This is a genomic window from Micromonospora sp. NPDC007230 (assembly GCF_042869115.1).
Classification (GTDB): Bacteria; Actinomycetota; Actinomycetes; order Mycobacteriales; family Micromonosporaceae; genus Micromonospora.
In genome coordinates this window covers 1-113,316 of sequence record NZ_JBIAFE010000021.1, presented here as the reverse complement: position 1 = coordinate 113,316, position 113,316 = coordinate 1, and the positions used below count along the sequence as shown (strand labels likewise).

Below are 113,316 nucleotides of genomic sequence, written 5' to 3'. Positions count from 1 at the left end.
TGATCCCGCTCATCACGGTGGCGCTGGCCAACCAGCTCGCCAGCGCGGTGGTGTACCTGCTGGCCAAGCATGCCGGGCTGGCCGTGGACTTCCAGAGCCAGAGCATCCTGACCGTGCTGGTCTTCGGCGTCGGCGTGGACTACGCCCTGCTGCTCATCGCCCGCTACCGGGAGGAACTGCGCCGGCACGCCGACCGGCACGCGGCGATGGCCGTCGCGTTGCGCCGATCGATCGGCGCGATCGGCGCCTCCGCGGCGACCGTGGCGATCGGGCTGCTGTGCCTGCTCGCCGCGCAGCTGCCGTCCACCCGGGGGCTCGGCCCGGTCGGCGCGGTCGGGATCGTCGCGGCGCTGCTGGCCATGACCACGCTGCTACCGGCCATGCTGGTCGTCTTCGGGCGGTGGCTGTTCTGGCCGTTCGTGCCCCGCTACTCCCCCGACGCGGTCGGCGTCGACGTGGCGGCCCAACACGGGGTGTGGCGGCGAATCGCCGCGTTCGTCGGCCGGCGGCCCCGCGCCGTCTGGCTGGGCACGGCGACCGCGCTCGTGGCGTTGAGCTTCGGCATGGTCAACCTCAGCATCGGCATGCCGCACGACGAGTCGTTCACCAAGGAGGTCGGCTCGGTCACCGGCCAGCGGATGATCGAGGCGCACTACCCGAAGGGATCCGTCGCACCCGCCGAGATCCTGGCCGCCGCCGGACCCGCCGAGCAGGTGCTGGCCGCCGCCCGTACCGTGCCGGGAGTAGCCGAGGTGGGCGCGCCGGAACCCTCGCCGGACGGCCGCTGGGTACGCATCGCCGCGGTCCTGTCCGACACGCCGGACAGCGACGCGGCCCTCGAGACCGTCGACCGGCTCCGCGCCACGGTGCACGCCGTGCCGCGCGCGCAGGCCCTCGTCGGCGGCGACACCGCGTACCTGATCGACGAGAAGCGGACCGTCGACCGGGACAACCGCCTCGTCGCGCCGCTGGTGCTGGCAGTCGTCTTCCTCATCCTGGTGCTGCTGCTGCGGGCGCTGGTCGCACCGCTGCTGTTGCTGGCCAGCGTGGTCCTGTCCTACGTCGCCGCGCTGGGCGCCGCCGGGCTGATCCTCGACGCGATCGGCTACCCGCGCCTGTTCGTCGGGATCCCGCTGCAGACGTTCCTGTTCCTCGTCGCCCTCGGTGTCGACTACACCATCTTCCTCAGCACCCGGGCCCGGGAGGAGACAGCGCGGCTCGGGCACCGGCAGGGCGTACTGCACGCGTTGACCGTGACCGGCGGGGTGATCACCAGCGCGGGTGTGGTCCTCGCAGCCACGTTCGGCGCGCTGAGCGTGCTACCGCTGGTGCCGTCCGTCCAGACCGCCGTGATCATCGGAGTTGGGGTGCTGCTCGACACGTTCCTCGTCCGCAGCCTGCTCGTCCCGGCGCTGGCCCTGCACATCGGCCGCCGCACCTGGTGGCCGAGCGCCCTGGCCCGGCCGGCAGTCCGGCCGGTCGCGGCCTCGCCGCTCGGGCGGGTACCAGCGGCATCGTGATCGGGAAGGGCGTCCCGGAGGCCGTTTCAACGGCTGCCGGGACGCCCTGATGACGGTCAGTTACCGGAGAAGGGAAACAGATATTCCTTGTATATGACAGAATTGCTGACCCGGTAGCCGCCGTAGACGGTTTTAGTGCTGTCCTCGGTCCAGTCAAAGTTGCACTCGGCCCAGGTGTCGTATCCATGGGGGTTGCGACAATACCGGTGCCTGATATCGCCCGTGCTGGAGGTGGCTACCCCAACCGCCGAATGCGTGTCGGTTTTGCGGTCCCTGACGTAGACTTTGTCACCGTAGTACAGGATGCAGACCTCCGTGTTGTGCCTGTCGGCGCTCGCCGTCCCGCATTTGTCGCTTGGCACAAATTTGACCTCGACGCCGGTCTGGCAACTCACATCCGCGCGGGAGCATTCGGCGTACCAATCCTCGTCGGCCATGGCCGGCGTTGGCGCGGCGAGCACCACGCTCGCCGCGGTCACGAGAGCGAGGGCCCCACCTACCGCGCGCCGAGATCGCGCGAGTCCCTCCAGTACCGCCGTCATGCGCCTCAAGGACCGCATCCTCTCTGGATTTAGTTCGATCTTCATCCGGACGGGGAGACGCTATGGCGCGGGCACTCGCAGAGCTACCGTGCACGGTGCTCAGATTCCTCGTCGGGTTGTGCACGGTGCCCACTCACGGCGTGGAAAGCGTGGACGAGGTCATTGATGCCCGACCCGGTCGTCAGCAGGTCGCGGTTGAGCGAGCGCTCGGCGACGCGCAGGTGCGCCCGGACGGTGTTCCGGCTCAGGCCCAGGTGCGCGGCGGTCTGCTGGGCATCGATGTTGGCCTCGATCCAGGATCGCACGGTGCGGTGCACGCCACGATGCTCCGCGTCGCGCAGGGGCCGGAGGAAGGTTTCCGCCCACGTCGTCGCGGGCCGGGTGCGGAGCAGTTCGCCCAGGCTCGGCGCGGGCTGCGGGGTGTCCGGGTCGGGCTGGGGGCCGCTCTGGAGGCTGCTGAGCGACAGCGCCAGGTCGAGCGTGGCGCGGGCCTGGACGTCACTGAGGTCGAGCCCGAGCGCCTCCTCCGCCCGCCGGCAGTGCGCGGCGACGGTGTTACGGCCGATGTTCAGCAGGCGTGCCACTGCGGAGCGTGGGAACGTCAGGGCCAGGCGCGTGATGTCCAGGGTGAGCTTCGGGACGGCGTGCAGGGGCGCCACGTACGCGCGGGCCCAGCCGACCGCCGCCTGGCGGGGCAGCAGGTGCACCAGCGAGGGCTGCCCGCGGTAGGCCGCCACACGCTCCGGGGAGTTACGCGCGACGGCCAAGGCGTGCAGGGCCTCGCCATAGGCCGCGGCCGTGGCGTCAAGCGGATGCAGCCTGCTGGCCCCGAGCGCATACGCCGAGTTCTCCCTGACCAGGCGCCGCAGCACCGAATCCAGCTGGAGGCGCCCGCCGGCGCCGGAGTCCTCCGCGATCGGGCAGATCAAGTGCTCCTTGAATGACGGGCAGTGCACCATCAGGCCCGGGCCGTGGTAACCGGAGGCGTCCTGGTAGGCGCGGGCGAGCCGGTCACGGTCGGCGGGAAGGCAGTGCAGGAGGTACACCCGCACCCGCTCGTCACCGAGCAGCGGGGGCACGTCGCTGGCGGTCATCCGCCGGGCGAGGGCGACATCCCCCGCCATCAACGCGCTCAGCACGGCGAACCGCAGCTGCCGCGCTTTCTCCTCGTACCCGCGCAGGCTGTCGTCGGCGGCCAGTGCCCGTCCCAGGAGCTCCACCAGCCCCCCGGCCCGCGACGCCAGCGCCGCGGCCTCCCGCGACAGTTCTACGGCGCTGACCGTGACCAGGACTGGACGCGGCTCTCGCTCCCCGAATGCCTCGAGATGCACCTGTGCCCCGCCGACCTGCGCCGTGACGGCGGCCAACCGCCCCGCGGCCAAGCGCCGCAACTGTTCATCGAGCGCGTCGAGGGTCGTACGGCGGAACCCGGCCGTCGCCGCTTCGACTGTGGACGTGCCACCGATCCAGGCGACCTCTGCCCCGATCCGCCGCCCCAGCCAGTGCAGGACCTCCCTCAGCGACCCCTGCCGCCGCACCATCCGCAAGAGCTCATCAAGATCCTCGGCATGCCCCGAAACCCCCACCGTCCGACCTTCCGATCCAAGCCGACAACGTCAGCATTCTGAGGGGTATGGATCTGACGGTGTTTGCGGCCTGACCCGCTATGCGATTGTGCCTGGTGAGGAGGGATCCCCCGCTACGCGTTCACGCTCGCCGGTTCCGGCGGGGCGTGCCGCCCGCGGGCCGGCCGCTGGTCGCCGTGGCCCGGCCACCACGCCTTGTGTCCAATCAGCGCGGTGAGGGCGGGGACGAAGAACATCGACATGACGAACGCCGAGAGCACGATGCCGATCGCCACCGCGAAGCCCATCTGCTGCAGGAACGAGATCGGCGCGAGCATCAGCACCCCGAACGTCCCGGCGAGGATCAGGCCCGCAGCGGCGACCGTTGGGCCGGCGTGTTCCACGCCGATGGCGGCGGCCTCGTGTGGTTCGTTGCCCTCCCGCGCTTCCTCACGTAGTCGGGCGATCATCAGGATGTTGTAGTCGGTGCCGATCGCCACCACGAAGAGGTAGAGGATGATCGGCAGTTGGAAGGTGACGCCCGGCTTGTCCTGTAGTCCTTGGAAGAGGTAGACCGTGGCGCCCAGGGTGGCGGCGAAGTTGAGCAGCACCGCGATCACGAGGTAGATCGGCGCGACGAGGCTGCGCAGCAGCAGGGCGAGGATGAGTGCGATCAGGCCGGCCGCTACAGGCAGGATCACCGACAGGTCGCGGTTGTTCGCCGAGTTGATGTCCGCGAAGATCGCGGTGGTGCCGCCGACCAGCGCCCGGGTGCCGGGCGGGGCCGCCTTGTGCACGGCGTCGCGCAGGTCGTCGCGGACGAGGGTGATCGCCTTGTTGGAGACCGGGTTCTCGTTGAGTAGCAGGTTGACCCGGGCCACGCTCGGGTCGCTGCTGCGTTCCGGCGGCTGCACCCGGCCCACTCCCGGGGCGCCCGCCGCGGCCGCCGCGAAGTCGCTGATCTGTTGCTCGGTCAGCGGCGACCCGTTGCCGGTGGTCAGGTAGACCTCGGTGGGGGCGAGCGCACCGGCGGCGAACCCGCGCTGCAGGTCCGCGGCGGCCTTCGCCGACTCGGTGTCCTGCGGGAAGCCGGCGCTGAAGTCGTAGTCGGCCTTGTAGCCGAGCACGCCTGCGGCGAGCGCGACCAGCAGAGCGCCGGATGCCGCCGCGACGAGCGCCGGCCGGCGTCCGATTGCGGTCCCCAGGCGGTGGGAGATGGTGGCCTTGGGGGCACGCTGCCAGGCCTTGGACGGCCAGAAGACGTACCGGCCGAGCAGCGACACGACGGCCGGGATGAGGGTGAGGGAGGTGACCAGCATGACGCCGACAGCGATCGCGAGCGCCGGGCCGAGCGAGCCGAAGAAGCCCAGGGAGGCCAGGAGCAGCACGAGGAACGCGACGATGACCGCTCCCGCGGCCGAGGTGATGACCTCGCCGACCCGCTCGACGGAAACGACCATGGCGGTGCGCTTGTCGTCACCAGCACGTAGCCGCTCGCGGTAGCGGAAGAGCAGGAACAGGATGTAGTCGGTGCCGATGCCGAACAGTACGATCAGCAACACCGTCTGCAGATCCTGACTCACATTCAGATCGAACGCCTTGCCCGCCGCGGCGACGAGCCCGCTCGTGACGGCCATGACCCCACTGATCACCACCACGGGCAGCAGCGCGGCGATGGGGCTGCGGAAGATGATCAGGATCAGTCCGATGATCAGGATGATCGTCGCGACGCCGACCACGGCGAAGGCCTTGTTGAAGGTGTCCTGGTTGTCGACGAAGCTGGCCACTTCGCCGGCCACCCCCGCGCTCAGCCCACTGCCCGCCAACTCCGGACCGATGGCCGCTCGCAGGTCGCGTACGGCGTCGAGCAGCGCCGGGTCGTCCGGGGCGACCGACGTGAGGCCGACGTTCACCACCTGCACCGACTTGTCGGGTGCCACGGCTGGCGGGCCGGTCAGGTAGCCGGAGGTGTGCGCGATGTTCCGGGCCTTGAGCGACTGGGCGAGCTGGCCCACCTTCGCCTCGTCGGCCGGCGTGAGCGGCTGCCTGTCGGCGCGTTTGACCACGATGATCGCCGTCGCGGTGGCCTGCTGCGGAAACGCCTTCTTGCCGAGTTCGGTGGCCTGCACCGACTCGTACGAGTGCGGCAGGAAGCTTTCCTGATCGGCGGAGGTGATGTCGCTCAGCGACGGTGTGGTGAAGACGATGGCGGCTGCCGCGAGCAGCCAGCCGCCGATCACCCACCACGCTCTGCGTACGACGAATCTGCCCAGCCGCTCGAACATGATTACCCCCCGTTTGTGCGGCACCACCGATGCCTGAGGCCTGTAGCGCTCTTGTACGCCCGCCCGTCACCCACCGGGCAGCCTCGACTACCCCCTGTCACACCATAGCGCCGGCTGTTACTCCTTTTCGGATGGCGCGACGTGCAGGATCAGGCCTTTTGAGTGTTCTTCGAGAGGTATCCGGAGTCGGGCGTCCGATCCGGCCGCGTCCATGCTTGCCGAGCGCCACCCGCTCCCGCGCCGTGCGCCGCTCCGCCTCGACCAAGCCGCCGACCTGGCGATTATTTCTCCGAATAGTCCACTGGAAGATCACTGGACGAAGATCCCTTGGTGCCGGCCGGCGCCGCCTGGCAGCGTCATTCGTGGCAATCCACAGTAGAAAGGGAACTTCGTGCGCATTTCGAAGAAGATCGCCGCGCTGGGACTCACGGCAACCGCCGCGACGGCGGGAACCCTGGTCAACGCCTCACCCGCCTACGCCGCGCTCTACGGCGGGCAGTGCGGCTCCGGCTACGGCGTCGTCAACCTGATCGACCTTCCCGACCTCCGCGGCACGGTGTACCTGACCTACAGCTCCTCCACCGGGAAGAACTGCGTCGTCACCATCCGGGAGAAGCCGGGAACCGCCACGCTCATGGAGGCGTACCTCCGCCGTTCCGGCACCTCCACCTGGCAGAAGGACAGCGGCAACTACACGACCTACGCCGGGCCGGTCTACGTGTCGGCGGCCGGCTCGTGCGTCGACTGGGGCGGCACCATCGGAACGGCCTCCAAGACCCGCACCGGCACCAACTGCGGCTGACCCGACCAACAGCAAGCACCGGAGGACAATGCAATGAAGCTCGTCAAGACCACCGCCGCAACCGTCGCCCTGACCGCCACCACGATGGCCGGAGCGCTGGCCGCGGCCACCCCGGCCTACGCAGCCACCTACGCAGGCGAGTGCGGGTCCGGCTACAGCGTCGTGAACTCCGCCCCGATCGGCACCAAGGGGACGGTGTTCCTCACCTACAGCTCGTCCACGGGCAAGAACTGCGCGATCGCCAAGCGGAACACCGCCGGCTCGGCCGTGCTCATCGAGGTGGGCCTGGGCATCAACCCGGTCGGCAGCCACTGGCCGGCCTACGAGGGCAACTACTTCACGTCCTACGCCGGCCCGGTCTACCTGTCGGCGGCGGGCAAGTGCGTGGACTGGATGGGCCGCATCAGCGGCACCGAGGGCGGCAAGCGCGGTACCAACTGCGGCTGACCCATCCGGGCAGGGGGCGGAGCCCTGCCGGTGCGATGCGGCACCGGCAGGGCTTCGCCGCCTCACCGTACGGTTCATGACCGGCTGGACCGATGGGTGAGAAGGACGCCGTGCAGATCGGCGCGGAACTTACGAGCCGCCGACCCGTACGTCCAGGAAGACCGGACGCTTCAGCGGGAAATACATCCGCCCGTCCTCGTCGGCCATCTTCCAGTAGATCTTGCAGCTCCCGCGCTCGCCGGGGGTCCGAACGGCAACCGCGATGTCCACGGTCTCTCCCGGCATTGTCTGCGGGATGGCGACCGCCACCGGCGCTTGGCACGGTGTCTCGTTGACCCGCGCCAGAGAGCGGTTGGCCCAGACCACCGTCCCCGTGTTGCGGATCCGCCAGATCTTCGTGAACGAGGTGTTCGGCGGCACCAGAGTCCCGTCGGGATAGGTGATGTCGCCTTCGAATCGAGAGTCGTCATGATCGGGTGGAGCGACGACCGCGCGTGTCACGCTGCCGTCGCTCTCATCCCTCCGCCGATCGAGAACGACGAAGGTGACACCGGCACCGGTGAGCGCAGCCATGGTCGCAGCCACGCCGGCGATGCCGATCTGCCGACGGTCGCGCAACCGGGATGGTGAAGGCTCGACGGCGGCCGAAGCCGCCCGTCCACGGACTCGCTCGGCGTTGTCGCCGGTGCGGGCGGTCTCCCCGGTCGGCCTTGTCTCCTCGACCTCGCTGGTCTCGGGTTGCGGCGTCTCCTGGACCGCCGGGGGCGCCTCCGACGCCCCGGGCCGCTGCGGCACCGCGTCGGCCGTCGACGCGGTGTCCGCCGAATGCCCGACAGCTTTGGCCTGCGTCCAGCGCTCCCGCCACTCCTGCTCGGTGTCCACCGGGTCGTGGCCCAGCCGGTCGACGGCGAGCACTCGCACGAACTCCCATGTCGTCTCCCAGCTGGGAAGGCTCCGGCCACGGGCCGCGGCGGCCAGCGAAGACTTCGAGGCGGCTGCGCCCAGGCGCACCGACATCTCCTCGTACGAGGGGTTGCCCGCCTCCTGCTTCAGTCGCAACAGGCGGTCGGCGAAGGCGCCCACCGGGCCCGAATCTGGATCGGGACGCGTCGGCCGTCGCCCCCGCCGTCGCGGTACCTGCTGCTGACCTTGCGCTTCTTTTTCCATGTCCCCAACCTCGTCAGAACCGACCACGCGAGCGCGGCCGCGCATCCGGCGCATGGGCGACAATATCCGCGTTTATCAAGCTTACGGGCGGCCGGCCCTGCCGCCGCCGATGTGCCGTCTCGAGATTGATCGGTTGGGATAGCGTGTCATCCGTCTCTGGGGCGATCCCCAGAATTCTTCGGGGAAAGAAGTTGTCACGTGTCACTGTGGAAGAAGACGACTGTTCTGGCGGTCTCCGCCCTGACGGCGCTCGCGGTGACTGCTTGCGCGAAGCCGGGCTCGCCGGACGCGCCGAAGCAGCCGAGCGTGCTGGAACTGCTCGCCAGTGATCTCAAGGGTTCGTTGCAGAAGACGATCGACACCACCGACAAGGCCGATTCCGTGGCCGTGACGGCGGAGGGCACGGCGGCGGGCCAGAAGGTCTCGATGCAGGGCGTCATGGACCTGGGCGACCCGGTCAAGCTCGAGATGTCGACAACGGGCCCCGACGGCACCCCGGTGATCGTCCGAATGATCGGCGCGGTGTGCTACGTCGAGGTGCCGGAGGCGCAACGCTCGGGCCTGGGTGGGAAGCGCTGGATGAAGCTGGACCTGTCCGCCATGGGCGCTCAGGCAGGGATGGACTTCTCCAAGCAGTTCGAGGACATGGACCCAACCAAGCAGGTCAAGACGCTGCTCGCCACCGAGGGAGTCACCGTCGTCGGTGAGGAGACGGTAAACGGGGCGAGGACGGTCCACTACACCCTGACCGCTCCGGTGGCGACCTACCTCGGGCAGCTCGACGCCGAGACGCGGGCGGGTGTCGAGGAGGAAATGACCAAGCAGGGCGTCAAGGAGATCACGATCGAGCTCTGGGTCGACGAGCAGTACCAGCCGCGCCGGGTGCACATGATCATGGGCGCGATGTACGACCTGACGGTCAACTACACCGACTACGACAAGCGGGTGAACATCGAGACGCCGCCCGCGGCGGAGACCGGCGACCTCGCCGAAATGCTGAAGGGCCTGCCCACCGGCAACTGAGCAAAGCCACAATCCTGCCCGGCCGGTGATCTCCTCACCGGCCGGGCAGCGCCGCCTCCGGGATCTCGTCCACTCCTACCAACCTTCGGGATCATGACTGGCATCGGCTGCCTGGGCGTGGCATTGCGATCTCAGGGGCCGGGCGGCCGGATCGGCACCCGGAACCCGTACGGCGGCACCTGTGGCACGTGCGGCGCGCGACGTGCGGACCGTACCAGCGCCCAGAGCCAGAGCAGCCCCACCACCGCCACGAGCACGAGTCCCCCCAGGTCCAGTACGGCGAAGAGCGCGACCTGCCCCGCGGTCGGCCTGACCAGCTGGCCGTGCTTCAGGGTCCCTCCGGTCAGCAGCAGCGTCAGGAGCAGCGCGATCACGTGCATGGCGTCCCAGAACGCGTGCAGCAGGGACACCCCGAGGTAGGCCAGGACGAGCCGCCCGGTGATCACGAAGTGCTCGCGGGTGCTGGACGAGAAGAGCACCCCGCCGAGGATCGCCGTCCACAGGCCGTGACCGAAGGGTGTGACCACGCCGCGCAGCAGTTCGGTCTCCACCACCTGGGTCAGCGACAGCCCGTGGGCGGTGAACAGCGCGGTGAACGCGTACCCGGCGGTTTCCAGGGCCGCGAAGCCGAACCCGACCGAGGCGCCGAGGATGATGCCGTCCCGGGTCGCTTTCACATGCATGTGCCGGGTCAGGAACGCCAGCGCTCCGAGTTTCACGGCCTCCTCGATGAGGCCCACGCCGAGGAACAGCCACCACGACGGGCGCAGCAGGTAGGACTCGAGCAGCGACGCGGCCAGCACGCCGATCACCCCGCCGGCCAGGAACGTGCTCAGGATGAGGCCCGGGGTCAGCTCGCCGGTCTCCCGCCGCTGGAATGCCCATACCACGAATGTCACGGGCACCAGGAAGCTGCCGAGCAGCACCAGCGTCGGCACCAGGGCGGGGTTACCGGTCAGGAAGGTGACCACCACGGTAGCGAGCCAGAGGGCCAGGCCGACCAGGAAGATCCGCAGCCACGGCCGCCGGCTTCTCGTCAGGGGCGGCGGCTGGGGGTACGCCTGGACCACCGCCGCCTCCTCGGAACTCGTCCGCGGCCTCCGGCACCGCTCGACGCAGGTATGAGATCTGAAAGCTCATCATAAAAGGTGCGCAGCATCCAAAAGGGGCGTTACGAGAGATCGGCCGGCGAGCCGGGGTATCGGTGGCCCGTGCCGGTGACAACGCCGCGGAACCCGCAGCAGGCGGGCGCAACGCCTCATAGCCTGGCAGACGAGAACACGTCGGGACAGCTGTCGGAGGGCATCGTGGCCAACGCGATCAGGGACGCTCTGCAGGGCGTCAGGGAGGTCGAGATCACCGTGACCGGCCGGAAGTCCGGACGGCAGATCTCGCACCCCGTGTGGTTCGTGCAGGAGGAGGACAGCGTCTTCCTGGTCCCGGTCACCGGCTCGAACAGCGACTGGTACAAGAACGTCCGGCGCACGCCGATGATCCAGATCGCCGCGAACGGCACGGCGTTGAGTTCCAGCGCCACCCCGATCACCGACGCGGACCGGGTCGACCACGTCGTGGCGATGTTCCGCGACAAGTACGGCGCGGACCAGTTCGAGGCGTACTACCCCAACCACGACGTCGCCGTCCAGGTCCCACTCGGGTAGCCCGGGACCGCTTCCCAGGCGGCGGAGGTCACCGGATCGTCACGCTGACCGGCAGGCCCTGCTGCACCTCAAGGACCGCCCGCTCCCCCAACGGCCGCGCCAGCTCGACGGTGGCGCCGCGCCGCGCCCCGACGTCCCCGCACGACTCGGCCCTGGCGTGCCGATGCTCGATGACGATCACGACTACCGCCTGGTCCGACTCCACCGCCTCCGCGCTGTAGTCGGCGCCGCACGGCTTGGTGCGCGGGTCAGGGACACCGGTGAAGGTGACGGCCAGCTCGCGGCTGGTGGTGGTCGTGATCGCAGACTCGATCTGCAGCCCGCCGGTCGGCTTGTCGGGGTCCCAGGGCTGCGGTGCCACCTGGACCGCAGACGAGGCGGCCACCGCCGGTCGGGTCAGCCGTACGAGGGTGCCGTCGAGGGTGTACTCCCAGGCCGGGACGGTCGCGGAGCCCCGGGTGGTGGAGATCGTCATCGTGGTCAGGCGGGCGCCGGTGACCTTCAGCGGCGCGCAGTCGACGCAGTCGCCGGTGCCGGCCTGGCGCAGCCGCGCCAACGTTTCATCCGCCGCGACCAACGGCAGGGACTGCTTGCTGCCGTCGGCCCAGACGAGGTTCCCGGTCGGCGTCGGCGCGGTGGGCAGCGCCGCAGTGGCCTCGACGCGGCCTGCCGCCAAGCTCTCCTTGTAGGCACCGTTCGCCAGTTCCCAGTCGCCGAGCTGCCGGGTCAGCTCTCCCACCGGTACGAACCGCGCACTGTCACCCGCGTCGCGTACCGCCTGGTCATAGCGGCCCAGGGCGGCGCGCGCCTGCCGGCGCAGCCCGTCGAGGTCGTCGCCTGCTGGGCTGCCGCCGGCGGCGGACCCGCAACCGCCGAGCAGCGCCACGGCGGTGATCCAGGGCAGCAGGGCCCGCATCCTCGTTGTCTCCACTTGGCCAGCCTCTGCCACGCCGGTCACGGTTACAGCTCACCGACCTATCGGCTTCACCTCGAAGTGGACCGTGCGCAGCACGGTGATCGCACGGCGCCGACGCACATGCGGCTCTGGCGCAGAGAATGACAATCGATTGCCGCGGTGGTGGCGAAACGGGGATGCGCCGTCGATCCGGGCCCCCTCAGCGGATGCAGACGACTGACGACCTCGCCGCTTTGCGCTATGTGCGGATGCGGTGGAACACCCGTTGTCGGAGGAGCACGCCGCTCTGCTTCTGCAGCGGCTTGATGTCCGGCCTGGCGCGCGGGTGCTTGATCTCGGCTGCGGGTGGGGTTAACAACTGCTCGCGATTGAGTGCTCTCTAGCGTCCTTCTGTGTGCTATGGTGATGGGGTGAATTTGAAGGAGTGGGCGGCGTCTCAGGGCATCGCGTACGTCACCGCGCGGCGGCAGTACGCGGCTGGGACGCTGCCCGTTCCTACTTTCCGGCTGGGTCGACTGATCATGGTGGGTGAGCCGTTGCCTGCTGCGTCGGCTGGTGCCGGGCGGGTGGTGGTGTACGCCGGGGTCTCGTCCGGCGACCAGCGCGCTGACCTTGACCGGCAGGTCGCTCGGGTTGTCACGTGGGCGACCGGGCAGAACCTGCCGGTGTCGCAGGTGGTGACCGAGGTCGGATCCGCACTGAGCGGGCACCGCAAAAAGTTTCTCGCCCTGCTGCGCGACCCGACGGTGACGACCATCGTCGTGGAACACCGCGACAGGTTCGCCCGCTTCGGTGCCGAGTACGTCGAGGCGGCGCTGACCGCGCAGGGCCGCAAGCTGTTGGTGGTCGACCCGGCGGAGGTCGACGGCGACCTGGTCCGGGACGTCAGGGAGATTTTGACCTTGTTGTGCGTGCGTCTTTACGGCCGTCGGGCTGGGGCGGATCGGGCGCGCCGGGCGGTCGAGGCCGCCACCACACAGGACCCGCCGTCGTGAAGGCGATACAGGCCTACCGGTTCGCTCTGGACCTGACGCCGTCTCAGGAGCGGGCGGTGCTGGCGCATGCGGGCGCGGCCAGGGTGGCGTACAACTGGGGCCTGGCCAGGGTGAAGGCGGTCATGGACCAGCGCGCCGCCGAACGCACCTACGGTGTACCTGATGAGTTGCTGACCCCGACCGTCGGATGGAGTCTGGCCAAGTTGCGGAAGGCGTGGAATCAGGCGAAGTCGGATGTGGCGCCGTGGTGGGCTGAGTGTTCCAAGGAGGCGTACAACACCGGCCTGGACAACCTGGCGCGCGGCTTGAAGAACTGGTCCGAGGCCCGGGCAGGCAAGCGCGCCGGTCGGCGGGTGGGATTTCCGCGGTTCAAGTCCCGCCGTCGCGCCACTCCCAGCGTCCGGTTCACCACCGGCGCGATCCGGGTGGAGGCGGACCGCAAGCATGTCGTGCTGCCCCGGCTGGGCCGGTTGAAGCTGCACGAGTCCGCCCGCAAGCTCGCCCGCCGTTTGGAGGCGGGCACGGCCCGGATCCTGTCCGCGACGGTGCGCCGTGACGGCGGGCGGTGGCATGTCGCGTTCTGCGTCGAGGTCGAGCGGGCCGAGCGCACCCCGACGCGCCCGCAGGCGGTGGTCGGCGTCGATGTGGGGATCACCCACCTGGCGGTGCTGTCCACCGGCGAGATGGTGCCCAACCCCCGGCACCTGGACGAGGCGGCCCAGCGGATGCGGCGTCTGGCCCGGCAGATGTCCCGGCGCGTCGGGCCGGACCGGCGCACCGGCCGGCGGCCCTCGAATCGGTGGGAACGCGCCCGCCAGCAGGTCGCTCGAGCGCATGCGCGGGTGGCGAACCTGCGCCGTGACGGCCTGCACAAGCTCACCACCCGCCTCGCCAGCAAGTACGGCACGATCGTGGTCGAAGACCTCAACGTGGCCGGCATGCTGCGCAACCGGCGGCTAGCCCGGCAGGTCGCGGACGCCGGCTTCGGTGAGATCCGCCGACAGGTGGCGTACAAGGCTGAACGCAACGGCGGCCGGCGGATCGTGGCCGACCGCTGGTATCCCTCCAGCAAAACCTGTTCGGACTGTGGCGCGGTGAAAGCCAAGCTGCCGCTGCGTGTCCGAACCTACCTCTGCGACTCGTGCGGCTTGGCCCTCGATCGGGACCTGAACGCCGCGCGTAACCTCGCCGCGCTCGCGCGTGAGGCAACCACCGCCGGGAGTGGCCCGGTGGCAGGACGTGGAGCCGACCATAAGACCCGCCCCGGCGGGCCGGTGGCCATGAAGCGTCAACCCGGCCCCGCTCAGGCGGACAAGACCGGGACCGTCCCACCACAAGGCGGGACATGCCGATCAGTCGCTAGAACGCACTGACAGGTAACGGTGAGTTGCTGCTGAGGGCGGTTGCGGCCGGAGGAGTCAGCGGCGCAGCTGTGACGACGGGCGTCGGTGTCGACACGGATGATGCCGCTCTGGCGAGGGGGCGGGCACTGGCCGCTGAGCGGTCGTTGGACAAGCACGTGACCTTCGTGACGGGGGAAGCGGCGACCTCGCGGGAGACAGGCGACCGTGTCCTGTGCGTTGGCGCCTCGCATGCCTTCGGCGGGACGGCCGATGCCCTCACGGCACTCGCGGATTTCGTGCGGCCTGGTGGCAGGCTCCTGTTCGGCGACGCGTACTGGGAGCGGCCGCCGACGGCCGAGGCGGTAAAGATCTTCGGGGAGGAGACGGTGCCGCTCGCGGATCTCATCGAGCAGGCCCGTGGGCTGGGCTGGCGTGTCCTGCATTTCAGCACTGCCGACCAGCGGGATTGGGACGACTTCGAGTCCACCTGGCGCGCGGGCCAGCAGGAGTGGCTGCTGGAACACCCGGAGGACCCTCGCGCACCCGAGGTTCGCGAGGAACTCGATGCCCGGCTGCGGGAGTACGTCGGCATCTATCGCGGTCTGCTGGGTCTTGGGTATTTCGTCCTCGGTCGCTGACCTGTGGCGGCTCGCCGGTGCTCGCCGTTGTCAGGGTGGGGTGGGCTGTTCGTCGGGGTGGCGGTGTGAGCGTCTGGTGTCGGCGATGGCGATGGCGAGGAGCACGATGGCGGCGGCGCTGGAGACTGCCAGTGGTGGGACGAGGGTCAGCGGGGCGATCAGGGCCACGAGGGCGGCGATGCCGGCAGGGCGGGGCAGGGAGACGCGGGAGTAGACGACGTACTCCAGCGCGGAGCGGCCGACGAGGAAGATGGCAGGCCCGGCGAGGATGACGGACGACCAGGTGAGGGGGGGTGTGCATGGAGGGGTGCTTCTCGACCAGGTCGTGTCCCACGCTGGTGGTGATGATTCCGAGGATCATGGTCAGGTGGGCAGCGCCGGCGACGCGTCCGGTGTGGGTCGGGTGCGAGGCGGCCAGGACCGCGTCGTCGACCAGTTGACCGGCGACGTGAAAGTACAGGCGCCAGAGCAGGACGGTGGTCAGGAACGCTACGCCCAGTGCGGTGATCCGGTACGGGCTGGCCGGTACCTGGATGAAGGTGACGCCGACGGACAGCAGCGGCTCACCGAGAGAGATCATCAGCAGTTGTTGGTAGCGTTCGGCGAGGTATCGGGCGGCGGTCGCCCACAGGTTCGCCAGGCCGGCGCCGAGTCGGGGTACGGGCCAGCCGCGGGCGTTGGCGACGTACTCGACGAGCACCGCCAGGGCCCACATCGCCGGGCGGACGGCCCCGTGGGACACCGCGCCGATCAGCCACGGGACGGAAACGGCCGCGTACCAGCAGAAGGCTCGTAGATTTGCGGTACGCACCTCGGGCACCGTGGCGAGGAGACTGATCGCCAGGGTCCGGCCGGCCTGCATGATGATGTAGGTGGAGGCGAATGCCACGGCACGCCCGTCGAAGGCCCACGACACGCTGACGCCGAAGATCAGCACACCGAACACGCTGGCGATGACGCACCCCTGCACCGCGGGTCGTCGTGGGTCGAATCGGGTGGTGAGGTAGGTGGTCAGGGTCCAGACCCGCATCAGTGGCAGGAACAGCAGCAGGGCCTGTCCCAGCACCATCCAGCCTGGCGTGCCGGGTGATTCGGCGAGCACGTCGAACGCCAGGGCGACCAGCCGGCTGAGGATGAACACCATGGCCAGGTCGAAGAACAGTTCGACGAACGTGGCCTGCTCCGCCTCACCCTTGCGGAGCAGCGAGCCGCAGTCCCAGCCCGGAACGTTCCTGGTCACCACCGGGGTAAACCCAGGCGTCGAGAGCGAAAACCTCCCATGAGGCCATGGGTGCCGAGATTTCCTCGTACGCATACTGAGTATGCTGCTTGCCGTGGGACCTGGTCATCGAATGGTGGCGCTCACCGCCCTGGTGGGGGGCTTCCTGCTCGGCTTCCTCGACTTCGTCTGGATCAAGTCGGTGCCGTACCCGTTCGCCGAACTCGGCAACTCCACCGCCACGTGGGCGGTCGCCGCCTTCGCCTTCGGATACTGGGCCCGGTCGGGCTGGCTGCGCTCGGCGGTCGGCGCCGCTGTGCTGCTCGTGGTCGCGGTGCCCAGCTACTACCTCGCGGCGACCTTCATCCAGGGCGACGACCTGGCCGTGGTGTGGGCGCCGACGTCGCTGCTCTGGATGGTCTTCGGTGTCCTCGCCGGGCTGGTCTTCGGCATCGGCGGTGACTGGGCGCGCGGGGCGGGCTGGCGGCAGGTTCTCGGGGCGGCGCTGCCGGCTGCGGTGTTCTTCGAGGAAGCGGCCCGGTTCGCCCGCAGGGCCGACGATCCCAGCTACTCCCCGGGCTCGGTGTGGAACGTCGCCATCGATGTCGCGCTCGGTGTCCTGGCCGTCGTGCTGATCGGCAGATCGGCCCGTCAGCGGGCGCTCGCGTTGGCCGCGGCCCTGCCCCTATCCGTGATCATCTTTGTCGGATTCGCGGTGGCCGGCGGTTAACGGGCTCTGTCGTCGCTCGCCTCAGTCCGGTCTGACGTACGGCGCTGGTTCATCAGGAAAAGGCGGCGGCCGGACGGGGTGACCCGTCCGGCCGCGAACGTCGCTGAACCTGATGTTCGTGGGTCTGCCGGGGTTCACTCGTTGCGGGCGGTCTCCGGGCCGGTGATGCGGCGCAGCAGCGGCAGCGTCGAGGCGATGATGCCCAGCGACACCGCCAGCCCGCCGGCGACCATCAGGTAGAACGACAGGTGCGGCGGCAGCAGCGTGTAGTCCAGCTGCGCCCGCAGGAACAGGTGCGCGGCCAGGAACCCCATCCCGATCGCCACCGCCGCGACGAGCAGCAGCGGTACGACGGTCTCCAACGCCACCACCCGGCGCAGGGTACTCAGCCGCACCCCGGTGAGCCGCAGCATGCTGAACGGCCGCTTCCGGTCGCTCAGCCCGCCGGCGACGCTCACGGCGAGGCTGCAGCCCGCGATGGGCAGGCTGGCCAGCATGACCACGTTGGCCAGCTGCTGGAACTGGATCATCTGCCGCGCGGAGTTCGCCTCCCACTCGCCGACGCTCGCCGGGAAGCGCCCCAGCGGGAACGCGTTGATCAGCATGGTCCGGGCCTGCTCGAACGCGGAGCGGCTGGTGGTGTTGACGACCGCGGACAGGATCGGCTGCCGGTCGACGTCCGCGGGTGCGGTGCCGGCCGCCTTCCAGACGTACGTGTCGTTGGTCAGGTCCATCGCGCGCATGCCGATGAGGTCGCCGGGCACGGCCGCCACCTGCGCGCCGGCGGGGCAGCTGCCGTACATCGCCAGGCGGTCCAGCTCGGCGCACGTGATCAGGCCCTGCCAACCGTCCGGGTCAGGGTTGCGGTGCACCACCGTCACGCTACGCACCCCGGGGATCGTCGCAAGCCCGGTCGGGATCTGATCCGCGGTCGGCGCGGGGCCGTCCTCGGGCCAGAACGTCTTGCTCAGTGAGGTGGCGGCCACCGAGTCGGTGCGCGGTGCGCCGCGGTTGGCGACGTACGTGGTGATCGTGCCGGTCGCCACGCTGGTCACGAACAGCGCCACGATCAGGCCGCTGACGGACCGGAAGCCGGCCTGCGGGTTGTCCGCGAGGCGCCGTCCGGCGATGAGCGTGGCGGGCCGGCTCGCCCGCCCCGCGAGGACTCGGGCGCCGATCATGGTCAGCCAGGGCCCGGCCAGCACCAGCCCGATCAGGATCAGCACGAACCCGGACAGGTACGCGGTGATCTGGCCGTTGGTCGTGGCGGGGCGCCGCCCGATGAACCAGGTCAGCTCGGCGAGCCCGGCGACCAGCGGGATCAGCCGCCAGACGCGCGGCGGTTTCGGGGTCACCCGCCGGCTTACGCCCAGCGGCGTGATCTGCACCCGGCGCAGCGCCAGCACGGACGCCACGACCGCGCCGAGCGGGATGCCGAGCGCGACCGCCAGGACGTTGATGACGGTGAGCGACAGGTCGGCGGCGAAGAACGGTTCGCCGGCGAACGGGATCCTGGCGAGCCCCGGCCGGCACGCGAAGAACAGGCCGAACCCGGCAACGGTGCCCGCGGCGGCCGCAAGTGTCGACTCCACGGCCGAGATGACGGAGATCTGTCGTGGCGTGGCCCCGATCAGCCGGATCGCGGCGAACCGCTGCTCCCGGCGGCTCGCGGCCAGCCGGGTCGCGGTGCCGATGAAGATGAGCACCGGGAACAGCAGCGCGGCCGCGACGACGGACAGCACGAGGGTCAGGCCGGAGCCGTTGATGCCGATGTAGCAGCCGTGGCTGCAGTCGCTCGGGGAGGTGGTCATGATCTGGGTGACCTTCGTGGGCCCCAACGGTTCCAGCTCGGCCGGGGTGCGGCCGATGACGATCAGCAGCGAGTCGGGGGAGGGTAGCGCCGCTCGGCCGATCGTGCCGACCTCGTGGCCGGGGTAGCGGTCGCCGAGTTCCGCGGCGGGGGTGGTCCGCAGCAGCTTGCCGAGAGCGGGCGAGACGTAGTACTCCCCTGGGCCGGGCAGGTGCGGGATGCCCGGCGGGACGGGCGCGTCCGGGCCCAGCGCCGCGACCTCGACCCGGCCGATGGACGTGCCGTGGTAGTAGTCCTCCCGGACCAGCCACCACATGGGGTCGGCCGACGCGTCGGAGGAGGCCGGCGCGGCTGCGGTGTTGAGCCAGCCGTACCGCTGGTTCTGCGCGTCGACCGCGTTCATGCCGGCGATCGTGGTCAGGAGCATGCCGACGCCGAGCGCCACGGCGGCGGCGATGATGACGAGCCGGACGGCGGCTTCTCGCCCGCCGGCCACGGACAGCCGTAGCGCGAACCGGATCATGCGGCCACCAGCGCGTTCACTTTGCCGTCACGCACGATGACCTGTCGGTCGGCGTAGGCGGCGACGCGGGCCTCGTGGGTGACGAGCACGACGGTGGTGCCCTGCTCGCGGGCCGAGGCGACCAGCAGGTCCATGACCTGCTCGCCGGTGAGTGAGTCGAGCGCTCCGGTGGGTTCGTCGGCGAACAGCGCGCCGGGCCGGGCGACGAGGCCGCGGGCCAGGGCGACCCGCTGCGCCTGCCCGCCGGACAGCTCACCGGAGCGGCGCCGCTCCAGTCCGGCCAGGCCGAGTCGCTCGAACCAGGGCTGTGCCTGCTCGAGCGCCGGGGCCCGCTTGACTCCGCTGAGCAGCAGCGGGAGTGCGACGTTCTCCTCTGCGGTCAGCTCGGGTACGAGCTGGCCGAACTGGAACACGAACCCGAACTGGTCCCGGCGTAGGACGCTGCGCTGGTGTTCGTTGAGGGTGTCGATCCGGCGGCCGTCGAAGTGGATCTCACCGGCGTCCGGCACGAGGATGCCGGCCAGGCAGTGCAGCAGCGTGGTCTTTCCGGAGCCGCTCGGGCCCATGATGGCGACGATTTCGCCGGGAGCCACGGCGACGCTGGCCCCGCGCAGCGCCGGGGTCTCGCCGAAGGACAGGTGGACGTCGCGCGCCTCGATGGTCTTCATCGCCGGACCACCTTCCGCAGGGCGTCCAGCCGGGCGATCGTGGTGTCGATCCAGTGCAGGTCGGCTTCCAGGTGGAACAGGCCGTGGTCGGCCAGCATGGTGTCGACGAGGTCGTCGCCGCGCCGGATGTCGGTGAGTTCTTTCATCCGTCGCAGGTGCGCGGCGCGTTGCCGGTCGAGGTATTCCTCGGCGGGGCGGTCGAGCATGAGTGCCAGCACGACCTTGGTGAACAGCACTGTCTGCAGGTTGGGTTCGGCCTCGACCGGGTCGGTCAGCCACGACTCGACCTCGGTCGCGCCGCGCTCGGTGATGACGTAGCGCTTGCGCTCGGGGCCGACGCCCGGTTCGACCTCGCCGATGACGATCTTGCCGTCGCGGGCGAGTCGGCCGAGGGTCGCGTAGACCTGGCCGAACGGCAGCGGCTTGCCCCGGCTGAAGAAGGTGTCGTAGTCGCGCTTGAGGTCGTAGCCGTGGCTGGGCTCGCGTTCGAGCAGGCCAAGGAGGGTCATGGGAACGCTCATGCCGACACCATACTCCGAGGGTATACCTCGCGTATATACACCCGGAGTATATCGATGCGGCTCGTCACGCCGATGGTGGAGCCACGGTGCCGACCTGCGGAGGCCTACTACGAGGGTGGCCTCCGCCTGCGCGTCAGCAGTCCGCCGACGAGGAAACCGTCCGCGGCCGCATGCCAGCCAAGCGCAGGCAGTGGCTGTTACGGCGCCGGCCGTCCGGGCGATACACCGGCTAAGACCTGGATCCCGCCGGTCACAATCCCCACCGAAAGGATCTCTGCGTGTCAAGAACGACACGGGCTGCAATCACGGCAACTGGCGCCGCGCTGCTCGCCCTGTTCCTCGCCGGCCCACCGGCCACCGCCGGTACGACGGGCTCGGCGACCATCAAGATCGACACCGTGGGCGGCAAGCCCGTACGGCAGGGCAAGGCCGCCACACCGCTGTCCGGTACGGTCGCCGTCACCGGAACAGCCAACCCCGCTGCCACGCCTCCAGCGCCGGTGCCGGCGCCGCTGATCGCCGACGCCGGTGACAGCGCATTCATCGCCGCCGGCGATCGGGCCGTTCTGCTCGGCTCCGCCTACGGCGGCACCGCCCCCTACCAGTTCTCGTGGTCGAGCCCGCACGGCAAACTGCTCGGCGCCGACGCGGCCAGCACGGAGTTGGACACCACCAACATGGCTGCCGGCAGCTACCAGGTGACGCTGACCGTGCGGGATGCCGCCGGGAAGTCCGCCTCGGACACGGTCCGGGTCGTGGTGTACCAGCCGAGCCAAGCCACGCTGCTCGACCAGACCCGGAGCGACCTCACCCCCGGCACGACGGTGACCGGGGAGCGGCTGGAATTCGGCTTCACCGTGCCCGCCGGGACCCGGCGAATCACCACCGACCTCTCCTTCACCAGCCCGCTCAACGACTACGACCTGGAGTTGTACGACCCGACCGGCACCCGGGTGGCGTCGTCGGGGGCGTCGGCCGGGCAGCCGGAGCAGACCGTGGTGACCTCGCCCGTGTCCGGGACCTGGCGGGCGGTCGCGGTCAAGTTCGCCACCGTACCGCCCGAGCAGGTGCGCATGGTGGTCACCGGCCTGACCGGAAGCGCCGATCCCCGGCCGGTGGTGAGTTCCGGCGGGCCGTACGCGTTCGCGACGGGTGCCGAGCAGAAACTCAACGGCTCGGTCAGCGGTGGTACCGCGCCGGTCACCACCGCCTGGGACCTCGACGGCGACGGGGTGTTCGAGACCGGCGGCGCCTCGGTGACCGGGCACCTGCCGCAGGGGCGGCACCTGGTGACGTTGAAGGCCACGGACGCGGCGGGGCTGGAGCGCCGGGAGACGACGAGTGTCCTGGTCGCCGACCCCTCGGTCATCGCCACGAAGACCACCCCGCTGACCGTGATCGGCATCGCCGACACCGGCATCAACCCGTACCACCTCGAATTTTCCGCGCAGACCTACCCGGACCCGGACGTCCTCGCGCTGACCAGAAACTTCACCCGGCATCCGAGCGAGTACATTCCCGGCTACCCGAAGGACGCCACGGCGCTGAACGTCACCCTCGGCCGGGGCTACTTCCCGGCGGCGGACACCAAGCTCTGGTCGGGGAACACCACGATCCAACCCGGGGCGATGTACTGGATCCCGGGCACGAAGATCATCGGAGCGGTGGACGCCGGTGGCTCCACCGGGGCCACCTCGGCGGACGACCCGCATCCGATCCTGGACGACAACGGGCACGGATCGGGCTCCGCCTCGGTGTCCACCGGCAACCGGTACGGCTACTGCCCGACCTGCCTGCTGGTCGTGGTCGAGGGACTCGACGAGTCGGTCGTGGCCCAGTTGCCCTGGGTCGACATCTCCAGCAACTCGTTCGGCTACGTCGGCGGCGCACCCGTCGGTCCGGTCACCAACGGCCAAGAGGTGACCAAACGAGCGGCCGAACGCGGCCAGACCACCCTGTTCGCCGCCGGCAACGGGGTCGGCAACGCGTTCGACGTACCGGTGAGCACCTGGCACTCCGACCAGACCGGACCGGACTGGAACATCACCGTCGGCGCGATCCGGCGCGACAACCAGCGGGCCATCGTCGGCGACGGCATCCCGGTGCACCTGTCCTCCTGGGGCGACGGCAACCTGCCCTCGGCCTGCCGGAGCGGCACGGTGGGCCAGTGCGCCTTCGGCGGCACCTCCGCCGCGACGCCGTACACCGCCGGGGTCTTCGGCACCGTGCTCGGCCAGGTACGCGCCGCCCTCGGCGACGGCGGTGCCGGGCAGCGCCCGGGCCAGGCGGTGGCGGTCGGCGTACCGCGCACGGAGAGCGTCTACCTGGCCGACGGCAGCATGACCCGCGACGAACTGCGGCAGGCCGTGCTCAAGAGCGCGCTGCCACTGGGACACGGCAACACCGGGGCCCCCTACCCGTACCCGCCGACCGCGCCGTACACCGGCGAGCCGAACGTGTTGTTCGAGGGGTACGGTGCGGCCACCCCGGATGCCGCCGAACGGGCGGTCGCCGTCCTGCTCGGCGAGGCTCAACTGCCGGAACGGCCGTTCGAGGACCAGTTCTTCGCCTATGACCGGGCGGTACGAGACACGCTGTGGGGCGGGTACGACCGGACGGGTGACGGCAAGACCGACTCGGAGGCGCTCGCCGGCGGGCTCCAGGTACGCCTCGCCGACGTGGCCACCACCGCCGGGGCGCTGACCGTGCTGAGCAAGGTCGCGGCGCAGCTGTCCCCGGCGGCGAAGTCCACCCTGCAACCGCTCGGGCAGAACACGCTGTCGTACTGGCTGCACCGCCGGGTGGCATCGTCGCCGGAGGTGACCGGCTGCGCCGGAACCGACAACGAGCAGTACATGGACCGCGCTGACACCGCCGGTGACCTGGAGAAATGCTTCGAGTCCCGGGTCACGTCGGTGGTCGCGGCCTTCCGGCCGGTGGGCATCTTCGCCGGCGCGGACACCCTCGACGCGCCAGTGCCGGCGCAGTCAACCGTCAACGTGGAGTTGTACATCGCGGGTGAGACGCCCGCGGTCATCCGGCCGGTCGGCGTCCTCATGGCCACCGACCGGGAGATCGGCCAGGGCGAAGGCCTGGCCCAGCCGGTGGTCGGCAGCGGGCCAGAGGGTGCGGCATGCGCCACCCTGGGCGAAGGCTGCTGGACCCGGTACGCATTCTCGTTCCGCACCACGCGTCCGGCCTTTACTGGCGAGCAGCTCACCTTGCAGGTGCAGCTGCTCGGGGCGCGCTCGTGGGCGTTCGGGTTCGAGGGCGGGCACGCCTCCCGCGTACAGATCCAGCCCGCGCCGCTGCCACCCACCGGGCTGGACTTCGGCGTCACGATCGACTCGCCGGCCGACAGGGCTGCGGTGTCCGAGCGCGAGACGGTGCTCGCCGGTGGGCGGTACACGTTCCCGGACCTGGGCGAGGATCCGACCGCTGCGGGCGACCACCCGAGCACGCGCCGGGTCGAGGTGTCGCTCGACGATCCGTCGTTCGCGCAACCGGTGGAGGCGGTGCTCAGCTCGGCCACCGGCACCTGGCGGGTGTCGCTCGGCACCCTGCCGGTCGGCCGGCACACCGTCTACGCCCGGGCACGACTGAACAGCACGACCTCGGCGGTGACCGCCAGTTCGTTCACCGTGGCGCAGGACGCGGTCGTGCAGTGGCAGGTGGTGGACCGCAACGGCCAGGCCGACCCGGCTGGGTGGCGGCCGGCATCTGGCCTGGCGGAGTGGGCCTTCACCGTCGACACCGGTCAGTACCGCTCCGGCCCCAAGATGATCCTGGCCCGCCTCGTCGAGCGGGGGATCGAAACGTCGCGGGACGCCGTACGGGTCACGATCAAGTAGCCGAAGGCTGGTTTGCCGGCCGGACGGGCGACCGGACCGGCCGGCAACCAGCGGTCATCCACTTCACAAACGTCCGATCACGAAGTGCCGGACAGCGGGGCGGCCTCATCACCATCTTGTTGCTACTCACCCCTTGGAGTTCGCTTTGTTCACTTCTCGTCATGACCGGACAGCGCGGCGCATCCTGGCGTCCGGATTCCTCGCGGCCGTCTTCGTCGGTGCGGCCAGCCCGGCGGCGGCCCACAACGGTCACGGGACCAGCGAGGCATGGAAGGTCAAGCGCCAGCAGTACGTCGACGGCGTCTCCGTACCGCTGGTCTCGTCCCCGAACGTCCGGTTGGTGACGAACCTGCCGGCCGCCTCCGCCATCTCCGGCTGTTTCGCGAAGTCGGCCCCGTACTTCTACGTCTCCGGCATGGACGCGATCAGCGTCTTCGACGTCAGCGACCCGGTGGCACCGAAGCTGGCCGGAGTGCTGGACGACATCCTCTTCGAAAACGAGGCGATGAACTGCGGCGAGCGCACGGCGAACCGGATCACCACCCGGTTCGTGCTCGCCGGCGTCGACGGTGTTCAAGCGTCGTCGGATGACATCGAGCACGTCGGGGCGTCCAAGCAGTTCCTGATCGTGGACGTCACCGACCCGGCCAACCCGTTCATCCGGTCCCGGGTCAAGACCAGCTCGTCCACGCACACGGTGACCTGCGTACGGGACACCGCCTGCAACTACGTGTACACCGCCGGCAGCGGCGGTCAGTTCTCGATCGTCGACATCACCGATCTGGACGCGCCCCGGGAGGTCGGCACGGGGAAGTCTCCGGCTCTGGCCTACAACGCCCAGTTCGGCGGCGGGGCTGGGCACAAGTGGAACTTCGACGACGCCGGGTACGGCATCCACACCGGGTCGGGTGGGGCCGCGATCTTCGACGTCCGCGATCCCGTACGCCCCCGGCTGGTCACCTCGACCGACGCCCACGGCACAGCGCCCGGCTGGAACGACTTCATCCATCACAACTCGATGCGGCCGAACGCGTCGACGTTCAAGCCCGGCGCCCGGCCTCGGGTCAACAACGGCAACGTGCTGTTGGTGACGGAAGAGGACTACATGAACACCGACTGCGCCACGGCCGGCTCCTTCCAGACCTGGTATGTGGAGAAGCTCGACGGGACCCCCGGCGCGATCCGCCCGCTGGACCGGATCAATCCCGTGGACCTCGGCGAGGGTGTCGCCTCGCCGCGCATGGCGTTCTGCTCCGCGCACTGGTTCGACTACCACCAGAGCGGCATCGTCGCGCAGGCCTACTACGAAGGTGGCCTCCGCCTGATCGACGTACGCGATCCCGCCAACCTCGTCGAGTGGGGCTACTTCGCCTCCGGGCTGTCGGAGGTCTGGGACGCCTACTGGGTCCCGGAGCGCAACAAGAACGGAGTGGCCACCGGCCGCAAGACCAACATCGTCTACACCACCGACCTGATCCGGGGCCTCGACGTGTTCACCGTCGACCTCCCCAACGCCGACCCCACCTCGGGCCCGCTGCCCACCCTGCCGGCCACCGTCATGTCCAGCGCGAAGACCCAAACCCCGCCGCCGTACCGCGTGGCGGCCGGCGGGCTGACGGTCATCCTGCTGATGTCCGGCCTGCTGCTGGCCGGCCGGCGGTTCCGCGCCCGGAGGCGCTGACCTCGGCAACCCCAGTACCCGTCGCACACCCCGGAGGGAAACCCGTGTTTCGAACCCGACAGACAAGACTGACGGCGCTGTGCTGCGCCGCCACGCTGGCCATCGGCGCCATGGGAATGCCGGCCGCCAGCGCGGCCGGCGTCCTCGGCAGCGACACCCTGAGCCTCGACGCCGGTACGGCCCGGCCGGTCGGGCTGTCCCGGCTACTCGCCTCAGGCCACCCGACCGGCCGGGGGATCGCGACCTTCGACGCGGTCCCGACCAGCCTGCAGGTGCGGGCGCTGGACTCGCTCGGGCTGACCGTGCAGCCGATGCGCCACCTGCCGCTGGCGCTGGTCAGTGGCCCGGTGGACGCCATGCGTGCCGCAGTGGCCACCGGGGTGGCCGCCGACGTGTATCCCGACGAGCCGATCCACCTGCTCGACACCGCCTCAACCGACGTCATGGGCACCGCGCAACTGCGCGCGGCCGGACTCACCGGCAAGGGGGTGACAGTCGCGGTCGTCGACTCGGGCTGCGATGCCACCCACCCCGACCTTGCCGACCACGTCGAGCACAACGTCTCGCTGGTGAGCGCGGAGTACGCGAACATCCCGCCCGACTCGTCCAACACGATCGTCGTGCCGATGGACAAGGGCCCCTACAGCAACACCGACATCGGCGGTGGCCACGGCACCCACGTCGCCGGAATCGTCGCCGCCGATTCCAGCAGTGTGACCGACGGCAGCAGGTACGGCGTGGCACCGGACGCGACTCTGGTGTGCTTGGCGATCGGCGAGGTCCTGTTCACGACCGCCGTGGTGACGGCGTACGACTACCTGCTCGATCAGGACGGCATGTGGGGCGTCGACGTCATCAACAACTCGTGGGGAAACAGCTACCGACAGTTCGACCCGCGCGACCCGGTGACGGTGGCGACCAAGGCCGTCGCCGACCAGGGCGCGACCGTCGTCTTCGCCGCCGGCAACTCGGGAAGCAGCAACGCGGAGATGAGCCTCAACCCGTTCGCAGAGGCGCCCTGGGTCATCTCCGTAGCCGCCGGCACGCTCGACCGCAAGCGCGGCGACTTCTCCTCCAACGGGCTGGTCTACGACAACTCCCAGCCGACGGGGATCACCGCGGGCGGCCACACCGTCTACACCGGCGACCGGATCGGCATCGCGCACCCGGACGTGACCGCACCCGGCGTCGACATCTCCTCGACGTGCGACTCCCTCGGCACCGTCATCGGCCCCTGCGCGCCGAGCAGCAACGCCACTGCCTCGGGCACCTCGATGGCATCTCCCCACGTGGCGGGGGCCGCCGCCGTCCTCAAGCAGGCCAACCCCACGCTCACCCAGGATCAGGTACGTCTCGCCCTCCAGGCCACCGCCTCCCCGGTCGCCACCGACGACGGCGCCGGGCGGCTGCCGTTCTGGCAGGTCGGCTACGGGTACGTCAACCTTGACCGGGCAGTCGCCCTGGTGACCGGAAAGAACTGGGCCAAGAACCTGGCAACGGCGGCGGCCCAGGCTGATGCGAGGGTCCTCGCCGAGGACGGCCGCCAGGTACCGCGTGCCGACTTCTGGACCTACGACGCGCCCCGGGCAACGGTGGCCGGCACCGACAACCACACCTACGTCGCCCCGGTCGGCACCGGGGTGAGCGCACTCAAGGTGACGCTCTCCCACCCGTCGTTGGCCACCCTGGGGATCAACGGCACCAGCTACGTCGTCACGATCACCGACCCGCACGGCGGTGTCGTGGGCACGACGACGGAGACCTTCACCCAGGGCGCGGGCACGGCGACCGCGCTCATCGACCTCGCCGCGGCCGGCGCGGGAGCCGGTGACTACACCTTCACCGTTTCCGGCCGGTACGCCGCGTCCGACCCCGACACGCTGGACAGTGACTCGACGCTCGGGCGGATGGTCACCCTCCACGTCGCCCAGCTGCGCGTCGGCTGACCGCCTGCCCCGGCGCCGCCCCGATGGCCGGCCACCTGTCCAGTGGCCGGCCATCGGCTTGACCCGTGGCGTCCCCGGGCTTGGCCTCGGGCAACCACCAGCCATCCCGTCCCTGGCCTGGTCCGTAGCAGCCGCCAGCCGCCCCGGAACCACACCAATCTCGACAGGGCGGCCCGGGAGCACACTCCGTCCCAGCGTCTGGTGTGCTTGTCCCGTGCAGGTGGCGGTTCACGGCCGCGTGCTTGAGGGAGAAGGGCGGTGGCGCGGTGAGGACCAGTCGACTGGAGGCGTTCAGTGACGGCGTGCTTGCCATCATCATCACGATCATGGTGCTTGAGCTGAGGGTGCCGGCGGGTCACAGCCTCTCCGACCTCCTCCATTCGAGCGGCACCGGGCTGCTGACCTATCTCCTCAGCTTCGTCTATGTCGGCATCTACTGGAACAACCATCACCACATGTTCCATCTGGTGCAGCGGGTCAGGGGCGGGGTGCTGTGGGCGAACCTGGCGTTGCTGTTCTGCCTCTCGCTGTTCCCGTTCACGACGGGCTGGATGGACGAGTCCAGGTTTGAGCGAACCCCGGTCGTCGTCTACGGCCTGAACCTGTTCAGCGCGGCCATCGCATACTTCGTGCTCCAGACGGTGATCATCCGCCAGCAGGGACCGGAATCGCCGCTGCGGCGGGCCATCGGCACCGACTTCAAGGGCAAGGTCTCCCCGGTGTTCTACATCACCGGGATCCTCAGCGCCCTGCTGATCGAAGGGCGTATCGGAGTGGGAATCGCCCTGGCGTGCTTCGTCGGCGTGGCGATCATGTGGGTCGTCCCCGACCGCCGCATCGACCGGGTGATCAGCCAGTCGGAGACCCCGGGCTGAGGGACGCCAGGCCCATCCTCGCCGCTCGTCGCGCCCCAGCAACTGGTCGGCTACCGCACCCGGCGACGGCAACGTCCTACGCCCGGCTCCGCTGTGCAGGATTGCGTTCCAGCGACGCGATCCGCGGCGTTTCAGCGCCCGTCGCCGCCACCGGGCTCAGCTCGAAATGCACCGTACGGCCGGTCTTCGCCCGCCCGAGCCGGTGCATCAACGGCACCAGCACCCCGTGCAGCACCGGGTGCTTCCGCATCAGCGCGCGGCTGGCCGCCCGGTACTCCGCCCCGGTCAACCGCCGCGCCACCGCCTCCACGGCCACCCCGGTCGGCTTCCCCAGCGCCGTCGACGGCGCCAGCGTCACCCGCGGGTTGTTACGGATCCGCCTGGTCTTCCACGCCTTCTCGAAGCTGCGCACGTACGCCCGCTCCCCGACCACGGCCACGCTCAGCGCCGTCGGCACGGCGGTCCCGTCCCGCTTGAAGGTCGTCAGCACAAGCGTCTTCTGCCGCACCAGCGGCGCCCAGGCAGGAGCCGGGGCGGGGTCGACGTAACCGACCACCCAGCCGAGCTGCCGCAGCCGGGCGACCAGGGCGGCCAGGGCCAGGACGGCCGACAACCCGACCACCCAGGTCTGCGCGGCGCTGCCGCCGGCATGCGCGTCGATCAGGTGCGACAGCGTGTGCGCCGCCCCGCCGACGACGTATCCGGCCAGGGCGACCGCTAGGGCGTCGGTCCAGATCAGCGCCAGCAGCAGGGTCGCGCCGATGCCGAGCTGGAACGCCCCCACGTCGTGCACGAAGTGCTGGTGCGGCGGGAACCCGACCGCCGAGCTGAACGAGTCCGGACGTGTGAGCGCCCACACCCCGGCCACCACCGCCGCCGCGCCGAGCAGCGCGGCCACCGCGCGTACCAGTGCTCTCATGGTGGTGGGACGGGCCGGCGGCCGCCGATGTGACCGACGGCCGCCCGGGGTGCGCGCAGAAAGGCGGGCGGTACCCACCGGTACCGCCCGCCCCGATCAGGCCTGGCCAGGGCCCTCGTTGACCCGGCGGACGTCGACCTCGACGTCGATACCGTGATCGACGAAGACGTGGATGAAGCGCTTACCCCACTCCACCGCTTCCTCCTTCGACCGCACCTCCAGCAGCGCGAACCCGGCGATGAGTTCCTTGGTCTCGGTGAACGGCCCGTCGATGATGGTCGTCTTGCCCTTGGTGGCGGTGATCCGCGCCGCGTCCTCCTTGCTGCTCTTGCACAGCCCCTCGGCGGCGAGCAGGATCCCGGACTTGGCCACCTCCTCGATGAAGGCGCCCATCTGGACCATGAACTCCGGGCTCGGGTCGAACGCGCCAGGAGTGTTCTCGTCCAGCTTGTGCATCAACATGTAGCGCATTGCAGAGTTTCCTCTCAGGACAGGTCCGCGCGGATGCGGGCGGACACGGCGGTGAGCCAACCGAAGATGAAGACCGAGCCCAGGGCCAACCGGATGCTGATGCTGCCCTGGTCGGGCCAGGCCATGACGATCACGGTCGCCAGCGCGCACAGCACCGAGAACAGCGCCCAGCCCCGCGCGCCGAGCCGCTGGAAGCGGCGGGCGAACACCAGACACGCGGCCGTGAGCGACCCGAACGCCAGCATCGCCCCGACACCGTGGCCGACGGAGTGCCAGCTCATCGTCTCCGGGCTGCCCTCGGGCGCGCCGGCCGGCCAGCCCATGCTCGGGTCGGCCCGCAGCACCCCGGCGACGATCATTCCGACACCGAACACGGCAACCAGGGCCGGCCCCCACGTCCCGGCCGCGCCGCCCCGCGGCGCCCGGCGCAGCCCGGCCGCGCCGGCGAGGGCCAGCAGCCCGGAGACCACGAAGTTGGCGATCTGGATCCAGCCGTGCTGGCCGAGAGCGAGCAAGCTGAGCGGCTGCCGGCTCAGGTCGAAGCCGTCCCGGGTGAGCACCTGAGCGGCGGCCACCACCGCGAACAGCGGCCCGACGGCGATCCCCCCGGCGAGCAGGGTGGCGGTCGGAACCGCCCGGGTCGCCCGGGCCTGCCGCAGTGTCGTACTGGTCATGTGGATCTCCTCGTCATCGGCTCTCACTGACGCGTCGATCGGGCCGACCGGGATCCGACATCCCGTTTCAAGATTTTTTACGGGCCGCACGCGGCGGCCCGGTCGAGCAGCAGCGCCCGCTCCCGGGCGTTGCCCGTCAGCGCCGCCGCCCGCTCGAACTCCCGCCTGGCCTCGTCGTGCCGCCCCAGTTTGGCGAGCAGGTCACCGAGCACGCTGGGCAGCAGGTGGTAGCCCGCGAGGGCCGGCTCGTCCGTCAGCGCCTGGGCCAGGTCCAGGCCGGCGGCCGGGCCGTCGGCGTAGGCGACGGCAACCGCCCGGTTCAGCTCCACCACCGGTGACGGCACCAGCCGCGCCAGCTCCGCGTAGAGAGAGGCGATCCGCGCCCAGTCGGTCTCCTCGGGGGTACCCGCCCGCGCGTGGCAGGCCGCGATCTCGGCCTGCAGGGTGTACGGGCCGGCCTGGCCGGTGCGGGCCCGGTCGAGGGCGGCGAGGCCACGGCGGATGAGCAACTGGTCCCAGCGGCTGCGGTCCTGATCGTTGAGCAGGATGGGCTGACCGTCGGGGCCGGTACGGGCGTGGGTACGCGACGCCTGGATCTCCAGCAGCGCGGCCAGGCCGTGCACCTCGGACTCGTCGGGCATCAGCCCCTGCAGCAGCCGCGCCAGCCGCAGCGCCTCCTGACAGAGGGCCGGCCGCATCCAGTCGTCCCCGGCGGTGGCCGAGTACCCCTCGTTAAAGATCAGGTAGACGACCTCCAGCACCGAGTCGAGGCGCTCGGCCCGCTCGGCCGGGCCGGGCACCTCGAACGGCACGTGGGCGGCGGCGAGGGTCTGCTTGGCACGGGTGATCCGCTGGCCGACCGTCGGCTCGGTGGTGAGGAACGCGCGGGCGATCTCACCGGCGGTCAGGCCACCGAGCAGCCGCAGAGTCAGCGCCGCCCGGGCGATCGGCGACAGCACCGGGTGGCAGGAGACGAAAATCAGCCGCAGCAGATCATCCTCGATCCGATCCTCGACCGCGGCATCGAAGTCGGGGGTGACCTGCTCGTCGAGGTCGCGGCCGAGCTCGGCGAGCGTACGCTGCTGGGTCTGCCGGCGGCGCAACGCGTCGAGCGCCCGGCGCTTGCCGACGGTCATCAGCCACGCGCCCGGGTTGGCCGGTACGCCGTCGCGCGGCCACTGCTCGAGCGCGGCGACGAGGGCGTCCTGGGCCAGTTCCTCGGCCCGGCCGACGTCGCGGACGATCGCGGCGATGCCGGCGACGACTCGCCCGGCTTCCATCCGCCACACCGCCTCGACGGTGCGCCGTGTTTCGGACTCCCCCATGGCCCCATGAGAGCAGCCGGGCCGGATGTTCTCAAGAATGGACCGCCACCCGGTCGTGTCGGCCCGGTTGCCCCAGTGCTGATATCGCCGGGAGGTCAGCTCGCTGATGTTGATGATCGTCGAGCGCTAATGCGGACCGTGGCCGTCAAAACGCCCTTACCAGTCACCGCCGTCCCATGTGGACACGCTCTCTTCTCGCCTTAACCGTGACGCACTTCGCGACCGGGCGGGTGGAATCCAAAGGGGACAGCGGAGACGCGATCCTTGAATTAGGATGCGTTCAACCTTGGCGGCGGCCGCGGCAGGGCAAGTGCCGCGGCCGCCTCGACCCGACGGAAGGATCTTGCATGAGTGCGACGGGCCTGAAGAAGAGACTAGCGCAGGTCGCCACGGCGACCCTCCTGGCCACCACCGCCACCCTGGTGGTTCAGCCAGGCACCGCCCAGGCCGCGGACACCTGCTACGTTGGCGCCTTCTGCTGGTACTCCCTGACCTCCCAGGGCGGCACCCGTGGTTCCCAGACGCAGTACACGAGCGGGTGGGTTCGGATGTCCTCGCTGGTCGACAACAGCGAGTCGAGCTACAACGCGCAGTACGCCGACGCCAAGTGCCTCGGCCAGGGGCGGCCGTACGTGTACCTCTCCGACACCTACCTCTCGGCGCGCACCACCGCACTGGTGGCGATTTCGCAGGGAGAGAAGAAGAACACCTTCAATCCGATCAGCACCAACAACGGCTCCAAGAACATGAACAACCTCTTCAATGACATTTGGAACGCCTGCCGGTGATAATGACTGCCGAGTCCGTAACGGCCCACGGGCCGTTACGGACTCGGCTGCAGTTCGATCACTCATGTCGTCGGGAGAAAGAACGTGCGCAGAAGTATCCGGGTCACCGCGGCGCTCATCGCTTTATTGTTGACCCCTGCCTGCGACAGCCGCGGAGACAGTTCAGCGGCCAAGATGACCGGTGAAAATTCCCCGTCGCTGGCGCCGTTGGCCGGCGGTGAGCCGCCTCTTGATCCCGCCATCGTCGCCGCCGCCGATCCACGGAAGGTCGCGGCCCCCATTGCGGCGTACGTGCAGGAGGACGGGAGGGCCCGGCTCGTCAGCCGAGCCCGGATGCTGGTCGGCGACAGGTGTATGCGGGAGTTCGGCTTTGCGCCGGAGCCCGGCTGGAAGCCGGAGGGGGCCGTGCCGCGGGACATTGCTGCCCGATACGGCCTCTGGGACGAGGGACGGGCAGCGGAGTTCGGCTACCTGCCCGCGGAGGTGAACGACGGGAACCCGGGGCCGGTCCGATTCGTGGGGGCGGACGCGACCAACGTCTACTTCGGTCAGATCGACAACTACCAAGGCAAGCCGGTGCCATCCGGCGGATGCACCAACGTGGAGTTCGAGGCGGTGTTCGGGCCGAAGGACTCGCTCGATGTGGACGGACATCTCCAGGTCAAGCTGGATCAGGAAGCGATCACGAGGGCGACCCAGGACAGCCGGGTCACTCCCCTGCTGTCCGCCTGGCAGGCCTGCGTGAAGTCCGCGGGATGGGACTACAAGAACCCGCAGGACCCGTTCAACTACTGGTCGAGCCGGCGAGGGTCGGACAAGACGCGCGCGGTGGTGAGCGACGAGGAGAAGCGCAGCGCGCTCGCCGACATCGGGTGCAAGAAGTCGACGGGGCTGCTCGGCACGTGGCTGGCCGCTGACATCGCGTACCAGAAGGTGCTCGTGGAGCGGAACGCGGAGCAGTTGAGGGCCTACACGAAGGCGCTCGACACGGTTTCGCAGCGGGCCAACAAGATTATCGCGGAAGGATGACCGCACCCATCTGGCGAGGAACGGCGGACGCGCCGCCCGCTGCGGCCGTGGACCTCCCGGGCGTGGCGGCTGTCCCCGATGACCGCCCGCCCGAGGTGGTCGCCGCGCCACTCGTTCGCCGACGCCGCCGACTTCTCGCCGTGGTTGCCGGGGCCGTGCTGCTTGCGGTCGCCGGTGCCGTCTCGCCGCTGCTGATCAAGTCTCCGCAGCAGGTCGCGGCCGAGGCCCAACCGCCACCACGCACCGTGCTGACCGCCGCCGTCGAGCAACGGGTGCTACGGGACACGGTGGTCCTGCGGGGCGAGGTGGGGCCGCTGCAGTCCTTCTCCGTCACGCCAGGCACCCGTGGTGACGGCAAGGCCGTCGTCACCGCGGTCAAGGCCCGGCAGGGCGACCGGATATCGGCGGGAACGGTGGTGCTGGAGGTGGGTGCGCGACCGCTCATCGTGCTACCCGGCACAACTCCGGCCTACCGAGACCTGAAGCCGGGCGCCAACGGCAAGGACGTGGCCCAACTGCAGGCGGCCCTGAAACGGCTGGGTTTCCGGTCGGGAGATCGTGCGGGGTATTTCGGCGAGGGCACCAAGCGTGCGCTGAGCAGGTTCTACGACAGCAAGGGATACGCGCCCCTTCCCGTCAGTGACACCGACCAGAAGCAGGTCGACGACGCGCGCCGGCAGGTCGTGGCCGGCGAGCGCGCGGTGGCCGACGCACGCGACGCGGTGGCCGCCCTGGCCCAGGACGCGCACGCCACGGCGCAGCAGAAGAGTGAGGCGGCCAAGGCGCTCACCCGAGCCCGGGAGGACCTGACCGCGGCCCAGCGGCAACGTGACGAGATCACGCGGATCACCGGCCCAATGCTGCCGCAGGGTGAGTACGTGTTCCTGCCTTCCTTCCCGGCTCGGATCGACGCGCTGAAGGCGGTGGTGGGCGCTGAGGTGACCACGCCGCTGGTGACCTTCTCGGCAGGATCTCTCGTCGTCAAGGCCACACTGACCGAGGCCCAGCGCGTCTCCTGCAAACCAGGGCAGAAAGTGGAGATCGCCGGCGACGGCGACCTGACGGCGAAGGGTGCGGTCACCTCGATCGGTGAGCAGGCCGTCCCGCCACCGACGGAAGGTCAGGGGGCCGCCCCACAGCCGTCCGGCGTGCCCGTCGTCATCACACCGTCCGCTCCGCTCGACGCCAGGGTGAGCGGGCAGAACGTGCGGCTGACGATCGAGACCGCGTCGAGCGGCGGCAGCGAGCTGGTGGTGCCGGTTTCAGCGATATACGCCGGTGCGGACGGCGCGACCTATGTGACCAGACGCAGCGGCGACGGCGAGGAGGTCCAGATCAGGGTGGAGCCGGGCATGAGCGCGCAGGGCTTCGTGGCGATCACGGTGCAGTCGGGGCGTCTCCGGCCCGGCGACCTCGTGACTGTCGGATCGGCATGACTCACGTCGGCGCGCCACTCGTCGAACTCCGGCAGGTGACCCTGACCTACCCCGGCCCGCCGCCGGTACCGGCGTTGCGAGGCACCGACCTCGTGGTCCGGCATGGCGAGTACCTCACTGTGGTGGGCCGGTCCGGATCCGGCAAGTCGACTCTGCTGAACATCCTTGGCCTGATCGACCGCCCCACCGCTGGCGCCTACCTGTTCGAGGGCGTCGACGTCGGCACCATGCGTGAGAGTCTGCGTACCTCCCTTCGGGCCCGGCGCATTGGTCTCGTCTTCCAGGCGTTTCACCTGTTACCGCACCGCACCGCGGAGGAGAACGTCGCGATCGGGCTGCTCTACCGCGGCCAGCCGGCCCACCGGAGGCGGCAGGAGGCACGGGAGGCACTCGCCCGAGTCGGACTGGCCCACCGCGCCGGAGCCACCCCGCCGCAACTGTCCGGGGGTGAACGGCAACGTGTGGCGATCGCGCGCGCACTGGTCGCGCGGCCGGCCCTGCTGCTCTGTGACGAGCCTACCGGCAATCTGGACACGACCACTGCGGAGAGAATCCTGCGACTCATCGCCGAACTGCACGAATCGGGACTGGCCGTCGTCATGATCACGCATGACCGTGGTGTCGCGGAACGCGGGCAGCGGCGCATCTTGATCACCGACGGTGTGCTGACCGAGTTGACGGCAGAGGGCATCGGGTGAGACTGCGGCGGGACCCGGACGCGAGTCGGCTGCGCGCCGTCGATCTGGCCAGTGAATCCCTCGCGGGGATACTGCAGCGACCGAGCCGCACTGCAATGACCTTGGTGGGCATCGTGCTCGGGATCGGCGCGTTCGTGGCGGTGCTCGGTATCACGTCCAGCGCGACCGGCCAGATCAGCAGGCAGTTCACCGAAATCGTCGCCACCGAAGTGACCGTCGAGGATCTGACCGTCGCTGATCCGAACGCCGAACGGACCGCGTTTCCTGCCGACGCCGACGCCCGGGTGAAGGCCATCAACGGGGTCAGGCACGCCGGCACCTACTGGACGATCCCGGCCAGCCGGGTAGGCGGTGTGACCGGTCTGCCGCTGCCCGGGACCCAGCCGGACGACACGATCCCGGTGGTGGCGACCTCGCCCGGCCTCCCAGATGCGGTACGCGCACACCTGGACCGGGGACGCCTGTTCGACCCGGTGCTGGACGGACGGAGCGAGCGGGTCGCGGTGCTGGGCGCCGTCGTCGCCCGCCAACTCGGGATCACCCGCCTCGACATCCGGCCGATCGTCATGGTCAACGGCATGCCGATGGTCGTCATCGGCATAGTCGACCGGGTCGACCGCCACCCCGAACTCCTCGCGGCGGTCTGGGTGCCCCGCGGCACCGCCGAGCGCTACTGGTCCGGGCCGGCGGACCCGGGCCAGCCACCACGAATGATCATTGACACCCGGCTCGGCGCCGCGGCCGTGGTCGCCGAGCAGGCGCCGATCGCGCTGCGGCCCGACGTGCCCTCCAGCCTGAAGGCCACCGCACCACCCGACCCGCGGGAACTGCGTGATCGCGTCGACACCGAACTGTCTGCGCTGTTCCTCGTCCTAGCGGCGATCAGTCTGCTGGTCGGTGCGGTCGGGATCGCCAACACCACCTTGGTCGCGGTTCTGGAACGGATGCCGGAGATCGGCCTACGGCGGGCTCTCGGCGCGCAGCGTCGGCACGTCGCCGCGCAGTTCCTTGCGGAGAGCACCTCCCTCGGCATCATCGGTGGGCTGATGGCCGCCGGGATCGGCGTCGCGGTCGTGGTCGGGGTGGCGATCAGCCAGCAATGGACGCCGGTTCTCGAACCGTGGACGGTGGTCGCAGCGCCTGTCGTGGGGGGCCTGACGGGGCTGGTCTCCGGGCTCTACCCAGCAGTCAGGGCCAGCCGCATCGAGCCGGTCGCCGCGCTGCGCCACTGACCACGGCCGGGTTGAGGCAGTCGGCTTCCGACCGGAGCGGCAAACCGTCACGCCGCCAGCCGACAGGCCGGCCGCTGTGGGCGGACAGGCCGCCGATGCGAACGGCCTTGCGCCTAGGTTTCCTGTTCGCTCAGTCGCATGTAGCCGTAGCAAGGAAGTCGGTGATGAGGGCGGCCAGTTCCTGCGGGCGTTCGGCGACCATCGCGTGGCTCGCGCCGGCCAGGTGCAGCACCCGCAGCGACGGATTGTCCAGCGCGGCGAGCCGCTCGGCGGTGGCCCGCCGGTAAGCGGCGTACACCTCGTGGAACGCCTGCTGCTCGGGCAGGTCCTCGGTGGCGAGGACGAGCAGCGTGGGGCAGCGGACGTCCCGGTAGGTGGGGAGCAGGTCGAGGGACTCCATCGCTTCCCGTAGCTGCCCGGTCAGCTCCGGGCCCGGGCGCAGCCGGCTACGGCCGTCGTCGCACGGCACGAGGTTGCGCTCGAAGGCCGCCACCCAGTCGTCCGGCGCGGCGCCATACCGCTCGGCCATCGCCCGCTGCCCGGCCAGCGCGGCGGCCAACTGTTCGGCGGTGAGCGGCTCGGCCAGCATCGCGGCCATCCCGTCGAAGGTGGCCCGCAGCTTGGCGAGTTCCGTCGCCGCCTGCTCCGGGTCCATCCCGGCGAGCTGCTCCGGGCGGCCGAGCGTCGGGTTGCCGTCCAGGCTGACGGCGCCGGGGCACTCCGGGTGGCGCTGGGCCCACAGCGCGGCCAGCATCCCGCCGAGGGAGACACCGACCACCGCGGGACGGTCGAGGCCGAGGCCGAGGCCGTCGGCGACCGCGGCCAAGTCGGCCAGCACGTCGTCCCAGCGCCACGGACCCTCCCCGGACCGTCCGTGTCCACGCAGGTCGACGGTGACCACCCGGTGCGCGGGGCGTAGCTGCTCGGCCAGCGTGGTCATCTGGGCGAGGTTGCCGCCAGCACCGTGCAGGAGCAGCAGCGGGCGCCCGGAGCCGCCGAAGTCGCGGAAGGCGATCGGCACGGCCCCGGAGTCGATGAAGGTGTCAGGCACGTCGGGCTCCCTCCTGCAGCAGTCGGTCGCGGACGGCGGCGGACAGCACGCCGCCGGCCGGGTGACGGGCGAGCTTGCCGCGGCTGGCCAGGTCGTGGACGCCCTGGCGGGTGATGCCGAGCATGGCGCCGGCCACCGCGTACGACACCGACTCGGCGGTGGGGTGGCCCACCCGCCGCGCGACGATCTGGCCAAGCGGGCTTCGCCACCAGTCGAGGGGCGGGTTGAACGGACCGTCGCCGGGATAGAGCGTGGCGATGGCTCGGATGATCACCCCGTAGGCCGCCCGGTCGTCGCCGCTGACCATCGTGGCGGCCCACGATCGTGCGCGCTCCCGGACAACGGCGCGCAGCGGGTCGACCGCGTCATGGCCGTCGACCAGGATCTCGAGCGGGTCGAGCAGCCGGATGTCGATCAGCCTGACGAGCTGCTCGACCAGTTCCTCTTCACCCGGTGGCATGCCGCCTCCCCTCGTTGCTTGACGCCCATCGTCAAGTACTTGACGACTGGTGTCAAGCGGTGGCGAATGGAGCGGAATGTCGCATTCGCCCCATAAGCTTGGCGCGGTCATCACGGATCGCAGGGAGACAAGATGCTCGACCACTTCTCCGTCCTGGTGCGCGACCTGCCGGCCAGCGCCGCCTTCTACGACAGGGTGCTGGCTACGCTGGGCGGTCGCCGGATCCTGGAGCCCGGCCCGATCGGCTACGGCGTCGACTTCCCCGACTTCTGGCTGGCGCCCGCACCGGCCGGGGCCGCGCCGCTGGAAGCGCACATCGCCTTCACCGCCCCCGACCGGGCCGCCGTGCAGGCGTTCCACGACGCCGCGGTCGCGGCCGGCGCGGAAGTCCTGCACCCGCCCCGCCTCTGGCCGGAATACCACCCGACCTACTTCGGGGCGTTCGTCCGGGACCCGGACGGCAACAACGTCGAGGCGGTCTGCCACCGACCGGAGTAGGCGGCGCAGGGGCTGCGGGCGGGACGCCGACCAGGCCGGCCGGTGCTGCGGGTGGACGCGGGGTCAACGGGTGGCCCGCTCCCAGGCCGCCGCCACCTGAGGGCTGTAGTAGCGGGTAAAGCCCCCGCATCCCCACCAGGCGATCGGGTAGTCCAGCGGCTCGCCGCCCCACCGGGGCTCCCCGGATACGAGCAGTCGGGTCCCGACTCCGTAGGTGGGGGAACCGAAATTGTTGTGCAAGCCATCGTCGGTCGCCGCAAACTGCGGTGCAGGCATGTTCACCGTCACCGTGTCGCTGGTCCCGCCCCGGAACCATTGGTGGACGCGCAGAGTGACCCCGACCCCGAACGGGACACTGCCGGGCCGCTCGCGGGCCGGCCCGATGGCGATCACCGTGCCATCGAACGAGAACGCCCGCTTGGCCACCTCGGGCAGGGAATATTCGACGACGCACGATATCGCCGCCTCCTCGCCTGGCACAGGCTCGCCCGCCCTCCCGAACGTCGGTACGACGCTGGGTGCGCCGATGCTCGGGGAGTCGGAACGCGGGACGGCCATGCCGCCGGCGACGACGAGCGAGACGGCGGAGACCGCGACACCGCTCACCCAGGCGGTCCGGACCCGGCGACGGTGCCGCACCTTCCGCAGGGCACCGTCGGCCAGGCCACTGGCCCGGGGAGCACGGGCGGCGTCGGCCGCGAACAGGTCACGTAGCTGCTGCTCGGTGGTGGTCATCTGCTCTCCTCCACGGCGTGCGGGGTTCCTGCGATGCGCAGTGCGGCCAGGGCGCGAGACGCCGTCGCGCGCACGGAGCTTTCGCTGACGCCCATCGCCTCGGCGATCGCCCGGTCGTCGAGGTCGGCGTAGTACCGCAGCACCAGCACCGTCCGGGCCCGGGGCGCCAGCCCGGTGAGCAGGACGCGCATGGCGTCGCGGGAGGCGATGCCCTCCCCCGGGTCGGCCAGCGTGCCAGCGTCGGTTTCGCCGACCTCGACCGGCCGCTCTGTCGTCCAGCGGCGCCGCCGCCACGACAGGTGCGCGTTGACCAGCATTCGGCGTACGTAGGCCTCGGGGTTGGTCGCGACAGCAACCTTGCGCCAGTGCCGGTACGCGTCGGCGAGCGCCGTCTGGGTGAGGTCCTCGGCGAGGTGCCGGTCGCCGGTGAGCACGTACGACAGCCGCAGCAGCGCGTCACCCTGCTCCCCGACGAACTCCTCGAAGGTCAATCCCGGCCTCCCGTCAGCGGTCCCCACCCGGAAAGACGCATCGAGATACTCCCGCCGCTGCAAGGCGACCACGGGGTAGGTCGGCGGCGGGGCAAGGAAGTGACCGTTCCGCCAGGTACTACCGGCGAACGGTCAGCGCAACGGGTCGTGGGTGCCGCGCGGCACGTGCGGCTTGCAGCGACGTACCCGGTCGGCGGCCATCCGCCCACCGACCGCGAGACCGTACTTCTCCACCGCCGCGAGCCCGTACGCACTGCACGTCGGCGTGTAACGGCACTGGCCGGGCCAGCGATGCGACAGCCAGCGACGGTAGCCGACGATGGCGGCCCTGCCGGCCCGGTCCACGGCGGGCGTACGGGTGGCGGTGGCGGCCACCGATCCGAGGGTCAGCAGGAACGAGAACAGCCCGAAGTCGCAGCAGCCCGGGCCGTCGCAGGCGCAGGCGTCGCAGACGTGGTCCTTCTTCTTGTCGTACCACTTGTTCGGCTTGATCACGACGCCATGATGCGACACCCGCGCCACCGCGCCCTCACGTCAGCGTCACCCGGCGTCGGAGGCGACAACGACGCGCTTGCGAGCCTTATTGCAGCCAGACTCATTCGGGCCGGGCGACGACGTGATTCACCAGCGCCTGCATGCGTGTCCGGTCGGCCCGCATCACGGACACCTGAGCAAGGCCGGTCGCGCCGGGTGCCCCGAAGAAGCGGTGCAGTATCTGGGCGGCTGCCCGGCCTGTGGCGCTGGTCGGCCAGGTTTCCGCCGTCAGCCCCATGCCGTAGGCGGCGTGGAGAAGGCGCCAGAGGTCGACCGCGTCCTTGGCGGCGAAGCGGCCCCGGTACGCGAGCGCCTTCAGGCAGAGCGCCGAGGCCACGTCAGGCAGAGCGACCTGTAGCGCCAGCTTGTCGGCACTCGTCAGGCGAACTTCCAGCTGAAGCAAGCTGGCCGGGCGGTGGAGCGCGAGGATCAGTCCCGGCACCTCATCCACGATGAGATCACCGTGGCGTTGGTTCGGCACCAGTTTGCTCTCGAACGACGGGGCAAGGATGTCAATGACAAGGTCCAGCGGCCCGTGGTTGTCCTGGTAACGGCGGACGAACCGGTTGGCCGCCTCCCCGCGTCGATAGCCGCGCTCGGCCAGGGCCCGAGGGAGCCGAGGATGCGACGACAGCGGGCAGTGCGGCGAAGTCGGCGTCAAGGGTCTCCCGCATCGGTACCTGCCCGGCGACGCCGTGCACTGCGGTGAGGAGGGTGACCATGTGCCCGCCGACGATCCGGTGATCCAACTCCAGTGCTGCGGCGATCGCAGAAAGGTCGGCGAGTGTCCGGAAGCCGGCATCGGCCGCCCGGCTGGTGGAGGTCAGCGTCAGCACGTCGGAGGGAGTTGCACCAGGTGATACGGGTCGAGTCACGCTGCCCAACTCCCACTTGCTCGCTGGCGGCGGTCCCGCAGCGTCCGTCGCAGGTGCCGAACGGCCTCATCGGTGTCGGGACCTGGGGCGCGAGCCACGTCCCACAGGATCTGCAACGGATCCGCCAGTGGCACGCTCCCCGATGCCTCGTCAGCCGTCGGGCGCGGCCAGACTCCGGGATCCTTGGGCACGATGAGTTCCACCGTCGCGTCTTCTTCGTCGGCGGGTGTGAGGCCAGCACTGGTCAGGTCCACGCCGGATTGGGCGTAGACGACTACTCGGCGCGGGGCTCGCCATGGGGCGACGCGGTCGGCTGCGACATCACCGGAGATCGCGATCCGTCCGCAGTCGCCGCTCGTCAGCAGGTTGATGGCGGCCTCTGCCTGCTGCACCGGCGGTTCCAGGCCGTACCAGAGGGTTCTCAGGCCGCCTGGTCCCGGGTACGAGTTCAGCCACCGGTCGAAGACCGCATCGATGTCGGCGACGTCCCAGCCGGCCGGCGTCCGGTGCGCGAGACCTTGTTCGGTCAATGCGGCGAGCGCCTGTGAGACGCGAGGCTGGGACACGCCGGTGACCGCCGCCAACTGCTGCTGCCCGGCCCAGGGTCGCTCGGCCAACCGCCGTACCAGGGTGAACGTGCCCCAGGGGACGCGACCCGGCCGGGTCCGTGGGGGCGGGGTATCGACGTCCCTCGTCTCGATGGACACCTGCTGTCCTGCCACCTGAAGGAGACCTGTGACCTGCCGCCTGTTGTCGACCAACCAGGACCAGCCGGCCGCCTCGATCGCGGATCGGACACCGGACGCGGCTGAAGGCACGACGAGCAGGACCTGGTCCCGATGTCGGCTCTTCAGGTGGGCGATGTCGCTGGGATTGAGCACAGCTGGCGAGGACACCACTCTCAGGATCCCGCGCTGGGGGCCACTCCGCAGCTCGACGTGATCGGCGTCGAGCGGTACGATCACGACTCCGGCATCAACCAGGGCCCTCCACACCGCCGACGATATAAGCATTTTCCGACCTCCTCAGATAATACTTATAACACAGGATCTGGCCCCGATGTCGTCCACGCCAACTTTGGCCGCCACTCCTTCCACCTTCTTCCGGCCGGCCCGGGCTGCGGCTTTGTGCAACTTGAGTTGGGCCTGCGCCTCTGCCGGCATGGTGCGCGATGGCAGCCTGGGGCGCCCCTACTTCGCCCCTCGGCCCGCGGCCGCCGGCCGAGGCCCTGATTCGCGGACCCCGCCCCTCCGCTCACGCCTCGGCGTTCTGGCATCTCCGCCCTGCGCCGACCCCCCGGGAGCAGAGGTACGGTCCTGTTCAGCGCCGCACCCGGCCGGCCCTGCTCGGCTGGCCGAGTCATCCGGCGATTTGCTGCTCCAGGCCGTCGAGGAGGGCCTGGAGGCCGAACTCGAAGGACTTGTCGGGAGACGCGGCATAGTTGGCCGCCGCTGGCGTTTCCAGGCGGGCGCGCAGGTGCGGGTAGCGCATGGCGATCTCCTGGGCCTTGGCCATGGCGTCTTGGAACTGTTCTTCGGCGGTGGTGTCGTCCCAGGCGAGTTTCCGGGTGAGTGAGGCGGTCGCGGCGGCGCCGGCCGCGTTGCCGAGCACGTAGGTGAAGACGGCGGAGGCGGCCTGGTCGGCCTGCGCGCCGGCGAAGCCGGCGGCTTCGTAGACGGCGAGGCTGTGGTCGTCGTGGCGGGCCTTGCCCTCGCCGTAGAGGACGTGCGCAGCGAAGGCCTGCACTAGCCAGGGGTGCCGGGTGAACATCTCGTACAGGTCGATGGCCATGCCGGTGGCCGCGGTGCGCCAGTCGACCGCATCCAGGTCGGGCAACTTGAGCTCACCCCACACCTGGTCGGTGGCGAGAAGGACGAGGTTGTCCTTGTTCTTGACGTGCCAGTACACGGCCGTGGCGGCGGAGTCGAGTCGTTTGCCCAGGGCGCGCATGTTCAGGCCTTCGAGGCCTTCGGCATCCAGGAGCTCGACCGCGGTGCGGACGATCTGATCTCGGGTGAGCGTGTCGCGGGGCATGCCCTCACGGTACGCAGTTGCTTGCACAAAGTTCAAGAAAGGCCTTGCACATTGTTCAAGTCGCCGTCTAGCGTCCATTCCGCCAGCCAATTGAACTAAGTGCAATTCGAAGGAGATACTCATGAACACGCTCGCCGCCGTCATGCAGCTGCTCGTCGCGGCCGCCTTCGTCAGCATCCCGGTGGTCCGCCATCGCTTCGGCCCTGCCGCGAAGGCCGCCGCGGTGACCGAGCTTCGCCGCCAGCACGTCCGCCCGGAGGTGTTGGAGGAGAACAAGCTCCGGTTCGACGCGGGCGGCCACGAGACCGCAGCCCCGGCCACCGTCGCCGTGGTGATGACCGCCATCGCAGCCCTGAACTTCGCCGGCGCCGGCCTGGCCCAACTGCTGACCTGGATCTTCTCCTCGCTGGTCGTGCTGATGAACGTGGCCATCGTTTACAGCAACCTCACCGCGGTGAAGTCCGTGGAGGCCGCCTTCCGCCGCAAGGGCGACCCGGAGCTGACCCGCGTCGACGTCGCGCCCTTCCTCCAGGCCGCCGAGGGCGCCTTCCCTCGCTGGGTGCGCGCCCAGACCTACCTTCGCAACACGGTGGTCTTCGCCGGCTCCGCCGTCGCCCTGATCGCCGTCTCCCTCGTCTGACAACCCGCCCCTGATCCTGCAGCGGCGAGCCAACGGATGCACAGAACAGGGCGGAGCCGGGTCCGGCCGGTGACGCGGCCGGTGGGATACGCACCGGCCGCGCCGAACTCGGCCGAAGGCAGGTCCGACCCGTCCGAGTCACAACTGCGCGCTCAGCTGACCGCGGCGCCGAACCACCTGGGCAGCTGGCCGAGCAAATCCTGCTGGTCATCACCGACCCACGCCACGTGCCCGTCCGGCCGCAGCAGCACGGCGGGCACGTCCAGTTCCTCGCTGACGTCGACGACGTGATCGATTCGATCTGCCCAGCCCGCCACCGAGAGCCGGCCGGTCTGGTCGAGCAGCAACCCGCGGCCACCGTGCATCCGCGCGTAGAGGCGCCCCCGTTTCAGCTCCACGTCCCGCATCCGGCGGCCGAGCAGGTCATGCCCGTCACCGAAGTCGTAACGGACCCCGATCGCGGTGATCTTCTCGATCAGGTACCGGTTCACCTCATCGAACTCCACCAGTTCCGCCAGCAGCCGGCGCACTGCCCGGGCACCCGGCTCGAGGGACATCAGCTCCATCTGCGCGCGGGTGTTGTCCAGCACGTCGGCGGCCACCGGGCGCCGTTCGGTGTGGTAACTGTCCAGCAGCCCCGCCGGGGCCCAGCCGTTGACCTCGGCGGCCAGTTTCCAGCCGAGGTTGAACGCATCCTGGATGCCGAGGTTGAGGCCCTGCCCCCCGGTCGGCGGATGGATGTGCGCGGCGTCGCCGGCGAGCAGCACCCGGCCGGTCCGGTAGCGCTCGGCCAGGCGAGTGGCGTCGCCGAAGCGGGACAGCCAGCGCGGTGAGTGCACGCCGAAGTCGGTGCCGGCGAACACCCGTAGCTGCTGCTTGACCTCCTCAAGGGTCGGCGGGACCGTGCGGTCCTCGGCCACCCTCTCGGCGGGCACGACGACGCGGTAGACCCCGTCTCCGAGCGGTACGGCACCGAACCGCACCTGGGTCTTGCGGACCTCGGCCACCACCTCGGCGAGGGTCTCCGGCGGCACGGCCACCTCCATCTCACCCAGCAGCGTCTCGACCCTGGCGGGTTCGCCCGGGAAGCCGACGCCGAGCAGCTTGCGTACCCTGCTGCGGCCGCCGTCGGAGCCGACGAGGTAGCGCGAGCGCAGCTGCGTGCCGTCGGCCAGCTCGGCGGTCACCCCGTGTTCGTCCTGGCTGAGCCCGACCAGTTCGCAGCCGCGCCGGATCTCGGCGCCGAGTTCGGTGGCGCGCTCGGCGAGCAGGCGGTCGGTGATGGTCTGCGGGATGCCGAGGACGTACGAATGTGCGGTGTCCAGCCGGTCGGGCCAGGATTTGCCGATGCCGGCGAAGAAGCCGCCGACCGTGAACTGCTGGCCGTGCGGGAGGAACCGCTCCAGCAGACCGCGCTGGTCCATCACCTCGATGCTGCGCACGTGCAGGCCGAGCGCACGGACCACCCTGGTCGGCTCTGCGTCCTTCTCCAGCACGAGCACGTGCACGCCGTGCAGCCGCAGCTCGCTGGCCAGCATCAAGCCGGTCGGTCCGCCGCCGGCAACGATCACGTCAAACATGAAATCCCCCAATGTTTCGGCCAGTTGCTGCGCGCAGTCCGGCGGGGCACACACCCGCACCTCCGCGTCGGATGCCGCAACCACCCCACGAGCCCACCGGCGGTTCGACGACCCGCGAGACCGATAGGTCGACAAAACGCGCGTAGTTCGCGAATCCCTGATTTCCACAGGTTCTGGCTTCGACGGGAGATTCTGCGGCACGACGCGGGTCTTGCCGCAAGACCCCCAGTGCGATATATGTTGAGAGTGGCAGGGAGTTGCTCCTTGCCCTTTTTTGTCCGCGGTGGACGTCAGCCCCGGGTGGCCTCGGCGGCGGCCCGTTTCAGGCAGGCCGGCACGTCACCCGCGTGGTAGGGGTGTTCGCTCGGTTCGATGCTGGCGAGGAACATCGCGTACACGGCGGCCATCCGCAGCGGGGCGACCGGGCGGAGCAGGTCGACGGCCCGGTGCGGGTCGCTGCCCGGCACGTCGGCCCGCCAGCGGGCGGCCCAGGCGTCGAGCATCGGCGCGGCGGCGGCCGGGTCGAGGGTCTCGGTGAGGCGCAGGATGTCGAAGGCGGGGTGCCCGACGAACGAGTCGCCCCAGTCGATCATCACCCGCCGCACGCCGTCGCCGCGCACGTTGCCGGGATGCAGGTCGCCGTGGACGAGCGTGTCGGGCAGCCCGCAGCGGCGTACCTCATCGAGCCGGTCGTCGAGGGCGGCGAGCAGGTCGGCGGCGACGGACAGGTCGTGCGGGGCGAGCCCGTCGCGGATCCAGGCGGCCAGCACCGGCCCCCGCAGATCGGGTACGCCGGCGGCGAGCAGCCCGTCAACGTCGCCGGCGGCGCGCAGTTGGACGGTGTGGTGGTCGGCGGCGATCGTGGCGCGTTCGGTGTCGTCGGCGGCGTAGCGGTCCTCGCCGGGCGCGTGGTCGAGCAGGATGCGGCCGGTGTCGTCGGCGGCGAGCAGGGCGGGTGCGGTGCCGGGCGCGGCGGCGGCGAGCCAGCGCAGCACGCCGGCCTCGTGCCGGAAGAAGGCGGGCACCTGCTTGAGCCAGGCGCTGCCTTGGTCGCCGTCGAGCCGCCAGATCGCGGACAGGTTCCAGGTGCGGTGCTGTTCGACCGCGGTCACCGGCCGGCCGAGGCGGTGCAGTTCGGCGGTGGCCCAGGCGAGGCTGCGGGCCGGGCCGCCGGATTCGGCCCAGGGGGCGCGCAACGGGTGCGGCGACAGATCCACCGCCACCGGGTCGAGCGGCACCGCCGGGGGCGTGGTGACCTGGCCGAGGTAGGTGAGGTGGCCGCCGGGCGGTTCGGGGCGGTCGGCGGCGAGCAGCCGCAGCACGGCCACGTCGATGCCGTAGCGGCGGCGGGCCCCGTCGACGATCGCGCCGACCTGCTGCCACCACGGCTCCGGCACGTCGTACGCGGGGAGGGCGCCGAGTGGCCGGCCGGCCTGGTCGACGAGCACGAGGGTCACTGTGCGGGACACGTGCGGACGGTAATGCCCGGCCAGGCGCGGACGCGACCGGTTAACCCGGAGACCGACCCGGGGCCGGTTCCGGGGCGGATACGGGTCCGACCCCGATGTCCCCGGCCCAAGCCGCTGACAGGCTGGGGCAATGACGACGACCAATTCCCGGGTCTCCTCGTACCACTGGTTGCGGCCGGTGGCGGTGACCGCGCCGCTGCTGCTGCTCAGCTACGGCATCCTGCGCCTGATCGACGGCCTGGACGGGCACCGCGACAAGTCAGCATGGCAGTGGATGACCGGGCACACCCTGTTCCTGCTGGGCATCGTCGCATTCGGGGCGGTGATCGTCGGGCTGCACGGGCGACTGCGTACCGCCTCGTCCCGGCTGCGGACGGTGGACGACGTGGCCGCGCTGGCCGGCCTGATCGGTGCAGCCGGCTTCGTGTGGGTGATCCTCGGCGACCTGTTCCCGCGCTTCGCCGACGCGGTGGCCACACCGGAGGTGGTGCTGCTCGGCGGGCCGGCGCTGTTCGAGCTGGGCCTGCTGGTGCTGCTGGTCCGGGCCGCCGTGCTGCGGCTGCTGCCGGCCTCGGGACCGGTGCTGGTGCTGGCAGGCTTCGTCGCGATCGCGGTGAACCTGGACCTGCTGCCGGTCGGTGCCGCGCTGGTCTTCGGTGGGCTGTTGCCGCTCGGGAAGCCCGCCGTCTGGTCCGGGCGGAGTGGTCAGGCGTAGACCGGGCGGGTGCCGTCGTGGCCCGAGCACGGCAGCGGCGGTACGGTCCGGAAATGGAGCAACGCGTCAACATCATCACCCTCGGCGTGGCCGACCTGGCCCGGGCCCGCACGTTCTACGAACGGCTCGGCTGGCGCGGCCAGGAGGTGCAGGAGACCGTCTTCTTCCAGGCCGGCGGGCTGGTGGTGGTGCTCTGGGGGCGCGACAAGCTGGCCGAGGACGCGGGGCTGACCGACCGGGGCGCGGACGGCTTCGGCGGGCTGGGCCTGGCGCAGAACGTGCGCAGCCGCGCGGAGGTCGACGAGATCCTGCACCAGGCAGCCGAGGCGGGGGCGACGGTCACCCGCCCGGCCCGGGAGACGTTCTACGGCGGGTACGCGGGCTACTTCACCGACCCGGACGGTCACCCGTGGGAGATCGCCTGGAACCCGGGGTTCCCACTCGGCCCGGACGGCTCGCTGACCGTGCCCGACTTCGGCTGAGCGGTCAACTCCAGACAGTCCGACGGAAGCCCAGATGGCCGGCGCACGCGTTCCGCTGCCCGCCGGACAGGCTGACCGTGCCGTCGCGGCACTGCACCAGCCAGCCGGTTCCGGACCAGAAACGGGGGACACAGTCGAACCAGTCGCAGACGCCGCGGGCTGGCTTGCGGATCCGGGAGCCGCCGCAGAAGTCGTACCCGAAGGGGTTGACCGGGGCGCCGCAGCGCCGCTCGGCCGGCTTCGGCACCCGCGACGGTGTCGGCGTGGGCTTGGTGCGGGTGTGGCGGGGTTCCGGCGCGGCGGTGGGCGCGATCCGCACCGCTGGTGCGATCACCGGGGGCATGGGTGTGGGTGTCGGAGTAGCCGCCGAGGTGGCCACGGAGGCCATCTCCGTGCCGGCACGTCCCGGCGGGTTGGACCTGAACACCATCGCCGGCACGATCAGGGCGACGGCCACCCCGACCGCGACAACGCGCGGGCCGACCAGCGCGGCGATTCGGGCCTGGCCGGGCGTGGCGATGGCAGCCCGGACCGGCCGGGCCGCGGCATGTTCTCCGATCAGTTCGTCGAGTTGGGCGACGACGGCGGCCCGCTGCTCGATCGCGTCGGCGAAGGCCAGGGTCAGCTTGAACCGGAAGTCGGGCACCGCGCCGGTGGGCAGCATCACGCCGGAGGTGCGCCGCCGGTCCAGGACCTGGATCAGCGTCACCGGCGCGCCCGGGTCGTGGGACAGCCCCGTCATCCTCCCGTACGCCCAGTCGCGCCGGCCGCGCCCGCCGAGCAGCACCAGCCGTCGGTTGGTCAGCACGGCGAGCCCGGCGTCGACGGCCCGGACCCCCTCGGGGCGGCGGCGGCGCAGCTCGGGCGGGTCCGGCTCGACGGTCAGCTCGGGGGCCGGCAGCACGGCGGTGTGCCGTACCTCGACCAGTTGCGCGGCCGGCAGCGTCCAGAAGACCACCTCACCGGGGGCCAGCTCCATGGGCAGACCGTTGCCCGCGTCGGCGGAGCCGTGGAAGGACGCGGCGAGGCTACGCAGCCGGCGCAGCTCCTCGTCGCGCCGTCGCCACGCCTCGTCGGCCGCGTGAAAGAGCCGCAGCCGCCGTTCGTTCTGCCGATGCGCCCACCGGTACCGCCACGTGGAACCCGTCGAATTAGTCATCGCCACGCCGACTCCTCCGCCGCGCGAGCCCACCGGGTGTCACTCCTGTCAACTGCCGCAGAGGGGCATCAAGACACGCGCAAGTTGCAAATCCAGCCGATCGGGTGATTGACCAGCACGTTAGGCCGACGCTCGACCGTCGGCTCCCCCCACGATCTCGGCTGCCCCGCTTCGCCCTACGAGGGGATCGCACCGTCGGTAACGTCAGCCGCAACGGGCCGTGAGGCGACGGCGAGGAGGTGGACCGGGTGGGCGAACCGACCGTCGTGGTTGCCGTGGACATCGGCACCACCAGCACCAAGGCGGTCGCCTACGACACCGGCGGACGGCAAGTCGTCGCCCACTCCCACGGCTACCCCCTCAACGAGCCGCACCCCGGCTACGCCGAGCAGGACCCACAGGTGATCTTCGACGCGGTGGTGCAGTCGATCCGGGCCGTGGTCGCCGAACTGCCCGGACCGGTCGCCGGGCTGTCCTTCAGCAGCGCGATGCACAGCCTGATCGGCCTGGACCCCGACGGCACCCCGCTCACCCCGTCGATCACCTGGGCCGACTCCCGGGCCAGCAGCCAGGCCGAACGGCTGCGCGCCCTACCGTCCGGCCTGACCATCCACCGGCGCACCGGCACACCGATCCACCCGATGGCACCGCTACCGAAGCTGGTCTGGTTCGCCGAGCAGGAACCAAAACTGTTCGAACAGGTCGCGCACTGGGTCGGCATCAAGGACTTCGTGCTGCGGTGGCTGGCCGAGGCACTGGTCACCGACCACTCGGTCGCCTCCGCCACCGGCCTGATGGACATCCACCAGCTGGCCTGGGACGCCGAAGCGCTCGGCATCGCCGGCATCACCGAGGAGCAGCTCCCCCAACTCGTACCGACCACCCACGTGCTGCCCGGACTGACCGCCGAGGCGGCCGCCGCCACCGGCCTGCCCGCCGACACCCCGATCGTGGTGGGCGCCGGCGACGGACCACTGGCCAACCTGGGCCTCGGCGCGGTCCACCCCGGCGAGGTGGCCTGCTCCATCGGCACCAGCGGCGCCATGCGCGTGATGGTCGAACGCCCCGGCGTCGACCCCCTCGGCGGCGTCTTCTGCTACGCCCTCACCGAGAACCGCTGGGTGGTCGGCGGCGCCATCAACAACGGCGGCATCGTCCTGCAGTGGGCTGGCGAAGCACTCGCCCCCGAACTCGGCGAACACGCCGAGGAAAAACTGCTGGAACTGGCCACCCAGGCACCGGTCGGCTCCGGCGGGCTGATCATGCTGCCGTACCTGCTCAGCGAACGCGCACCGCACTGGAGCGCGGTACCCCGCGGCGCCTACGTCGGGCTCACCCACGGCCACCGGCGCGAACACCTCGTCCGAGCCGCGCTGGAAGGGGTCTGCCAGCAACTCGCCCTGGTCCTCACCTCGGTCCGAGCCGCCGGCAACGAGGTACGCGAGGTCCGCGCCAGCGGCGGCTTCGCCCGCAGCCCACTGTGGCGGCAGATCCTCGCCGACGCCCTCGGCATGCCGGTGCGCTTCCCCGCCGGCCACCAGGGATCCAGCTTCGGCGCCGCGCTGCTCGGCATGCAGGCACTCGGCCTGATCGAATCGATCGACGTCGCCGCCGACCTGGTCGAAATCCACGAAACCGTACGCCCCGATCCGGCCGCCGCCGCCACCTACGCCACCCTGCTGCCGCTCTTCTCCGAGCTGTACGACGCGCTGGTGCCGACCTTCTCGTCGCTGCGGCGCCTGGCCCCGAGTCTGCCACCGGAACCACCACCCGCCGCACTTCCAAGCTGAGCCGGGGCACGGACGACTACCGAAGGCCGTGAAAGCCGTGGTCGCACTGCTCGCCGCGCTGGCACCACTCACGAACGCCGGATCCTGGCGGCGCTGGGGGTCACGGGTGGCCTCCTTGAGCCACGAGCTGTCGCAAAAAGGCAAGTTCGCGTCGCACCGACGAGACGTAGTCGGCGACCCAGTCACCTCCCGCGCCGCACTCCACTGTCAATGCCATCAGCAGCCAGACCCGCCGTGCCGTGAGTGCCCGACTCAGGGCGCCTCGACCCCCGAGATGCGGAACTTGTGCACCTCGGCGCCCCGGATCGCCGCCACCTGCTCCTCGACCGGGCCGGACCCCCGGAAGGCGAGCAACTGCTCGTCGGACTCCCACCGCTCGTAGACGTTGATCCGGCCCGGCTCGACGAGGTCGGCGCTGACCGCGAAGTCGATGCAGCCGGGCGCCGAGCGGGCCGCCTGGACGGCCGCCACGCAGGAGGCCAGGTAGGCGTCCCGCTCGGCGGGATCGACGTAGAGGGTGCCGGCGACGATGATCAACAGGACCTCCCGCGGGTGAGCCGTCCGGCCCATCCTGGCACCCGGACCGGGTCAGGCCCGGTTGATCGCATTCGCGTGGATGGCCTCGTTCAGGTACGCGGCCATCCCGGGCCGGATCTTCTCGAAGTACGCGGTGAAGCGCGGGTCGCTGACGTACATGTCCGCCAGCCCGGTGTGGATCTCGTACGAGCAGTCGTAGAACCAGCGGGTGATGAGCTGCCGGTGTTCCTCGGCCAGCGCCATCGCCTCCGGGCTGTCGGCCGGGGCACCCGAGGCCATCAGCTCGGCGAGCCGCCGCCCCCAGTCCGCGTTCTCGGCCTTGTTCCGCAGCCAGTCCTCCTTGCCGTACCGGCCGACCCGCTCGCTCGACTGCCGGTACGCCTCCGTGCCGCCCCAGCGCCGCTCCGTCTCCTCGGCGTGCGCGTCCGGGTCGAAGTCCCCGAAGACCTCGAACCGCTCCTCCGGCGTCAGCTGGATGCTCAATGCTCTCGCCTCCATCGCGAGCTCGATCGCCGCGACCATCTCCCGCAGTTTCCCGATCCGCCCGCTGAGCAGTTCGTGCTGCCGGCGCAGGTGCGGCAGCGGGTCCCCACCCGGGTCGTCGAGGATCTCGGCGATCTCCTCCAACGGGAACCCCAGCTCCCGGTAGGCCCGGATGACCTGCAACCGCTCCAGGTCCACATCCGAGTAGCGGCGGTAGCCGGCCGGGGTACGCCCGCTCGGCGACAGCAGCCCGATCTCGTCGTAGTGGTGCAGCGTGCGGACCGTGACCCGGGCCGCCCGCGCCACCTGACCCACCGTGTAAGCCATGGTTCCCTCCCTTCCACAGCCAAGGCTCCCGCCTACCGTTACGTGAGGGTCAAGCCAGATTCTGCGTCCCACCTCACACCGAGCGTGCCGGAAAGCCGATCACCCCGGCCTCATCAGGAAGGCCGGGGGCGATCACGGCGGGGTCAGGCGGTGACGGGCTCCTTGGCCCGCTGCGGCGCGGCGAACGTCTCGCTGGCCGGGGTGCGGAACGCGTGCACCAGGCCCGCGATCGACAGCAGCAGGAGCAGCGCCGCACCCAGGTACATAGCCAGGGCACCCTGCGCGGCCTTGCGGCCGAACTCGCTGAACCCGTACGAGGTCAGCAGCATGCCGCGCAGGCTCTCGCCCTTGAAGACGGTCTCCCGCTGGGCGGTGACCTCGGCGAGCTGCTTCTGCAGGTCGGGCAGGTTGGCGGCGTTGGTCTGCTCGGCCTGGGCCACCTGCTGCCTCAGCGCGGCCTCCGGCTTGCCCAGGTCGGCGTACGTCTGGCCGCCGGAAATCGACTTGAGGTGCAGGCCGATGAACTCGTTGGCGTAGCACTCGGCCTGTTTGCCGGTGGTGAGCTGCTGGCCGGCGTACTCGCGCAGGCAGTCCGACTTCTTCTCCTCGTCGGTCAGCTGATCGGCCGGCTTGAAGCTGATGTGCTGCGCGGCGAGCTGGTCGTGCACGTAGGTGTTGGCGAAGTTGGCGTTTGTGGTCAGGACGATGCCCACGACGAGCAGCAGGACCGCGAGGCCCAGCCCGCCGATGCTGAACAGCAGATCCAAGGTCCGGCGCTTCATGACGGCTCCTGTGTGGCTGGTGACGAGTTTTCGATGTCCGTCTCATCGTCACCGCCGGCCCAGCCCGTGAAGCAGGGCCGAACCCCCTGTTCCACCCGGGACTTTCGACCCGCCTTGGCCGGGCCGGTCAGCGGGTGGCGTCGACCGGGGTGAGCATGGTGCGCAGCTCGGCCAGGGTGGTCGGCCGCCCGTACCGAAAGCCCTGGCCGTGCAGGCAGCCGATCGCGGTCACCGCCGCGTGCTGGGTGCCGGTCTCGATCCCCTCGGCCACCACGGCCAGGTCGAACGCGTCGGCCAGTCGGTTGACCATTTCGACGGTGGCGTACGCCCGGGTGTCCTCGGCGTCCAGTCGGGACACGAAGGACCGGTCGATCTTCAGCTCGGTGGCCGGGATCCGATGTAGGTAGCTGAGCGAGGAGTAGCCGGTGCCGAAGTCGTCGATGGCGATGCGGATGCCGAGGTCGCGGAGCTGGCGCAGCCGCTCCAACACGGTCTCGCTGCCGTCGATGAGCGCCGACTCGGTCAGTTCGAGGGTGAGCGCGCGGGGCGGCAGGCCGGCATCCGAGGTGGCGGCGGCGACCGTGGCGATCAGGTCGGGGCGGCGCAGGTGGGCGGCGGCGATGTTGACCGCCACGGTGACCTCGGGCGCTTCTTCCCGCCAGGTCGCGGCGGCCCGGCACGCCTGGTGGATCACCCACCGGTCGATCGCCAGGATCAGCCCGGTCTCCTCGGCCAGCGGCAGGAACTTCGCCGGTGGGAGCACCCCGAGCCGGGGGTGCCGCCAGCGGACCAGCGCCTCGGCGCTGCGGACCGTCCCGGTGGCCAGGTCGACGATCGGCTGGAACTCAATGAGCAGTTGCCCCTCGTCGACCGCGCGGCGCAGGTCGGCGATCAGCTCGGCCCGGGTCACCGCCGACTCGCGCAGCTGCGGCGTGCAGGTCCGGTACGCGGACTTGCCGGCCGCCTTCGCCGCGTACATGGCGATGTCGGCGTCGCGGAGCAGGTCGGTGTGGGAGGTGTGCTGCGGGCCGTACTCGGCGATGCCGATGCTGGCCGACGGGTGCACGCCGAGGTCCTCCTCGCCGGGCAGCGGCTCGAGGGCGGCGAGCAGCCGCTCGGCGAGCCGCTCGGGCGGCACCGGCCGGTCCCGGTCGACCAGCACCGCGAACTCGTCGCCGCCGAGCCGGGCGATCATCCCGTCGGCGCCGAGGGCGTCGCGCATCCGGTCCGCGATGGTGGTCAGCAGCCGGTCCCCGGCGGCGTGCCCGAAGCGGTCGTTGACCTGCTTGAACCCGTCCAGGTCGAGGAGCAGCACGGCGACCGGGCCGTCGTGGCGCAGGGCCCGGCGCAGCCGCCGGGTGAAGGTCAGCCGGTTGGGTAGGCCGGTGAGCTGGTCGGAGTACGCGAGCCGGCGCAGCCAGGCGACCAGCCGCAGATTTTCGTTGGCGGCCAGCCCCTGCCGCAGCGCCAGCACGCCGAGCAGCGCCATCATGGCGACGAAGATCAGGTGTGGGCTCTGCCCGGTGGGCCGCCGGGCGAGCACCACGGCGACGATCGCCCCGCCGACCGGCAGGTACGGCAGGGCGACCCGCCACCACGGGGGCAGCGGCGACTCGGTGCCGTCGTCGCCGTCGTCGCCGGCAGGCGGGGGGCACCGGGTGGCGGCGCCGATCAGCAGGTAGCTCAGCGGCCAGCAGAGGTCGATCACGTGGCCGGGGGTGTGGGTGCCGTGTGCGACGAGGTAGACGTAGACGGTGTCGGCGATGGCCCGGGCGGCGAGGCTGACGCCGATCAGCGTGTGCGCCCGCCACATCGGACGGGCCGGGCCGGCGACCGCCACCAGGATGGTGAGCTGCATCAGGTCGAACATCGGGTAGAGCAGCCCGAAGGTGCGCAGCGGGTCGGCCAGGTCGGCGGCGGCGATGTCGCGGAAGACCACCAGCCAGGCGATCGGGATGAGGGCCAGCCCGACGATCACCCCGTCGAGCAGGGTGCGGGCCTGCCCGACGAGGCTGCGTGGGGCGGCCAGCGAGCAGAGCAGCGCGGCGGTGCCGGTGACGATGCCGGCGGTGAAGAGCCCGCCGACGAGCGCGGTGTGCGGCAGGTCCTGCCCGGCGAGCCGTTCGACCGTCCACACGATCCGGCCGGTCGCGGCGAGGGTCATGGTGACGGCCAGCAGCGCCCAGAATCGTTGCAGCGGCTCGGGGTGTCGCCGGGCCACCCCGGCGCAGGCCACCGCCGCCCAGCTCGCCACCGCGATCGCGCCGAGGTCGCTGGCCAGGGCCGCGCCGGGCAGCCCGGCCACCAGCCAGAGGGCTTCGGTGAGTACGACGAACGCGGCCGCGACGAGCCCGACGCGGCCGGAGATCGAGGGACGGGCCACGCCCGGGGCGGCGAGGCTCACGTCCTGCTGGGGTACAACGGCATCGCTCCGGCTCTCTGTGTGCGCACCCTCGACGTTGAGGACCGGTTGCGGACGGCGAACGCCGCCAGCCTAACTACCGCTCGGTATCGCCGCCAGAGCCGATCGGCGTCGGTCAGCCGTGCTGGATCAGGTCGGTGACGGCGTGTCGTGGCGGCGGTAGAGGGCGACGAGGACCCCGTAGCGGGGCTGATCCGGGGCGGCTTCCTCGGTGTCGCCGACGAGGTCGTCCAGGGTGGCTCGGAGCCGTTGCGCCTGCTCGGGGGTGAGCCGCAGGTGGCGCAGGTGCAGCAGCGGGTCGGGGTCGCCGGCCAGTTCCTCGGCGACCGCGCCCAGCATGGCGGCGGTGGTCTCGGAGTCGACGGTCTCGCCGACGAGGCGGCGGTAGCTGCGTTCGTGGTACTGCTCGGTGCCGCCGCGTACCTGGCGGGTGTGGGCGGGCCGGACCATGCCCGCCTCGGTGAGGACCTTGAGGTGGTGGGCGACGGTGCCCTTCGCCGTGCCGAGCCCGGCGGCGAGTTGGCTGATGGTGGCGGGGCCGGGTCCGAGCGCGAAGAGCAGCCGGTGGCGGAACGGGTGGGCCAGCGCCTTGAACTGGGCCGGGGTGCGGACCCGCAGCGCGTCGGCAGTCTCGTCGGTCACCCGCAAAGCGTCCATTTCTCTTGACGCTTTGTCAATCCGGCTGCTCTACTGACGCTCACCACACCGGACGGGGGAACACACATGCGCCAGGACGAGATCACCGAGGTCGTCGAGCGGGCCGCGAAGCTGGTCACCGAGCACTACGTCCTGCCCGACGTCGCCGAACGGATCGCCACACACCTCGGCGACCGGCTCCGCGCCGGCGGGTACGCGGACGCGACCGCCCCGGCGGCCCTCGCCCCGCTGGTCACCGCGGACCTCCAGGCGGCCAACGGCGACTCGCACCTGCGGCTCAAGCACCACGCCGCGGCCCTGCCCGAGCGCGACGAGGACCCGGACGAGGGCTTCTGGGCCCGGGAGGCCGCCGCCACCATGGGCGGCATCGCCCGGGTGCAACGGCTGGCCGGCAACGTCGGCCTGCTGGACATCCGGCCGTGCCTGTTCCCGCCGCGGATCGCCGGCGACGCCATGACGGCCGCGCTGCGGCTGCTCGACAGCACCGACGCGCTCCTGCTCGACCTGCGCGGCAACCGGGGCGGCAGCCCCGACATGGTCGCCCTGATCTGCGGCTGGTTCTTCGCCGAGCCCACGCACCTGCACACCATGTACGACCGGGCCGGCAACGCCCACCAGTTCTGGAGCGCCGCCCACCTGCCGGTCCCGCCGTACGGGGCCGGCAAGCCAGTCCACCTGCTGACCTCCGCGAAGACGGTCTCCGGCGGCGAGGAACTGGCGTACGACCTGCAGCAGCTCGGCCGGGCGACCGTGGTCGGCGAGCGGACCGGGGGTGGCGCGCACCCCTGCGTCGGCCACCGGGTACACCCGCACCTGGAACTGACCGTGCCGGTGCTCCGGCCGGTCAACCCGGTGACGGGCACCAACTGGGAGGGCTGCGGGGTGATCCCGGACGTCGAGGTGTCCGCCGGGGCCGCGCAGGACGTGGCGTACCGCAGGGTGCTGGAGGCGCTGCTGGCCGCCGACCCGCAGCGGCCGACGGCGGACGAGGCGCGCGAGGCCCTGGCCACCCTCCCCTGATCCGGGCGTCAGGGACAGGGACGGGCGAGCACGTACAGCCTCCGGGTCTCCACCTCGTGCGGGTAGCTCGCCCGTTCCAGGCGCGCCTCGATCGTGAACCCGGCGTCCTGCAGGGCACCGAGCAGCGTCTCCGCGGTGAGGAAGTGGAAGTCGACGTCCACCCGGTGTCCCCACCACTCGTCCAGGTGCCGCACCTCGCTGCCCAGGTGCACCGCGACCAGCAGCGGCGCACCCGGCCGCAGCACCCGGCGGGCCTCGGCGAGGGCCGGCCGCAGCTCGTCGGGGGCGAGGTGGATGACCGAGTACAGGGCCACCGCCGCGCCGAACTCGGCGTCCGCGGCGGGCAGCCGCAGCAGGTCACCCTCGCGGAACTCCACTCCCGGGTACGCGCGGCGGGCCTGCGCCACCATGCCCGGCGACAGGTCGATGCCCACCGCCGGGACACCCCGCCCGGCCAGCCAGTGCGTCACGTGCCCCGGCCCGCAGCCGAGGTCCGCCACCGGCGCCCCGGGCCCGGCCAGCTCGACCAGGGCGGCCAGCAACGCCCGGTCGAGGGGTTTGCCCGCCAACTCGTCGGCCAGCCGCTGCCGGTACTCGGCGGCGACCGTGTCGTAGCTGCGCCGCACCCGGTCGTGATCGCCGCTCATCGCGCCATCCTGGAATTCAGGTCCATTCCTCCGCCGGGTCCCCGTCGCCGCTCTCGGGTGCCGGCCCGACGGTCGGCGGGCCGCCGTGGGTCCACGGGGTCTCCTCCGTGGCGGGGAAGTTCCCGGCCGGCAGGAACGCATCCGACAGGGTGGTGAGGCAGAGCCGCTCCCCCACCTCCGGCACGGTGCCCGGCGGCGCGGTCAGCCCGCGCCCCATCCCGCCGGACAGTTCCAGCACCACCTCGGTCTTTCCGTCCGCGCCGGGGGTCAGGAAGACCACCTTCGCCTTCTGGCCGGGCCGCGCCGGCGAGTAGAGGGTCGCCCCGACCGGCACCAGCACCGGCTCGGTGGTGACCACCTGGATGCGGGGGCGCAGCACCGGCCGCTTGCCGGTGTCGTCCACCCGCTTCGGGTCGGCCAGGGTCACGTCACCGACGAACGCCTCCCCGGTCAGCCGGTGCTCGGCCATCACGAGCGGGTCGTCGTAGGCACGCTGCACCGCATACGAGGTGAGGGCCCGCTCCAGCCGGTGCAGCCGCACCGCCGCGGCCACCGCCCCGTCCCGGCGCGGCTGCGGCCCGCCGCCGTCGTCGACGTACTCGGCGTACCCGGTGAAGGCGTCCTTGTCGCCGTCCCACCGGCTGGCCACCCGGGTGCCGGGCGGCAGCGCGCGCAGCAGCCCGACGCCGCGCCACATCAGCTCCCAGGTGGGCGTGAGCTGGTCGCGCAGCAGCCGCTCCAGCTCCGCGTACGCCGCCGACCGGGCGGCCGGGTCGCCGTCGGCCTCGGCGTACGCGGCCATCGCTGGGGCGAGCCGCCGGTTGTCGAAGTCCGGGTCGGTGGCCGGGCCGGCGGGCGGGCACACCTGGGGGTCCTCGGCCCGGGCGGCCGCCTCGGCGCCGGTCGAGCCGGGCGGCGGGTCGAGCCAGCCGAGCAGCGCCGGCAGGTGCAGGTCCTCCACCGCGCTCTGCCCGGTCGCCCAGTGCAGGGTCAACGCCTCGGTCATCGCCACCAACGCCGCCGAGCCGGGATGCTCGGCGCGCTCGGCGAAGAACGTCAGCCAGCGCCCGAGCAGCGGCACCGACGGATGCACCGGATAGTCGCCGTCCGGGCGGCGGAACCGGGTCGAGCGGCCGAACAGCCGTAGGAAGGTGATCCCGGCCGGGTTGGGCAGCAGCAACTGCGGCGCGTCGACGTACCGGTACCGCACGTCCTTGCCCCGATCGACCGGCACCGCCTCGCTGACCCCGCAGAACGAGTCCAGGTACGGCAGCATGATCCCGGCCAGCTCGGCGGCGAACGCGAACCGCTGGTCGCGGTTGCGGGGCTGCGGCACGACCAGCAGCCGCGCCTCGTCGTGGGCGGTGCCGACCATGGCGGCGAGTGGGGCGTTGGCCTCGCCCGCCATGGCGAGGGGCACCACCACGAGCGGGCGGTCCGACAGGTGCAGGTGCCGGACGGTGGCCACCGGCTGGGCCAGCCCGGCGGCGACGGCCTGCGCCTTGGCGAGGGCGCGCAGGGTGCTCACCGGGACCTCCGGGGCGGGACGGGCCGGGCGGGCCGGCGCAGCGTGCTCATGCGGGGTTTCCGGCGAGGGCGTCGGCGCGCAGGCGCGTGGCGGCGCGCAGCAGGGCGGCGGCCTCCGTCTGCTCCGGGTCCGGGGCGCGCACGCCGTCGGCCAGCGCCAGCACCTCCCCGACGTCGGCGATGCCGCCCAGCGCCTCCCGCACCGGTCGCCCCAGCGCGGTGGTGTGGCCGCGCGCCTCGTGCCGGCAGAAGTACGCCAGCTCGCAGGCGGCCAGGCACTCGGGCGCGTAACGGGCGGGTACCCCGGTCAGCGCGGCGGTCAGGGTCGCCGGGTCGGCGGTCAGGTCGGCGGTGAAGCCGTCCGGCACGTCGGCGAGCAGGTCCTCGATCCGGTCCATCCGGTCGAGTTGGCGGCGCAGCACCAGCAGCTGTTTACGGACGTCGAGCAGGCTGGCCACCGGCCGGTTGGCGAAGTCGCGCGGGCAGACCAGCACCACCTCGTGCGAGACGAGGTCCGGGTCGTGCCCGGCGGCGGCCAGCAGCTCGCGCAGCGCCAGCACGTAGACGGCGGACTGGATGGCGGCGGCGGAGACCTTGGCCGGGTCGGCCTGACCGTCGATCACCGGGAAGGACTTGATCTCCACCACGTGGAAGCGGCCACCGAGCCGGGCCGCGACCAGGTCCGGTTCCAGGTGCACCCGCCGGCCGGCCACGTCCAGCCCGAGCAGCGGATGGTCGAACAGCGCCGGCTCGTCGCCGTCGCCGGTCAGCGCCGCCCGGGACCGCTCGTGCCGGTCCGGCAGGTCCTCGGCCCCACCCAGGTCCGTCCAGGTCGCGCCCGCCGGCACCGGTACGCCCAGCCGCTCGGCGACCAGCCGCAGCAACTCCGCACCGCCGTCCGCCTTCACCTGGGCCTCGAAGGCGTTGCCCCGGGTGATGGCGAAGCGGGACTGGCCGAACCGGGCCGGGAAGCCGATCCGCTCGGCCAGCTTCGGCTTGTCCACCCCGGCGCTGTCCAGCACCGCCCGCCGGGTGCAGCCCGGGTTGCCGGTCAACGCGGCGATGGTGCGGGCGTTGTGCCGTCGGGGCGGCACACCACCCCGGATCTCGGCCAGGCGCTGCGCGGTGTCCGTCACGACACGCCACGATAGCCGCCGCTCGGGTCAGCGCACGGTGAACAGGATCGTGCCGTCGGCGGCGATCAGGTCCACGCTCCGCACGTCGATGCTCGACCGGGTCCGGGTGTCGGCGCGCAGGATCCAGGTGCGGTTCACCACCGGCGCCTCGACCAGGTCACCGGCGTCGGTGCGCCCGCGCACCCGCACCGCGTTTGCCGGGGCAGGGCCCACCGCGATGACCCACGCCCCGACCGGCAGGGCGGACAGCAGCCCGGTCAGACTGCCGTACCGGCAGGAGCGAGGCGCGCAGGCCAGCGGATCCTGGCCGGGATCCACCTGCCCCTCGATGAGGGGGCGCAGTTCCCCGGAGCGGTCGGAGACGCAGTAGGAGTACCCCGTGCCGTTCACCGCGGCCGCCGCCCGGCGACCGTCCGGCCAGGTCACCGAGTTGAGCAGTCGGTCGCCGTGACCGGACACCGGGCACTGGGCGGCCACCTCGGCTCGCTCGGCGGCGGGCATCCCGGACAGCGGCCGCCCCGGTCCCAGCTCGCCGAAGAGCAGCCGGCTCACCGGCCCGACGAGGGAGCCGGCGACCAGCGCGCACGCCGTCGCCAGCGCGGCGGCCAGCACCGGCCAGCCGCTGCGTGCCGGCCGCCGCTCGGCGCGCGCCACGACGACGGCGACGGGCGGGGTGGGGAAGGTCTGGTCGGCGAGCGCCCGGTCCAGCACCGACCGGGTCCACTGTGCGCGGTCAGACATCGAGCTGTCCCTTCAGGTTCGCGAGTCCACGGTGCAGGAGCGCCTTGACGGTGCCGGGGGCGCAGCCGAGCGCCTCCGCGATCTCCCGCTCCGGCAGGTCCAGGTAGTAGCGGAGGAAGAGGGCGGCACGCTGGCGTGGGCGTACCTGGCGCAGGGCCGCCCGCACCGCCGGACCGTCCGCTGACGTCGGGGCGTACGGCGGGTCCGGGTCGCGGAACGCGTGGCGGCGTTCCAGCACCCGGCGCCGTACCCAGGAGGTGCACCGGTTCGCGACCGCACGCCGCAGCCACGGCACCGGAGCGCGGACCCGGTCACGGTGCCGGTAGAGCTCCACGAAGGTCTCCTGCACCAGGTCCTCCGCTGCCGCCGCGCTCCCCGTCGTCAGGTATGCGAACCGGACGAGCAGCGGAAACTGCTCCTCGTACACGGTCCTGAACCCGTCCTCGCCCAGCGACACCGGCTCGGCGACCTCCGTCCCCACCGCCATCTCCGCTCCAGTCCCGTCCATGCCCGGACGTCGAAGCTCAGGCGCACGAGTGCTGCGGTTGGTTGCACCGCCCCGGCGGCCGGGGCCACCACCGGCGCTAGGCGGCGGTCGGCCCGGCGGCCGGCTCCGCTTCGGTCACCGTCTCTGCCGGGCTGACGCGGGCCGCGCCCCGGCGGACCAGTACGGCGACGGTCACCGCGGCGGCCGCCGCCAGCCCGGCCATCGACCACAGCACCGTCCGCAGCCCGCCGGTGAAGCCCGGGTCGGCGAGCCGGCCGGCGGTGGTGCTGGCCAGCACCGCGCCGACCACGGCGATGGCCACGGTCTCGCTGGTCAGGCGGGCCGTGTTGATCATCCCGGCGCCGGTCGCCGCGCGGGCGGGGGCGACGCTGCCGATGGCGATTGCGTCGAGCAGCCCGATGGACAGGCCCACCCCGACCCCGATGGTCAGCAGCGGACCGGCCAGCGTCGCGGTGTCCGCGTGCGGGCCGAGGACGGTGGCCCAGGCCGCGCCGACGGCGACCACGGCCACCGAGACGACGGTGACCGCGGTGGCCGGGACCAGCCGGGTCAGTGCGCCGCTGAGCAGCGGCAGCACCAGGGTGGGGGCGGTGAGCAGGATCAGCGTCGCGCCGGCCGCGCCGGCGCTGAGCCCGACCACCGTGGTCAGGTACGACGGCAGGTAGACCAGCAGCGGCACCAGCACCGCCACGATGGTGGCCGCCGCCAGGCAGATGCCGAGGAACCGGGGGCTGGCCAGCAACGCCAGGTCGAACATCGGATCGGCGCGGCGGCGCTCCACCCGGACGAAGGCCACCAGCAGCGCCGCCGCGGCGGCGAACGCCGCGATGATGACCGGGGCGGCCCAGCCGTACTCGGGGCCCTGCACGAACCCGAAGATGAGCAGCAGCAGCGCGGCGGTGAACGAGACGGTGCCGGGCCAGTCGACCCGCCCGGGGTGCGGCTGGCGGGACTCCGGCAGCAGCGGCACCAGGGCGAGCACCGCGCAGGCGGCCAGCGCCGGGGCGGCGAAGACGGCCCGCCAGCCGAAGCCCTCGATGAGCAGCCCGGCGATCGACGGGCCGAAGGCGAGGCCGACGCCGATGGTCGTACCGAACACGCCGAAGGCGCGGGCCTGGGCCCGGCCCTGGAACGTCCCGGCGAGCAGGGCGGACGCGCTGGTCGCGGCGGCGGCCGCGCCGACCCCGGCGAGGGCGCGGGCGACGTCGAGCAGCAGGATGCTCTCGGCGACCGAGGCGAGCAGCCCGCCGGCGGCGAACACCGCGACGCCGATGGCGTAGACCCGGCGGCGGCCGAACAGGTCGGCGAGCGCGCCGGTGGCGAGCATGAAGCTGGCGAAGGTGGCGTTGTAGCCGTTCACCACCCACTGCACGCCGGCCAGCCCGGCGTCCAAATCCCGGCCGATGTCGGGCAGCGCGACGGACGCGCCGGTCAGCGAGACCGGCAGCGCGAGGGTGGACAGCAGGACGGCCACCAGCACGACAGCCGGATGATGGCGCAAGGTTTCTCCCCGTTCGGACGACCGCCCCAGCGTATTCGCGCACGTCGGACCAGATCCCGCGACGGGGTCGAAGATCACAGGCCGGTCAGCGGCCGGAGGGGCGGTTCCCGGGCGAGCGGGGCGACCGGGCACCGGCGAGCGGCCGGCTGCGACGCCGGTGCCGGCGGCCGAGCGTGCACGGCTGGCGGGTGACAATGTGGCAGCCGTCCACGACAACGCCGGACCGGTCAACTCTGGTCTCAGGCCCGAAGATGAAGAACATCGCCCGGCAGTACCCCGGCTCGGCCCGGAAATCACCCACGAATTTCTTCGCCCGCGGCTGTCCGGACACGCGGCCCGCGTTCGTCAGGCTGGGTGGAAGCACGACCGGAGGAGAGAACGATGAAGTACATGATGCTCGTCTGCACCGACACCGAGCCGGACAAGGACCCCAGCGCCGCGCCCGACATCGAGCAGTGGGTGGCCGAGCGGGACGCCAACGGCCAGCGCGTGACGGGCAGCCGGTTCGCGCCGCCGTCGGCGGCCACCACCGTCCGGGTCCGCGACGGTGAACTGCTGCTCACCGACGGCCCGTTCGCCGAGACCAAGGAAGTGATCGTCGGCTTCGACCTGCTGGAGTGCGCCGACCTGGACGAGGCGGTCGAGGTGGCCCGCGCCCACCCCATGGCGTACGCGGGCCGGATCGAGCTGCGCCCCCTCGTGGACTGACGCCGGTGACCGACGCGGCCGGGGCGGTCGCCGCAGCGGGTGCCGAGGCGTACCCGCGGATCGTGGCCGCCCTGATCCGCGTGACCGGCGACTGGACCCTCGCCGAGGACTGCGCCCAGGAGGCGCTCGCGGCGGCGCTGGAACGGTGGCCGCGCGACGGCGTACCCGGGAATCCGGGCGGCTGGCTGATGACCACCGCCCGGAACCGGGCTGTGGACGTGCTGCGCCGGGCTGCCGTGGAACGCCGCAAGCTGCGCGAGCTGGCGCTGCTCACCGACCCCGAGCCGGCGCCACCGGAGGGGGATGTGGTGGACGACCGGTTGCGGCTCATCTTCACCTGCTGCCACCCGGCGCTGGCTCTGCCGGACCGGGTCGCGCTGACCCTGCGCACGATCGCTGGGGTGCCCACCGCCGACATCGCCCGCGCTTTCCTGGTCAGCGAGTCCGCCATGACCCGCCGGCTCACCCGGGCCAAGACGCGGATCGCGACGGCCGGCGTCCCGTACCGGGTGCCGACCGGACCCGCGCTGGTCGAGCGGCTGCCGGGCGTCCTGGCCGTGCTCTACCTGCTGTTCACCCGGGGGTACGACGCCGACGGCGAGCCGGCCTTCACGGCTGAGGCCATCCGGCTGGCCCGGCTGCTGCACGAGTTGCTGCCGCAGGAGCCTGAGGTGGCCGGGCTGCTCGCATTGTTCCTGCTGCACCACTCCCGCCGCGCCGCCCGCCGCGACCCGGCCGGCGACCTGCTCACCCTCGACGAGCAGGACCGGTCCCGGTGGGACCAGGACGCCATCGCCGAGGGCGTGGCGCTGCTGGACCGCGCCGGTCACGGCCCGTACGCCCTGCAGGCCCGGATCGCCGCCTGCCACGCCACCGCCCGCACCGCCGCCGACACCGACTGGCCCGCCATCGCCGGCTGGTACGACCATCTGGTCCAGCTCCGCCCCACCCCGGTGGTCCGGCTCAACCGGGCGGTCGCCCACGGCTACGCGTACGGTCCGGCGGCCGGGCTGGCGCTGCTCGCCGAGGCCCGCGCCGGTGGCGTGCTGGACAACTACCCGCCGGCGCTGGCCGCCGAGGCCGAGCTGACCGCCCGGCACGGCGACCGGGACCGCGCCGCGGCGCTGTTCCGAGCGGCAGCCGACGCGGTGCGCTCCGAGCCGGAACGGCGGGCGCTGCTGCGGCGCGCGGCCGACGTGAGCCAGTGAGAACCTCGACGGGTTGTGCGCCGAACTGGGAGGTGGGTGATTTCGCAGCACCCGTCCACCGCCCGGTTTGCGCAGGTTACACGTGGGTACGCAGCGCCCCATGATCGCACTGATCGTCGCCCTGTTGCTGGTGTGGTTGGTTCTGGTGGTCGTCGGGCTCGTGGTGAAGGGCCTGTTCTGGCTGTTCGTGATCGGGGCGATCCTGTTCATCGCGACCGCTATCGTCGGCTGGATTCGCAGGCGGGTGTGAGCCCGCTGCCGGCCTGGGCCGGGCTTGAGCCGCTGATGAACGCACTGTCGGCTCTGTAGGGACAGATCTGATGGGGCCGGCGGGTGCCGGACGGGTCAGTGCCCGGCGGTGAGCCGATCGACCACGGTGCGGACGGTGTCGATCGGGATGGCGAAGCCGAGCCCGATGCTGCCGGCGTCCTGGCCGGTGGTGGCGATGGCGACGTTGATGCCGACGACCCGCCCGGCGGTGTCGACCAGTGCGCCGCCGGAGTTGCCGTGGTTGATCGCCGCGTCGGTCTGGATGAGGCCGCTCATGTCGTCCACCGACCGGTTCAGCGCGGAGACGATCCCCGAGGTCACCGTGTTCTGCAGGCCGAGTGGGCTGCCGAAGGCCAGCACCGGGTCGCCGACGGTCAGCGCGGAGTCGCTGCCGAGTGTCGCCGGGGTCAGCCCGGTGAGGCCGTCAGCCCGCAGCAGCGCGATGTCCGCGCTGGTGTCCTGGCCGACGAGGACAGCCGGGGCGGTACGCCCGTCGGACAGCTCAACGCTCAGCTGACCGCCGGAGGCGATCACGTGGGCGTTCGTCAGAATCAGCCCGTCCGCGTCGAGGATGACACCGGAGCCGAGGCTGCTGCCCGTGTTCGCGGCGGCGGTGACGGTGACGATGCTCGGCGACACCGCGGCGACCACCCCGGCGAGGGAGTCGATCGCGGCGCCGGCCGGGGTCACGCGTAACGCGGTGGCGGTCGTGCCGTCGGCGAGCAGCCGGTCGGTGACCAGCGCGCCGGACGCGCCGCCGCCCAGCATGAGCACGAGCGCGACGCCGGCCGCCGCGACCCGGCCACGCCGCCGGTACGGACGGGTGTCCGTGGGCGTGGTGTGCGGTGGTAGGGCCGGGATTCCGGCGGACCGTGGTGGCTCGGTGGGCGGCCATCCGGAGCCGGGGCCGCCGTCCGAGCCGGGCCGGGTGGCCGTCGCGGGCGCCGGCAGATCGACCGGGGCAGGCGGGGCGGCGGTTGCCGGTGCCGGCGTGTCGACTGGAGCGGGAGCGGTGGGCGCGACGCTGGTGCGGTTCAACGTGTCGGTCATCGGGTCACCGCCAGCCGCTCGGCGCCGGCGAGGCCGGTGGTCCGGTCGACCGCCGGTGACGGTGGCCGGCTCGCTCGGCGGTGACAGGCGACGAGGTGGCCGGCCAGGATGGCGGTCGACCCGGCCCGTACGCAGACGTCGGCCCCGGCCTGGAGGATGTCGGCGATGGCCGACGCGGCGGCGTCGTGGTCGACGAGGACCGCGAGGGTGCACCCGGCCGGCAGCCGGCGGTGGGTTGGCCCGACGGTGTCCACGTGCGGGCAGATCAGCAGCACCAGGTCGCCGGGCTGCACGCAGTCGATGCTGGGGGTGGGCAGCACCCGCCAGGCGGTCGGCAGTTGACGGGCGAGCCCGGTGACCAGGGTGGGGTCGCCGAGGACGGCGACGGTGGGGGCGGTGTCGGCGACGCGCTGCATGACTTCTCCTCGGCTCGGTGATGCACCCACCGTCGCTCGGGCATCTGAAGCCGACTTGTGCCCTTCCTGTGCAAACCCGGTGTGCCGTGGCCGGGGGCGAACCGCTTCGGCTCGCCCGTCCGGATGAGCAGAAAGGGTGGGCAGCGAACCGCCCACCCTTTCTCGCGAACGTGCGGTTACCGGACTACCCGCGGGTCGGCGTGCAGGCGGTCTGTCAGGCGGATGGTGATGAACTCGTTGTTGTCGGGTCGGCCGGGGTTCCGGCCGGACGAGAACGGGAAGTTGTTGTCGTTGAGGACGGCGAGCGTCCGGTCGTCGAGGATCACCACGTCCTCGATGGTCGTGAACGGGAACTGGAACGTCTCACCGGGGCCGCCCAGCCGGTGCGGGTCGGCGATGTCGAGCAGGTCGGCGACGAGGGTCTTGTCCAGCCGTCCGTCGCGGTCGCGGTCGCGCTTGTCGGCCAGGTAGATCTTCTTGACCTTGGCCGCGTCGCCCTCCGCGCCGTCCCGCTCGATGACGAGCAGGCGGTGCTGGTCGACGCTGATCGCGTCGCCGATGGCGTGGCTGGGCGCGTCGAGCTGGTAGATCCACCGCCGGCCGGTGTAGGCACCGGTCGCCAGGTCGAACTCGTTGAGTCGCAGCGCACCCGCGGGGTCACCGGCCACCGTTCCCTCGAGCAGCGGGAACAGTGTCCTGCCGTCGGGCGACAGGGCCATGCCCTCGAAGCCCTTGCTGCTGCCGAGGTTGGGCGAGCCGGCGGGGTTCTCCGGGGCTCGCACGCCGGGCAGGGGGATCGGTGCCTGCAGCAGCCGGCCGGCCCGATCCACGTGCAGCAGGTACGGCCCGAACTCGTCGCCGATCCAGTAGGACCCGTCGTCGACCCGCACCATCGACTCGATGTCGAAGTCGGCGCCGGTGAGTACCCGGTCGGCGCGGGTCAGCGGGAACGGGACCAGGCTGTTCGGGTCGGTGAGGTTGATCCCGCCGACCACGTCGACCTTGCCGGTATGGAAGTCGGGCACGATGCGGTGGATGCGCAGGACGAAGTCGGCGCTGTTGGCCTTGTTGCCGTAGCCGTTGTCGGAGAGCGCGTCGAAGGTTCCGTCCGTGTTGCGCAGGATTCCGCTGAATCCCTGCACCGGCTGGTCGGCGAAGGGCGGGGTGACGCCGTTGATCGGTGCGGTGCCGAGCAGCGCGCCGGACGGCTCGCTGGCCGGGACGAACGTCTCGGCGGGCAGGGCGGCGAACCCGGTGAGGGTCGCCCGGCCGAACTGGTCGCGGGGAGCGGCACTGGCCACGGTGGACGAGGGCGCCACGACCGTGACCGCGAGCGCGCCAGCGGTCAGGCCGATGGCGGCGCGTCGTACGAGGGGTGTCATGGGCGGGATGCTAGGCCGCATGGTTTAACCCGGGTTAAACCCGGGACCAGCGTCAGACCAAACAACTGAGTGGACGGCCGCCTCACTAGCGACCGTGCTCGACAAAGGTCACCACTCAGCTGCGCTGAGCTGCTGTCGGGCTTGCCGAACGCGGGCGGGCGCCAACGTCGCCAGACGTTGGCGCCCGCTGCGGCTCGCCGCCGGCGCCGGCGCACGCAATCAGGCGACGTTCCCCCGTTCGCGTCCATCGACGCGGACGCCGGCGACCACCAAGGGCAGCAACAGCAGGGAGAACACCGCACCCTTGACATCCTCCCGGCCCTGAAGGGGCCGGGATTCTCACGGTCGCCCGTGAGGCTTCCTGTTTCATCGCCGACTGCCTTGCCGGGAGGTTTCCCTTGAGGTCTTACATCAGCTCCGCAGGCGTTTTACCTCTCCGCCAGCCCGGCGGCGAGGATGTTCTTAGCAGCGTTGATGTCCCGATCGTGCTCAACCCCGCAACCCGGGCACGTCCAAGCGCGCACGTTGAGGGCGAGGGTGGTGTTGATCCGCCCGCACCCGGAGCAGGTCTTGGACGAGGGCAACCACCGGTCGACGGGGATCACCTCACGCCCGTACCAGTCGGCTTTGTACTCCAGCATGCTCCGGAACTGACCCCAGCCCGCGTCGGAGATGACGCGGGCCAGGCGGCGGTTGCGGAGCATGTTACGCACGCTGAGGTCTTCGATCGCGACCGTTTGGGTCTCACGGACGAGTCGAGTGGTCAGCTTGTGCAGGTTGTCCCGCCGCCGGTCGGCGATACGGGCGTGAATGCGGGCCACCTTCATTCGGGCCTTCGCCCGGTTCGCGGAGCCGTCCTGTTTGCGGGCCAGGTCCCGCTGCGCCTTGGCCAGCTTGCGCCGGTCGGCCTGCCCGTACCGCGGGTTGGCCACCTTTCCTTCTTCGTCGCTCACCCCCGGGATCGGCTGGGACAGGGTGAGCAGACTGGTGATGCCCGCGTCCACACCCACCTCGACCGCAACCGGCGGCATCGGCTTCACCGTCTGGTCCTCAACCAGCAGGGACACGAACCAGCGGCCGGCGGCGTCCCGGGACACGGTGACCGTCGACGGTTCCGCCCCTTCGGGCAGGGGCCGGGACCACACGATGTGCAGCGGGCTGTTCATCTTGGCCAGGGTGAGCTGCCCGTCACGCCAGCGGAAGGCGGAACGGGTGTACTCCGCCGACGCCCGCGACCTGCGCTTGGACTTGAACCTCGGATACCGGGACTTCTTGTCCCAGAACGCCACGAACCCGGCCTGCAGATGCCGCAGCGTCTGCTGCAACGGCACCGAGGACACCTCGTTCAGGAACGCCAGCTCGTCGGTGCGCTTCCACTCGGTCAGCCACGCCGAGGACTGCACGTAGGTGGTGCGCTGGCAGCCGACCGCCCAGGCGCGGGTCCGCGCCTCCAACGCCCGGTTGTAGACCAGACGCACGCACCCGAACGTCCGGGACAACTGTTCGGCCTGTTCAGGAGACGGATAGAAGCGGTACTTGTACGCCCGCTTCACCACCGCGCCCATGCTCACATTCTAGCAACAGTCCATATAAGACGATCACCGAGGGAAGGGAGCGGCATTTCCGATGACGTGCTGCGCCACGCTGGTTCCGTACCGACGGTGGTGACGATCTCCTATGCCCGGGACGGGGTCTCCGTGGCCGTCGTCAACGAGCGCGGCGAGGTTCGGCCGGCTCCCGCTCCCCCGTGGCCGGGGCGGGCACGGCCTGGTGGGGATGCGGGAGCGGGTGGCGGTGCGCCGGATCGTCGACGAGGACCCGGAGCGCTTCCTGCCCGGCGGCGCGTACTTCGACACCACTGACGAGGAGTCGTCGGGCATCATCCCGGCCCCGTTCCTCGGTGCGGGCAAGTACCTGCTGGACGTGCAGAACCACACCAAGTCCGCGGACCCGGAGCTGGTCGAGAAGGGCCAGCTGTTGGTCCTGAACGTGGCTCCGGGCCAGCCGGTCCGGTAGTAACCGCACCGGGGACCCGGGCAGACGTCCTCTGCCCGGGTCCCCGCGTTTTGCGGAGCTGGCCGGTGGTCAGCTGGCCGCGCTGCCCGCCGGCTGTTCCTCGCCGAGCCAGATCGGCTGCCAGTCCGGCACCTCGTGGAAGCGGCGCAGCTCCGACAGCCCGGACACCGACCCGCTCCACGCCGCGTACGGGGGGTTGCTCTCGTCGAAGCCGCTCTGCACGAAGGTCAGCTTGGTCTTCCCGCCGGACTCGGCCAGCTCCCAGGTGCTGACGCCGGTCGGTCCCCAGTCGACGGACATCTTGCGGCCCGGCGTCAGGTCGACCACCTTGGCCGCATACCCGGCCTCGAAGCCGCCCATGGCGTAGCGGCCGCCGACCCAGGGCTCGATGCCGATCGGGAACCCGAACCAGGCGCTGGCCTGCTCGGAGTCGGTCAGCGAGGTCCACACCCGGTCCATCGGGGCGTCGATCACCAGTTCGCCGCGCAGGTCGGCCGAGGTGAAGTCGGTGCGGGGCAGCAGCGGCCGCCCCTCCAGGTGGGCGTTGAGGTTGGCCAGGGCCAGGCTCCACCAGGTCTGCAGCACGCCCCGGATGGTGCTGCCGTCGAGCGCCTCGCTGAAGACGAAGTGGCTCTGCCGCAGGGTCAGCTCGGTGTGCTCGCCCTGCGGCGCCAGCTCGATCTCGCTGGTGGTCTCGACGCCGCCGAGCAGCCAGGCGAAGCGCAGGCTGTGGTCGTCGGCGTGCAGCAGCCGCTGCTGCGGGGCGTCGCCTTCCGGCGTGAAGCGGCCCCAGAACGCGTACCGCTGCGGCAGCTCGACCTCGGCGTGCTCGGCGAACCAGACGCGCAGCTCGGCGGGGTCGGTCAGCGCGCGCCACACGCGCTCCGCCGGTGCGGCGAGCCGGACTCGGATGGTCAGCAGATCAGTCATTGTTGTCGCCCTTCGGGTAGCAGGCCACGGCGAGCTTGAAGGCATCTCCTTCGGCGCCGCCGTAACGAGTGAACAGGTCCTGCAGCGTCGACTGCAGGTCGTGCAGGAATTCCTGGCGCCGCTCGGCCGGCACCCGGATCTCGCCGGAGACGCCGATCGACGGCAGCTCGGGTGCGGTGCGGTCGAGGGCGGCGATGTCCGCCTGGACCTCCTCCATCAGGTCGAGCAGGTAGCCCAGGCTCAGCTCGTCCTGCGCCCGGCGCGTCCCACCGATGCGTCCGACGAGGCGAGGTGACAGCCAGTACGACCGGGCGACGGCCTGGTAGATGCCCTCGGTGATGCCGCGCACCCGGCGCTCGGACACCTGCTCGGCCAGCCCGGCCGCGACCAGTTGCTTGACGTGGTAGTAGACGCGCTGCGGCGTCTGGCCCAGCAGGCCCGCGACCTCGGTGCAGGTGCGGGGCTCGGCGAGGTGCCGCAGCACCTCGATGCGCTGCGGCTTGAGCAGGGCCTCGGCCTGCTCACGCTCTTCCAGGTACAGGACGTCTCTCATGGCAAAATCAGTTTGTACGTACAAAACTTCTTTGTCAATAGGTTCGACGAAAGGCCGCGCGAACCGCGCGGCCTTTCGCTGAACCGATGAGGTCAGGGCGTCCAGTCGGGGCGCAGCGGATAACTGTTCACGCCCTGCGGGCCGTTCTGGGTGGCCAGCACCTGGTGCAACTGGATCTCGTTCCGCTCGAATGCCAGCCGGGAGCCGGCCATGTACAACCCCCACACCCGGGCGGTGCCCAGGCCAACCTCCCCGACGCAGAAGTCCCAGTGCTCGACCAGATTGCGGCACCAGCCGGCCAGCGTCAGCGCGTAGTGCTGCCGCAGGTTCTCCTCGTGGTGCACCTCCAGCCCGGCGTCGTGGATCTCGCTGACCAGCCGACCCGGCCCGGCCAGCTCACCGTCCGGGAAGACGTACCGGTCGATGAAGGCGCCGGAGCGGTGCGGGGCGCGGTTGTCCGCGCGGGTGATGCAGTGGTTGAGCAGCCGGCCCCCCGGCTTCAACCGGTCCTTGAGCGCCCCGAAGTACGCCGGGTAGTTGCGCACCCCGATGTGCTCGGTCAGCCCGATCGAGGAGACGGCGTCGAACTGCTCCCGCGGCGCGTCCCGGTAGTCCAGGTGCCGCACCTCGGCCAGCTCGCCCAGCCCCTCCCGCTCGATCGCCGCCTGCGCCCACTCCGCCTGGGCCCTCGACAGGGTCACCCCGAGCGCCTTGACGCCGTACTCCCGGGCCGCGTGCCGGACCATGCCGCCCCAGCCGCACCCGACGTCGAGCAGCCGCATCCCCGGCTTGAGCGCCAGCTTCCCGGCGACCAGGTCGTACTTGGCGCGCTGCGCCTCCTCCAGCGTGTCGCCCGGGCTGCGGAAAACCGCGCAGGTGTACGTCATCGACGGGCCGAGCACCTTCTCATAGAAGGCGTTCGAGACGTCGTAGTGGTGCGAGATCGCATCGCTGTCCCGGCCGCGCGAGTGCCGCAGCCCGGACATCACCCGCTTCCAGCGCGGCGCGGCCTCCTGCGGCGGGGGCGGTGGCGGCATCAGCCGCTCCCAGCCCAGCCCCTTCACCAGGGCCAGCCCCTCGCCCACCGCCGGCAACCGCAGGCGCACCTCGTCCTTGAGCACCTTGAACGCCTCGTACGGGTCGCCCGGGTGCACACCCTCCAGCCCCAGGTCACCGCTCACGTACGCCCGGGCCATGCCCAGGTCGCCGGGTGCGGTGAGCAGGTAGGACAACCCCCGTGGGGTGCGGATCGTCACGATGATCCCGGCATCGGCCGGGCCGACGGCGCTGCCGTCGTAGCCGGTGATGCGGATCGGCAGGTCGCCGGTGGTGACCGTGCGGATCACGTCCGCCACGGTCGGTGCGCCGCGGCGGCCACCCGCCGGCGGGTTGCCCGGGGTGCTCGCCGCCCCCTGTTCACGGTCGGTCAGGCTCATTGTCTCGCTACCGCCTTCTCGTACAGTCCGGTCAGCCGGTGTTCCGGGTCGTAGCGGTCCTTCGCGGCGCGCCAGGTCTCCCCGCCGTAAAGCCGGTGGAACGCCTCCCGGTCGTAGTACGCGTCGGAGTAGAGCGACTTGTGCCCGCCCACCTCCGACACCTTGCGCTCGATCTCCCGGTTGACGTCGCCGTCGGCCGCGCCCTCGGCGATCGGCACGCTGCCCCAGAAGCCGATGTTCACGTAGGTCTCCCCCGGTTGCAGGGGATACAGCGGCCAGGCCCGGGCGGAGCCGGGGCCGGCCGGCTCGCGCAGCCGCAGCGGGCAGAGCCAGACCGGCGTCATCCTGACCGTCTGAGCGAACCAGCGCAGGAAGTCGGCGGTGCGGTCGAGCGGGATCTCCACGTCCTGCACCACCCGCTCCCGAGCCGGGTTGCCCCGCCAGCGGTCGACCCGGGCGGCCACCTGGTACCGGTGCTCCAACCGCACGATCCGGTGATAGAAGTCACTGCGACGGTAACGCTGTGGCCACAGCCGACGGACCACCGGATGCTGCACCCCGAACGCCGCCGAACACCAGAACCAGTCGGTGTCCCAGCGCCACAGGTAGTCGTACGTGGTCAGCACGTCTCGGGTGCGCCGCTGCAACGACCGGTAGTAGATCTCCTGGCCGGTGTAGTCGCTGGGCCGTCCCCCCGGCTCGTCGGTGAACGTGGCGAGCACCAGGTACGCCTCGCCGGGGCTGAACATCACCGCGTCCATCCCGTCGACCGGGTCGCCCTCCCAGGATCCCTTGGCGATCACCTCGCCGATCGCGTCGGTCAACTCCTCGAGCCGGGTGAACCGGATGTTGCGCAGGGCCACCCACCGGCGTACCGGCTGCAGCTCGATGCGCAGCCGGGTGGCGTAGCCGAGGCTGCCCAGCGAGTTGGGAAAGGCCCGGAACAGCTCGGCGTGCTCCCCCTCGGGCCGGGCGGTGACGATGTCGCCTGCGCCCGTGAGGATGTCCATCTCGTACACCGACTCGTGCGGCAGCCCGTTGCGGAACGAGGTGGACTCGATGCCCAGCCCGGTCACCGCCCCGCCCAGGGTGATGGTGCGCAACTGCGGCACCACCAGCGGCATCAGCCGGTAAGGCAGGGTGGCGTCGACCAGGTCCTCATAGGTGCACATGCCCTGCACGTCGGCCGTCCGGGCGGCCGGGTCGACGGCGATCACCCCGGTCAGGCCGCTCACGTCCAGGCCCGGAGCGCCGGGCGCCGATCTCGGACGGAACAGGTTCGAGGTGCGTTTGGCCAGCCGCACGGTCTCGCCGGGGGGCACCGCGGCGTACGACCGCCGCAGCGTGTCCACCGCTTGATCATGGTCAACCGGATGATCCACACGCTGAGCACGCATGAGATCACATTACGCCTGCTCCGCCAGCTTGGCGGGCTGTCCACCGTGGCCTTTTCGCATCCACCGGTCGGCCGGCGGGTTACCGTGGCGGGCATGCCGTCCCCCGCGATCGCCGCCCTCGTCGCCGCCGGACTGCCGTACCGGGTGATCCGGCACGGCCCGGTCCGCAGCCTCGCCGAGGCCGCCCGGGCGCGCGGCGTCGCGGTCCCCGACGTGGTCAAGACCATCGTGGTACGCCGGGGCGAGGACGACCATTTGTTCGTGCTCACCCCCGGCGACCGGGTCGTCTCCTGGCCCAAGCTGCGCGCCCTGCTCGGGGTGAGCCGGATGTCCATGCCTGACGCCGAGGCGGCCCGGGCGGCCACCGGCTACGAGCGCGGCACCATCACGCCGTTCGGCTCGACCACCGCCTGGCCGGTGGTCGCCGACGAGCGGCTGCGCGGCCGGGAGATCACCCTCGGTGCGGGCGAGCACGGGGTCGCCGTGGCCGTCGACGCCGACGCCGCCCTCGCCACGCTCGACGCGACAGTCGCCGACGTGACCGACCCGGAACCGGCCCGCTGACCGGCAGCGTCAGGGCCCGCCGCGCAGCCGGGCCAGCCGCCCCGACTTCTGCCTGCCTCGAAGTCGTCAAGGTCCGCCCGACGGCCTACCGTGGACACATGCCGAAAGCTGTCTGGAACGACCTGGTAATCGCGGAGAGCGACGACACCGTGGTGGTCGAAGGCAACCACTACTTCCCGCGCGCCGCGCTGCGCGAGGACCTGATCCGCGACTCGGCCACCCACACGTTCTGCCCGTGGAAGGGCACCGCGTCGTACTACACCCTCGAACACGCGGGCCGGACCAGCGCGGACGCCGTCTGGTACTACCCCGAACCGAAGCCGGAGGCGCAGATGGTGCGCGACCGGGTCGCATTCTGGAAGGACGTCCAGGTCGTCGACTGAGTCACGCCCGCACCGGGGCGGCTCGCCATCGACGCTCGCCGTGGGTCAGGATGCCCCCATGTCCGCGCCCCGCACCGACCCGCCCGGCACCGTCTACGGCGCCCGCCGCCTGGCCCGTCTCCGCCTGCCGCAGGACCCGCTGATGCGGATCGCGCTGGGCGTCGCCGTGGTCGGCGTACTCCTGGGGGCGTTCCTCGCCGCCGGCGTGCTCGGCGGCGGCGACCAGCCGGTGTCCACGGCGGCCGTGCCGACGCCCACGGCGAGCGAGTCGAGTCCGGCAGCGCCTACCACGGAGGCCACGCCCACCACGGCCGCGCCCACCACGGCCGCCCCGCCGTCGCCGACGGCCGCACCGGCGCCCCCGGCCCCCGCGGCCGGACCGAAGGTGTTCCGTGGCGTCCCCTCCGGGCGCTGCGTCGGGGTGACCGGTGACGAACCGGAGGGCGCGCAGGCGGCGCTGGCCGACTGCACCGGCGGCCCGGCGCAGCAGTGGGTGGCGACCCCGGTCGCCGCCGACGTGTTCGCCCTGGTCAACGCGGCCAGCGGCAAGTGTCTGGACGTCTACGGGCAGAGCGCCGACGACGGCGCGAAGGTGGTGCAGTGGTCCTGCAACGGGCAGGCCAACCAGCAGTGGCGGCTCGCCCCGGCCGCCGGCGGCGCGGTGCTGCTGGTAGCCGTGCACAGCGGCAAGTGCGCGCAGGTCCACGGCGCCGGCAGCGACGCGGGCAACGCGCTGGAACAGGCCCCGTGCGGCGGCGCGCCCGAACAGCAGTGGGCGATCGGGTAGGCCCCGCCAGGCCGTCGGGGGTCAGCCCCGGTAGCTCCATGCGCGGGGTGCGGCAGCCACCGGCACCGCGACCGGCACGGGCACCGGCTGCCGGCGGCGCAGCAGCAACGACAGCCCGGCCGCCCCGATCGACAGCGCGCCGGCCGCGGACCAGGCGAGGGCGTAGTCGCCGAGCTGGTCGCGGACCAGTCCGGCGCCGGTCGCCGCCACCGCGGCGCCGATCTGGTGGGCGGCGAACACCCAGCCGAAGACCACCGCGCCGGACGCGCCGAAGTACTCCCGGCACAGCGCCACGGTCGGCGGCACGGTGGCCACCCAGTCCAGCCCGTAGAAGACGATGAAGACCAGCATGCTGGGCTGCGCGGTGTCGGCGAAGAGGCCCGGAAGCACCAGCAGCGACGCGCCGCGCAGCGCGTAGTAGGCGCCGAGCAGCAGCCGGCTGTCCATCCGGTCGGTGAGCCAGCCGGAGGCCACCGTGCCGGCGATGTCGAAGATCCCGACCAGGGCGAGCAGGCCGGCGGCGGTGGTCTCCGGCATGCCGTGGTCGTGCGCCGCCGGCACGAAGTGGGTGCCGACCAGGCCGTTGGTGGTCGCGCCGCAGATCGCGAAGCCGCCGGCGAGCAGCCAGAACGGCCGGGTCCGCGCGGCGGCGGTGAGCGCGCCGATCGCCCGGGCCGCCGCCCCGCGGGCCGGCGGGGCGGGCGGCAGCACCTCGGTGGCGCCGTAGGCGGGCAGGCCGAGATCCGCCGGGTGTTCGCGCAGCAGCCACACCACCAGGGGTACGACCGCCAGCGCCGCCCCGGCGACGACCAGCGCCGCCACCCGCCAGCCGTGGTCGCGGACCAGCACGGCGATCAGCGGGAGGAAGACCAGCTGCCCGGTCGCCCCGCCCGCGGTGAGTACGCCGGTGACCAGCCCTCGCCGGCGGACGAACCAGCGCCCGGTGACCGTGGCCACGAAGGCCAGCGCCATCGATCCGGTGCCCAGCCCGACGAGGACGCCCCAGCAGAGGATGAGCTGCCAGCTCGCACTCATCAGGACGGTCAGCCCGCTGCCGAGGGCCACCAGCGCCAGCGCGGCGGCCACCACCCGGCGGATGCCGAACCGGTCCATCAGCGCGGCGGCGAACGGGGCGGTCAGCCCGTAGAGCATCAGGTTGACCGAGACGGCGGCGGAGATCGTCGCGAGGGGCCAGCCGAACTCGGCGTGCAGCGGGTGCAGCAGCACCCCGGGCGTGGCGCGGAAACCGGCCGCGCCGACCAGCGCCACGAAGGCGACGGCGGCGACGGCCCAGGCCGGGTGGAGACGGCGGGAACTGGTCACGCTCCGAGTTTCGGGGTGGGCGGGCCGCACGACGAGTGGCCGGAAAGCCATCATGCGCAATAATCGGGCCATGGTTGTCGTCCCGCACCGGATCGCCGTGCTCGCCCTCGACCAGGTGGTCGGCCTGGACCTGGGCACCCCGTCCCAGGTCTTCGGCACCGCCCGTACCGACGACTTCCAGCAGCTCTACACCGTCGACGCCTGCGCCCCCGGTGGTGGCCCGGTCCGCAGCACCGCCGGGTTCCAGGTCGTCCCCGATCACGGGCTGGAGCTGCTCGACGCCGCCGACACGGTGATCGTCCCCGGCATCCACGGCGGCCCGCCGCTGGCGGACGGGACGCTGGCCCCCGAGGTGACGGCGGCGGTGCGGGCCGCCCACGAGCGTGGCGCCCGCATCATGTCGATCTGCACCGGCGCGTTCGTGCTGGCCGCCGCCGGCCTGCTCGACGGCCTCCGGGCCACCACCCACTGGGCGTACGCGGACCGCTTCCGCCGGCTGCACCCGGCCGTGGACCTCGACCCGGACGTGCTGTTCATCGACTCCGGCCGGGTGCTCACCTCGGCCGGGGTGGCCGCCGGCCTCGACCTGTGCCTGCACGTGATCCGCACCGACCACGGCAGCGAGGTGGCCAACCGGTCCGCCCGACGCTGCGTGGTGCCGCCGTGGCGGGACGGCGGCCAAGCCCAGTACATCGAGCGCCCGGTCCCCCGAGCGGCGGAGACCGGCACCGCGGCCACCCGGGAGTGGGCCCGGCAACGGCTGCACGAGCCGGTGGCGCTGCGGGATCTGGCCGCGCACGCCCGGATGAGCGTACGGACCTTCACCCGGCACTTCCGCTCGGAGACCGGACTCAGCCCGGCGCAGTGGCTGCTCCAGCAGCGCACCGAGCACGCCCGGCTGCTGCTGGAGACCACCGACCTGAGCGTCGACCAGATCGCCCGGCACGCCGGCTTCGGCACCACCGCCGCCCTGCGCCAGCACTTTCACCAGCGGGTCGGTGTCGCCCCCACGGCCTACCGCCGCACCTTCCACCGCGTCTCCTGATCCCCGCTGCCGCACCGGCAGGGCCTTCGGGGGGCGCGGCTCACGCCAGGAGCTTCGCAGGGCATCGCCCACGCCACCGGCTCGTCTTCGCTCAGGCCAGGTGCGGCTGGCGGCGCAGGGCGCGGAGCTGGGCCAGGTGCATCGGCAGGTGGACGCGGGTGTGCAGGTCCAGGGTGCGGCCCCAGGGCAGCGAGTCGGCCACGTCCAGGTCGAAGCCCTCCCGCAGCACCGTCTCCACCGGGGTCTCCGCGGCCGGGCCGAGGCGTTCGGCGAGGGTGCACAACTTCTGGCTGGTCGCCCGGAGCAGCGCGGCCAGCCCGTCCAGCCCGCCGCACTCGGAGACCAGCGCGTCGAGCTGCGGGCGGTGGATGGTCTCCAGGTCGTAGTACGCGAACGGCGACCCGGCCAGCACCGCCTCGGTGGCCTCGCTCATCAGCTCGTCGTTGGCGGCCAGGTGGGCGACGATCTGCTCGGCGCTCAGCTCCCCGTCCTCGGGCGGCCCGAACCCGCCGGCGTCCACCTCCGCGAGCACCGCCTCGTACGCGCGCCGCAGCTCCGCGGCGTCCACGTCGTCCATGCCCGCATCCAACCCCGCCTACGGACGGCAGCGCCGCGGCTACCCCGCCGGGTTCACCCGGACGAGGCCTCCGGGTCCGTACCCGCCGGGCCCGGCCGGCAGCCCGGCGCAGCACATGCCGACCGCTTTCGAGCTGAGTCGTTCACGACATCACCCGCGGTGAACCGTCCGGAGGCGGCAGCCGTGAGTCGTTGGTGACATCAGCTCGAAAGCGCCCGACAGGCAAGGTCCCGGTCGCCCGGGAGCGGAGCCAGATGGGACCGCCGCACGGTCAACCGAGCCCGACAAGCAGCCGGGGCCGGCCGCCGGGCGACGATCCGGCGACCGGTCAGCGGCGGCCGTGGCGGGCGCGCAGGTAGTCGGAGACCACGTACTCGCCGAGATCGTCGAGATCGGGCGTGAACATCCGGCCCCGGGACCGGCGGGCCACCGCGTCGACGAACCGGCGCAGACCCGGATCGTCGCCGAGCATGAACAGATTCAGCGTCGCGCCGTACCGGGTGAGCCGGTCCACCTCCCGGATGGTCGCCTCGATCGTCTCCGGCAGCGGCGGCCAGTGGAAGTACGCCTCCCCGTCGTCCGGATCGAGGTGGGCGGTCGGCTCACCATCGGTCACCACCAGCACCACCGGCTCGGCGCCGGGGTGCCGGCGCAGATGCCGGCCGGCCAGCCGCAGCGCGTGCTGCAAGTTGGTGCCCTGCTGCAGATCCGGCTCCACCGCCGCCAACTCCTGCTGGGTCAGCGGCAGCGCCTCCCGCCCGAACCCGATGATCTGCAGCGCGTCCTGCGGGAACCGCGTCGCCACCAGATGCGACAGCGCCAACGCCGTCTGCTTCATCGGCCCCCAACGCCCCTGGGAGATCATCGAGTACGACAGGTCGACGCAGAGCGCCACCGCCGCCGACGCCCGCCGCTCGGTCTCCACCACCTCGAAGTCCTCGACCGCGAGCTGCACCGGCACGCCCGGACCGGCCCGACCTACCGCACGGGTCAGCGTGCGCACCACGTCGAGGGGCTGCTCGTCGCCGTACTCCCACGGCCGGGAGGCGCCGCTGACCTCGCCGGCCGCGCCCGCCGAGCGCAAATCGTGCTGGCCGCGCGGGCCGGCCGTCAGATCGGCGAAGACCCGCCGCAGGGCGGTGCCGGCCAGCCGGCGCAGCGCCTTCGGGCTCAGCGTCAACCCCTCCGCGTCCCGGGTCACCCAGCCCTGCCGGCGCAGCTCCCGCTCCAGCTCCCGCAGCCGGCGTACGTCGTCGGCCGCGTCCCGGCCCAGCGTCCGGGCCACCGCGTCGACATCGACGTCGTCCAGGGTGGCGCCCGGCTGGTCCTGGTCGAGCTGGTCCAGCAACTCGTCCAGCTCGGCGAGCTCACCGAGCGCCCCGGTCGCCTCGCCGTAGCCGAGCGGCCGGCCGCCCCGGATCCGCTCGCCGCGCTGCCAGTTCAGGTCCGGGCGCAGCGCCCGCAGCTGCGCGTCCAACTGCGCCAGCTCCCCGGCCAGCTGCTCGCCGAGGGACTGGCGCATCAGCCCGGCCAGCTCCTCCCGCTGCCGATCCGACAGCGACCGCATCAGCCGCTCCCCGGCCGCCGCCCGGCGGGCCAGCACGTCGATCAGCTCGTCGACGTCCTTCGGCCGTTCCGGGAAGAACTCGCCGTGCCGGCGCATGAACTCGGCGAACGCGTCGGTGGTGTCCTCGGACCGGGCGTGCCGGGCGAGCAGGTCGTTGAGGTCGCGCATCATCTCGGCGAGCTGCCGCTGGGCGGCCGGGTCCGCGGCGGCCCGCGCCGCGTCCCGCAGCCCGGCGAAGCGCTGTTCCAGCACCTCGCCGCGCAACCCGTCCAGGATCCGCTGGTACGTGGCCCGCGCCTCGTCGCTGGCCCAGTCGTACCCGGACAGCTCCTCCACCGCGCGGGCGGTCGAGCGGGGCAGGTTGTCCAGCACCGCCTCGGCGAAGCGGGCGTCGTCGCCGTCCCGCCCGCGCAGCTCCTCCCGCTCGGCTGCCAGGGCCTGGTCGAGCAGCGCCCGCGCCCGGGTCACCGCGCCGTCCAGGTCGCCCCGGCGCAGCGCCTCGCGGCGCAGCCGCCGGGCCCGGGCGGCCAGCTCGTCCAGGCCACCGCGCCCCTGCGGGCCGCGCCGCAGCAGGTCCCGCAGCGCCTCCCGCAGGCTGCCGCCGCCCAGCACCTCCGCGCCGACCGCGTCCACCGCGGCCCGCACGTCGTACGGCGGGGCGAGCGGGTCGGGCCCGCCGCGCCACTGCCCGTACCGGAACCGGTTGCCGGCCATGCTCAGTCCCGGCCGCCGTAGACGGTGCGCCCGGAGTCGGTGACGTCCTTGCCCAGCCGGCGGGTCAGGTGCAGCCCTTCCAGCACGAACTCGATCCCGGCGGCCGCCTCCTCCGGGCTGGGCGCGTCGCCCAGGCCCAGCCGGTCGAGCACCTTGGCCAGCCCCGGCACGGTGCCGACCTGGCGCAGCAGCTCGGCGGAGGAGACCAGCTCGCCGGTCTCGATCACCTCGCCCTCGGCGACCAGCGCGGTGAACCCGGACAGGTCCAACCCGGCCAGGCGGCCCCGGAACGTCTCGGCGGTGGCGGTGCGCAGCAGGTGGGCCAGGATCTCGATCTCCCGCCCCTCTTCGCCGCTCTCGAACTCGACCTTGCCGCGCAGGGTGGAGGTCACCGAGACCGCGTCGCCGACCCGGGCCACCGGCGCCTCGGGGCGTACCACGGGGTCGCCGGCCCCGGACGCGGCGCCTGCGGCCGCCGGAGCGGCGAGCAGGCCGGCGCGGCGCAGCGCGGCCGCCGCGACGGTCTCCGCGGCGGCGATGGCGAACCGCGCGGACACCCCGGAGCGCGGGTCCACCGACGGCGACTCCCGCACCGCGCGGGCGAACCGGGCGAGCACCTCCAGCACGTGCTCCGGCACCTCGGCGACCAGGTCGGCCTCCTGCCGGATCAGCGCCAGCTCCAGCTCCAGGTCGGCCGGGTAGTGGGTACGGATCTCCGCGCCGAACCGGTCCTTCAGCGGGGTGATGATCCGGCCCCGGTTGGTGTAGTCCTCCGGGTTGGCGCTGGCCACCAGCAGCAGGTCGAGCGGCAGGCGCAGCTGGTAGCCGCGGACCTGGATGTCCCGCTCCTCCAGCACGTTCAGCAGCGCCACCTGGATCCGTTCGGCCAGGTCGGGCAGCTCGTTGACCGCGAAGATGCCCCGGTTGGTGCGCGGCACCAGTCCGAAGTGGATGGTCTCCGGGTCGCCGAGCGTACGCCCCTGGGCGATCCGGATCGGGTCCACGTCCCCGATCAGGTCGCCGACGCTGGTGTCCGGGGTGGCCAGCTTCTCGCCGTACCGCATCGAGCGGTGCAGCCAGCCGATCGGCAGCTCGTCGCCGCGCTCTGCGACGAGGGCGCGGGCGGCGGGGGTGAGCGGGTGCATCGGGTGCTCGTTGAGCACCGAGCCGGGGATGACCGGGGTCCACTCGTCGAGCAGGGCGCCGAGCGACCGGATCAGCCGGGTCTTGCCCTGGCCCCGCTCGCCGAGCAGCACCATGTCGTGGCCGGCGAGCAGGGCCCGCTCGACCTCCGGCAGCACCGTGTCCTGGTAGCCCACGATGCCGGGGAAGCGCTCCTCCCCGGAGCGCATCCGGGCGAGGAGGTTGTCGCGGATCTCCTGCTTGACCGTGCGGTAGTGGTGGCCGGCCGCCCGCAACGCGCCGAGCGTGCCGGGCAGGTCGGCGGGCGGGACCGGGGAAACCTGGGTTGGCGCAGTCACCCGGTAAACGCTAGCGCGGCCGGGTGACCATTCGCCCCTCTTCGCCGGTGCCCATGATCCGGACCCGGTCACGGCCGATCCGGCACCGATCAGCGCCGACCGGGGACCGGGCCGGGCCAGGGCCGCCGGCAGCGGGCACACGCACCCCGCCGGCGCAGGTGATACGCCACCGCCGCCGCGCCGAGCGCGACCCCCCAGAGCGGCCAGAGCAGCATCGGCGCGGTGGTGAGGCTGAACCCGCCGCTCATCTGCCAGAACTTGGGGAGGCTGACCAGCCCGAGGGTGGCCGCGGTCACCGAGATCGCGACCAGCGCCGCCGGTACGACCGCCAACGTGATCGGCACCCGCCGGCCGGCCAGCCCCAGCATCCACCGGGGGAACCGTTCACCCCAGGGCCTTACCAGGCCGAGGGTGAGGATCGCGCCGACCGTGGCGAACGCGGCCAGGCCGGCACCCGCCCAGACCGCACCGCTGTCCCGCAACTCCCGTAGGAAGTCCCCGGAGATGCCGAGCGGGATGCCGGCCGCCCAGGCGAACCGGACCACCGCGTAGGAGAGCGGGATGACCGCGGCCGTGTACGCGGCCCACCGCCCCCAGCGGGCGGCCGCCGCAGGCGAGGTCCAGCCCCGCTCGTCGTCGTCGCGACCGCAGGCCGGGCAGGCCCCGGCGGTACGCCGCTGCCAGACCAACAGCGCCCCGGCCAGCAGAACAGCGCCGACCAAGGCGCAGCACCTGGCCAGCAGCGGCCAGCCGAAGACGTCGGCGTAGTCGACCGGCGGCCAGCCGAACGGCGCGCCGATGATCAGCATCGGCAGGTAGCCGAGGATGATCAGCACCCGGCCGTCCGGCACCACCACCGCCAGCCCGAAGGCGACCGCCCATCCGTAGCCGAGCAGCAGCGCCCGGGGCAGACCGCGTACCGTGCCGGTGCGGCTCATCAGCACCGCCGCGACCGCCGCGAGCAGCAGCACCCCGGCGAACAGGGGGGCGCCGAGGTGGACCGGAACCAGCCGGAGCAGGCCGGCCTCGCCGTGCGGATCATTGGCGCCGAACGGGTAGCCGGACCCGGCCAGCGAGGAGACTCCGGCGAGCAGGCCCCAACCGCCGAGCCAGGCGGCGGCGAGCGGGGCGGCCAGGCGAAGCCGCGTCCCGGCGGCCCGGCGGGGTGGGGAATCGGTGATCGTCGTCATGGCTCCAGCCTCGGCCGGCCGGACGTTCGGCCCCTCCCGTACGACGGTGAACCCGCTCCCCCACCCGGGGGACTCAACCGGTCGGCACCACGAAGCCCGACTCGTACGCGGCGATCACCGCCTGCGTGCGGTCCCGCACCCGGAGCTTGGTCAGCACGTTGCCGACGTGCGTCTTCACCGTCTCCACCCCGACCACCAGCCGCTCGGCGACCTCGGTGTTGGACAGCCCGGTGGCCATCAGCCGCAGCACCTCGGCCTCCCGGTCGGTCAGCCGCGCCGACCGCAGCCCGTCCCCGCCCCGGCCCCCGTACGCCCCGACCAGTTGCCGGATCGCCGCCGGGAAGAGCAGCGACTCACCGGCCGCCACCACCCGGATCGCCTCCACCACCTCGCTCGGCCGGGCCCGCTTGAGCAGGAACCCGCTCGCCCCGGCCCGCAGCGCGTCGTAGACGTACTCGTCGTTGGCGAACGTGGTGATCACCAGGATGCGCGGCGGGTCGGCGGAGGTGGCGAGCAGCCGCCGGGTCGCCTGGATGCCGTCGATGGCGGGCATCCGGACGTCCATCAGCACCACCCGGGGGCGCAGCTTCGCCACCAGCGGCGGCACCTCCGCGCCGTCCGTCGCCTCGCCGACCACCCGCAGGTCCGGCTGGGCGTCCACGATGGCCCGCAGCCCCACCCGGACCAGCTCGTCGTCGTCGACGATCAGCACGTCGATGGTCACCCGGTCTCTCCCCTCGGCACCGGCAGCGAGGCCCGGACCCGCCACCGGTCACCCTCCGGCCCGGCGGTGAGCCGCCCGCCCAGCAGCAGCACCCGCTCCCGCATGCCGGCCAGGCCACGCCCGCCGCGCCCCGCCCCCGCGGCGCCGGGCAGGCCGTTGACCAGCTCGATCTCCAAACCATCCGTCGGTACGTCCACCCGCAGCGTCACCGGCCCACAGCCGTGCCGGGCCGCGTTGGTCAGCCCTTCCTGCACGATGCGGTAGCCCTCCCGGGACACCGCCGCAGGCAACTCCCCGACCGCCCCGCTGACCCGCGACTCCACGGCCAGGCCGGCGGCCCGGGTGTCGGCGACCAGCCGGTCCAGCCGGTCCAGGGTGGGCTGCGGTGCGGTGGAGGCGCGCGCCCGCCCGCCGTCGCTCTCCCGCAGCAGTCCGAGTACGTGGTCCAGGTCGTCCATGGCGCGCCGGCTGGTCTCTTCGATGGCCAGCAGCGCCCGCCGGGTGAACTCCGGGTCGACGTCGAGCAGCTCACGGGCGGCCCCGGCCTGAAGGGTGGCCACGGTCAGCGCATGCCCGACCGAGTCGTGCAGCTCGCGGGCCAGCCGGTTCCGCTCGGCCAGCCGGGCGGCCCGGGCCTCCAGCGCGGCGATCCGCTCGCGCTGGGACGGGCCGAGCAGCACCGGCGCCATCGACGCGGCGAGCGCCCCCAGCCCGGCCACCGCGTAGCCGAGCCCGACCAGCAGCACCACCCCGGTCAGCGTTTCCCCGAGCGGGTTCGCGATCAGCGGCCCGAACCCGCTGGCCCGGGTGGCGCTCGAGTCGAGGCCGATCGGCCTGGCCAGGAAGACCAGCGCCATCGGCAGCGCGCTGATCGCCGCGAACAGCACCAGACCGCCGCTCAGCAGGTGCAGGGCGATCCACAGCGCGGCGCGTACCCGGGTCTCCCGGTCGAGCCGGTGGCCCGCCGCCGGCTCAGGCAGGTCGACCGCGAGCAGCGCCCGCGCGGCGGCGATCTCCAGGGCCCGGCTGCCGGCGAGGAACACCGGCACCGCCGCGAGCACCACGGCCACCAGCAGCAGCCCGAAGACCACCGGCCGGGGTGCGTCGTCGTTGGCCAGCATCTGGGCGAAGACCGCAGCGAGCAGCGCGTACGGCAGCGCTAGCACGCCGCCCAGCAGCAGGAACACGGCCCGCCGCCAGGTGCTCCCGCGCACCAGCGGGCCCAGCACCCTCCGCAGACTCACCCCGCCATTGTCGCGCCCCGGCCCACCCCACCGACTCCCCCGCGATGGGGAGATCCCGAGGCGGCCACGGCCCGGCTCCCGCAGGAGAACCCTGCTCAAGCCCTTCCTCACCGCCGGCACGGCCACCGTCACCAGCAAGTCCTGGCCGAGCACCCGCCGCCGGTCAGTCAGCAGGTGCTCGTGCTGTCGCACGTCGGGATAGTGGCTCCGTGGAGCCCCCGGACCCGGCGATCCGGACAAGTACGGCTGCCGCCGACAACAGGGCGGGGACCGCAACCACGAGGAAGCAGAGCGACAGCGGAAGCCGATCATTCAGCAGACCGGCGACGGCGGCGCCACCCGACGAGCCGGCGTTGAACGCCGTGTTCACCCAGGTCGCGGCGCGGGTGCGGGCGTCGGGAGAGGCCGAAAGGTCCGCGACGAGATAGGCGGTGGACAGCGCCGGGGCGACGAACAGGCCCACGAACCCCACCACGACGACGAGCACGGAAAAGCCGGGCGAGAACCCGGCAACGCCGATGGCCAGGGCCAACGCGCCACCCAGTAGGGGCAGCCGGGTGCGGTGCGGGATGCGCCACGTGCGGGCACCGTAGACGATGCCGCCGATCGCGCCACCAGCCGCGAGCGTGGCCTCGATCCAGGCCACCGCCGCCACCCGGTGTTGTTGCTCGGCGTACGCGACGACGAGGAGGTTCAGGGCACCCAGACCTATGCCCACGCCGCAGATCACGATCACCGGTTCCGACAGCTCAGCGACGCCCCGGGGCAGACGTGGACGCGGCCGAGCGCCCCGAGCACCTCGTCCGGGATGGTTCGTCGGCCAGTGGCCGGCGAGCGGGGACGAGACCATGGCCAGGGTGCCGGTCAGCACAAGGAACGCGCTGGCGGCGATGCCGAGGGCGGGGGCGTCGAGCGCGATGAACAAGCCCGCCACCAGCGGGCCCGTCACGTACAGCAGTTCTTCGGCAACCGTGTCCAGGGCAAAGGCACGCTGCCTGACTGCCTGATCGGGCAGGAGGTTGCTCCAGAGCGTGCGCATGACCGGGCCAAGCGGCGGTGCGCAGGCGCCGGCTGCGACGGACAGCGCCAGCAGCAGCCAGCCGGGAGCGTCCGGCCGCCAGGTCGCGGCGGTCAGTCCAGCCAGCAGGATGGCGTACGCGATCGACATCGGCGGCAACGCGCGCCTCGGGCCGTGGCGGTCGATCAGTCCGGCGCGCGCGGGTGCCAGGAGCAGAGTGCCGAGGCCGAACAGGGCGATGGCCGTGCCGGCCAGGCCATATGAACCGGTCGCCCGGGTGAGTGCCACGGTCAGGGCGACGAAGACGATGCCGTACGAGAAGCGGCCCACCAACGCTGCCGCGAAGGTCCTGACCGCGTGAGGTGCGCGAAGGACAGCGAGATAGGAGGGTGCCGGCGAAGGCGACGACATTCCAGTGTTCCTCGGATGGTGGCGCCGAGCCGGCGCCAGGTGGGTAGGTACGCCACGAGTCCGCGCTTCTGGTCAGGAAGGCGGACGGCTGTCCTACACACGGGGGAGGAACATGCCGTCATCGTATTGGCACGGCGGCGGCAAGATCAAGGCATCGTCGGCCGTGAGCCACGGCGACAGCACACCCCTCAGCGGTGCTCCTGCACGTAACGCGACGGGTCCTTGTCCAGGAACGGCAGGTTGCGGCCGTTCTTGTGCTCGCCGTAGAACCGCAGCCAGCGCGCCCCCAGCTCGGCGCGCAGCTCCACGCTGGCGTGCCGGCGGAAGTCGGGCAGCGCCTCGTCCTCCTCCTCGGCCAGGTGCTCGCTGTTCTCCCGGCGGGCCGTCCACACCGCCCGCCACCAGGGGTCCGAGCCGACCTCGTGGCGCTTCGACTCGGCGATCGCGTCGCGGATCTTGTTGTGGTCGCCGATGGCGTCCTCGGTCTCCTCCTCGCCGTCGTCGCCGTGCTTGACCAGGTGCGGGTAGAGGATGGCCTCCTCCGCCTCGGCGTGGATGTCCAGGTGCAGGGCCAGCGCCTCCCAGACGGCCAGCAGCTCGGTCGGATCGCGGGCGTCGTCGAGCCGGGCGAAGCCGCGGCGGAAGGCGGCGTGGTCGTCGAGGATGAGTGCGGTGATGTCGTCCATGAGGATCACTTCCCGGTCCGGGCGCGGATCAGCTTGGGTACGGCGGCCAGGCCGGTCACCGGCCGGAACTGCCGGGCGGCGGTGGCCAGGGCGGCGTACTCGTCGTCGGTCAGGTCGATCTCGGCGGCGGCCGCGTTGCGTTCCATCTGCTCGACACCGGAGGCGCCGGGGATGGCCACCACGTTCGGGTGGCGCAGCACGTACGCCAGGGCGATCTGGCTGGGGGTGGCGTCGTGTGCGGCGGCCACCTCGCGCAGCGTGGCGATCAGCGCGGTGCCGCGTGCCAGGTTCTCCGGCAGGAAGTACGGGTTGGCCCGGCGGACCGCCCCGCTGGGCGGGTTCCTCGCGTCGTACCGCCCGGAGAGGAAGCCCTGTGCGAGGGGGCTGTACGCGATGACGATCCGGCCGGCCTGTTCCGCGTACGGAATCAGGTCCGCCTCGGGGCCGCGGTCGACCATGCTGTAGCGGACCTGGTTGCTCAGCACCCGGCGGCCGAGCGTCGCCTCCGCCGCCTGCCAGCGGCGCAGGCGGTAGTTGCTGACCCCGACCTCGCCGACCAGGCCGACGTCCTGGAGGATGCGCATGCCCCGCATGGTGGTGGTGTCGGCGATCACCGGGTTGGGCTGGTGCACCTGGTAGAGGTCGATGCTGCCGACGCCGAGCCGGGCGGCGGAGGCCACCGCGCGCTGCTGCACCACCGCGGCGACCGGCAGCACCGGGAAGATCTTGCTGGCCACCACGACCTTGGCCCGGTCGTCACGGAGCGCCGCGCCGAGGATGCGCTCGCTGCGGCCGAAGCCGTAGAGCTCGGCGGTGTCGAAGAGGGTGACCCCGAGGTCGAGCGCCCGCCGGACGATGTCCGCCGCCCGACGCTCGTAGTCGGCACCGTAGCCCCACTCCTTCGAGCCGAACTGCCACGTGCCGAGGCCGATCTTGGAGATCGGCTTGGCGGTGTCGAGCTGGACGAAACGCATGGCACCGAAGCTACCCGGACAAGCGGAGCCGCACGCCCGTTCCGGCACGCCGGCACAATGGACGGGTGGATCTCCGCATCCGGCCCGCCCACCCCGACGAGGCGGCCGACCTGACCGAGCTGGTGCTGCGCTCCAAGGGCCACTGGGGCTACGACGCCGAGTTTCTGGCCCGCTGCCGCAGCGAGCTGACGCTGACCCCGGCGGACGTGGCCACGCGGCGGGTGGCGGTGGCCGAGCGGGACGGCCGGGCGGTCGGGCTGGTGGTGCTCGGCGGCGCGCCGCCCGAGGTGGAGCTGGACATGCTCTTCGTCGACCCGCCGGCGATCGGCACCGGCGCCGGCCGGGTGCTGTTCGACCACGCCGTGGCGGTGGCCCGCGCCGCCGGCGCCCGTACGCTGTGGATCGACGCGGACCCGGGCGCCGAACCGTTCTACCGGCACGTCGGCGCGGTCCCGGCCGGCACCTCCGTCTCCCCCTCCACCGGCCGCACCCTCCCCCGCCTGCGCTACGAACTCTGATCTCGAAGGTGGCTCGGGGGCCGACTAGGGTCAGGGCCGTGACCTACCTCGCCGCTGATCAGCGCTACGACTCGATGACCTACCGGCGCAGCGGGCGGAGCGGGCTGCGCCTGCCCGCCATCTCGCTCGGGCTGTGGCACAACTTCGGGCCGGACCGGCCGTACGAGCGGCAGCGGGACATCGTCCGGCGCGCATTCGACCTCGGCATCACCCACTTCGACCTGGCCAACAACTACGGCCCGCCGCCCGGCTCCGCGGAGGAGAACTTCGGCCGGCTGCTCGCCACCGACCTCAAGCCGTACCGGGACGAACTGGTCATCTCCAGCAAGGCCGGCTATCTGATGTGGCCCGGCCCGTACGGCGAGTGGGGTTCCCGCAAGTATCTGATCTCGTCGCTGGACCAGTCGCTGCGCCGGCTGGGGCTCGACTACGTGGACGTCTTCTACTCCCACCGGTTCGACCCGGACACCCCGCTGGAGGAGACGATGGGCGCGCTGGACGCCATCGTCCGCTCCGGCCGGGCGCTCTACGTCGGCATCTCCAACTACACCTCGGAGCAGACCGCCCGGGCCGCCGCGATCCTGCGTGACCTCGGTACGCCGTTGCTGATCAACCAGCCGGCGTACTCGATGTTCAACCGGTGGACTGAGGAGGACGGGCTGTTGGACACGCTGGAGAAGGTCGGGGCGGGCTGCATCGCGTACAGCCCGCTGGCGCAGGGCCTGCTCACCGACCGTTACCTGGGCGGGATCCCGGCGGACTCGCGGGTCCGGACCAGCGTCTTCCTCAACGAGAGCGACCTGACCGAGGAGCGGATGGCGACCATCCGGGGGCTCGCCGCCGTCGCCGACCGCCGGGGCCAGAGCCTGGCCCAGCTCGCGCTGGCCTGGGCACTGCGTGACCCACGGATGACCAGCCTGATCATCGGGGCGAGCAGCGTGGCCCAGTTGGAGGGCAACGTGGCCGCGCTGGACAACCTCGACTTCACCGCCGAGGAACTGGCCGAGATTGAGCGGGCCCTGGGCTGACGCCTGGTCTTCGGACCGGTCTGCGGGTGGTGCTGGCGGCGCGGGAGGGTCACCCGTGCGGCCGGCTGCGCTGGCCGCACGGGCCGCTGTGCCGGCGCGGGGCGGCGGGAACCGGGTTCGGGCCCTACAGTGTCGGCACCTAGCGATCAAGGAGCGTGCCGTGCCCGAGCCGCCATCGGCGCCAGATTCCCCCCGGACCGCTCAGGCGGCCGGACCGAGCGGCGGTGATGTCCCCGCCGACGTCACGCCGTACCTGCTCGTCATGCCCACGGTGGACGGGGCGCCGCCGGGCATGGTGTGGCCCGGTCAGGAGGGCCAGCCCGCCTGGGCCATCCCGGTGACCGTGCCGCCGGGCACCCGTGGCTACGCGGTGTTCGTGCCACTGGTGTCGCCGGGCGAGGGCCAGCCAGTCCCGGCGCAGCCGGCGGTCACCCGGGTCATGGTGCCTGCCCAGGCAACCTCGCCGGCTGTCGAGGACGCGGGAGACGTTCCGGCCCCGCCCGGCGCCGGAACCGCACCGGCATCGACCCCGACCGCCTCGGCCGAAGCCGTCCCTGCCGCGCCCACGGCAACCGGCGCGAGCGGCGCGGACACCCCGCCCCCCGGCCCGGATCCGGCCGGCGCCACGGCGGCCGGGGAGACGGCGACCAGTCCGAGTGCGGCTGACGACACTGATGAGCACGCAGCCGACGGACCGGCGGCCGAAGCCACTCCGGCCCCTGGCCCGCCGCCGACCGGCACCGCCTCGCCGGTCGCCCCGCAGGTCTTCGCCGCGCCGATGGCGGCCCCACCCCCGGGCTATCCGCCGCCGTACGCGGTGACGCGGCCCGTGCTGCACCCCGGGGGCGGCTGGGCGCCGCGCCCGCCCGCGCCCCGGACGTCGTTCCTCGGCGCGCACTGGCCCGGCCCGAAGCCGGCCACCGGGCGAGCCGTCCCGCTCGCGGTCCTGGCCGGCGCGCTCGGCACCGCGTTCTTCGTACCGCTGAACCGGGTCGGAATCGGCTGGTTCCTCGGCTGGCTCACGCTGACCGTGGGGGTGCTGCTGGCCGTACGGCGGCGTACGGCCGGCCTGCCCCGCACCGACCGACTGATCCGGGGCGGCTGGGCGGCGGCCGCCCTGCTCCTGCTGGCCGTGCTCGCCTTCCGCAACGCCTGGTGGCTGGTGACGTTCTGTGTCCTCGGCGCGCTGGGCTGCGCGACCCTGGCCATCGTCGGCGGCCGGTTGGTCCGCTCAATCCTGTTCGGCCTGCTCGCGGCGCCCTTCGCGGCGTTCCGCGGCCTGCCCTGGGTACGGCGGCACATCACCGCCTCCCCGGACGCCGGGAAGGTCCGCCGGGTCGCCGTTTCGGTGGTCGCCACGGTGCTGGTGCTGCTGGTGTTCGGCAGTCTGCTCGCCTCGGCCGACGCGGCGTTCTCCGAGCTCATCGGCGCGACCGTCCCGAACACCGACGCCGGTGCGATGTTCCGCGGGATCTTCCTGGCCGCCGTCGGCGGGCTGATCGCGGTCGCGGCGGTCTACACCCTGGCCGCCCCGCCGGACCTGTCCACGGTGGACAAGCCGAGCAACCGCCGGCTCGGCCTGCTGGAGTGGGCCCCGGCCATCGGGGCGCTGACGCTGCTCTTCGTCGGTTTCGTGATCGTGCAGTTCACCGTGCTCTTCGGCGGGCAGCGGCACGTGCAGAAGGTCGCCGGGCTGAGCTACTCCGAGTACGCCCGTAGCGGCTTCTGGCAGCTGCTCTTCGTCACCCTGCTGACCCTGGCCGTGCTGGCCGCGGTGAGCCGGTGGGCCAGCCGGGAGCGTCCGATCGAACGCACCGCGCTGCGCGTCCTGCTGGGCCTGCTCAGTGCGCTCAGCGTGGTGATCGTGGTGTCCGCGCTGTCCCGGATGTGGACGTACCAGAAGGTCTACAGCTTCACCGGCGAGCGGATCTTCGTGATGGCGTTCGAGCTGCTGCTCGGGGCGGTCTTCCTGATGATCCTGGCGGCGGGCGTCCGGTGGCAGGGTCGCTGGATTCCCGGCACGACCGTGGCGCTGGCCGTGGCGATGCTGCTCGGCCTGGCGGTGCTCAACCCGGAGGACTACGCCGCGCGGCGCAACATCCTCCGCTACAAGCAGACCGGCAAGATCGACGCGTGGTATCTGCGGGCGCTCTCCGCGGACGCCACCCCGGCCCTGGCCAAGCTCCCCGATCCGGTACGCCGTTGCACGTTGAGCTGGATCGCCGACGACCTGGCCGAGTCCGATCCCTGGTACGCGTGGAACCTGGGCCGGTTCCGGGCCCGGCAGGAACTCGACCGGCTCGGCCCGGCCGCGATCGGCGGGCCGAAGGACTGCCGCAAGGCCGACCAGTTCGACCTGCCCAAGAGGCGCGGCACCCGCTGACGTCCGGGCGGGGCCGGAGCCGAGTTTGGCCCCGGCCCCGCCCGGGTCAGCCCTTGACCGCGCCGCCCACGATGCCGCGGACGAAGTAGCGCTGCAGGCCGAAGAAGACCGCCAGCGGCAGGGCCATCGACACGAACGCCGCCGCGCCGAGGAGGTACCAGCCGCCGCCGAGGGAGTTGACCAGGTTCGCGATCGCCGCGGTCATCGGCAGGTTGTCCGAGTTCGCGAGCCCGATGTAGATCAGCGCGACGAGCAGGTCGTTCCACACGAACAGGAACTGGAAGATCGCCAGTGCGGCGAAGGCCGGCACGCTCATCGGCACCGCGATCCGGAAGAAGGCCGTGACGTGGGAGGCGCCGTCCATGTAGGCCGACTCGAACACCGCCCGCGGCAGGGACCCCATGAAGTTGCGCAGCAGGTAGACCGCGAACGGCAGGCCGTAGCCGGTGTGGGCCAGCCACACGGCCAGGAACTGGCCGGTGAGCTCCCACTCGGCGAACAGCTTCAGCACGGGAATGAGGGTGGTCTGGAGCGGGACGACCAGCAGCCCGACGATCACCACGAAGAGCACGTCACGGCCGGGGAACTGCATCCAACTGAACGCGTACGCGGCGAACGCCGCGACGAAGAGCGGGATGATGGTGGCCGGGATGGCGATGAACAGGCTGTTGACGAACGCTTCCCCGATGCCGCTCTGCTGGAAGACGTCGCGGTAGTTCTCCATGGTGAAGTGGTACGGCGGGGCGAACGCCGTCCACCAGCCGGCGCTGGACAGCTCCGACTGCGGACGGAACGAGCTCACCAGCAGCCCGACCGTCGGCACCGCCCAGATGACCATCAGGGCGACGACCGCCAGGTGCAGCACCAGGCGGCGGCGAGGCCGGGCGGGCTTGCGGGTGGCTGCGGCCCGGGTGCCGGGCGCCTTGGGCGTTGCGACCGTGGTCATCTGATCGACTCCTGGGCACGGAACTTACGGATGTTGAAGCCCATGATCGGGACGATCGCCAGCAGGAGGACGACCGCGACGGCGCTGGCTCGGCCGAAGTCGCCGAACACGAACATCTCCTTGATCATGAGGTTGGCGACGACCTCGGTGTCGTAGTTGCCGTTCGTCAGCGTGTAGACGATGTCGAACGTCTTCAACGAGGTGATGATCATCGTGGTGGAGACGACCGCCAGGGTCGGGCCCAGCAGCGGGAGGATCACCCGCCGGAAGACCTGCCACTCGTTGGCGCCGTCGATTCGGGCCGCCTCCAGCAGCTCGGGGTCGATCCCCTTGAGCGCGGCAGAGATGATGACCATCGCGAAGCCGGTCCACATCCACACCATGATGGCGATGAGCGCGAACGTGCTGAGCCGGAAACCGGGCGACTGCAACCAGCCGACAGGTCCCAGCCCGACCGCCCCGAGCAACGCGTTCAACGTGCCGGTCTGGGCAGTCCCCGCCGGCTTGTAGTCGTACATGAACTTCCAGATGACACCGGCCGCAACCATGCTGATGGCCAGTGGCAGGAAGATGATGCTCTTGGCCAACGCCTCATACCGGACCCGGTCCACAAGCACGGCGATGACCAGGCCCATCCCGACCGTGAAGCCGGCGAAGAACAGCAGCCACAGGACATTGTTGAGGAGCGTGCCGATGGCGTCACTGTTCGTGAAGAACCACCTGTAGTTGTCCAGCCCGACGAACGTCGGCGTGAGCTCATTCTTGCCGTAGAAACTCCGGATGATCGTCCGGATCGTCGGATAGATCAGGAAGAAGGCGAGGAACCCGAGCGCCGGCGCGATCCAGAGCCACGGCCGGATGCGCTGCTGCCACTGGTTGTTGCGCGCGACGACGGCGAGCACGCGCTCGGCTCCCCAGACGTACAGGATCAGGACGGCCGGAATGCCGACAACCACCTGGAGTGCCGTGGCCAGGCGTGAATCCACTGTTGCCTCCGGGAATCGCACCACGGGATGAGGCGGGGGAGCGGCCACGCCGCTCCCCCGCTCGGACTAGGACTGGTACGCGTCCTTCTGCGCCGCATCAAGGTCGGCGAGGACCTGGTCGAGGGACTTGGTGCCGTTGGTCAGCGCCACCATCCCCTTCCAGAACGCGTCGTTCATGGCGGTCGGCATCAGGTCCGACGCGTCGAAGGCGAAGGACTTCGCGTTGGCGAGGATCTCCGCGGAACGCTTGCTGACGTCATCCGGGTAGCTCTTGGCGTTCTTGTTCGCCGACAGGGCCCCGCCGGCCTTGACCCAGATGTCCTGCGCCTCGGCCGTGACCAGGTACTTCATCAGCGACTTGGCGGCCGGCGTGTCCTTGAACATGCCGAACAGGTCGCCCGCGCCCTCGACCGCGCCCGCGTACTGGGCCTCGATGTCCGGGAACGGCAGGAAGTTGTAGTCGGTGCCCGCCTTGGCCTGCTTGAACTTCCCCAACCCGGTGATGAAGCTCCCCTGGTGGTGCAGCTGGCAGCCGGGCGGGGTCGCGAACAGCGGGTCGCCACCGGCCTCGAAGTTCGTCGCCACGGCGGCCTTGCCGCCGCCGTAGGTGTTGGCGACGACGTCGTTGACGTAGATCTCGAACGCCTTCCTGATGGCCGCGTCGGACCACTTGACCTTGCCCTGATACCACTGGCTGTAGACATCCGGGCCCGCGGTCCGCAGCACCAGGTCCTCGATCCAGTCGGTGCCCGGCCAACCGGACGCCGCGCCGGACTCCAGGCCGACACACCAGATCGCCTTCGCCTTGCTCTGGTTCGCCTTCGCCTGGGTCATCAGGTCGTTCCACGTCTTGGGCGGGTTCGCCCCGTAGTCGTTGACCTTCGGGTCATACCAGATGAGGCCCTTGACGGCGGCCTTGATGAAGACGCCGTGCACCTTGCCGTCGACCTTGCCCAACTCGACCAGCGCCGGGGCGGTCTCGCTCTCGTACGTTTTGATGTCCAGCACGTCGTCAAGTGGCAGCAGCTTGCCAGTCTTGGCGTACTCGGCCATCTGCCCGGGGCCGGGCAGTCCGGCCACGTCCGGCAGCACGCCGGAGGCGACACCGGTGGTCAGGACGGTGTTGATGTCCCGGGTGCCGGTGTACTTCACCTTGGCGCCGGTCTGCTTCTCCCAGGGCTCGACCATCTTGAGGAACGCGGCCTGTTCGTCACCGCCCCAGGTGCCGATCACGTTGACGGTCTTGCCCTTGAGATCATTCTCGTTCGAGGACGAGCCGTCGGTGGAACAGGCGGTCGTCGCGAGCGCGAGCACGGCCAGCGGGACCATCCGCCGCAGCCACCGGTTCATGGGCACTCCTTCTCAGTCACTCGGTACCTCGACTCCGCACAGCCCGCCGGACACCCGATACGCCTGCTGTCCGCGTCACCGTGGAGCGCGCGCGTCGTCGGGCACCGTCCGCTCCGCCCGCAGGCCGGCGGGTCGGCTCTTCCACAGGCGACGGTCGATGCCGGTGGCTTGACGCCGCATGCGGCGTCGAGCGTCCTGAACGCCCCTCGAGACCCGCTCGAGGGCAACTCGAGCCGGTCGGCCGGCACTGGTTTTGCGGGGAAGTTTCCGCTGGTCAGGTCGAGTTGGAGGACCTCACGTGAGTTGCCCGACAGCTCGCGCACCTATCCATAAACGTCGATGCATGGTAGAAATTTCACGGGCCGGCCTCCACTTCGCAAATATCTGCCCCTGCTGCGATTCAGGAGATGCCATGTCAACGACCCGTCGTGTAGTGCGCCGCCGCATGCTCACCCTGCTCCTCGCAGGCGTCGCGGCCATCGGCACCGCCCTCGGCTTCAGCACCCCCGCCTTCGCGATCAGCCACGCCAGCGCCACCTCCCAGCTGCGCGCCGCCGGCATCAGCTGGGTCTCCAGCGGCAACTGCAGCGACCGTAACAACCCGACGTGCACCTCGTTCGAGGGCATCCGGCAGGCCACGATCGACGGCATCATCACGTTCAAGCGGGCCAGTGGCTGCGCCATCACCATCACCGGCGGCACCGAGACCGGGCACGCCGGCGGCACCTACAGCCACTGGAACGGCTACAAGGTCGACATCGCCAAGACGACCTGCGTCTACAACTACATCTCCCGCTCCTACACATACGTGGGCTACATATCGGGCTGGGGTTACCAGTGGCGAGCCCCGTCGGGCAACCTCTACACCGACGAGGGCAACCACTGGGACATCCTGTACTACACCTGTGGCTGCTGACGCCTGAGAAGTGACAGACACCCTGGTGAGGGCCTTGTCCCGCACCAGGGTGTCTCGCTTGGCAGCGGCGGGGTGAGGTCGCGGACGATCGGGATGTCGTCGCGCAGTCGTGAGGCAACCCCACTAGCACATATGCCCCAAACGTGAATTTGGGTACGAAGTCGTCGGTAGCATCCGGGCTATGACCGAGCCGAGCCGGCCCGACACCGCCAGCTCAGGTGCCCACGGGGCTTCCCCGTCGGGGGCCGACCCGAAATGGTGGGCCCTCACCGCCGTCTGTCTGGGCACGTTCATGCTGCTGCTCGACCTGACGATCGTGAACGTCGCGCTGCCCGACATCCAGGCGTCGCTGGGGGCGTCCTTCTCCGACGTGCAGTGGGTCGTCGACGCCTACGCGCTGACCCTGGCCGCACTCCTGCTGACCGCGGGGTCGCTGGCGGACCTGTTCGGCCGCCGCCGGCTCTACGTGATCGGCCTGGTCGTCTTCACCGCCGCGTCGGCGCTGTGCGGCGTCGCGCAGTCCCCGCTCATGCTCGAACTGTCCCGCGGCCTGCAGGGCATCGGCGGGGCCATCATGTTCTCCGTCTCGCTGGCCCTGCTGGCCAACGCGTTCCGCGGCGCCGAACGCGGCACGGCCTTCGGTATCTGGGGTGCCCTGGCCGGCGTCGCCGTCGCCGTCGGGCCCATCGTGGGTGGCGCGCTGGTGTCGGGCCTGTCCTGGCGGTGGATCTTCTTCGTCAACGTGCCCATCGGTGTCGTCGCGCTGGTCCTGACCCTGCGCAAGGTGGTCGAGTCGCGCGACGAGCAGGGCGCGCGGCCGGACTGGCCGGGCTTCGTGATCTTCTCCGCGGCACTCGCCTGCCTGGTCTACGCCCTCATCGAAGCGGGACGCAGCAGTTTCACCGCGACACCGGTGATCGCCTGCTTCGCCGCGGCCGCCGTGCTGCTCGTGGCCTTCCTGCTGATCGAGGCCCGCACCGCGGACCCGATGTTCGATCTACGGCTGTTCCGGGTGCCCACCTTCGTCGGTGGGGACATCGCCGCGTTCGGCCTCTCCTTCAGCATCTTCTCGATGCTGCTCTACCTGGTCCTCTACCTGCAGAACGTGCTCGGCTACACCGCCCTGCAGACCGGCCTGCGGCTGCTCATCCTCTCCATCGGCGTGCTGGTCGCCAGCGGCGTGGCGGGACGGCTGAGCGCGAAGATGCCGGTCCGCGCCCTCGTCGGCCCGGGACTGGTGCTGGTCGGCATCGGGTTGCTACTCATGCGCGGCCTCACCGCCACCTCGTCGTGGACCCACCTGATCCCGGGACTGATCGCGACGGGCATCGGCATCGGGTTCGTCAACCCGCCGCTGGCCTCCACGGCGGTCGGGGTCGTGCCGCCGCGCCGGTCGGGGATGGCGTCCGGGATCAACCTGACGTTCCGGCAGGTCGGCATCGCCACCGGCGTCGCACTGCTGGGCACCCTGCTCGCCAACCGACTGACCGCCATGGTGCAGACCCGAGCTGCCGGCACCCCGCTGGCCCCGCACAGCGCCGAGATCGCGACAGCACTGCGCAACGGCAGCGTGAGCCGACTGTTCGCGACCGTCCCGCCGCAGCAGCGCGGCCTGCTCGTCGAGATCGCCCGCGGCAGCTTCGCCAGCGCGCTGAACGAGGTCCTGCTGTTCGCGGCGATCGTCAGCATCGTCGCCGGGATCCTGTCCTTCGTCCTGATCCGCGCGAAGGACTTCGTCTCACCCCCGCAGGGATGACCGTCCCGGGCGGTAGGGATCGAGGGTCGCGCCCGGACTTCCCGGTCAGGTCGGCCCGCGCTCAGGCCGGCGCGCCGCCGAAGCCGATCTCGTTGCCGTCCGGGTCGCGGAAGATGGCCTTGCGGACGCCGTTGGCGTAGGTCTCACGCTCGGCCGGCTCCAGGCCGCGCTCGGCGATCTGGGCGATGCGGGCGTCGAAGTCGCCGACGAAGACAGTGTGCATGGCGTGCCCGGCATGCTCGGGCCGCACCTCGATGAACACGTACCGGTGCTCGGCGAGCTCCCACACCGCCTCGGTGTCGTTGGGCAGGAACGACGGCGGGGCGCCGAGGAGCCGCTCGTACCAGGCCGCCGCCGTGGGGTAGTCGCGGACGGGGATGCCCGCGAAAAGATCTACGGTCATCAGCCCATGCTAGAGCTCTTTGCCAGCGGCCGAGCAATCAGAAAGTTTAGTGCTAGGCGCGTGCCGTCTCCTCGTAGTCCGGCCGGCACCGCAATGGGTGCCGGCCGGCTCCGCAACGGTTCAGGCGGTCAGCAGCCCGACGCCGAGGCTCACCACCCCTGCGGCGAGAGCGAGCGCGCCTACCCACAGCACCCAGACGAACCGGTTCGGTGCCGTGACGTTCCTGCCGGCGGACGACGCGAAGAATCCCGCCGACATCAGAATCGCGGCGACCGGCACTCCGAGCCGTGCGGTCCACAGGAAGGCTCCGCTGAGATCGGTGGCGTCCACATAGAGCAGTGCGACCAGGCTCAGCAGAACCAGCACGCCGGCGTGACCATGGCCGGCGCGCGCGAAGGACTTCTGGAAGTCGGTCATCGGCACCTCGCCACGGGCGATGCGGGTCATGAACCAGCCACCCACCTGGATGGTGACGATCGTGAGCAGCACCGCTCCGGCGATGATCCGCGACTCGGTGCTGAGGGCCAGGGTCTGCACGAGGTCTCCTTCGGGTCGGGTAGTGACGGATAGCGGCGCTGTCCGCTTACGGATACTGATACTATCCATGAAGGCGGAGGGGACGGCAAATGCGTATCGCGGAACTGAGTCGCCGGTCGGGGGTGGCCGTGCCGACGATCAAGTACTACCTACGGGAAGGCCTGCTCCCGCCGGGCGAGCTGACCAGCCCCAACCAGGCCAGGTACGGGGAGCGGCACCTGCGCCGGCTGCGCCTGATTCGCGCCCTGATCGAGTTGGCCCAGGTCCCCGTAGCCAGCGTGAAGGTCGTCCTGCAGGCGTTCGACTCCGAAACCATGTCGCTGCACGAGCGGATCGGGACGGTGCACCGCGCCATCACGCCCCACCGTCAGGTGACCGCCGACGACGACGTACGCGTCGCAGCCACCGCACAGGTGCGGGAACTCGTAGCGCGGCGCGGCTGGGCCGTCGAGCCAGACGCGCCCGCCATCGCAACACTCGTCGAGACCGTCACCGCCCTGCGTGCGCTCGGCCAGGACAGCCTCGCCGGTCACCTCGATGCGTACGCGGAAGCCGTGGAACGGTTCACCGAGCTCGAACTCGCGGCGGTCACGTCGCACGCCGACCCTGACCAGATCGCCGAGAGCGTGGTGATCGGCACCATCCTCGGCGAGACACTCATCGCGGCGCTGCGCCTACTGGCCCAGGAAAGCATCTCCGCCCGCCTGCTGGGCCCGGCGTCCGCGTCCGGTCGATAGCGAGCGGGCCGGCCGTGAACATTCGCCGAGCCACCAGGCGCCACCCCGGACCACGATCAGGCCATCGCCGCCGGGCTGGACGGCGCGCCGCCTGGGAAGGCAGAGCAGACACGCGGCCCGGTCGCGGCCACGCCGACAGGTTCCCGAAGAAGATGTCGCAAAGGATGTCGAGAACGGCCTGGCGGCTCCGTCTCAGGAGCGGACGCGGCCACGGTGGCCGTACCACACCAAGGAGACCCAGCATGACGATCCAGCGGATGGACAACGTCCTCATCGTTGTCGAGGACCTTGACGCTGTTATTTCGTTCTTCGTCGAACTTGGCATGGAGCTGGAGGGCAAGACGCCAGTCGAGGGGCGCTGGGTGGAGCGGGTCATCGGGATCGACGACGTCCGACAGGACATCGCGATGCTGCGGACCCCGGACGGCCACGGCCGAATCGAGCTCGCGATGTTCCACACGCCGAAGGCGATCAGCGCCGAGCCAAAGGACGCGCCGGCGAACACGCTGGGCATTCGTCGCGTCATGTTCGCCGTCGACGACATCGAGGACGTCGTTGCCCGCCTGCGCGCCCACGGCGCCGAACTCGTCGGCGAGGTGGTGCAGTACGAGGACATCTATCGGCTCTGCTACGTCTGCGGCCCCGAGGGCATCATCATCGGACTGGCCGAACAGCTCAGCTGAAGGCCGGCGAAGGGACCCTCCGCCCGAAGAACCTCCCGGGCACCCGCGCCCGGGAGCGGCGCCGGGCGCGTAGGCACCGAGAGCAGCAGAAACGAGAAAAGCCCTGGTGGGGGATTGTGTCCCCCACCAGGGCTTTTTGCTTGGGTGGGCCGGAGGTACCACCATGCGAACCACACCGCCACGATCGCCGGTGACCCCTTACCGCTGGCTTTGCCCAGCTCACGGGCACCGGGCGGTGCCCGATGAACCCGGGCCACCCGTCCGACCCGCCGGTGCGGTTCGCCGATGCGGAAGAGATCAACCCGTTCCAACTCCTTCTCGATCTTCATGACCATGCCGTCGCTCGGACGCCGGGAACCGGACTCGATGACGTCCTGACGGAGCTGGCGTTGTCCGCTGCGGTGGTGTCCTGGTGGACTCGCTGGCAACCCTCAATGATCCACACCGCGCTGCGGGCGGGCGCGGACCTGACGGACATCGCGAAAGCGACCGGTCTCGACGCGGGCGAAGTCGTCGACCGGTGGCGGCGATGGGTCGATGTCCAGACGCGGTTGGACATCGGTGGACGTCCTTCCGTGGACCCCGTCGAGGTTCAGGCCATCGAGCGACGGCCCGGGTCGGGGGTGGTTCGATGACGCCGACCCGGCTTGCCCGAGACGTGAGCACGGTGGCGGTGGCCGGGATTGCTGCCTGGTCGTCGTGGAGTCACATGGTCGCCGTGGCGTTGAGGTTCGGTGAGCGTCCCGAGGTCGCCTACGTACTTCCGTTGTCGGTCGACGGGATGCTGGTCGTCGCGTCGGCGGCCATGGTCGAGGACAAGCGCGCCGGCCGGAGGGTGCGCTGGTCGGCTCGGACGGCGTTCGCGGTCGGGGTGGCGGCCAGCGTGGCGGCGAACATCGCCGCCGCCGAGCCGAGCCTCGGCGCGCGGATCGTGGCGGCCTGGCCGGCGGTGGCGTTGTTGCTGGTCGTGGAGATGCTGACTAGAGCGCAACCGGCCCCAGGCAACGACCCTCGATCGCCAGACATCGTCCGCCCTCAGCAACCGCTGGCCTCCGGTGCTGCGTCTGCGCCACCAATGGAGTCGCACCCGTCGGACTCGGTGACTGAGACGAAGCAAGCGCAGCAAACCAGAGTCGCCGACGGTTTGGCGACGGCTGGGGTGTCGCCACCTCTGCGGCGAAGCGGGCAACGCAGGCGAGTGACAGGGCGCGCGGAGCGGACGGCAGATGTCGTAGCCCGACTTCGCGCCGAACGTCCCCAGGCCAGCCTGGCGGAGTTGGCTGTGGCCGCGGGCGTGTCCGAACGTCACGTCCGACGCCTTGCGGCGGACAAGCTTGAGGATGCGAGAAAACCAGCAGAAGGTTCTTCTCGAAGGGTTTGACGACGACCTGCGGAACGGCCTCCCCAAAATTTCCGCTTTGCCGCTCTTGCCATCTTCTACCCATCAGACCTCCGGCCAGATACAAGATCACGAAGTTGAGGAGTTCGCAGAATCTGACAGGAGCCGGTTTAGGGAGTGCGAGAGAACGTTCGTGGCCTCATTACTGCAGGCTCCCACCTGGGTAGGCTCAGCCTGACCGACGGCATGCTGCCACAACCGCAGCGGCGAGGAGTTCTTCGTCGGGGTGATGTAGCGCTGCATGAGACTTCTCATCCAATCGTCAGCGGCGGCTTCTCAAGGTGTCAAGAGCCCGGGGGGATGTGGCAGGGCGGCGAGGCTGGGCGGCATGCTCCCGCCGTTACGCCTCGCCCGCATCAGGCCCGCATCGAAGGCCTTGATGCCTTCCGCGGGCCGGGACCCATGCCTTAACGCCTATTCGATGGAAGCGTCCGGGCCACCGGCATGTCACCCGAATGGGTAAACCTCGGCCGGATCATGCCGGTCGGCGTGTCGGGTTCCCGGACAGGTGTACGAAGCGGAGACTGTCTGCGCCGTCGGGCGCAGCGTCCGCCGGCGCACGTATAGTCGGGGAGGACGTGCGTGGAGCCAGGTCAGGGGCCTCGGTCGGGGCTGTGGTCTGACGAGCCCGACAACATCGATTTGCTGGCGTTTTCCGCCGTGGCGACGACAGTGATCGACGCCGTGCTGGACGAAACCCTCGACCCAGTGGCGGTCGGGGTGTCCGGGGCGTGGGGCAGCGGGAAGACCACCGTCCTCAAGCTCATCGAGAGCGGCCTCAAGGAACGCAATCTCGGCCCCGACAAGCAGATCTTGATCGTCAGCACCGACCCGTGGCGCTACGACCCCAGCGCGGGCGCGAAAGAGGCCCTGATCGGTGAGATCCTCGCCGCCATCACCCGCAAGCTGCACGAAATCAACACCGAAACCGGGTCTCGTGCCACTCTGGAGCTGGCCAAGAAACTCACCAAACGGGTTCAATGGTCCAAGGCGATCAAGCTGACCGCCCGTGCTGGCATCACGATGCAGTTACCCAAGCTCGACGATGTGCTGGACTTGGTCGCCGAACCATCGGACAACGGGCCCGGCCCATCGCGCGGCCTTGAGCAGTTCCGGGGCGAGTTCGAAGCGCTGATGGAGTCCCCGGGCCTTGCCGGGGTGGAACGCGTGGTCGTGCTCGTTGACGACCTCGACCGGTGCCTGCCTGACACCGTGGTCGAGACGCTGGAGGCGATACGGCTGTTCTTGGCCGTGCCGAAGATGGCCTTCGTCATCGCCGCCGACGAGGACCGGGTCGCCGACGCGATCCGGGACCGGTTCCCGGCTCCCAGCCGGGCACCGGATTCGGCCGACGAGTTCCTCCCGGAGGAACCGGCCAGCCTCTACCTGCACAAAATCGTGCAGACGACCGTGCCGATCCCTGCGCTGAGTAGGTTCGACACCGAGGCATATTTGATCCTGCTCCAGTTGTTGCACGTAACCGAACGCGAGGAGCTGAGGTCGTACACGCGGCACTGCGATGACCAGCGGCGCATCGGCGGAGCCCTCGACGACCTCGGCACTGTGATCACCGGTCGCGTCATCACCGATCAGATGGCGTTCGCGGCCCGCCTGACCCCGATCCTGTACGAGAAGCTGCGGGGTAACCCACGCCGGATCAAACGGTTCCTCAACGACCTACGGGTGCGGCAGGCGGTGGCCGCGCACCGCGGGATCACCCTGGACGAGGAGGTCGTTGCGAAGCTGATGGTCCTGGAGAAGCTCATCAAGGACGGTTTCACGCACGTCCTCGACTGGCTGGCCAAGGGCGACCTGCGCGAGCAGATCCGCGCCCTAGAGAAGGCTGCGGGCAGGACGGCCCGCGGTCCGGCACCCGAGACTGACGCTACTCCGGAGGCTTCACCGGAGCCGGCGGGCAAGGACCGTCGTGCACCGAAGACCACAGCTGCTCCCCCGGCTGCGATGCAGTTCAGTGATGATCTGCTGCGATGGGCGAAGCTTCCGCCTGCGCTGGCCGGCGATGACCTCGCCCCGTACCTGTACCTGGCGGCGTCGTTCACCGGCAAGCTGCTGCTCGACACCGGGCTGCCGAGCCGGCTGCGGGATCTGGCCGCGAACCTGCTGTCCCACTCACGCGCCGAGCAGAAGTCGGTGACCGACGCCGACCTCGACGCTCTCGGTCTCACCGATGCGACCCTGCTGATCGAATACTTCGGGCGAGTCGGCCGGGACCAGCCGAGCAACCAGCCCGCCGCGTTCGCCGCCATCGTGCGGCTGGTCCCGCGCTACCAGCAAGCGGCGGAGGCCGCCAACCGGGCTTTGCAGACGGTGCCCGCCGACGACCTGACCGTCGCGGCGATCATGAGGTTCCAGAACGACGCCCAGGTCTTCGCTCCGGTGTTGCAGCAGTGGCACGATGCCACCACCGACGGACCGGTGCGGAACGCTCTGGGCCTCGTGCTGCGCGGCGGGCGGTAGCCGGTGGGGACGAAAGGCTCCTACACCGGCGGCGGCGGTAAGGCCGGTAAGGATCTGCGTGACGCGGTCGCGCAGTGGGTCGGCAGTGGAGCCAGTGGTAACCAGCCCCGCCCGCCGTTGACACCCGCGGCGCTGGCACCGGCCCTGCGGCTGTTCGGTGGCGGTGGTGACGGACCCGGAGGTGGAGCAGGAGGCGCCGGCGGCGGAGGCGGTGGTGCGGGCGGGGGCGCTCAACGGACGATCGCGGGGTCGGCTCGGACGGCGAGCCGAGCTGCGGCGGCCGCCTATGGACTACGGACCGGCGATGCCCAGGCGGTGCGTGACCTCGGGCTCGACTATGACGCGCTGCGCGCCAACCCCGACCCGTTACAGGTCACTAAAGCCATCGTCGACGCGGCGTGCGGACCGCTGCAGGACGGCACGATTGAAGATCACGAGCAGCGGCTGGTCGCTGCTGACATCGCAAGCTGGATCTTGCAGGAGCAAGCCGACGGTGCCGCACCGACGGCGGACGAGATCGTCCGCGAGACGATCGCGCTGATCGTGTTCGAAGCGGCCTGCAGCGAGACGGCCGCCCGCCTGCAGCAGGGCGACCCGACCGCGGCGGCGGTCTTGGCCGCCGAGGACGAGATGCGCGCCACCGCCCGAGTGCTGGCCGACAACGCGCCACTGAGCGTCACCGGCGCTACCGAAGGCGAATTGAGACGTGCTATCGAGAAGGGCATCGAATCGTTGCGCACGATCTGGGGCCGGCCATGAACACCTTCACGATGGCCTTCACCCTCCCCGAGCAACTCTCGCACGACGCTGCACGCTCGACGTTCTACTGGACCCCGAAAGCGGTCGGCTCCTTCACCAGCCCGGTCGGCCCGAGCCTGGGCCAGTTCGGACCGGTTCGGCCGGCCAATGCCGACCTGGTCCGCCTCGCCGTCCTGGTCTACGCCGCCGACCGGTCCGTGACCCGCCGCGCCAACGGCTCGAGCTGGTCGCAGCGCCGATTACAGCTACACATCCCGGTCACCGATCCCGATGCGTGGCAAGCCAGCCAGGCGCACTGGGAAGCTCTGCTCGGGTTCCTGTCCGGCGACGCTTGGTCGCTGGCTTTCCACCCGGCCCAGCTGCCCACCGAGGCCGCCACCTACCGGTATGCCGGCGCGCATCGGGTGGTCCTGCTCAGCGGCGGCGCCGACTCCGCCGTCGGTGCCCTGTTGTCGCAGCACGAGCTCGGCGAGCGCCGCCAGCTGCTGTTCTCCCACATCGGCGCCACCAACCTCGCGCCCCGGCAACGTGAGGTCGCCACCCGGATCGCTGCGCTGACCGGCAGCCGTGGTCTTGCCCACCATCAGATCCGGTTCAGTCGCAAGACCACCCAGCCGAACGGACACCGGTTCCCCGACGAACGCTCGACGCGCACGCGCTCCCTGCTGTTCCTCGCGCTCGGACTGGCCATGGCCTCCATCGAACAGGTCGAGCTGCACATCCCGGAGAACGGCTTCGCGTCGCTGAACCTGCCGCTGGGCGCCGACCAGCGCGGCAGCGTGTCCACCCGCACCACCCACCCGTACTTCCTGCACGAGCTCAGCCGCCTCGCCACCGTCACCGGGGCACACGCGCCGATCAGCAATCCCCTGTCGGCGATGACCAAGGGCGAGATGTTCACCCGGGTCAGGGACCTGGTCGGGGCGAAGGCGGCCTCGGAGTTTCTATCGATGACACACTCCTGCGGCCACACCGGACATCGCAGCCTCGGCTACCCGGTGTTGTCGCATTGCGGGGTGTGTTTCGGCTGCCTGCTGCGCCGGGCCTCGTTTCGCGCCAGTCACCTCACCGACCACACCAGCTACCTCGACACAAAAGACGATCCGCGCCTGGCCGCCTACCTGCGCGACAAGTCGGTCGCGGCGTCACTGCGCGGGTTCTTGGGCCGTGGCCTGCGCACCGCCGACCTGATCACCCTCACCCTGCCCGACCACTACCCCTTGGCCGACGCGAAGTCGCTGATCGAACGTGGCATGCACGAACTGGAGACCCTCTCCCGATGACCGCACGGCTGGCTCCCCTCGATCTGCATGCCCACGTCGACGTGGCTATCGACGCCGCTGAGCTCATCGCGCTGCCCGGCATCGTCTTCGCGGCCTGCCGCACCCTCACCGAGTCCCGCACCGCCCTGCGGCGGCGCGACCCTCGCGTGATCTGGGGTGCTGGCTGTCATCCTGGTCTGGCCCGCAACCACACCAGCTTCGACGTCGCGCAGTTCGAGGATTTGGTGGCCCGCACGCCGTACGTCAGCGAAATCGGCTTGGACGGCTCCCGCAAGGGCGGCCTGGAAAGGCAAATGGTCACATTCGACGCGATCCTCGGCGTGCTGCAGCGCCAGCCACGCCTGGCCAGCATCCATTCGGCCGGCGCGCACGACGAGGTCCTGGCCGCTTTGACGCACAGGCCGATCCGCGGAACGGTCCTGCACTGGTGGACCGGAACCGCAGAGCAGACCCGCCATGCAGTCGAGCTCGGTTGCTACTTCTCGCTGAACGCCAGCGCGGTGAAACGCATCGGCACCCTGGGTCAGCTGCCCCTCGACCGGATCCTGCCGGAGACCGACCACCCCTTCGGCGACCGCACTGCCCCGCAACCACGCATGCCCGGCAACACCACCACCGTCGAGACCGCGCTCGGCCGGCACTACGGCGGCAGCGCCACCGAGATCCGCACCCTCATGTGGCGAAACCTGAGCCGGCTGGTCAGCGAGACCGGCTGCTCCGCTCTGCTCAATAGGACTCTGCTGCGCCAGCTCGCCGCCGCCGGCTGACCCAGACGGGGCGACGTCACGGTCGGCGGCCTACCCGGCCAGCATCGCCTCCGAGGGCTGGCTGCAGGCCCCGCGCTTGGGTGGCCGTCCCAGGACCACAAATACATAACTTTGAAGTGCGGTGTCTTTTCGTGCGTGACAGGCCCCCGCGGCCGGACACGCCTCTGCGCGAAGTCGTCGACCTGCTTGTCGAGGCGAGGACGGGTGTCGTGCCCCTCGGCTCCGTCCGCGCCGCCGTCATCGGCTGCGGCAGATCCTTCGGATCGGGGGTCGTTCATGGCTGAGCGCCATCCGTCCTCGACCTCATCCATGAGGGGTCGTGGCTCATTGTCAAACGGTACAGATCGCGTCGGCCACTGCGGGCCCTCAGCAGATCGCACCACTCATAGCTTGGTGCGCGACCTCCGCAGCGCGGGAACAGAGGCAGCGTGACGTCCGAACGCCTCAAGTAATGATTCGGCTACACACGGCTAGACGGGGGCGATTCCCGGCGATAGCCTGGCCGCGCTGAAACAGCAGCCCGAGTTCTTCACCGGAGGCAACTGGATGGCGCGTAGGTCTCCCTCGCCGAATGGATCGGAACGCTGGCAACGCCAGCAGGTACGAGAACTCGAGCGGCAACAGCGCGCCACCGCAGCTACGGCCAAGGCCGCTGATCGGGCAAAACGAGACCAGCACATCGCCGACCAGAAGCGCGAGACCGAGCTACGGACCGCTGAGGTCGAGACCCGGGCACGGCAGCTCCAAGCGATCCTCACCTCCGGCCTACGCCACACCGCTCGAATCGACCTGACCTCGCTCAAGCGTCAGCCCTCGCAGCAGCCGTTCAATCCGGGCGACCTCGCCACGGTTGCCGCGCAGCCGGCCTGGGGGCAATTCGAGCCACCGCAGCCCGGCATGGTCAGCCGGCTCCTCGGCGGGCAGAACCGCTACCAGCAGCAGCTCGCCCATGCCCGCGCCGCCCATCAGCAGGCCATCCAGGCATGGCAAGCCGCCGACGCCGACCGGCGGAGGCGGCTCGACGCGGCACGCAGCAATCATGACGAGCGGGTCCGGCAACATCTGGCGGAGGTTGAGGAGCACAACCGACACGTCGAGCAACTGATCACCAACTACCGCGCTCGCGACCGAAAGACCGTCGAGTCGGTCCTCGGGCTCGCCCTCAACCAGGTCCCCCTGCCAGACGACTTCCCCCGGCGCGCGGAGATCACCTTCAGTCCCCAGCAGGCGCAGATCGTCGTACGCATGCAGCTCCCCGGCCGCGACGCTGTACCCACCGTGCGTGGATACAAGTACGTCCAGACCCGCGACGAGATCCAACCAGTCCCACGACCCACGAAGGAGACCAGCGAGCTGTACCGATCGCTCGTCGCCCAGGTAGCGCTCCTGACGTTGCACAACCTGTTCGAAGCGGATCCACAGCTTGCCAGCATCGGGTTCAACGGCCACGTCGACGCGATCAACCCCGGCACCGGGCAGCGCGAATACCCCTGCCTGATCAGCCTCAACGTCGAACGTGAGTTGTTCGCTCAACTCGTCCTCGCCCAGGTCCGTCCCGAGGTGTGCCTGCGCCACCTCAACGCCCTCGTCTCGCCGCACCCGTACGAGCTGGAGCCGATCACTCCGATCCTGGACTTCGACCTGACCAAGTTCTCCTTCGTCGACGGCATGGACGCCGTCTCCACGCTCGACTCGCGCCCCGACCTGATGAGGATGAGCCCCACCGAGTTCGAACACCTGGTCCGGCAGATCTTCGAGGCGATGGGCGTGGAAAGCTGGACCACCGAACAGAACTACGACGACGGAGTCGACGCCGTCGTCGTCAACCGCTCAGCCCTGCTCGGCAGGCTGAGCATCGTGCAGGCCAAGCGCTACAAGGACGCCGTGGGCGTCAGCCACATCCGCGAACTCGCCGGCGCCATCGAAGAGAAGAAAGCCGGACACGGCATCCTCGTCACCACCTCCTGGTTCACACCCCGCTCCTGGCAAAAGGCCCGCGAACACGGACGGATCGAACTCATCGACGGCAACCGCCTCACCTACCTGATCAAAGAGCACCTCGGCAAAGACGTCCTGATCGGCATCAAGCGCCCGCGGACAGCAACAACCGGACCAGAAACAGCAACAGGGAACACGCCGGTGGCTGGCAACCATTAGCGTTCGAAGCGAGGCCCGGTGGCGCGTGATGGCATGCTCGCCGCCGCCTGCGAGGCGACGCTGAACCTTTCACACCCGCACGGCAAGCAGATCCGGGAGCCATTACTTGTGGATGGCTTGCCGTAGCCGTTCCAGCGGTCTGGGGTGCAGCATGGCTCCGATGCCTTCTACCAGCATATGGACTCGCTGTTCGGTAATGGCCAATTGCCACAGGTCTGCGTGGGCAGCGCCGTTGGCGCGGCGGATTTCCCGCGCGATATGGGCGGCTGCCAGGTTGCGTCTCTCGGGGGTGGTTGCGTTGGCCCAGACCCTGCGTAGCTCCAGCTCGCTGGGGAAGTACTGCGCGTACCACTCCGGATCCCCGGCTAGTGGCAGCGTCTGGGCCAGCCCGCGGTGGAAGCGCCGGCCGGTCAGGTGTACCCACGCATGGTTGACCGGGCCCGGGAGTACGGCACTGAGCTTGTGACTGAATCCCTGCTCAGTGATCGCCAGCGCGAGTTCGTGGACGCGGTTCTCGGCCTCGGTGAGCTCCTTGGCCAGGGTGGCGAGTCGATCGGTACGGACTTGTCGCTGCGTCCGCAGGATGGCGGCCGAGTGGGCGTGCTTGGCATCCGCAGCAGAGGATTCCGGCTCCAGCACATCTCGCACGAACATCGCTACTGATGGCATCCGCCGAAACCATCGGTCGGGGTGATCGATGGTGTTGAACCGCCATCGGCAGCCTTCGTCACCGAAAGCCTGAGCGAGCCAGGCGGGGTCAGGGAACTGGCGAGTGTAAGCAGCGACGATGGTGCGTGTCTCTCGGAGCGTGTCGGCCACTCGGCTAAGCGGTTGCTGGGCGGCGAGCAGGACCTTTCGAATCTCGACTGACGCGGTTTTGTTGATCTCAGACCGGCCCCGCAGGTCAGACCCTAGCGTGGCGTAGGCCAGCACCGCGATCGTCAAAACCGCGATGACCTGAGTGAGCGGAACGGCCGGGACGGTAAGGCGATCGGCCCACGCCGCGAGAGGCGCGAACCACCCCAAGTACCACAGCACCGCCGTCCAGGCCACCAGGTTGGTGAAGGACGGGCGAAACGCGAGTCGGGCCATCCACCGCAGCGTCGCCGCGAGAATCTCAGCCAGCATCAGCAGCGCCAGGAATGCACCGGCGATGATCTTGGCGACGGGATGACTTGCCCGTGGCGGCCCGGCGGGGAGGTTCCCTACGGACGACGGCTCGCTGTCGGCCACGTCCTCGGGCGTGACGTACCGCTCGCCGAACTGCAGGTCCAACCCATAGCGGCGAATCAGCCGCTCCAAGCGCACGGTGAGCGCGGCGAGAAGGTCGATGAACACCGGCGCGGAATGGGTGGCGACCCGCCGAGCCAGCCGATGCGTGCCGATCGCCGCCACTTCTCCCAGCGCGCTCGGCATTGCCTTCAGCGTTCCAGAGGCCACGGCCATGATCACCCAAAGCACCGCCAGCCGCGCTGGCAAAGGTGCCTGCCGCAGCGGTTCGGGCTCCATCTGGACCAGCCAGTCGTGGGCGACATCGAGCCACTGCTCGACCTGTGACCAGGAGACGCTCATTCGAACGTTCCGTAGCGGTTGGTTGCCACTCAGTCATTATGGTGACGCTGGTCAATGGCCTCCAGTGGCCAGCACCAACAATCAGCGTCGCTCCGGCAAGACCAAGCGCGAGTCGCCAGGGCTGCCCTAGCCTCGATCATTCACGGCTGAGGTCGCCGGTTGTGGCCCCGCGCCCATGATCGCTGTTGTTCGATGCGTTTGAGTTGAGGGCATGGTGGTGGGCCGTCTGTCGCGGCGGTGGGCGTGGTCTCCTTGGTTCCTCCGGTCGTCGGGTCAGGGCTGAGCTGGTCAGCCGGGGGCGGGGATCGCCGCGATCCGGGTGAACGCGGCGGTGATCTCTTCGGCCCAGGGCCAGGTTGATGGGATGCGCAGCCGGCGGCGGCGTTGGCCTCGGACCAGGCGGGCGGCGCGGTCTTCGACGCGGGCGTGGGCGCGGTGGCGGGCTTCCAGCCACTGCAAGGCGCCGACAGCGGTGTTGGTGACGAACGCGGTGTAGCGCCAGC

The 113,316-nt window shown here is 71.1% G+C and carries 106 protein-coding genes and 2 pseudogenes (1 of these 108 only partly in view); 46 read left to right on the top strand and 62 right to left on the bottom strand.

Going from position 1 to position 113,316, the window contains the following annotated elements; translation table 11 throughout:
* A protein-coding gene (locus tag ACFYML_RS26375) for an MMPL family transporter (protein WP_387423197.1) crosses the window boundary here: on the top strand, window positions 1-1,520 show its 3' portion. Its footprint begins 604 nt before the window's first position; the window shows 1,520 of its 2,124 coding nt (coding positions 605-2,124); the start codon falls outside the window, past its left edge; the stop codon is at window positions 1,518-1,520.
* 56 nt (window positions 1,521-1,576) lie between these two features.
* On the opposite strand, the gene ACFYML_RS26370 is transcribed toward ACFYML_RS26375, so the two are convergent.
* The 3 genes from ACFYML_RS26370 to ACFYML_RS26360 form a co-directional block, all read right to left on the bottom strand.
* Window positions 1,577-1,999 (bottom strand): hypothetical protein, encoded by a 423-nt coding sequence (locus ACFYML_RS26370; protein ID WP_387423195.1) that lies wholly within the window; start codon window positions 1,997-1,999, stop codon window positions 1,577-1,579.
* A 146-nt stretch (window positions 2,000-2,145) separates the two neighbouring features.
* Window positions 2,146-3,603, bottom strand: a complete 1,458-nt coding sequence (locus ACFYML_RS26365; protein ID WP_387423194.1) for a helix-turn-helix domain-containing protein — start codon at window positions 3,601-3,603, stop codon at window positions 2,146-2,148.
* Between the two features lie 158 nt (window positions 3,604-3,761).
* A complete protein-coding gene (locus ACFYML_RS26360; RefSeq protein WP_387423193.1) occupies window positions 3,762-5,912 on the bottom strand; it encodes an MMPL family transporter in 2,151 nt (716 codons plus the stop codon).
* Window positions 5,913-6,303: 391 nt separating this feature from the next.
* Between ACFYML_RS26360 and ACFYML_RS26355 the strand changes: the two genes are divergently transcribed.
* Complete coding sequence (locus tag ACFYML_RS26355) at window positions 6,304-6,714, top strand: spore-associated protein A (RefSeq protein WP_387423192.1); 411 nt, start codon at window positions 6,304-6,306, stop codon at window positions 6,712-6,714.
* Between the two features lie 33 nt (window positions 6,715-6,747).
* Window positions 6,748-7,161, top strand: coding sequence for a spore-associated protein A (locus tag ACFYML_RS26350; protein WP_387281643.1), 414 nt, complete (start codon window positions 6,748-6,750; stop codon window positions 7,159-7,161).
* A 129-nt stretch (window positions 7,162-7,290) separates the two neighbouring features.
* On the opposite strand, the gene ACFYML_RS26345 is transcribed toward ACFYML_RS26350, so the two are convergent.
* Complete coding sequence (locus ACFYML_RS26345; protein ID WP_387423191.1) at window positions 7,291-8,382, bottom strand: NBR1-Ig-like domain-containing protein; 1,092 nt, start codon at window positions 8,380-8,382, stop codon at window positions 7,291-7,293.
* Window positions 8,383-8,526: 144 nt separating this feature from the next.
* Here ACFYML_RS26345 and ACFYML_RS26340 point away from each other — a divergent pair, with 144 nt between their 5' ends.
* Window positions 8,527-9,351 carry a hypothetical protein gene (locus tag ACFYML_RS26340; RefSeq protein ID WP_387423190.1) on the top strand — a complete coding sequence of 275 codons (825 nt, stop codon included), beginning with the start codon at window positions 8,527-8,529 and terminating at the stop codon, window positions 9,349-9,351.
* Window positions 9,352-9,482: 131 nt separating this feature from the next.
* On the opposite strand, the gene ACFYML_RS26335 is transcribed toward ACFYML_RS26340, so the two are convergent.
* Window positions 9,483-10,421, bottom strand: coding sequence for a PrsW family intramembrane metalloprotease (locus ACFYML_RS26335; protein ID WP_387423189.1), 939 nt, complete (start codon window positions 10,419-10,421; stop codon window positions 9,483-9,485).
* Between the two features lie 237 nt (window positions 10,422-10,658).
* Here ACFYML_RS26335 and ACFYML_RS26330 point away from each other — a divergent pair, with 237 nt between their 5' ends.
* Complete coding sequence (locus ACFYML_RS26330; RefSeq protein ID WP_387423187.1) at window positions 10,659-11,012, top strand: nitroreductase/quinone reductase family protein; 354 nt, start codon at window positions 10,659-10,661, stop codon at window positions 11,010-11,012.
* A gap of 28 nt (window positions 11,013-11,040) precedes the next feature.
* On the opposite strand, the gene ACFYML_RS26325 is transcribed toward ACFYML_RS26330, so the two are convergent.
* A complete protein-coding gene (locus ACFYML_RS26325; RefSeq protein WP_387423186.1) occupies window positions 11,041-11,943 on the bottom strand; it encodes a hypothetical protein in 903 nt (300 codons plus the stop codon).
* A gap of 395 nt (window positions 11,944-12,338) precedes the next feature.
* On the opposite strand from ACFYML_RS26325, the gene ACFYML_RS26320 reads away from it, so the two are divergent.
* From ACFYML_RS26320 to ACFYML_RS26310, 3 genes are all read left to right on the top strand, one after another.
* The gene (locus tag ACFYML_RS26320; RefSeq protein ID WP_387423185.1) at window positions 12,339-12,923 is read left to right on the top strand and encodes an IS607 family transposase; all 585 of its coding nucleotides are present in this window, start codon (window positions 12,339-12,341) and stop codon (window positions 12,921-12,923) included.
* Window positions 12,920-14,296, top strand: coding sequence for an IS607 family element RNA-guided endonuclease TnpB (gene tnpB, locus ACFYML_RS26315; RefSeq protein ID WP_387423184.1), 1,377 nt, complete (start codon window positions 12,920-12,922; stop codon window positions 14,294-14,296). Before ACFYML_RS26320 ends, tnpB begins: the two co-directional genes overlap by 4 nt.
* Window positions 14,297-14,442: 146 nt before the next feature.
* Window positions 14,443-14,904, top strand: a complete 462-nt coding sequence (locus ACFYML_RS26310) for a hypothetical protein (protein WP_387423227.1) — start codon at window positions 14,443-14,445, stop codon at window positions 14,902-14,904.
* 30 nt (window positions 14,905-14,934) lie between these two features.
* Here the strand turns inward: ACFYML_RS26310 and ACFYML_RS26305 are convergent, their stop codons facing one another.
* Together ACFYML_RS26305 and ACFYML_RS26300 are read right to left on the bottom strand one after the other, a co-directional pair.
* Window positions 14,935-15,072, bottom strand: a complete 138-nt coding sequence (locus tag ACFYML_RS26305; RefSeq protein WP_387423226.1) for a hypothetical protein — start codon at window positions 15,070-15,072, stop codon at window positions 14,935-14,937.
* Between the two features lie 184 nt (window positions 15,073-15,256).
* Window positions 15,257-16,048 (bottom strand): annotated as a pseudogene (locus ACFYML_RS26300) (low temperature requirement protein A); the annotation flags it as partial.
* A 190-nt stretch (window positions 16,049-16,238) separates the two neighbouring features.
* Here ACFYML_RS26300 and ACFYML_RS26295 point away from each other — a divergent pair.
* The gene (locus ACFYML_RS26295) at window positions 16,239-16,853 is read left to right on the top strand and encodes a DUF6518 family protein (RefSeq protein WP_387423183.1); all 615 of its coding nucleotides are present in this window, start codon (window positions 16,239-16,241) and stop codon (window positions 16,851-16,853) included.
* Window positions 16,854-16,987: 134 nt separating this feature from the next.
* Here ACFYML_RS26295 and ACFYML_RS26290 read toward each other — a convergent pair whose 3' ends face one another.
* The 3 genes from ACFYML_RS26290 to ACFYML_RS26280 are packed head-to-tail and all read right to left on the bottom strand — an operon-like array spanning window position 16,988 to window position 20,375.
* On the bottom strand, window positions 16,988-19,186 hold the full coding sequence (locus tag ACFYML_RS26290) for an FtsX-like permease family protein (RefSeq protein WP_387423182.1): 2,199 nt from the start codon (window positions 19,184-19,186) through the stop codon (window positions 16,988-16,990).
* Entirely contained in the window at window positions 19,183-19,854 is a 672-nt protein-coding gene (locus tag ACFYML_RS26285) for an ABC transporter ATP-binding protein (protein WP_387423181.1), read from the bottom strand. Before ACFYML_RS26285 ends, ACFYML_RS26290 begins: the two co-directional genes overlap by 4 nt.
* Window positions 19,851-20,375: a helix-turn-helix transcriptional regulator gene (locus tag ACFYML_RS26280; RefSeq protein WP_387423180.1), complete on the bottom strand. Its 525-nt coding sequence runs from the start codon at window positions 20,373-20,375 to the stop codon at window positions 19,851-19,853. The genes ACFYML_RS26285 and ACFYML_RS26280 overlap by 4 nt, the downstream gene beginning before the upstream one ends.
* A 278-nt stretch (window positions 20,376-20,653) precedes the next feature.
* Between ACFYML_RS26280 and ACFYML_RS26275 the strand changes: the two genes are divergently transcribed.
* From ACFYML_RS26275 to ACFYML_RS26260, 4 genes are all read left to right on the top strand, one after another.
* Complete coding sequence (locus ACFYML_RS26275; RefSeq protein WP_387423179.1) at window positions 20,654-24,226, top strand: S8 family serine peptidase; 3,573 nt, start codon at window positions 20,654-20,656, stop codon at window positions 24,224-24,226.
* Between the two features lie 145 nt (window positions 24,227-24,371).
* Window positions 24,372-25,907, top strand: coding sequence for an LVIVD repeat-containing protein (locus ACFYML_RS26270; RefSeq protein ID WP_387423178.1), 1,536 nt, complete (start codon window positions 24,372-24,374; stop codon window positions 25,905-25,907).
* Window positions 25,908-25,951: 44 nt separating this feature from the next.
* Window positions 25,952-27,853, top strand: coding sequence for a S8 family serine peptidase (locus ACFYML_RS26265; RefSeq protein ID WP_387423176.1), 1,902 nt, complete (start codon window positions 25,952-25,954; stop codon window positions 27,851-27,853).
* Window positions 27,854-28,119: 266 nt separating this feature from the next.
* Complete coding sequence (locus ACFYML_RS26260; protein WP_387423223.1) at window positions 28,120-28,728, top strand: TMEM175 family protein; 609 nt, start codon at window positions 28,120-28,122, stop codon at window positions 28,726-28,728.
* Between the two features lie 76 nt (window positions 28,729-28,804).
* On the opposite strand, the gene ACFYML_RS26255 is transcribed toward ACFYML_RS26260, so the two are convergent.
* The 4 genes from ACFYML_RS26255 to ACFYML_RS26240 all read right to left on the bottom strand — a co-directional run bounded on the left by ACFYML_RS26255 (window position 28,805) and on the right by ACFYML_RS26240 (window position 32,117).
* Window positions 28,805-29,647: a PPOX class F420-dependent oxidoreductase gene (locus ACFYML_RS26255; protein WP_387423174.1), complete on the bottom strand. Its 843-nt coding sequence runs from the start codon at window positions 29,645-29,647 to the stop codon at window positions 28,805-28,807.
* Between the two features lie 96 nt (window positions 29,648-29,743).
* A complete protein-coding gene (locus ACFYML_RS26250; RefSeq protein WP_387423173.1) occupies window positions 29,744-30,118 on the bottom strand; it encodes a YciI family protein in 375 nt (124 codons plus the stop codon).
* A 14-nt stretch (window positions 30,119-30,132) separates the two neighbouring features.
* Window positions 30,133-30,792 carry a DUF998 domain-containing protein gene (locus ACFYML_RS26245; RefSeq protein WP_387423172.1) on the bottom strand — a complete coding sequence of 220 codons (660 nt, stop codon included), beginning with the start codon at window positions 30,790-30,792 and terminating at the stop codon, window positions 30,133-30,135.
* A gap of 77 nt (window positions 30,793-30,869) precedes the next feature.
* Window positions 30,870-32,117 carry an RNA polymerase sigma factor gene (locus ACFYML_RS26240; protein WP_387423171.1) on the bottom strand — a complete coding sequence of 416 codons (1,248 nt, stop codon included), beginning with the start codon at window positions 32,115-32,117 and terminating at the stop codon, window positions 30,870-30,872.
* A gap of 347 nt (window positions 32,118-32,464) precedes the next feature.
* Between ACFYML_RS26240 and ACFYML_RS26235 the strand changes: the two genes are divergently transcribed.
* The 5 genes from ACFYML_RS26235 (at window position 32,465) to ACFYML_RS26215 (ending at window position 37,300) form a co-directional block, all read left to right on the top strand.
* Window positions 32,465-32,905, top strand: coding sequence for a hypothetical protein (locus ACFYML_RS26235; protein WP_387423170.1), 441 nt, complete (start codon window positions 32,465-32,467; stop codon window positions 32,903-32,905).
* 84 nt (window positions 32,906-32,989) lie between these two features.
* Window positions 32,990-33,934, top strand: a complete 945-nt coding sequence (locus tag ACFYML_RS26230; protein WP_387423169.1) for a hypothetical protein — start codon at window positions 32,990-32,992, stop codon at window positions 33,932-33,934.
* Window positions 33,931-35,370 carry a peptidoglycan-binding protein gene (locus ACFYML_RS26225; protein WP_387423167.1) on the top strand — a complete coding sequence of 480 codons (1,440 nt, stop codon included), beginning with the start codon at window positions 33,931-33,933 and terminating at the stop codon, window positions 35,368-35,370. The genes ACFYML_RS26230 and ACFYML_RS26225 overlap by 4 nt, the downstream gene beginning before the upstream one ends.
* Complete coding sequence (locus ACFYML_RS26220) at window positions 35,367-36,068, top strand: ABC transporter ATP-binding protein (RefSeq protein WP_387423166.1); 702 nt, start codon at window positions 35,367-35,369, stop codon at window positions 36,066-36,068. The genes ACFYML_RS26225 and ACFYML_RS26220 overlap by 4 nt, the downstream gene beginning before the upstream one ends.
* A gap of 95 nt (window positions 36,069-36,163) precedes the next feature.
* Window positions 36,164-37,300, top strand: coding sequence for an ABC transporter permease (locus ACFYML_RS26215; protein ID WP_387423165.1), 1,137 nt, complete (start codon window positions 36,164-36,166; stop codon window positions 37,298-37,300).
* A 130-nt stretch (window positions 37,301-37,430) separates the two neighbouring features.
* On the opposite strand, the gene ACFYML_RS26210 is transcribed toward ACFYML_RS26215, so the two are convergent.
* Entirely contained in the window at window positions 37,431-38,351 is a 921-nt protein-coding gene (locus ACFYML_RS26210; protein ID WP_387423164.1) for an alpha/beta fold hydrolase, read from the bottom strand.
* Entirely contained in the window at window positions 38,344-38,811 is a 468-nt protein-coding gene (locus ACFYML_RS26205; RefSeq protein WP_387423163.1) for a hypothetical protein, read from the bottom strand. The genes ACFYML_RS26210 and ACFYML_RS26205 overlap by 8 nt, the downstream gene beginning before the upstream one ends.
* A gap of 132 nt (window positions 38,812-38,943) precedes the next feature.
* Here ACFYML_RS26205 and ACFYML_RS26200 point away from each other — a divergent pair, with 132 nt between their 5' ends.
* Window positions 38,944-39,309, top strand: a complete 366-nt coding sequence (locus tag ACFYML_RS26200; protein WP_387423162.1) for a VOC family protein — start codon at window positions 38,944-38,946, stop codon at window positions 39,307-39,309.
* A gap of 63 nt (window positions 39,310-39,372) precedes the next feature.
* Here ACFYML_RS26200 and ACFYML_RS26195 read toward each other — a convergent pair whose 3' ends face one another.
* From ACFYML_RS26195 to ACFYML_RS26170, 6 genes are all read right to left on the bottom strand, one after another.
* Entirely contained in the window at window positions 39,373-40,044 is a 672-nt protein-coding gene (locus tag ACFYML_RS26195; RefSeq protein ID WP_387423161.1) for a hypothetical protein, read from the bottom strand.
* Window positions 40,041-40,535 carry a SigE family RNA polymerase sigma factor gene (locus ACFYML_RS26190; RefSeq protein ID WP_387423159.1) on the bottom strand — a complete coding sequence of 165 codons (495 nt, stop codon included), beginning with the start codon at window positions 40,533-40,535 and terminating at the stop codon, window positions 40,041-40,043. The genes ACFYML_RS26195 and ACFYML_RS26190 overlap by 4 nt, the downstream gene beginning before the upstream one ends.
* A gap of 132 nt (window positions 40,536-40,667) precedes the next feature.
* Complete coding sequence (yidD, locus tag ACFYML_RS26185) at window positions 40,668-41,030, bottom strand: membrane protein insertion efficiency factor YidD (RefSeq protein ID WP_387273702.1); 363 nt, start codon at window positions 41,028-41,030, stop codon at window positions 40,668-40,670.
* A 100-nt stretch (window positions 41,031-41,130) separates the two neighbouring features.
* Complete coding sequence (locus ACFYML_RS26180) at window positions 41,131-41,730, bottom strand: hypothetical protein (RefSeq protein WP_387423158.1); 600 nt, start codon at window positions 41,728-41,730, stop codon at window positions 41,131-41,133.
* A gap of 210 nt (window positions 41,731-41,940) precedes the next feature.
* Complete coding sequence (locus ACFYML_RS26175; protein ID WP_387423157.1) at window positions 41,941-42,909, bottom strand: hypothetical protein; 969 nt, start codon at window positions 42,907-42,909, stop codon at window positions 41,941-41,943.
* A gap of 394 nt (window positions 42,910-43,303) precedes the next feature.
* Complete coding sequence (locus ACFYML_RS26170) at window positions 43,304-43,978, bottom strand: TetR/AcrR family transcriptional regulator C-terminal domain-containing protein (protein WP_387423156.1); 675 nt, start codon at window positions 43,976-43,978, stop codon at window positions 43,304-43,306.
* A gap of 121 nt (window positions 43,979-44,099) precedes the next feature.
* Between ACFYML_RS26170 and ACFYML_RS26165 the strand changes: the two genes are divergently transcribed.
* A complete protein-coding gene (locus ACFYML_RS26165; RefSeq protein ID WP_387423154.1) occupies window positions 44,100-44,618 on the top strand; it encodes a hypothetical protein in 519 nt (172 codons plus the stop codon).
* Window positions 44,619-44,770: 152 nt separating this feature from the next.
* Here ACFYML_RS26165 and rox read toward each other — a convergent pair whose 3' ends face one another.
* On the bottom strand, window positions 44,771-46,198 hold the full coding sequence (rox, locus tag ACFYML_RS26160) for a rifampin monooxygenase (protein ID WP_387423153.1): 1,428 nt from the start codon (window positions 46,196-46,198) through the stop codon (window positions 44,771-44,773).
* 290 nt (window positions 46,199-46,488) lie between these two features.
* Window positions 46,489-47,667: a phosphotransferase gene (locus ACFYML_RS26155; protein WP_387423152.1), complete on the bottom strand. Its 1,179-nt coding sequence runs from the start codon at window positions 47,665-47,667 to the stop codon at window positions 46,489-46,491.
* 130 nt (window positions 47,668-47,797) lie between these two features.
* Here ACFYML_RS26155 and ACFYML_RS26150 point away from each other — a divergent pair, with 130 nt between their 5' ends.
* The gene (locus ACFYML_RS26150) at window positions 47,798-48,382 is read left to right on the top strand and encodes a hypothetical protein (protein WP_387423151.1); all 585 of its coding nucleotides are present in this window, start codon (window positions 47,798-47,800) and stop codon (window positions 48,380-48,382) included.
* 53 nt (window positions 48,383-48,435) lie between these two features.
* Window positions 48,436-48,864: a VOC family protein gene (locus tag ACFYML_RS26145; protein WP_387423150.1), complete on the top strand. Its 429-nt coding sequence runs from the start codon at window positions 48,436-48,438 to the stop codon at window positions 48,862-48,864.
* Window positions 48,865-48,868: 4 nt separating this feature from the next.
* Here ACFYML_RS26145 and ACFYML_RS26140 read toward each other — a convergent pair whose 3' ends face one another.
* Window positions 48,869-50,029, bottom strand: coding sequence for a hypothetical protein (locus ACFYML_RS26140; protein ID WP_387423149.1), 1,161 nt, complete (start codon window positions 50,027-50,029; stop codon window positions 48,869-48,871).
* A 242-nt stretch (window positions 50,030-50,271) separates the two neighbouring features.
* Here ACFYML_RS26140 and ACFYML_RS26135 point away from each other — a divergent pair, with 242 nt between their 5' ends.
* A complete protein-coding gene (locus tag ACFYML_RS26135) occupies window positions 50,272-51,813 on the top strand; it encodes a gluconokinase (protein ID WP_387423147.1) in 1,542 nt (513 codons plus the stop codon).
* 252 nt (window positions 51,814-52,065) lie between these two features.
* Here ACFYML_RS26135 and ACFYML_RS26130 read toward each other — a convergent pair whose 3' ends face one another.
* From ACFYML_RS26130 to ACFYML_RS26110, 5 genes are all read right to left on the bottom strand, one after another.
* Window positions 52,066-52,383: a putative quinol monooxygenase gene (locus ACFYML_RS26130; protein WP_387423146.1), complete on the bottom strand. Its 318-nt coding sequence runs from the start codon at window positions 52,381-52,383 to the stop codon at window positions 52,066-52,068.
* Between the two features lie 18 nt (window positions 52,384-52,401).
* The gene (locus ACFYML_RS26125) at window positions 52,402-53,160 is read right to left on the bottom strand and encodes a MerR family transcriptional regulator (protein WP_387423145.1); all 759 of its coding nucleotides are present in this window, start codon (window positions 53,158-53,160) and stop codon (window positions 52,402-52,404) included.
* A gap of 143 nt (window positions 53,161-53,303) precedes the next feature.
* Entirely contained in the window at window positions 53,304-53,942 is a 639-nt protein-coding gene (locus tag ACFYML_RS26120; protein WP_387423144.1) for a hypothetical protein, read from the bottom strand.
* Window positions 53,943-54,069: 127 nt separating this feature from the next.
* A complete protein-coding gene (locus ACFYML_RS26115) occupies window positions 54,070-56,346 on the bottom strand; it encodes a putative bifunctional diguanylate cyclase/phosphodiesterase (protein WP_387423143.1) in 2,277 nt (758 codons plus the stop codon).
* A 147-nt stretch (window positions 56,347-56,493) separates the two neighbouring features.
* Window positions 56,494-57,006: an ArsR/SmtB family transcription factor gene (locus ACFYML_RS26110; protein ID WP_387423142.1), complete on the bottom strand. Its 513-nt coding sequence runs from the start codon at window positions 57,004-57,006 to the stop codon at window positions 56,494-56,496.
* 81 nt (window positions 57,007-57,087) lie between these two features.
* Between ACFYML_RS26110 and ACFYML_RS26105 the strand changes: the two genes are divergently transcribed.
* Window positions 57,088-58,041 carry a S41 family peptidase gene (locus ACFYML_RS26105; RefSeq protein WP_387423141.1) on the top strand — a complete coding sequence of 318 codons (954 nt, stop codon included), beginning with the start codon at window positions 57,088-57,090 and terminating at the stop codon, window positions 58,039-58,041.
* Between the two features lie 8 nt (window positions 58,042-58,049).
* On the opposite strand, the gene ACFYML_RS26100 is transcribed toward ACFYML_RS26105, so the two are convergent.
* The 6 genes from ACFYML_RS26100 to ACFYML_RS26075 all read right to left on the bottom strand — a co-directional run bounded on the left by ACFYML_RS26100 (window position 58,050) and on the right by ACFYML_RS26075 (window position 64,101).
* A complete protein-coding gene (locus ACFYML_RS26100; protein ID WP_387423140.1) occupies window positions 58,050-58,688 on the bottom strand; it encodes a class I SAM-dependent methyltransferase in 639 nt (212 codons plus the stop codon).
* Window positions 58,689-58,704: 16 nt separating this feature from the next.
* Window positions 58,705-60,216: a hypothetical protein gene (locus ACFYML_RS26095; RefSeq protein WP_387423139.1), complete on the bottom strand. Its 1,512-nt coding sequence runs from the start codon at window positions 60,214-60,216 to the stop codon at window positions 58,705-58,707.
* A gap of 46 nt (window positions 60,217-60,262) precedes the next feature.
* Window positions 60,263-61,351 carry a hypothetical protein gene (locus ACFYML_RS26090; protein WP_387423138.1) on the bottom strand — a complete coding sequence of 363 codons (1,089 nt, stop codon included), beginning with the start codon at window positions 61,349-61,351 and terminating at the stop codon, window positions 60,263-60,265.
* A 27-nt stretch (window positions 61,352-61,378) separates the two neighbouring features.
* Window positions 61,379-62,092, bottom strand: coding sequence for a hypothetical protein (locus tag ACFYML_RS26085; RefSeq protein ID WP_387423137.1), 714 nt, complete (start codon window positions 62,090-62,092; stop codon window positions 61,379-61,381).
* Complete coding sequence (locus ACFYML_RS26080) at window positions 62,085-62,579, bottom strand: RNA polymerase sigma factor (protein ID WP_387423136.1); 495 nt, start codon at window positions 62,577-62,579, stop codon at window positions 62,085-62,087. The genes ACFYML_RS26085 and ACFYML_RS26080 overlap by 8 nt, the downstream gene beginning before the upstream one ends.
* A 97-nt stretch (window positions 62,580-62,676) precedes the next feature.
* Window positions 62,677-64,101 carry an MFS transporter gene (locus ACFYML_RS26075; RefSeq protein WP_387423135.1) on the bottom strand — a complete coding sequence of 475 codons (1,425 nt, stop codon included), beginning with the start codon at window positions 64,099-64,101 and terminating at the stop codon, window positions 62,677-62,679.
* Window positions 64,102-64,482: 381 nt separating this feature from the next.
* Between ACFYML_RS26075 and ACFYML_RS26070 the strand changes: the two genes are divergently transcribed.
* From ACFYML_RS26070 to ACFYML_RS26060, 3 genes are all read left to right on the top strand, one after another.
* Complete coding sequence (locus ACFYML_RS26070; RefSeq protein ID WP_357436762.1) at window positions 64,483-64,809, top strand: YciI family protein; 327 nt, start codon at window positions 64,483-64,485, stop codon at window positions 64,807-64,809.
* Window positions 64,810-64,814: 5 nt separating this feature from the next.
* Window positions 64,815-66,017 carry an RNA polymerase sigma factor gene (locus tag ACFYML_RS26065; RefSeq protein WP_387423134.1) on the top strand — a complete coding sequence of 401 codons (1,203 nt, stop codon included), beginning with the start codon at window positions 64,815-64,817 and terminating at the stop codon, window positions 66,015-66,017.
* A 100-nt stretch (window positions 66,018-66,117) separates the two neighbouring features.
* Entirely contained in the window at window positions 66,118-66,267 is a 150-nt protein-coding gene (locus tag ACFYML_RS26060; RefSeq protein ID WP_387423133.1) for a hypothetical protein, read from the top strand.
* Between the two features lie 95 nt (window positions 66,268-66,362).
* On the opposite strand, the gene ACFYML_RS26055 is transcribed toward ACFYML_RS26060, so the two are convergent.
* From ACFYML_RS26055 to ACFYML_RS26040, 4 genes are all read right to left on the bottom strand, one after another.
* The gene (locus ACFYML_RS26055) at window positions 66,363-67,337 is read right to left on the bottom strand and encodes a S1C family serine protease (RefSeq protein ID WP_387423132.1); all 975 of its coding nucleotides are present in this window, start codon (window positions 67,335-67,337) and stop codon (window positions 66,363-66,365) included.
* Window positions 67,334-67,753, bottom strand: coding sequence for a hypothetical protein (locus ACFYML_RS26050; RefSeq protein ID WP_387423131.1), 420 nt, complete (start codon window positions 67,751-67,753; stop codon window positions 67,334-67,336). The genes ACFYML_RS26055 and ACFYML_RS26050 overlap by 4 nt, the downstream gene beginning before the upstream one ends.
* A gap of 176 nt (window positions 67,754-67,929) precedes the next feature.
* Window positions 67,930-69,135: an esterase-like activity of phytase family protein gene (locus ACFYML_RS26045; RefSeq protein WP_387423130.1), complete on the bottom strand. Its 1,206-nt coding sequence runs from the start codon at window positions 69,133-69,135 to the stop codon at window positions 67,930-67,932.
* 428 nt (window positions 69,136-69,563) lie between these two features.
* Window positions 69,564-70,700, bottom strand: a complete 1,137-nt coding sequence (locus ACFYML_RS26040) for an RNA-guided endonuclease InsQ/TnpB family protein (RefSeq protein ID WP_387423129.1) — start codon at window positions 70,698-70,700, stop codon at window positions 69,564-69,566.
* 211 nt (window positions 70,701-70,911) lie between these two features.
* Between ACFYML_RS26040 and ACFYML_RS26035 the strand changes: the two genes are divergently transcribed.
* The gene (locus ACFYML_RS26035) at window positions 70,912-71,151 is read left to right on the top strand and encodes a hypothetical protein (RefSeq protein WP_387423128.1); all 240 of its coding nucleotides are present in this window, start codon (window positions 70,912-70,914) and stop codon (window positions 71,149-71,151) included.
* Window positions 71,152-71,220: 69 nt separating this feature from the next.
* Here ACFYML_RS26035 and ACFYML_RS26030 read toward each other — a convergent pair whose 3' ends face one another.
* The 4 genes from ACFYML_RS26030 to ACFYML_RS26015 form a co-directional block, all read right to left on the bottom strand.
* Entirely contained in the window at window positions 71,221-72,081 is an 861-nt protein-coding gene (locus tag ACFYML_RS26030) for an SRPBCC family protein (RefSeq protein ID WP_387423127.1), read from the bottom strand.
* Entirely contained in the window at window positions 72,074-72,634 is a 561-nt protein-coding gene (locus tag ACFYML_RS26025) for a helix-turn-helix domain-containing protein (RefSeq protein ID WP_387423126.1), read from the bottom strand. Before ACFYML_RS26025 ends, ACFYML_RS26030 begins: the two co-directional genes overlap by 8 nt.
* Window positions 72,635-72,726: 92 nt before the next feature.
* Window positions 72,727-74,070: a class I SAM-dependent methyltransferase gene (locus tag ACFYML_RS26020; RefSeq protein ID WP_387423125.1), complete on the bottom strand. Its 1,344-nt coding sequence runs from the start codon at window positions 74,068-74,070 to the stop codon at window positions 72,727-72,729.
* Window positions 74,067-75,467: an FAD-binding oxidoreductase gene (locus tag ACFYML_RS26015; RefSeq protein ID WP_387423124.1), complete on the bottom strand. Its 1,401-nt coding sequence runs from the start codon at window positions 75,465-75,467 to the stop codon at window positions 74,067-74,069. The genes ACFYML_RS26020 and ACFYML_RS26015 overlap by 4 nt, the downstream gene beginning before the upstream one ends.
* 93 nt (window positions 75,468-75,560) lie before the next feature.
* Here ACFYML_RS26015 and ACFYML_RS26010 point away from each other — a divergent pair, with 93 nt between their 5' ends.
* The 3 genes from ACFYML_RS26010 to ACFYML_RS26000 all read left to right on the top strand — a co-directional run bounded on the left by ACFYML_RS26010 (window position 75,561) and on the right by ACFYML_RS26000 (window position 77,201).
* On the top strand, window positions 75,561-76,031 hold the full coding sequence (locus ACFYML_RS26010) for an aminoacyl-tRNA deacylase (protein ID WP_387423122.1): 471 nt from the start codon (window positions 75,561-75,563) through the stop codon (window positions 76,029-76,031).
* Between the two features lie 98 nt (window positions 76,032-76,129).
* Window positions 76,130-76,414: a DUF427 domain-containing protein gene (locus tag ACFYML_RS26005; RefSeq protein WP_387423121.1), complete on the top strand. Its 285-nt coding sequence runs from the start codon at window positions 76,130-76,132 to the stop codon at window positions 76,412-76,414.
* Window positions 76,415-76,472: 58 nt separating this feature from the next.
* Window positions 76,473-77,201 carry an RICIN domain-containing protein gene (locus ACFYML_RS26000; protein WP_387423120.1) on the top strand — a complete coding sequence of 243 codons (729 nt, stop codon included), beginning with the start codon at window positions 76,473-76,475 and terminating at the stop codon, window positions 77,199-77,201.
* Between the two features lie 21 nt (window positions 77,202-77,222).
* Here ACFYML_RS26000 and ACFYML_RS25995 read toward each other — a convergent pair whose 3' ends face one another.
* The gene (locus ACFYML_RS25995) at window positions 77,223-78,575 is read right to left on the bottom strand and encodes an MFS transporter (protein WP_387423119.1); all 1,353 of its coding nucleotides are present in this window, start codon (window positions 78,573-78,575) and stop codon (window positions 77,223-77,225) included.
* Window position 78,576: 1 nt separating this feature from the next.
* Between ACFYML_RS25995 and ACFYML_RS25990 the strand changes: the two genes are divergently transcribed.
* Window positions 78,577-79,569, top strand: coding sequence for a GlxA family transcriptional regulator (locus tag ACFYML_RS25990; protein WP_387423118.1), 993 nt, complete (start codon window positions 78,577-78,579; stop codon window positions 79,567-79,569).
* 91 nt (window positions 79,570-79,660) lie between these two features.
* Here ACFYML_RS25990 and ACFYML_RS25985 read toward each other — a convergent pair whose 3' ends face one another.
* The 9 genes from ACFYML_RS25985 to ACFYML_RS25945 all read right to left on the bottom strand — a co-directional run bounded on the left by ACFYML_RS25985 (window position 79,661) and on the right by ACFYML_RS25945 (window position 90,155).
* A complete protein-coding gene (locus tag ACFYML_RS25985; RefSeq protein WP_387423222.1) occupies window positions 79,661-80,137 on the bottom strand; it encodes a hypothetical protein in 477 nt (158 codons plus the stop codon).
* Between the two features lie 337 nt (window positions 80,138-80,474).
* A complete protein-coding gene (locus ACFYML_RS25980; protein WP_387423117.1) occupies window positions 80,475-82,427 on the bottom strand; it encodes a VWA domain-containing protein in 1,953 nt (650 codons plus the stop codon).
* Between the two features lie 2 nt (window positions 82,428-82,429).
* Complete coding sequence (locus ACFYML_RS25975) at window positions 82,430-83,908, bottom strand: magnesium chelatase (protein WP_387423116.1); 1,479 nt, start codon at window positions 83,906-83,908, stop codon at window positions 82,430-82,432.
* Between the two features lie 89 nt (window positions 83,909-83,997).
* Window positions 83,998-85,098, bottom strand: a complete 1,101-nt coding sequence (locus tag ACFYML_RS25970; RefSeq protein WP_387423115.1) for a hypothetical protein — start codon at window positions 85,096-85,098, stop codon at window positions 83,998-84,000.
* A gap of 73 nt (window positions 85,099-85,171) precedes the next feature.
* A complete protein-coding gene (locus tag ACFYML_RS25965; RefSeq protein ID WP_387423114.1) occupies window positions 85,172-85,822 on the bottom strand; it encodes a response regulator in 651 nt (216 codons plus the stop codon).
* Entirely contained in the window at window positions 85,819-87,066 is a 1,248-nt protein-coding gene (locus ACFYML_RS25960) for a sensor histidine kinase (protein ID WP_387423113.1), read from the bottom strand. The genes ACFYML_RS25965 and ACFYML_RS25960 overlap by 4 nt, the downstream gene beginning before the upstream one ends.
* A 163-nt stretch (window positions 87,067-87,229) precedes the next feature.
* Window positions 87,230-88,495 (bottom strand): MFS transporter, encoded by a 1,266-nt coding sequence (locus tag ACFYML_RS25955; RefSeq protein ID WP_387423112.1) that lies wholly within the window; start codon window positions 88,493-88,495, stop codon window positions 87,230-87,232.
* Between the two features lie 188 nt (window positions 88,496-88,683).
* The gene (locus ACFYML_RS25950) at window positions 88,684-89,181 is read right to left on the bottom strand and encodes a hemerythrin domain-containing protein (protein ID WP_387423111.1); all 498 of its coding nucleotides are present in this window, start codon (window positions 89,179-89,181) and stop codon (window positions 88,684-88,686) included.
* 5 nt (window positions 89,182-89,186) lie between these two features.
* Window positions 89,187-90,155: an aldo/keto reductase gene (locus tag ACFYML_RS25945; RefSeq protein ID WP_387423110.1), complete on the bottom strand. Its 969-nt coding sequence runs from the start codon at window positions 90,153-90,155 to the stop codon at window positions 89,187-89,189.
* Window positions 90,156-90,220: 65 nt separating this feature from the next.
* Between ACFYML_RS25945 and ACFYML_RS25940 the strand changes: the two genes are divergently transcribed.
* From ACFYML_RS25940 to ACFYML_RS25930, 3 genes are all read left to right on the top strand, one after another.
* Window positions 90,221-90,673: a GNAT family N-acetyltransferase gene (locus tag ACFYML_RS25940; RefSeq protein WP_387423109.1), complete on the top strand. Its 453-nt coding sequence runs from the start codon at window positions 90,221-90,223 to the stop codon at window positions 90,671-90,673.
* 38 nt (window positions 90,674-90,711) lie between these two features.
* Complete coding sequence (mgrA, locus tag ACFYML_RS25935; RefSeq protein WP_387423108.1) at window positions 90,712-91,701, top strand: L-glyceraldehyde 3-phosphate reductase; 990 nt, start codon at window positions 90,712-90,714, stop codon at window positions 91,699-91,701.
* A 160-nt stretch (window positions 91,702-91,861) separates the two neighbouring features.
* Window positions 91,862-94,084 (top strand): DUF4153 domain-containing protein, encoded by a 2,223-nt coding sequence (locus tag ACFYML_RS25930; protein ID WP_387423107.1) that lies wholly within the window; start codon window positions 91,862-91,864, stop codon window positions 94,082-94,084.
* Between the two features lie 46 nt (window positions 94,085-94,130).
* On the opposite strand, the gene ACFYML_RS25925 is transcribed toward ACFYML_RS25930, so the two are convergent.
* The 3 genes from ACFYML_RS25925 to ACFYML_RS25915 form a co-directional block, all read right to left on the bottom strand.
* Window positions 94,131-95,030 carry a carbohydrate ABC transporter permease gene (locus ACFYML_RS25925; RefSeq protein WP_387423106.1) on the bottom strand — a complete coding sequence of 300 codons (900 nt, stop codon included), beginning with the start codon at window positions 95,028-95,030 and terminating at the stop codon, window positions 94,131-94,133.
* Window positions 95,027-96,016 carry a carbohydrate ABC transporter permease gene (locus ACFYML_RS25920; RefSeq protein WP_387423105.1) on the bottom strand — a complete coding sequence of 330 codons (990 nt, stop codon included), beginning with the start codon at window positions 96,014-96,016 and terminating at the stop codon, window positions 95,027-95,029. Before ACFYML_RS25920 ends, ACFYML_RS25925 begins: the two co-directional genes overlap by 4 nt.
* Before the next feature lie 66 nt (window positions 96,017-96,082).
* Window positions 96,083-97,366 carry an ABC transporter substrate-binding protein gene (locus ACFYML_RS25915; protein WP_387423104.1) on the bottom strand — a complete coding sequence of 428 codons (1,284 nt, stop codon included), beginning with the start codon at window positions 97,364-97,366 and terminating at the stop codon, window positions 96,083-96,085.
* Between the two features lie 412 nt (window positions 97,367-97,778).
* On the opposite strand from ACFYML_RS25915, the gene ACFYML_RS25910 reads away from it, so the two are divergent.
* Window positions 97,779-98,282: a hypothetical protein gene (locus ACFYML_RS25910; protein WP_073832775.1), complete on the top strand. Its 504-nt coding sequence runs from the start codon at window positions 97,779-97,781 to the stop codon at window positions 98,280-98,282.
* A 181-nt stretch (window positions 98,283-98,463) separates the two neighbouring features.
* Window positions 98,464-100,038, top strand: a complete 1,575-nt coding sequence (locus tag ACFYML_RS25905) for an MFS transporter (RefSeq protein WP_387423103.1) — start codon at window positions 98,464-98,466, stop codon at window positions 100,036-100,038.
* Window positions 100,039-100,099: 61 nt separating this feature from the next.
* On the opposite strand, the gene ACFYML_RS25900 is transcribed toward ACFYML_RS25905, so the two are convergent.
* Together ACFYML_RS25900 and ACFYML_RS25895 are read right to left on the bottom strand one after the other, a co-directional pair.
* On the bottom strand, window positions 100,100-100,441 hold the full coding sequence (locus ACFYML_RS25900) for a VOC family protein (RefSeq protein ID WP_387423102.1): 342 nt from the start codon (window positions 100,439-100,441) through the stop codon (window positions 100,100-100,102).
* A 120-nt stretch (window positions 100,442-100,561) separates the two neighbouring features.
* The gene (locus ACFYML_RS25895) at window positions 100,562-100,978 is read right to left on the bottom strand and encodes a hypothetical protein (RefSeq protein ID WP_387423101.1); all 417 of its coding nucleotides are present in this window, start codon (window positions 100,976-100,978) and stop codon (window positions 100,562-100,564) included.
* Window positions 100,979-101,067: 89 nt separating this feature from the next.
* Here ACFYML_RS25895 and ACFYML_RS25890 point away from each other — a divergent pair, with 89 nt between their 5' ends.
* The 9 genes from ACFYML_RS25890 (at window position 101,068) to ACFYML_RS25850 (ending at window position 111,241) form a co-directional block, all read left to right on the top strand.
* Entirely contained in the window at window positions 101,068-101,715 is a 648-nt protein-coding gene (locus tag ACFYML_RS25890; RefSeq protein WP_387423100.1) for a MerR family transcriptional regulator, read from the top strand.
* Window positions 101,716-101,957: 242 nt separating this feature from the next.
* Entirely contained in the window at window positions 101,958-102,398 is a 441-nt protein-coding gene (locus tag ACFYML_RS25885; RefSeq protein ID WP_387423099.1) for a VOC family protein, read from the top strand.
* Between the two features lie 242 nt (window positions 102,399-102,640).
* Entirely contained in the window at window positions 102,641-103,033 is a 393-nt protein-coding gene (locus tag ACFYML_RS25880) for a hypothetical protein (RefSeq protein WP_387423098.1), read from the top strand.
* Complete coding sequence (locus ACFYML_RS25875) at window positions 102,928-103,779, top strand: DUF2637 domain-containing protein (RefSeq protein ID WP_387423221.1); 852 nt, start codon at window positions 102,928-102,930, stop codon at window positions 103,777-103,779. The genes ACFYML_RS25880 and ACFYML_RS25875 overlap by 106 nt, the downstream gene beginning before the upstream one ends.
* Before the next feature lie 678 nt (window positions 103,780-104,457).
* Window positions 104,458-106,275, top strand: a complete 1,818-nt coding sequence (locus tag ACFYML_RS25870) for a P-loop NTPase fold protein (protein WP_387423097.1) — start codon at window positions 104,458-104,460, stop codon at window positions 106,273-106,275.
* A 315-nt stretch (window positions 106,276-106,590) separates the two neighbouring features.
* On the top strand, window positions 106,591-107,034 hold the full coding sequence (locus ACFYML_RS25865; protein ID WP_387106667.1) for a hypothetical protein: 444 nt from the start codon (window positions 106,591-106,593) through the stop codon (window positions 107,032-107,034).
* A complete protein-coding gene (locus ACFYML_RS25860) occupies window positions 107,031-108,317 on the top strand; it encodes a hypothetical protein (protein WP_387423096.1) in 1,287 nt (428 codons plus the stop codon). The genes ACFYML_RS25865 and ACFYML_RS25860 overlap by 4 nt, the downstream gene beginning before the upstream one ends.
* On the top strand, window positions 108,314-109,084 hold the full coding sequence (locus ACFYML_RS25855; RefSeq protein WP_387423095.1) for a TatD family hydrolase: 771 nt from the start codon (window positions 108,314-108,316) through the stop codon (window positions 109,082-109,084). Before ACFYML_RS25860 ends, ACFYML_RS25855 begins: the two co-directional genes overlap by 4 nt.
* 546 nt (window positions 109,085-109,630) lie before the next feature.
* Window positions 109,631-111,241: a restriction endonuclease gene (locus tag ACFYML_RS25850; protein WP_387423094.1), complete on the top strand. Its 1,611-nt coding sequence runs from the start codon at window positions 109,631-109,633 to the stop codon at window positions 111,239-111,241.
* Window positions 111,242-111,343: 102 nt separating this feature from the next.
* Here the strand turns inward: ACFYML_RS25850 and ACFYML_RS25845 are convergent, their stop codons facing one another.
* Together ACFYML_RS25845 and ACFYML_RS25840 are read right to left on the bottom strand one after the other, a co-directional pair.
* Window positions 111,344-112,813, bottom strand: a complete 1,470-nt coding sequence (locus ACFYML_RS25845) for a hypothetical protein (RefSeq protein WP_387423093.1) — start codon at window positions 112,811-112,813, stop codon at window positions 111,344-111,346.
* A 288-nt stretch (window positions 112,814-113,101) separates the two neighbouring features.
* Window positions 113,102-113,316: pseudogene (locus ACFYML_RS25840) on the bottom strand (IS1380 family transposase); the annotation flags it as partial.

What these genes read in the sequence shown, in the direction of transcription:
- ACFYML_RS25905 (WP_387423103.1), top strand. Translation starts at nt 98,464, where the DNA reads ATGACCGAGCCGAGCCGGCCCGACACCGCCAGCTCAGGTGCCCACGGG.
- ACFYML_RS25880 (WP_387423098.1), top strand. Translation starts at nt 102,641, where the DNA reads ATGAACCCGGGCCACCCGTCCGACCCGCCGGTGCGGTTCGCCGATGCG.
- ACFYML_RS26280 (WP_387423180.1), bottom strand. Translation starts at nt 20,375, where the DNA reads ATGAGCGTTCCCATGACCCTCCTTGGCCTGCTCGAACGCGAGCCCAGC.
- ACFYML_RS25885 (WP_387423099.1), top strand. Translation starts at nt 101,958, where the DNA reads ATGACGATCCAGCGGATGGACAACGTCCTCATCGTTGTCGAGGACCTT.
- ACFYML_RS25970 (WP_387423115.1), bottom strand. Translation starts at nt 85,098, where the DNA reads ATGACGACGATCACCGATTCCCCACCCCGCCGGGCCGCCGGGACGCGG.
- ACFYML_RS26030 (WP_387423127.1), bottom strand. Translation starts at nt 72,081, where the DNA reads ATGACTGATCTGCTGACCATCCGAGTCCGGCTCGCCGCACCGGCGGAG.
- ACFYML_RS25925 (WP_387423106.1), bottom strand. Translation starts at nt 95,030, where the DNA reads ATGACCACGGTCGCAACGCCCAAGGCGCCCGGCACCCGGGCCGCAGCC.
- ACFYML_RS26165 (WP_387423154.1), top strand. Translation starts at nt 44,100, where the DNA reads ATGAACACGCTCGCCGCCGTCATGCAGCTGCTCGTCGCGGCCGCCTTC.
- ACFYML_RS26105 (WP_387423141.1), top strand. Translation starts at nt 57,088, where the DNA reads ATGCGCCAGGACGAGATCACCGAGGTCGTCGAGCGGGCCGCGAAGCTG.
- ACFYML_RS26255 (WP_387423174.1), bottom strand. Translation starts at nt 29,647, where the DNA reads ATGAGAGCACTGGTACGCGCGGTGGCCGCGCTGCTCGGCGCGGCGGCG.
- ACFYML_RS26020 (WP_387423125.1), bottom strand. Translation starts at nt 74,070, where the DNA reads ATGAGCCTGACCGACCGTGAACAGGGGGCGGCGAGCACCCCGGGCAAC.
- ACFYML_RS26220 (WP_387423166.1), top strand. Translation starts at nt 35,367, where the DNA reads ATGACTCACGTCGGCGCGCCACTCGTCGAACTCCGGCAGGTGACCCTG.
- ACFYML_RS26290 (WP_387423182.1), bottom strand. Translation starts at nt 19,186, where the DNA reads ATGATCCGGTTCGCGCTACGGCTGTCCGTGGCCGGCGGGCGAGAAGCC.
- ACFYML_RS26150 (WP_387423151.1), top strand. Translation starts at nt 47,798, where the DNA reads ATGACGACGACCAATTCCCGGGTCTCCTCGTACCACTGGTTGCGGCCG.
- ACFYML_RS25855 (WP_387423095.1), top strand. Translation starts at nt 108,314, where the DNA reads ATGACCGCACGGCTGGCTCCCCTCGATCTGCATGCCCACGTCGACGTG.
- ACFYML_RS26215 (WP_387423165.1), top strand. Translation starts at nt 36,164, where the DNA reads ATGACCTTGGTGGGCATCGTGCTCGGGATCGGCGCGTTCGTGGCGGTG.
- ACFYML_RS26100 (WP_387423140.1), bottom strand. Translation starts at nt 58,688, where the DNA reads ATGAGCGGCGATCACGACCGGGTGCGGCGCAGCTACGACACGGTCGCC.
- ACFYML_RS26040 (WP_387423129.1), bottom strand. Translation starts at nt 70,700, where the DNA reads ATGGGCGCGGTGGTGAAGCGGGCGTACAAGTACCGCTTCTATCCGTCT.
- ACFYML_RS26035 (WP_387423128.1), top strand. Translation starts at nt 70,912, where the DNA reads ATGCGGGAGCGGGTGGCGGTGCGCCGGATCGTCGACGAGGACCCGGAG.
- ACFYML_RS25850 (WP_387423094.1), top strand. Translation starts at nt 109,631, where the DNA reads ATGGCGCGTAGGTCTCCCTCGCCGAATGGATCGGAACGCTGGCAACGC.
- ACFYML_RS26240 (WP_387423171.1), bottom strand. Translation starts at nt 32,117, where the DNA reads ATGGGGGAGTCCGAAACACGGCGCACCGTCGAGGCGGTGTGGCGGATG.
- ACFYML_RS26345 (WP_387423191.1), bottom strand. Translation starts at nt 8,382, where the DNA reads ATGCGCCGGATGCGCGGCCGCGCTCGCGTGGTCGGTTCTGACGAGGTT.
- ACFYML_RS25890 (WP_387423100.1), top strand. Translation starts at nt 101,068, where the DNA reads ATGCGTATCGCGGAACTGAGTCGCCGGTCGGGGGTGGCCGTGCCGACG.
- ACFYML_RS26365 (WP_387423194.1), bottom strand. Translation starts at nt 3,603, where the DNA reads ATGGTGCGGCGGCAGGGGTCGCTGAGGGAGGTCCTGCACTGGCTGGGG.
- ACFYML_RS25990 (WP_387423118.1), top strand. Translation starts at nt 78,577, where the DNA reads ATGCGCAATAATCGGGCCATGGTTGTCGTCCCGCACCGGATCGCCGTG.
- ACFYML_RS26250 (WP_387423173.1), bottom strand. Translation starts at nt 30,118, where the DNA reads ATGCGCTACATGTTGATGCACAAGCTGGACGAGAACACTCCTGGCGCG.
- ACFYML_RS26205 (WP_387423163.1), bottom strand. Translation starts at nt 38,811, where the DNA reads ATGCCACCGGGTGAAGAGGAACTGGTCGAGCAGCTCGTCAGGCTGATC.
- ACFYML_RS25910 (WP_073832775.1), top strand. Translation starts at nt 97,779, where the DNA reads ATGTCAACGACCCGTCGTGTAGTGCGCCGCCGCATGCTCACCCTGCTC.
- ACFYML_RS26200 (WP_387423162.1), top strand. Translation starts at nt 38,944, where the DNA reads ATGCTCGACCACTTCTCCGTCCTGGTGCGCGACCTGCCGGCCAGCGCC.
- ACFYML_RS26285 (WP_387423181.1), bottom strand. Translation starts at nt 19,854, where the DNA reads ATGAAGACCATCGAGGCGCGCGACGTCCACCTGTCCTTCGGCGAGACC.
- ACFYML_RS25980 (WP_387423117.1), bottom strand. Translation starts at nt 82,427, where the DNA reads ATGGCCGGCAACCGGTTCCGGTACGGGCAGTGGCGCGGCGGGCCCGAC.
- ACFYML_RS26060 (WP_387423133.1), top strand. Translation starts at nt 66,118, where the DNA reads ATGATCGCACTGATCGTCGCCCTGTTGCTGGTGTGGTTGGTTCTGGTG.
- ACFYML_RS26145 (WP_387423150.1), top strand. Translation starts at nt 48,436, where the DNA reads ATGGAGCAACGCGTCAACATCATCACCCTCGGCGTGGCCGACCTGGCC.
- ACFYML_RS25860 (WP_387423096.1), top strand. Translation starts at nt 107,031, where the DNA reads ATGAACACCTTCACGATGGCCTTCACCCTCCCCGAGCAACTCTCGCAC.
- ACFYML_RS26245 (WP_387423172.1), bottom strand. Translation starts at nt 30,792, where the DNA reads ATGACCAGTACGACACTGCGGCAGGCCCGGGCGACCCGGGCGGTTCCG.
- ACFYML_RS25955 (WP_387423112.1), bottom strand. Translation starts at nt 88,495, where the DNA reads ATGTCGTCGCCTTCGCCGGCACCCTCCTATCTCGCTGTCCTTCGCGCA.
- ACFYML_RS26080 (WP_387423136.1), bottom strand. Translation starts at nt 62,579, where the DNA reads ATGGCGGTGGGGACGGAGGTCGCCGAGCCGGTGTCGCTGGGCGAGGAC.
- ACFYML_RS26130 (WP_387423146.1), bottom strand. Translation starts at nt 52,383, where the DNA reads ATGGGCCGGACGGCTCACCCGCGGGAGGTCCTGTTGATCATCGTCGCC.
- ACFYML_RS25945 (WP_387423110.1), bottom strand. Translation starts at nt 90,155, where the DNA reads ATGCGTTTCGTCCAGCTCGACACCGCCAAGCCGATCTCCAAGATCGGC.
- ACFYML_RS26055 (WP_387423132.1), bottom strand. Translation starts at nt 67,337, where the DNA reads ATGACCGACACGTTGAACCGCACCAGCGTCGCGCCCACCGCTCCCGCT.
- ACFYML_RS25915 (WP_387423104.1), bottom strand. Translation starts at nt 97,366, where the DNA reads ATGAACCGGTGGCTGCGGCGGATGGTCCCGCTGGCCGTGCTCGCGCTC.
- ACFYML_RS25900 (WP_387423102.1), bottom strand. Translation starts at nt 100,441, where the DNA reads ATGACCGTAGATCTTTTCGCGGGCATCCCCGTCCGCGACTACCCCACG.
- rox (WP_387423153.1), bottom strand. Translation starts at nt 46,198, where the DNA reads ATGTTTGACGTGATCGTTGCCGGCGGCGGACCGACCGGCTTGATGCTG.
- ACFYML_RS25995 (WP_387423119.1), bottom strand. Translation starts at nt 78,575, where the DNA reads ATGGCTTTCCGGCCACTCGTCGTGCGGCCCGCCCACCCCGAAACTCGG.
- ACFYML_RS26005 (WP_387423121.1), top strand. Translation starts at nt 76,130, where the DNA reads ATGCCGAAAGCTGTCTGGAACGACCTGGTAATCGCGGAGAGCGACGAC.
- ACFYML_RS26360 (WP_387423193.1), bottom strand. Translation starts at nt 5,912, where the DNA reads ATGTTCGAGCGGCTGGGCAGATTCGTCGTACGCAGAGCGTGGTGGGTG.
- ACFYML_RS25950 (WP_387423111.1), bottom strand. Translation starts at nt 89,181, where the DNA reads ATGGACGACATCACCGCACTCATCCTCGACGACCACGCCGCCTTCCGC.
- ACFYML_RS26170 (WP_387423156.1), bottom strand. Translation starts at nt 43,978, where the DNA reads ATGCCCCGCGACACGCTCACCCGAGATCAGATCGTCCGCACCGCGGTC.
- ACFYML_RS26195 (WP_387423161.1), bottom strand. Translation starts at nt 40,044, where the DNA reads ATGACCACCACCGAGCAGCAGCTACGTGACCTGTTCGCGGCCGACGCC.
- ACFYML_RS26235 (WP_387423170.1), top strand. Translation starts at nt 32,465, where the DNA reads ATGAGTGCGACGGGCCTGAAGAAGAGACTAGCGCAGGTCGCCACGGCG.
- ACFYML_RS26120 (WP_387423144.1), bottom strand. Translation starts at nt 53,942, where the DNA reads ATGAAGCGCCGGACCTTGGATCTGCTGTTCAGCATCGGCGGGCTGGGC.
- ACFYML_RS26350 (WP_387281643.1), top strand. Translation starts at nt 6,748, where the DNA reads ATGAAGCTCGTCAAGACCACCGCCGCAACCGTCGCCCTGACCGCCACC.
- ACFYML_RS26010 (WP_387423122.1), top strand. Translation starts at nt 75,561, where the DNA reads ATGCCGTCCCCCGCGATCGCCGCCCTCGTCGCCGCCGGACTGCCGTAC.
- ACFYML_RS26125 (WP_387423145.1), bottom strand. Translation starts at nt 53,160, where the DNA reads ATGGCTTACACGGTGGGTCAGGTGGCGCGGGCGGCCCGGGTCACGGTC.
- ACFYML_RS26015 (WP_387423124.1), bottom strand. Translation starts at nt 75,467, where the DNA reads ATGCGTGCTCAGCGTGTGGATCATCCGGTTGACCATGATCAAGCGGTG.
- ACFYML_RS25875 (WP_387423221.1), top strand. Translation starts at nt 102,928, where the DNA reads ATGGGTCGATGTCCAGACGCGGTTGGACATCGGTGGACGTCCTTCCGT.
- ACFYML_RS26050 (WP_387423131.1), bottom strand. Translation starts at nt 67,753, where the DNA reads ATGCAGCGCGTCGCCGACACCGCCCCCACCGTCGCCGTCCTCGGCGAC.
- ACFYML_RS26045 (WP_387423130.1), bottom strand. Translation starts at nt 69,135, where the DNA reads ATGACACCCCTCGTACGACGCGCCGCCATCGGCCTGACCGCTGGCGCG.
- ACFYML_RS26085 (WP_387423137.1), bottom strand. Translation starts at nt 62,092, where the DNA reads ATGTCTGACCGCGCACAGTGGACCCGGTCGGTGCTGGACCGGGCGCTC.
- ACFYML_RS26025 (WP_387423126.1), bottom strand. Translation starts at nt 72,634, where the DNA reads ATGAGAGACGTCCTGTACCTGGAAGAGCGTGAGCAGGCCGAGGCCCTG.
- ACFYML_RS25845 (WP_387423093.1), bottom strand. Translation starts at nt 112,813, where the DNA reads ATGAGCGTCTCCTGGTCACAGGTCGAGCAGTGGCTCGATGTCGCCCAC.
- ACFYML_RS26000 (WP_387423120.1), top strand. Translation starts at nt 76,473, where the DNA reads ATGTCCGCGCCCCGCACCGACCCGCCCGGCACCGTCTACGGCGCCCGC.
- ACFYML_RS26070 (WP_357436762.1), top strand. Translation starts at nt 64,483, where the DNA reads ATGAAGTACATGATGCTCGTCTGCACCGACACCGAGCCGGACAAGGAC.
- ACFYML_RS26225 (WP_387423167.1), top strand. Translation starts at nt 33,931, where the DNA reads ATGACCGCACCCATCTGGCGAGGAACGGCGGACGCGCCGCCCGCTGCG.